Below are 115343 nucleotides of genomic sequence, written 5' to 3'. Positions count from 1 at the left end.
TCGGATCGGAGGAGTCGGTGGGCGGCGGTGGGCGGTGGCGTCTGTCTCTTCTCTCGCGCAAAGACTTGTAACCTTTAGGAGATAAGAACTTCAGGCTTTTTGTCAAGCTTATTTTTTAGTCTTTTTTTACACAAACATCGGCTTTTTCCGAACTCAATACCTGGCACAGAAAATGGCAAGGGTTTCCAGTGATAAACTAGCAGCCAAGTTAACCAATTGCTTTGTTAAACGTTCAAGAGTCATTAAAAAATTGCATTGTCACTTTCGGGTCATACCAGTTAGCTAACACAAACTTTTCAGCAACATCTCGAATTTCATCTTAATCAGGACTTACGCAGAAACCCGGTTTCTTGAGCCTCATGTGTAAGTCCTGATTAAGCGTAAACTAATTAAGGATACAAACCCCGATCTTTTAAGGCTTGAGCCACTCGACCAACGCCTAAAGTATAGGCTGCTAATCGCATGGAAACCCCCCGTTTTTTGGCTCGCTCACTCACCCGAGAATAGGCTTGTACCATCAGGTGTTCCATCTCATGATTCACCCGTTCTTCATCCCAGAAGACAAAGGATTGACCTTGTACCCATTCCCAATAACTGACGACCACGCCGCCCGCATTAGCGAGAATATCAGGTAAAACCATAATTCCCCGAGCTTCTAACATTTGATCCGCCAATAACGTAATCGGGGCATTCGCTGCTTCGGCGATCATTTTAGCCTTAATTTGATGGGCATTTTCTTCGGTAATTTGATCTTCCATAGCTGCCGGAATTAACACATCACAAGCTAATGTTAATAATTCGGCATTGCTAATCGGTTCAGTATCAGGAAATCCTGTAATATCATGATTGTTTTGGGCTGCGTAGGCTTGCAGGGCAGGAATATCTAGGCCATTTTCTGAATAGATCCCACCATGGACATTAGAAACCGCTAAGACCGTTGCCCCGGCTTCATAAAACAATTGCGCCGCCGCCGCGCCGACTTTTCCAAAACCCTGAATCACAATCGCTGCACCTTCGAGGGATTTGCCCTGTTCGGCTAAGGCTTCGCGCACGGTAATCATCACACCCCGTCCGGTTGCCATTTCCCGTCCTTTTGACCCACCAATAGATAGGGGTTTTCCAGTTACCACCCCCAACACGGCCCGTCCCATGTTCATCGAATAGGTATCCATAATCCAAGCCATTTCTCGAGCGGAAGTTCCCACATCGGGCGCGGGAATATCGGTTTCTGGCCCAATATCTTTAATCAGTTCACTCGCGTAGCGACGGGTGATCCGTTCTAACTCATTAATACTATATTGGTGGGGGTCAAAGCCAATGCCACCTTTAGCACCCCCGTAGGGAATTCCCAATAAAGCGCATTTCCAAGTCATTAACATCGCTAGGGCGGAGAGTTCCCCCAAGTTCACCGAAGGATGATAGCGTAAACCGCCTTTATAGGGGCCAAGTACATCGCAATGTTGCACACGATGTCCGGCTAATACCTCAACTTTACCGTTATCGAGTTTGACGGGAATTGAGACGGTGACAACTTTGCGGGGTTGTTGTAACACCACCAGCACATTGTCATCGAGATCTAACTCAACCGCCGCTTGTCCCAAATAGCTACAGGTGCGATCGTAGGGACAAATATAGGCTGGAGTCGGTGCGGGATTAATTCTGACAGGAGAGGATACCATTTGCAGACCTCCTATTGAGATCAGATAGTTGAATTTGTCTTCATATCTGTAGCCTAACCTGTGATCCCGAAGAAAAGATTAAATTTGTAATAATTGTTACAGAATTTTACGTTTATGAGTGATTGGGGCGTTGTCTATTGTCCATTACTGATACAGACGCGCCATGGCACGTCTCTACACTGATGACTGTTAACTCATAACTGATCAGTGATCACTATTAACTGATCACTGATAACTGTTAACTGATCACTGATAAGGGTTGCACCCAGGAAACCCATTGATCTCGTCCTTGTTTTTTGGCACTATAGAGGGCTTGATCGGATTCGGTGATGAGGTCTTGGGGAATTTGATCCGCTCGGGGAATTTGACTGGAAATTCCCTGACTGACTGTAACGATGGATTTTCCCGTCGGAAGATTGACATGGGAAATCGTTAAGTTTCTGACCACCGCCTGAATGTTGTCAGCCACACGATAGGCTTGATCCGGACTGGTATTGGGTAAAATCACCGCAAATTCTTCTCCGCCATACCGAGCTAAAAGATCCGTTGAGCGTAGGATCTTTTGCACGGATCGGGCAATATTAATTAAACATTGATCTCCGGCGGGATGTCCATAAAAATCGTTATAAAGTTTAAAATAATCGACATCAAATAAAATCAGAGATAAATATTGATGATTGTTTCTAGCTATTGTCCAAGTCTTGTGCAAAAAGGCATCAAAATAACGACGATTAGCAATACCCGTTAACCCATCTCTGCGAGCCAGGTTTTCTAATTTTAAATTGGCGGTTTTCAGTTCTTTAAGGGTTAGGTTTAATTGTTCGGCTTGGGAACGAGTTTGAACTAATAAATCCGAGTGTCTCAGGGCAATACTGAATTGAGCCGCTAACTGCTTGACAAATTGGAGTTCGGTTTGTGTCCATTGACGGGGGCGATCGCATTGATGAATACAGAGTAATCCCCAGAGTATTTCACCCTTCATTAAAGGCGAAACAATATGGGCTTGAATCTGAAATTTTTCTAAAATTTTAAGATGACAATCTTTCAACCCAGATTCATAAATATTGTTTAAAACTTGCATTCGGCCCTGTTGATAATCAAGGGCATATTTTTCTCCAAAACATCGATCATTAACCGGAATAATTAAAGCAGAATCATAAATTGGTAAAACGCTCTCTGAAACAAATTGACCGGAACAATAGTTGGTTTCTGGATCAAAACGAAAGATTCCTACGCGATCGGCATTAAGGGCTTTAAGAACTTCTCTGGCTGTGGTTTTGAATAGAATATCTAAATCTAAAGATTCCCGAATTGCTGCAATTACAGTTAATAAAATCTGCTGTTGTTCGCTGGTTTCTTGTAAATCCTTGGCTTTTTGTTCCGATTGAGCTAATAATTCGGCCTGCTGTACAGCAAACCCTAACTGTGTGGCAACTTGAGCTAAAAATTCTACCTCTGAATTTTGCCATTGCCGAGGTTTTGAATGTTGATAAGCCGCTAAAACTCCCCAAAGTTTTTGTTTCGTAAAAATAGGAGCCGTTGCATAGGCTTGGATACCAAACTGTTGTAAAACATCGAGATGACATTGGGATAATTCAGTCTTCAGCACATCAGAAACAACCAAAGTTTGATTGTCTCGATACCGCCCTCCTTGATTTTGTTGAAGATAAGTATCAATCCAAACGGTATTTTTTCCTAAACTTTCCTGATCGATCCAACCAGCTTCAGCAAATTCAAAATCACTGACAAATTCTCCGCCCCAATCTTCATAAAAACGATAAACGGCAATCCGTTCCACTCCTAAAAGTTTACAGGTTTCTTTAGTTGTCGTGCGAAAAATATAATCAATGTCTAAAGAGGCTCGAATTTTGCTAATCACACGATAAAGAGCATTCTGCTGTTGCTTCATCTGCTCAATCTTGATCGTTTCTGCTAGGAGGTTAGCTTCTAACTCATTCAGACTCGGTAATCCCAATAACCGACAACTCCAATTGAGCAGGGGACGCATAATGGTCGCCAAGCCAAATAAATTTTTTTGATACAACATTAGCAAAGCATTCTTGTCAAGAATTGCGATTATTTTGAGTATTCAATATCCCTCAGAATTCTACATCAGATTTGATGATCCTGAAACCCGCACCCTGTCCGGGATTTCTCTAATCATCTAATCTCAACAATCGCGTAAAAAAGACGTTCGATGTTAGTTCTGAAATCCATTTCAGCGCGGGTTATCGACAGGAACTGGAAAACTCTGTTATAGCGCTACGCACTAGGGAACACCGGAACAGTTTGCTTTCGTAATTCGTAATTCGTAATTCGTAATTCCCTAAACCCCCAATTCTAAGGGACAAACACAGTGGCTATCCTTTAACCAGCGTTCTCCCACCTGTTTTAAAGCGATTAAAATGGGTTGAAGTTCCCGCCCCTTATCGGTTAGACAATATTCTACCCGTGGAGGAATTTCAGCATAAACCGTGCGGAGAATTAACCCATGTTTTTCTAACTCCCGCAACCGGACGGTGAGGGTTTTGGTGCTAATTCCGGGTAAGGATTCTAATAATTCATGGGTGCGTTGATGTCCCCGAAATAACTCCCGCAGGATGGAGATTGACCATTTAGTTCCGATTAACTCCAGGATGAACTCAATGGGACAAATGGCGTCCAGACATTGGTTGCTTTCCCAGATCTCCGTGGTTTTGTAACATTCCTTAACTTTCATTCGCGCCTCCTAAAAAAACTTAATGTTTCTTAAACTATCTCTCAGAAGCCGATAGGTCGCCATTCTTTCCTTTAAGTAACTAAGACTATTCTACCAAGAGGGATGTCGATTTCCCACAGACGAAATAAGATAAAAGTAGGAACAATTAAACGCCAGGAATTGAGTCAGCCACCCCCTGCTCTCCAACTATAACAAAATAAAACTCGACGTTTAAATATTGGGGATCAAGGGTTTTCATATTTTAGAGGAAACGTTAACTCTGTCGAAAGACAGAAAAAACTAACCTTTTCCCTCAACAGACTTATTTTGCAACAAAAGTACACACACCCTATCTAACAATTAGATAGTCCGTTGCGTTTGGAGAGATTTAAACCATGTTAAAAACTTTACCGTTTAAACCCGTATCTCAACAGAAAGAACAAGCCTTAATTCTCTGGTTTGATCAAGTGGGAATTAAAGATATTGGTTTGGTAGGAGGAAAAAATGCTTCCTTGGGGGAAATGATTCAACAATTACAGCCCAAAGGCATTAATGTTCCTCAAGGATTTGCAATTACAGCTTACGCCTATTGGTATTTTATTACTTATGCTAATTTAGAACAACAACTCAGACAATTATTTGCTAAGTTGGATGTCGAAGATCTGAAAAATCTGCGTAATTGTGGTCAACAGGCGCGATCGCTAATTTTAAATACTTTATTTCCCCCAAAATTAGAAACGGAAATCCTATCAGCTTATCAAAAACTTGGCGATCGCTACGGTCAAAATACCGATGTCGCCGTGCGTTCCTCCGCCACCGCCGAAGACTTACCCGATGCGAGTTTTGCCGGACAACAAGAAACCTACTTAAATATTAAAGGGGGTAAAGCTTTATTAAATGCAACTCGTCAATGTTTTGCCTCTATTTTTACCGATCGCGCCATCTCCTATCGGGCTTTAAAAGGATTTGATCATCTGAATATTGCCCTATCTGTTGGCATTCAAAAAATGGTACGTTCTGACTTAGCTACATCGGGGGTAATGTTCTCCATTGATACGGAAACTGGATTTAAAAATGCCGCTTTAATTACGGCAGCTTACGGGTTAGGAGAAAATGTGGTTCAAGGGACAGTTAATCCCGATGAATATTTAGTTTTTAAACCCACCTTACGGGAAGGATTCAAACCCATTTTAGAGAAACGCTTAGGCACAAAAGCGATTAAAATGGTCTATGAAATGGGACAAACTACCAAAAATATTAATGTTCCGATTTCTGAACAGAAAAAATACGCCCTCTCAGACGATGAAATTCTCAAATTAGCACAATGGACAGTGATGATTGAGGATCACTATTCCCAAGTCCGACAATGTTATTCGCCGATGGATATTGAGTGGGCAAAGGATGGCTTAACCGGAGAACTATTTATTGTTCAAGCTCGCCCGGAAACCGTACAATCTCAAAAAACAGGTCGGGTATTAGAGAATTATAAATTGCAAGGTAAAGGTCGAGTATTGCTTACTGGTCGGGCAGTTGGGGACAAAATTGGACAGGGAAAAGCCTGTATCATGACTAATGTTAAAAACATGGATCAGTTCCAACCCGGAGATGTCTTAGTTACCCATCGCACTGACCCCGACTGGGAACCGATTATGAAAAAAGCCAGTGCCATTATTACTAACTCTGGGGGCAGAACTTGTCACGCGGCGATTATTGCCCGGGAGTTAGGAATCCCGGCAATTGTCGGATCAATTAATGCCACAGAAATCCTAAATACTGGTGATAAAATTACGGTTTCCTGTGCAGAAGGAGAAGAAGGAAAAGTCTATCAAGGGTTAGTTCCTTTTGTGGTGGAAGAAACGGTATTAGACCATCTTCCTAAAACCCGGACTAAAATTATGATGAATGTGGGAAACCCAGAAGAAGCGTTTAAATTGTCGGCGATTCCAAATGATGGGGTCGGGTTAGCTCGGTTAGAATTTATTATTGCCAATCATATCAAAACTCACCCATTAGCGTTAATTCATTTTGATCAATTAGAGGATCAAAGTGTTAAACAAGAAATCGCCCAATTAACCGAACAATATGACCATAAACCGGATTTCTTTGTCGATAAACTTGCCCAGGGAATTAGTATGATTGCGGCGGCTTTTTATCCGAATCCTGTGGTGGTAAGGATGAGTGATTTCAAAAGTAATGAATATGCGAATTTATTGGGGGGTCGGCAATTTGAACCTACCGAAGAAAATCCAATGATTGGTTGGCGGGGGGCTTCCCGATATTATGACCCGAAATATCAAGAGGCTTTTGCCTTAGAATGTGAAGCCTTAAAACGGGTCAGGAATGAAATGGGACTGGCAAATGTGATCCCGATGATTCCTTTTTGTCGAACCCCGGAAGAAGGGAAAAAAGTCTTAGCAGAAATGGCAAAACATGGGTTAGTTCGCGGTCAACAGGGGTTACAAGTCTATGTGATGTGTGAATTACCCAGTAATATTTTGATGGCTGATGAGTTTTGTCAGGTGTTTGATGGATTCTCAATTGGATCGAATGATTTAACCCAATTAACGTTAGGATTAGATCGAGATTCTGCTTTGGTTGCCCATATTTTTGATGAACGGAATGAAGCGGTGAAACGGATGATTGAAATGGCGATCGCAACGGTTAAAGAATATAATCGTAAAATCGGAATTTGTGGTCAAGCTCCCAGTGATTATCCTGAATTTGCTCGTTTCTTAGTGGAATTAGGAATAGATTCCATCAGTTTAAATCCTGATTCGGTGTTGAGGACAACTTTGGATATTGCTCAGATGGAAGCATCGCTTTAATTAAATATAGTGTAAGTCAATCTCTGCTTTAGCATCCGCTAGAGCAGTTTTTTTTCGGGTATGTCAGCAAAGCGCACGCATCAAAATAATTTATAGCTAATTTAACCACAAAGACACAAAGAAGTTGTAAACACTAACTTTGATCTTTGGAGTTGTTTTAAGTTAAATTGTAGATGGAGTTAATTGTTAGTTTTTGATTGAAATTAAATGTTTATCTATGCCAACTCAACCCCCTCGTTGTGTGTTAATTTGTCAACATCAGTCTTGTCAACTCCAAGGGTCTAGTAAAGTTCTGGAGACTTTCCAAAATTGTAATATTGAGGGCGTTACCATAGAAGCGAGTGGTTGTCTGGGTCAATGTAATACTGGCCCGACGGTGCGGGTAATTCCTGATGAAATTTGGTATTATCGGGTTAAACCCGAAGATGTTTCTCTGATCGTTGAACAACACCTAAAAGAAGGCGAACCTGTCCAAGATAGACTTAACCCTCGGATTCATCCCCGATATGAATATTATTAAACCGTTGTTGCGATTCATCGCATCTTAAGGATTTAATTCATGGGCAAAGAGTTGATTACATCCCCCTAAAAAAGAGGGATTGATAAGCCATAATTAGGCGATTAAACCTGTTCCAAAACCCAAGAATGAATAATATTATTAACCTGTTCGGGAACTTCATCATGGGGGCAATGACCCGCCCTTAGAAAGTATTCTTTTAATTGGGGATAATATTGATGAAACTTGCCACTTCGTTCTCGACATTTCATCCAGGGATCTCCTTCTCCCCAAATTAATAATAGAGGAGCGGTTAATTGATTTAATAATACATCGACTTTTTCTCCTTGGGGACTTTTGAATACTGAGGCAAACACCTGGGCTGCACCGGAATCACAGGAGGGACGATAAATTTCTTCGACTAATTGATCCGTAACTGCATCGGGATTAACATAGACTTTCAGGAGGGTTTTCCGAATAATTGAACGGCGTTTTGTCCATTGGAAAATCAGAAAACTCACCCAATCTTGACGGAAAAGCGATCGCGTAGTTTGAGAAATAGCCTTTTGCCAAAAGGCAGGTTCTGGACGGGGTTCTGTCTCTGTAAATGGCCCAGCACTATTGAGTAAAATGATACCTTTTGCCGTCGATGGACATTGGGCAGCAACACATAAACACCCATACCCCCCTAAAGAATTTCCCGCTAAAATCACGGGTTGACCAATCACCTCGGTAATGAAGTCATGGAGTTGATCTCGCCACAGTTGACCGCTATATTCGACTTTGGGTTTTGCAGACCGACCAAACCCTAATAAATCAATCGCCCAGACCTCAAAATCCGATTGTAACCCTTGTATATTTTTCCGCCAGTGATCCGTTGATGCTCCAAACCCATGCACCAGCAGCAACGGCGGACGCTGGGGATGACGTTCACCGGCGCGGACATAGTAAATCGACTGATCCCGCCACTGCCAATATTGTCCTGGGAGCACTTCTGGAGTCAGAGTTGGGGGAGTTATCATGTCGTTTTATCAAAAAATATTAAGTTACATTAATAATATTAACAAAAGGATTATAAGAATCAAAGCTAATTTGTTCTTTTGTATCAATAGCTACTAACTTTCACCGATTAGCATAAATCAAAAAGGTTGATTTTGTCATCGTGATCAACAGTCAAATCTAAGTCTTCTCTTGGCTTGTTTTCTGCAAAATTCCTTGATTTCTCGAAGGTTGAGATTGTTTATATTTCATTTATAATACAAAAAAATACACTATTTTTCCAAATTAATTGTGTTTTTTCCTATTCTTTTGGTAATCTAATGAATGAACGGGTACTCACGCTCACCCACCCAAGTTAAGTTCCAGAGTAGGAGAGAATTTATAACTATACAGGGTGTGAGGTTTATCCACCACGTTGCCAGGGAGTTTTCCGTGTGATTGCTTTAACATCGCGTCCGGTTAAACGAAACTGGGTCACCATTAGCTTTGCTTCCACGTTGTATCTCTGTCCAGTTTTGGACTTGCTTCTCTCTGAAATTCCAGACCGGTTGCAAGCCGAAATTCGCCTGGGACTACAAGAGGCCCTTGTCAATGCTGCCAAGCATGGCAATAAGCTAGACCCGAGTAAAACAGTAGTCGTCCGTTTTTGTTTAATTCAAGATTATTGTTGGTGGATTATATCAGATCAGGGCGGCGGTTTTAAACCTCCTTGTCAATGTCGATTGCGGGAGGAGGAAGACTGCGAACAAACCCATGATTCTGATTTACCCCATGATGAACATGAATGCGGACGAGGTTTGTACATTCTCTATCAACTTTTTGATCGTGTGCAATGGAATCGAACCGGAACAGAACTGACGTTATGTAAGAAAGTGGCAAGCGCTTATAAACGACAGGATTGGTAAGGGTTTTAATCCGTTAAAATTCGTCAAAACGACTTATTTTGATAGGGAGTTGAGTGATTATTAGTTAAGATTTTATCTCTGATTATTTCCTAACCTGCTGGATTTCAACTCCCAATTTTAAGGTTAGTTTGTGATAGGATGGTTACGACTTATTTTTTTTAGTTGTGCCATGGGTAGGACAAGGAGGAGCAGAAATCAATCGTTCTAACCAACCTACTGCTTGATTTAACCGAGGAATTACTTCCTTGGGCTGATTCTTAAGCAAAAACACTAAAGCCGCCGCCAAATGTTCCCCAGCGCGAGCATTGCGGTCAGACTTGAGGCGATGCCAGTCTCGTTCAGGAATGGCTAACCGTTCCGACAGGGCTTGGGCGAGTTCCAATGTGCTATACTCGCTGAGACTAGCCGTGCGTGGACTGATATTATGGTTAGAAAGGTCGGTAGTTGTGGAATTGGAGTTAGTCATAAATTATAGTTTTAATTGCGGGGTGAATTCTGTCTTTTACTATTATGGCAAGTCAACCATCGTCTCAACCCCCATCAACGAATAATTCTGATCAGGATGGGACTCAAGCTATTGAACAGGGGTTAATCGAGGTTGAACAATCTTTGATTAATCTTAAACAACGATTGACGCAAATTCAACAGGATGAACAACGTCAAATCGAATTAAAAAACCGGATTGATGAAGTGATTCCTCAAATTCGTGAAACGAAATCGCAACAGTTAAAAGAGGAATTAGAACAGTTAAAAACGCAGTTAGAAACTATAGAATTTAATTTAGAAAGTCGTTTGGTGACTTGGGGAAGTTTTAAGGAACCTTTTTGGCAAGCGGTTCGTTTTGGAGGGTTAGGAATTGTCATCGGTTGGGTTTTAAAATCTTGTTCGGGGGGATAGAAATAAAATGATATCAGAAATTCGGGAACAACTCCAACCTTGGCGAGATGTCGATAAACCCTTAACCGCCTAGAATTTTGGCTATTTTGGAAAAAATGAGTGAGAGAGAGTATCAATCCCCTTCAACATAGGGAATTGTAAAATGGAACTGACTTCCTTGATTTTTACCCTGGGAATCTGCCCAGATTTTCCCGCCCCAACCGTTAACAATTTGTTTGCCGATCGCTAATCCTAAGCCCGTTCCACCGACACTTCGACGCAAGGAACCTTCTTCTTGATAAAACCGCTCAAATACCGCGTCTAAACGATTGGGTTCAATGCCCCGTCCGGTATCGGAGATCGTCACTTCTATCATTTGATCTCCATTACATTTGGCGTTAATTGTAACTTTACCATCAGAATCGGTAAATTTACAGGCATTATCTAATAGTTTAGAGAGTAATTCTACTAACCATTCGCCATCGGCTTGAACTAAAGGTAAATTCGAGGGAACTTCTGTTTCAATCCCGGGAACTTGATTTTGATTATGATGGGTACGAATTCCACTAATCGCTAAATCAATACATTCTTTGAGTCTTAAAGATTCGGGGTTCCAATCAACTCGACCACTTTCTAAATGGGACAATTTTAAAAAATCTTGGACTAATTTTCTTAACCTTTCTGCATCTTCTAAGGCCGTATCTAACATGACTTTTCGCATTTCCAAGGGCATATCTGGTTCTTGATTCAAACTTTCTAAACAAATTAAAATGGTGGATAAGGGAGTTCTAAGTTCATGGCCGGTAATCGCAATTAAATTACTACGAGTGCGTTCTAATGCTTCTAATTGTTGGTTTAGATCTTCTAAGTTGGCATAGGTTTCCGCTTGAATAATCGCAGCACCAAGTTGAGTAGAGATCGCATCTACCATTAATAAATCATCTTCTTGCCAAACCACATTATTACAATCACATTGGTGTAATTCTACCATACCCAAGAGTTGACCTTGGTATAAAATAGGAATCATTAACCAGCCTTTAATTTGCCATTTTTGGGTTATTTTTTTTAGGGATTCCTTAGATTTTACAGGATCATTATTCCAGGTATTAATCCATTCTATTTCAATGTTATCGGTGGTATTAATATAAATTGGTTCTTGACGTTTAACGACTTCTTGAAACAAAGGATTTTCTCGCAAAATCCAAGTTTTTCCCATCACAGAAATCACATTATTATATAAATATTCATTAGAAACTTTAACAGAATTATCCGTGGCTTTGCAGCGATAAATCAGACAACGACAGGCACCCATAGCTTCCCCTAACTCATGGGTTGCGACTTTAATCACCTCTTGAGGATTGAGAGATTGGCGAATAGTGGATGTAATAGAATTAACTAAACGTTCTTTTCGTTCCTTAGCAGCCAAAGACCGATAAACTCGTAAAAGTTTATGTTGACCCGCTTGTAAATAGGTGACTAAACGATAAGCAAAGGGATCATTCACGGAAGAATAATCGCTAGAACTCGAATTAGATTTTGTTCGGTTTGAAGATTTTTTGGGTTTTTTAGTTGCGGAACGAATATTATAAGAAAGAAAGGCTTGTGTCACTTTTTCTGCTAATTCAGGACGGTAATATAAAATTCTTTCTAGGAGTAATTCTGCAACTTTAATACAAACTTGGCGATCAGATGTCCAAATTCCTTCAAAGGGACGAGCCTGATCCATTAATAACTGTTCGGGTATATCAGACTTCTGAACTAAATCTTCTCGTTCAACACAAACTAAACAGGTTGAATAATATTGTCCTAAAACCAATAAATTCCATTCTTGACTCAGTTGCTCCTGCGGGGCAAATGCTACTGTTTCGTGAATATCAGAGGAGTTTTGAAACTCTGTTTCTTCGGCTGCCATCACATAAACCTGGGGTGTGATCGCGGCAATTTTTCGGTAACGGTGAGCTTCTTGACGATAAAATCTTTCCTGTTGAAAGGTAGCAATTACTAGAGGTTGTTCAGTTGCGGCTAAAACCTGATCCTCCATCGCATGAGATAGGGCAGTTAAAGAGGATTTAAAATAAATTTGGGGCTTTAAATTGGGCAAGAAATGCACCAATTCCTTTAGTACCGACGTGGAGATACTCATTTTATATTAAATCGATAGCTTCAACTGGATTTTTAACTTGAGGTATATTTATGTTGATTTTAGCCTATAAAAGATGAATATGAATATTTTACCGCAAATCATAGAAACTAGAAAAATAGCAAGTCTGAATCAAAATTTTTATTAAAAAATAACCAATAAAAATCCCCCACTCGAAAGCAGGGGATATTTTTAATTACCTATCAAACGAGGATTGAATTAATAGTTACATCAACCAAACTTACTCGCAGTCGAGGCAATTAGGAACGCTGCATAGGTGAGGATATAGCCAACGGTAAAGTGAGCTAAACCAACCACACGAGCTTGAACGATAGATAGAGCCACAGGTTTGTCTTTCCAACGAACTAAGTTCGCCAAAGGAGTCCGCTCATGGGCCCAGACAATCGTTTCGATTAACTCTTGCCAGTAACCCCGCCAAGAGATCAGGAACATAAATCCAGTGGCCCAAACTAGGTGTCCGAATAGGAACATCCAAGCCCAAACCGACAGGTTATTGGTTCCATAAGGGTTGTAACCGTTAATTAACTGAGCGGAATTCAGCCACAGATAGTCACGGAACCAGCCCATCAAATAGGTGGAGGATTCGTTGAACTGAGCAACGTTTCCTTGCCAGACGCCCAGGTGCTTCCAGTGCCAGTAGAAGGTTGTCCAACCAATGGTATTCAGCATCCAGAACATCGACAGGTAGAAAGAGTCCCAAGCGGAGATGTCGCAAGTACCACCACGGCCAGGGCCATCACAAGGGAAGGCATAACCGAAGTCTTTCTTGTCGGGCATCAGCTTAGAGCCACGGGCATCCAACGCACCTTTGACCAAAATCAAGGTGGTGGTGTGCAGACCTAGAGCGATGGCATGGTGAACTAAGAAGTCTCCAGGGCCAATGCTCAGGAATAGGGAGTTGCTACCAGAGTTGATAGCATCTAACCAACCGGGCAACCAGACGTTACCAGCGTTAGGCCAAGCAGTGGTGGCGATGCTGTCAGCGTTGGACAATAAAACATCCATGCCATACAGCACTTTACCCGAAGCCGCTTGAACAAATTGGGCAAAAACCGGTTCAATCAGAATTTGCTTTTCAGGAGTTCCAAAGGCAACCACCACATCGTTATGGACATATAAGCCCAGAGTGTGGAAACCGAGGAACAGAGACACCCAGCTTAAGTGAGAGATGAGGGCCTCTTTGTGCTGTAACATCCGATCCAAGACGTTGCCTTTGTTCTGTTCGGAATCATAGTCGCGCACCAGGAAGATTGCCCCGTGAGCGAAAGCCCCGACCATTAAGAACCCAGCAATATATTGGTGGTGGGTATACAGCGCCGCCATCGTGGTGTAATCCTTAGCGATGAAGGCGTAGGGAGGCAGCGCGTACATATGTTGCGCTACCAGGGAGGTGATCACACCCAGCGCAGCCAGAGCAAATGCTAACTGGAAGTGCAGGGAGTTATTCATGGTGTCGTACAACCCTTGATGAGGCAGGTTGAACGGCCCTTCATTTTTGATCCCGAACAGAGGATCTTTGGAATTCATCATTTCTTTGATGCTATGACCAATTCCAAAGTTTGTCCGGTACATATGGCCCGCAATGATGAACAACACTGCGATCGCCAAATGGTGGTGAGCCATATCCGTCAACCAGAGAGACTCAGTTTGAGGATGGAAACCACCTAAGAAGGTCAGAATAGCGGTTCCAGAACCCGTAGAGGTTCCAAAAATGTGACCAGCGGTATCTGGGCTTTGTGCGTACACACCCCAGTTACCCGTGAAGAAGGGAGCCAGACCTGCCGGGTGGGGCAGAGTGCTGAGGAAATTATCCCAACCCACGTGTTGTCCGCGAGATTCAGGAATGGCAACGTGAACCAAGTGACCAGTCCAAGCCAGGGAACTAACCCCGAACAGACCTGCCAAGTGGTGGTTCAAACGAGATTCAGCATTCTTGAACCAAGACAGACTGGGACGATACTTCGGTTGTAGGTGTAACCAACCTGCGAACAGGAAGGTAGCAGCCAAAAGCAACAGGAAGATAGACCCTTGATACAGGTCAGCATTTGAGCGCATTCCGATGGTATACCACCAGTGGTATACCCCAGAATAAGCGATGTTCACTGGGTTAGAAGCACCCGCTTGGGTGAAAGCTTCTACCGCAGGTTGGCCAAATTGGGGATCCCAAATGGCGTGAGCAATGGGGCGAATATTTAAAGGATCTTTAACCCATTGTTCAAAATTACCTTGCCAAGCGACGTGGAACAGGTTGCCTGAAGTCCAGAGGAAAATGATAGCGAGGTGACCGAAGTGGGAAGCAAAGATCTTTTGGTAAAGATTTTCCTCTGTTATACCATCATGGGTCTCGAAATCATGGGCTGTGGCAATCCCGTACCAAATCCGACGTGTTGTCGGGTCTTGGGCCAAGTCCTGGCTAAATTTTGGGAATTTAGTTGCCATAAGTCCTAACTAAATCGTGTTCTTTGTTATTCCGCTTCAGGGGGAAGGAGAAAGCTGATTCAGCCTTTCCCAGCCCCTGAGCAGAGAGTTTTCATCCTACTGAAATAATTCGGGCTAGGAAGAATGCCCAAGTTGTAGCAATGCCTCCTAAGAGGTAGTGAGCTACACCAACCGCACGACCTTGAGTAATACTCAGAGCGCGAGGTTGAATTGCTGGGGCTAATTTCAGCTTATTATGCGCCCAAACAATGGACTCAATCAGTTCTTGCCAGTAACCGCGGCCACTGAACAGGAACATTAAGCTGAACGCCCAAACGAAGTGGGCACCCAAGAACAACAGACCGTAGGCGGAGAGGGCTGATCCGTAGGAACTGATTACCTGAGCAGCTTGCGCCCACAGGAAATCACGCAGCCATCCGTTAATGGTAATGGCACTCTGGGCAAAGTTGCCACTGGTGATGTGAGAAACGGTGCCGTCTGAACCAACGGTTCCCCAGACATCGGATTGCATCTTCCAGCTAAAGTGGAAAATTACGATGGAGAGGGAGTTGTACATCCAGAACAGACCCAGGAAAACGTGATCCCAGCCAGAGACTTGGCAAGTACCACCCCGACCTGGCCCATCGCAAGGGAATCGGAAACCCAATTCACTCTTGTCGGGAACCAAGCGAGAGCTACGGGCGTATAAAACGCCTTTCAGCAGAATTAAAACTGTGACGTGAATCGTGAAGGCATGGATATGGTGAACCATGAAGTCCGCCGTACCTAACACAATCGGCATCATTGCTACTTTGCCACCGACGGCTACGACACCGCCGCCAAATACAGGGCTAACACTAGCTAAGGCGTGGGGAGCAGTGCTACCCGGGGCCAGAGCGTGAATGTTTTGCACCCATTGGGCAAACACGGGTTGGAGTTGAATCCCTGTATCCGAGAACATATCTTGGGGACGTCCAAACGCACGCATGGTGTCGTTATGAACATATAACCCAAAGCTATGGAATCCCAAGAAGATACAGACCCAGTTCAGGTGGGAGATAATTGCATCGCGGTGACGAAGCACCCGATCTAGCAAGTTGTTGACATTGTTGGCCGGAACGTAATCACGCACCATGAAAATGGAAGCGTGAGCTCCTGCACCCACAATCAGGAAGCCACCAATCCACACATGGTGTGTGAACAGAGACAACTGGGTGGGATAATCCGTCGCAATGTAAGGATAGGGAGGCATTGAGTACATGTGGTGAGCCACAATGATGCTCAAAGAACCCATCAATGCGAGGTTAATCGCCAACTGAGCGTGCCAAGAGGTGGTCAGGATTTCATAGAGTCCTTTATGGCCTTCTCCGGTGAAGGGGCCTTTATGGGCTTCTAAGATTTCCTTCATGCTGTGACCAATGCCCCAGTTTGTCCGGTACATATGGCCAGCAATGATGAACAGGACTGCCAGTGCCAGGTGATGGTGTGCAGTATCGGATAACCACAGACCGCCTGTTTGGGGGTTTAATCCACCTTTGAAAGTTAAGAAGTCCGAATAGACTCCCCAATTCAAGGTAAAGAATGGTGTTAAACCTTCTTTAAAACTGGGATACAGTTCTGCCATCAGGTTGGGATTGAGGATGAATTCATGGGGTAAAGGAATATCCTTCGCCGCCACTCCCGCATCCAGCAGTTTGTTCACGGGTAAGGACACATGAATTTGGTGACCCGCCCAAGACAAACAGCCTAGACCCAACAAGCCAGCTAAGTGGTGGTTCATCATCGACTCCACATTCTGGAACCATTCCAGTTTGGGAGCGCGTTTGTGATAGTGGAACCAACCAGCAAACAGCATCAAACCTGCCATTACCAGCGCACCAATGGCGGTGCAATAAAGCTGGTATGTGTTGGTGAAACCAGAAGCTCGCCACAGTTGGAATAATCCAGAGGTAATCTGAATCCCGTGGAAGCCACCACCAACATCACCGTTTAAAATTTCTTGGCCGAAAATTGGCCATACAACTTGAGCGCTAGGCTTAATCCCCGTAGGGTTAGCCAACCAAGCTTCGTAGTTCGAAAATTTAGCGCCGTGGAAGTAGGCACCACTTAACCAGATAAAAATCACGGCTAAATGACCAAAATGGGCGCTAAAAATTTTACGCGAAATATCTTCTAAATCGCTGGTATGACTATCGAAGTCGTGAGCGTCGGCGTGTAGGTTCCAAATCCAAGTGGTTGTATTTGGCCCTTTGGCGAGGTCACGGCGAAAGTGTCCTGGTTTAGACCATCTTTCGAAAGATGTAGGAACCGGATTTTTATCAACCGTAACCTTTACTTTTGCCTCACGCTCTGGAGGACTGATTGTCATTTAGACTCTCCTCGACCTGTGACAAAAAATAAGTAACGTTGCAGATTTTGACAGAAGTTATACCCCTTTTTCAAAATCCTTAACAAAAGTTAGTGTTTCGTTAACTTGTTTCATAGATAAATTTCTATGAGACTAATTATTCAGGTTTATACCTGCACTAAAACCAACCTTTGTTCGGGGGCAACAGAACACCCCTGTGTTTGCCTTAAGGCTTTTAAAATTTTATTTCGACAACTAACCCGCACCTAAACCCTTGCATAGCAGTGGCTTTCCGTTTGGGGTAGCTGTTGTCTTTAAATGATATATCATCTTTTTGAATCCGGGGGGAACTACTTGTTAACAATAATTAAAATTCCCCGTGATTCTTTACAAAATCATCATTTTAGTTTTCACAAGCATTTCAAAAAGTCAAATTTTTCCCCACAAATGTTACAAAACTTAAAATATATCCCCATAACCTAGAAGATACAAAACCTTGTCCGTTTAAACCTGGGATCAAAACCAACTCCGGGGACTTTACTTTACTTTTTTTCTTTCCCAATTCCGCGCTAGGATTGGTCTGAACTCCTCAAGTGACACCCTACCGAACCCAGGGAAGTTAAATACCCCCCGAAAACCGATAGATTAAGGTTGGGCTTATGATTTTCAATAAAAAACCTATGGATAAAACTAGATTGGGCTTCCTTCAAAAAAATCAGGTGCTAAACCCCATACTTCAGGGATGGACAAGAGCAAAAACCCAACTCACAACCCTGTTAGCACTCTTAATCATTATCAGTCTGACTGGATGTGGAAATTCCGCATCAGAAGTTCCGCCTCTAACTTCTCCCCCCCTGGGGATCTCTAAAGCCGTCCAACCGATTTCTCAGGTTTCTCCCCCCAAACTGATCCAAAAACTTCGTCCATCCCTTGACGTTTACCAGCCTCAAGTAACTATCCTCAATCCTCAACCCGATCAACTACTAGAAGACGATAGGATTAACTTGCAACTCCAAGTTCAGGGTTTTCCCCTATTCCAAGATCCTAAATATGGTTTAGGGCCCCATTTACAAGTGATCTTGGATAATCAACCCAATATTGACGTTTACGATCTTACCACTCCCATTACTTTCGAGAATTTAGACCCCGGAACCCATACTTTAAGGGTTTTTGCTGCCTATCCTTGGGATGAAAGCTACAAAAATGAAGGATCTTTTGCCCAAACCACCTTTCATATTTTCACAAAAACCCCTGATCATCACCCCGATCAAAATCTACCCTTACTAACTTATAACCGTCCCCAGGGAGTATACGGTGCGGAACCGATATTACTAGACTTTCACCTAAATAATGCCCCTTTACATATTGTTGCCCAAGATAATCCAGCAGATGAAATTGTTGATTGGCAAATTCGGATTACTGTTAATGGCGAAAGCTTCACCACCGATAAATGGCAACCTTTATACCTTAAAGGGCTAAAACCGGGTAAAAACTGGGTACAAATTGAATATCTGAATGAACAGGGAAATCCCGTTGATAATGTTTTTAATAAAACCGGCCGGGTGATTACCTATAATCCTAATTTAAAAAATACCCTGTCTCAACTTACTCAAGAAAAACTATCTTTTGCAGATCTCAAAGGAATCCTTAATCCTAATTTTGCCACTCAAGACTTGATTGAAACACCTGAACCGGAAGAACTTCCCACGACCGAACCGGAACTTATTTCGACTCCCGTAGATGAACCTACGACTGAGCCCGTTGACCAAACCGCGCCCGAAGTAGAAACAACCCTAGAACCTGAAGCGACTCCATCGGAACCCGCAGAATTGACTGTGGAACCTGAAGCGACTCCATCGGAACCCGCAGAATTGACTGTGGAACCTGAAGCGACTCCATCGGAACCCGTAGAATTAACGGTGGAACCTGAACCTATTGTAGAAGCAGAACAACCTGAACCTGTAGGATCTGAAATCCCACCCCAAGAAACAAGACCGGATGTTCCTCCTGAACCCCTAGCTAAACAATTGGGTGGATTTTTGAGTCGTTTCCGTCTTCAGTTATTCAGTCCAGTTCAAGTCACATCTAATTCTCCGACACCCTTACCTGAAATTGCTGATCAAGTTCCATTTCCAGAACCTATCATCGAACCCCAAGACTCAGAAAATATTAATCCAGTTCCAGAACTTCTTTTAGAAGAAGAAAATTCTATTTCTGAAATAGAAGATTCCACACCGGAATTAACTATTAAAACTCAAACCATCACAGAAGAAACCCAAACCGTTAATATCGATTAAACTATAGCAATCCTCTTTGATTTACGGTAGGAACAATTCATGAATTACCCCCTAACGTAGAGTTTGAGTCCTATAATTTATTACAACTGATTGAGGATTGCTATATAGGGTTTGTTCATCAGTGGGCGATCGCTATTCATAAACAGAGACTACTGCTAATTCTATGTTTAAAAAACTGTTTATCGGTCATGGTTATTTATCGGATTGCGCTGAAGCGCAACAACGGCGCAACAACGGCGCAATAACCGGGTTTATTACCAAAGATCGCACCTCTCAACCTTTGACTATTGTGCAAGCGAATATGGGGGTATTTGTATTAGCTTCAACAAATTTGTTGGGAGATGCGATCGCTTTCCCTCTAGCAGTTAATATTTATCAACGGGTCTTAATTTTATTTTCTACCCATTCTATCACCTGTTTTCCTAAATAAACTTCATCCAATAAATCAATTTCTCTAATCCCGGTGGGACTGGTAACATTAACTTCAGTTAAATATCCTCCAATGATATCAATTCCTACAAAATATAAGCCATCAGCGATTAATTGAGATGCTAATTTCTGACAAATTTCCCGTTCTCGATCTGTAATTTCGGTTTTAGCAACCCGTCCACCTACAGCCATATTTCCTCTAAATTCTTGACCCGTAGGAATCCGATTAATAGCTCCAATCGGTTCACCATTTAACAGAATAATCCGTTTATCTCCCTCTTTTGCTTCGGGTAAAAAAGTCTGAATCATGACCGGATATAAACCCTGTTTGGTACTAATTTCAATTAAAGAATTGAAATTGCGATCGCTACCTTGTAAAAACAAAATACCCTCTCCCGCTTTTCCACCCAAGGGTTTTAAAACCGCCGCTCCTTGACGTTCAACAAACTCCCTAATTACCCGTTTATCACCACTAACAATAGTTGTAGGAATACAATCTTTAAATTGCAGCGCGTACATTTTTTCATTTGCTTTTCTTAACCCATGGGGAGAATTAACAACCAAAGTTTTTTCGGGGTTAATATAGTCTAAAAGATAGGTAGCATAGAGATAGGGAATTGTCACCGGAGGATCGGTTCGCATGAATACCGCATCCATATTTTCTAGGGGTTGGAGTATCGATTGACCCACCGAAAACCAGGGTTCATCAACTTTCCAACGATCCTGATCTCTGATAATCGGAGTCAGAGAAACCGGGGTTAAAAGCGCCCAGGTTTGACCTTCAACCACATTTAATTGGTGAGCTTGTGTGATCCAAACTTCATGTCCTAAAAGTTGCGTAGCTTCCATTAAAGCAACGCTGGTATCATGACTGGGATTTAATGTTTTAACCGGGTCAATAATGAAAGCAAATTTCATCTTTATTTACAATTAATAGTTAACAAATCAAACAACGAATGATCGATAAATCCCGGCATTAAAAACCAACTCAGAGTAAATCAAGAGTGTTTTGTTTTGCCAGGATTGATATTAGAATTAACCCAGTAAAGGATCAAGTTTTCCCTGACGATCTAAAGCATGAATATCATCACACCCCCCAATATACTGATCATTAATAAAGATTTGGGGAACCGAACGACTACCATTAGCCCGTTGTGCCATTTGATCTCGCGCCCCTTCATCCCCATCAATGGTATATTCAGTGAAGTCTACACCTTTTTTTTTCAGTAATGCTTTAGCTCGGATACAAAAGGGACAGGTACTCCAAGTGTAAATTTCAACGTTTGCTGCCATAGAAGGTTCTGGAAATTGAATGGTTTTTCTTTATGTTAATATGAAATCAAAAATTGATCTATTTGATTCTGAATCCTCAGACCAAACCCACCCAGACTATCCTGATTTAAGTAAAGCAAAATGTCAACTTCTTTTTCTGTAATTGCACCTCAACCTCGGATTTCTGTTCCCACTTCTGATCCATTCAATCCTGGTTATATTGTACAACCAGGGACAAATTTAGATGGTGTTGTTAAGATTCAAGATATTAATGGCGGCAGTTGTACCGGATCATTATTAATAACGGGGAATCATATTTTAACCGTTGCCCATTGTGTTACGGATAAATCAGGAAATCCAGAATATTTTTCTCCTTCAGAATATACGATTTATTTTGATTTACCCTCGGGTCAAATTGCTATTCCTGTCTCTCAAATTTATATTCATCCCGATTGGAATGCTGACTTTAATTATAACAATGATATTGCTATTTTAGAGTTGGCTCAACCTGCACCGCCCACTGCCAATCGTTATGAGATTTATACGGGGTTTGATGAGGTGGGTCAAGTGATGCAAAAAGTCGGTTATGGTGTTCCGGCAACGGGTAATTTAGGACAAAATAGTTATCCTGATGCTGTTGCAACCAAACGGACAGGAAAAAATCGTTATGATGCTCTGGGTGATTTATTTAATGGCGCTCCGTATTATTATAATCATCAACCTGGAAAACAATTAATTTATGATTTTGATAATGGTTTGCCCCAAAATGATGCTTTTGGAAAAGAATTTGGTATTTATGATTTAGGATTGGGATTAGAAGAAGTCAATATTAGCCCGGGAGATTCGGGAGGGCCAGCTTTTATTGATGGCAAAATTGCGGGTCTAACTTCCACGGGTTTTACCCCGGCAGCACAGGGTATTGATGTTACCAGTAGCTTAGATGAGAGCTTTGGAGAATATGCTTCTGATACCCGAGTTTCAGTTTATGCAGATTGGATTAATCAAATTATTAATACCTCTGTTTATAGCGGAAATGATAATATTATTGGCACAATTAATGACAATTTTCTCTATGGATATCAAGGAGATGATACTATTAAGAGTTTAGAGGGAAATGATAATATATTTGGCGGGAAAAATTCCGATGATCTTTATGGAGATGAAGGGAATGATAATTTATATGGAAATTTAGGATTTGATATAATTTGGGGTGGATTAGGTAATGATTTATTAGCAGGAGGTCAAGATTTTGATTACCTCTACGGAGAAGCCGGAAATGATACGTTAACTGGAGATTTAGGGAGTGACTATTTAACTGGAGGAATAGGATCTGATCTGTTTATTCTTTCCTTAGCAACCTCTAATTTAGATCAAAATTTAGCGGATATTATTGAAGATTTTGAACCCGGTATTGATAAAATTGGCTTAACAGAAGGTTTAACAGAAGGGAATTTAACCTTAGAGTTATCAACAGGTTCTTTTTCTCAAACAGTCATTCGTGTCACGGGTTCAAATCAAGTTTTAGGCATAGTTTATAATCTTCTTCCTGAACAACTTCAAGGTTCTTTTATTTCGGTTTAACTTTTCCTAGAAACCGGGTTTCTGCTTAGAGATTACGATCTCAAACTAGATATTGATAGAAACCCGGTTTCTATTCCGATATTTTCTGCTGAGAGATTAAGATCTCAAACTAGATATTGATAGAAACCCGGTTTCTATTCGGATATTTTAGGGATTAGAAATTGCATAGTGGACTAAAGCCGCCATGCGTTGTCTTAGGGTTTCTAATCCTAATCCTTTAGAAGCGGAAATATAAACCGCTTGGGGATATTTTTCTTGCGCTAATCGTAAATTTTCTCCATCAGTTTGATCGATTTTATTAAACGCTAATAATGCTGGGCCAGGAGTAACAGGCATTTGCCTTAAAATCTGCATCACTGACTCAATTTGACTTTCCCAAGCCGAATGGGATAAATCCACCAAATGAATCAAGGCATCGGCATCCGTCACCTCCTCTAAAGTAGCTCTAAACGCATCCACTAAAGGAGGTGGGAGTTCATGAATAAATCCTACCGTATCGGTGACAACCACCGTCAAAGGCTCCTCCGTTATCGTATCAGAAATCTCTAAACGGCGAGTCGTGGGGTCAAGGGTAGCAAACAGTTGGTCAGCCGTATAGACTTCCGACTGGGTTAAAACATTTAATAGCGTTGACTTTCCGGCGTTGGTATAGCCAACTAAGGCTAAGGTAGGAACCTCTTGAGCTTGACGATTTTGGCGCAGACGAGAACGATGGGCTTGGAGTTGATTCACTTCCTGCTGGAGCCGGGAGATACGGCGTTGAATGGCCCGTCGTTCCGTTTCCAACTTCGTTTCTCCTGGCCCCCGGGTTCCAATTCCGCCCCCTAACCGAGACATGGCACGACCTCGACCCGTTAACCGGGGTAAACTGTATTCGAGTTGGGCCAGTTCCACCTGTAATTTTCCCGCCCCCGACTGGGCGCGTTGAGCAAAAATATCGAGGATAAGTTCGGTTCGGTCTACAATCCTGACCCCGATTTGGGTTTCCAGGTTCCGAACTTGGGCCGGAGATAGGTCACGGTCAAATACAATTAAATTAGCTCCGATGGTTTGGGCAACCAAGGCAATTTCCTGGACTTTACCCTCTCCGACAACGGTTTGGGGGTGAGGATGCGATCGCTTTTGGCGTAAAGTTTGTAACACCTGGCCCCCGGCGGTATCAACTAAACGCACCAATTCCGTTAACCCATCTTCAAACCGTTGGGGGGATATCTTCTCTGTTTTCACCCCCACTAACAGCACTTTATCCTGACTAGAATCAACTTCCCGGGCAACAAATTCCCGTTCAAATTCCGTTTCTAGTTCGTTAACTAAATCGAGAAAATCCTGTTGCGATAGGGCATCCAGACTCATGGGCAACGACAAATAATAGGGAATAGCCGAAAAGCCATTATCAATTTGTTGATGATTTCCCGTGTCCATATCCGGGACAAGGTGAGCCAGATAGGTGTCTTTGATATAGCCCGTTTCACCCCCGCCCCGTCGCTGAAAACCACTTCCAGTTAGGGTGAGAACCACCAGGATGTCCAAACGTTGAATCGCCATGGCGGTCAAAGCAGCTTCTTTAGGGGGTTCCGGGCTAGTTTGGGTGGTAATACAGCGAATTCCACTCAGGCGTCCATTCCCATAGCGGGGCAGTTCTAAGGGGGGAATTTGAGTTTGGCGAGGAGTTCCCACTCCCACCCGGATTACCTGTCCCCTGCGGTTAATATAGGCGCACAGAGGCTGATCAATTTCTGTGCTGATGGCCGCTAGTCGCTGGGCAAATTCTACGGTTGTAATCAAATCGCCGGGTAATCGTTGATGATACAGGCTTTGCAACCGTTTAAGCTGACTGGCTTTTAGACCTTGCAGTTGACCATAAATCGTTTCGATAGGCACGTTTTACCAGTTTCCTGGCCCTCCATAAACAATAGGGGTTGATTTGAAATTATGATAGCCTGAATTTTGATCGGAGTGTGGGCTGTTCAGACCCGACTGGGAACTTAATATTTTCTTGAGGATTATTAAATGTCGAATCTGATAAAATTATTTGATGTTTAGGGCTAAATTGATTAAATTTGTGATTAATCTTTAATCAAATGACAGGCTACAGAATGGTTTAAACCCATAGCTTTTAATGGCGGTTCTTCCAGCCAACATTGTTCCATAACAGAGGGACAACGGCTACAAAATCGACATCCTGTTGGCGGGTTTAAGGCACTGGGAATTTCTCCAGTTAATAAAATTCGTTGTCGTTTTGCTTCTAATTCTGGGTCAGGAATAGGAACCGCAGATAATAGGGCTTGGGTATAGGGATGCAGAGGATTTTCATACAAAGAAATTCTATCTGCAAGTTCAACAATTTTACCCAAATACATCACTGCAACTCGGTCAGAAATATGACGAACTACACTTAAATCATGGGCGATAAAAAGATAGGTTAACCCTAAATTTTGCTGTAGGTTTTGCATTAAATTAATCACTTGGGCTTGAATGGAAACATCCAAGGAGGCAATCGGTTCATCACAAACAATAAAATCAGGATTCATCGCTAAGGCTCTCGCAATCCCAATCCTTTGTTGTTGTCCCCCCGAAAATTCATGGGGATAACGATTAATTGCATCGGAATTTAATCCCACTAATCCCAATAATTCTTTGACTCGATTTTGCGCTATTTTATTAGTAGCTAATTGATGAATAATTAAAGGCTCACTAATGATTTTACCCACGGTCATTCGAGGATTTAAGGAAGAATAGGGATCTTGAAAAATCATTTGCATCCGACGACGAAAGGGATGTAATTCTTTCTCGTTTAAACGGGTTAAATCGATATTTTCAAAGTAAATTGTTCCCCCTGTGGGACGAGCAAGCTGTAAAATCATTCGTCCCGTTGTACTTTTTCCACAACCCGACTCCCCCACTAAACTTAAGGTTTCTCCCCGTTGAATATTAAAGGTAATTCCATCAACGGCTTTAATCGCTGCTACTTGACGTTGTAGCAAAATTCCTTCCATGACTGGAAAGTATTTTTGTAAGTTTTCCACCCGAATTAGGGGAGTATTTTTTTGAGAAATGGATTGTTTTTGTGATGAGGATAGAAGCATATTTTTATTCCAAAAAATATTATTAAATAAACATAGTCAATGATCAGATTAACTAAAATCTTGATTTTGCTATCAATTTAACCACTTTTGTTCATATAAACGTTCCCAGGCTTTACACAAATGGTGAGGTTTAAATATTTGACGTTTGCGTTCACTCCATTCTTGTACTCTCCTAATCGCCTGTTCACAATCTATTGCGGCTTGGGTATCTTCTATTGTTACCCAGTGAACCGTTGCTAACATTTCTAACCCGTAGGGAGTTTCAAATCCTTCAATTAAACACTGCACTCGTTCAAGGCGATTATTAGCATTAGGATGTTGTTCTAAGAATTCTTGTGCTACGGCTTGACCTTCTGGTAAAACATACATCTCGGAGTTTTTACTTCTATCACCATAACCTTGGATAAAATGACCATCTAATACTTGTAAAACATGGTTTAAGTTATCTGCATAAGGGCCAAATTTATGCTTTTCATAACGCAATTTTAAATCTTCACCTGCTACCTGTAGAAAATAAGCTAGTTTCTGAATTTCTAATTTTGTTAAGCGATATCCCGGAATTCCATATAATTCCAACAGACGAATAAACAAAGCACGAGAACGGGTCATTTTAGGTGTTTCTGTTGTCACCTGAATTTGATCAGCTTTTGGCGCGCCTATCGGTTCAAAAATTAGAACTTGTATCTCTGGTAATTCTGCAAATGCCTCTAAAATAAGTGGTTTAACGTCTATCCAATTTAATCCTCCATTCCCACAGCCCAATGGAGGAATAGCAACAGATTGAATTTTAAGTTGTTTAATTTCTTCTATTAATGCTTTTAATCCTACTTCGATGTATTCTAGTTTGGATTTTTCACGCCAATGCAATTTAGTTGGAAAATTGATGATGTATTTAGGATTAAATAGATTTCCAGTTGCAAAGGTAAACAGTTTACCCGGTTGAACTTGCTTGACATTACAAGCTCTTTTGTATTGAAGAAAGTTTTCGGGAAAACCTTGTTTAAATTGCAAGGCAATTCCTTTGCCCATGACACCAACACAATTTACGGTGTTAACTAGGGCTTCAGTATTGGCTGTCAAAAGGTTTCCTTGCTCAAACTTAATCATTTCTTTAATTGCTGTGTTTGTTCAATAATTTTTTGATTAATATACATTAATAATACCATTGAGGATACACCCAAACAGGAGTTTTTTGTTCAAAGTTTTGTAAAATTTTCTGAACCTGACTTTGCATACTAAAGTTGATTACACCAATTTCTTTAATCAAACCCCAAGGACAGAATTGATAAATTAAAAACTCAGCTTGTCTACGACATTTGCGATTAGGATCATCATCCGTATCATGCCAATACGTTAACTCCATCACGTCCCAATCAATCATTCTTAAATCATTAAGATCAGTATAAAAATCCGAATATTCCATGATAGCATGACCATCAGTAAATACAAAGGGAATTTCTGACTCTATAATTTCATCGACTTCTACAACTAGATGAATAATCGAATTTTGTCCATCTTTATAGCTTTGAACATTTCCTCTATTAATCGTATAAAGCATGGGAGAACGAGGAGCAAAATAGAAAGGAACATAATCATGTAATGTGCCATAACTTCCGCAAGGAACATTTTGTCTATTTCTTCTATCTTGTATGCTATCGTGAGAAATATTAATATATTTTATAGAGTTTTTAAATTGTTGATTCTTGGACATTAATCCCCGACTCTCTAAAATAGAAGGAAGATTGTTAAAGTCGGTAATATGATAAATTAGGATGGACATTTTTAGAGTAGGAATAAAGTTATTATTAAGTTGGTTTCACCCAACAAGCGACTTGATGCTCGGTTTCAATCAATTCCAACATAGGATTTTCTTGAAAACAATATTCAATCGCAAATCGACATCGCGGAGCAAAGGGACATCCTGGGGGATAATCAATTAAATTAGGAGGAGTTCCTTCAATAGCTTTTAAGGGTTCTTGACGAATTTGATCCAGTCGAGGTAAACTTTCTAATAGTCCAATTGTATAGGGATGACGAGGGTTTTTATAGAGTTGATGAACCGTGGCTTGTTCCACAATTTGCCCCGCATACATCACTATAATTCTATCAGCTAATCCTGCTAATAATGCTAAGTCATGGGTAATCCAAATTACGGACATTCCCTGTGTATTTTTGAGTTGTTTAACTAATTCTACAACTTGAGCTTGTACCGTTACATCTAAGGCGGTTGTAGGTTCATCTGCGATTAATAATTTAGGTTGACATCCTAAACCCATGGCAATCATTACCCGTTGACGCATTCCCCCTGAAAATTCATGGGGATAACTTTTTAAGCGTTTTTCTGGGCTAGAAATTCCCACCTGTTTCAACAGTTGAATAGCTCGGTTTTTAGCTTGTTCTGATGTTAATTTAAGATGAATTTGTAGAGCTTCAGTAAGTTGTTTTTCAATAGTTAAAACCGGGTTTAGGGAAGTCATCGGGTCTTGAAAAATCATGGAAATTTCATGACCCCTAAGTTGTTGTAATTGTTGAGGATTGAATTGAATTAAATTTTTACCTTCAAATAATATTTCACCTTGGGTAATTTTCCCTGGCGGTGATGGAATTAACCCTAAAATCGATAGGACGCTAATACTTTTTCCTGACCCCGACTCCCCGACAATTCCTAGGGTTTCCCCGGGATAAACTTGATAGGAAATTTCATTCACTGCATGAATTACCCCATCAAGGGTAAAGAACTTAACGGCTAGATTTTTAACCTCTAATAAGGGAATCATTAGGAATTACGAATTGGGTAATAAACTGATAACTGGTACGGGCGAGTTATTTTAGATTTTTGTTAATCACCTAAATCTTGATGAACCCGCCCCTACAACTGATGATTGATTATTTAACTACTCGTAAACGTTGCGTGAGTAAGGTTACTCCTCCTTGACGCATTAAAATTACAGAAATCCAATTATTTCCGACGGTATTAGACGCTTGACCCACCTTAAAAATACCGCCAGAGGGTAAAAATTCTAATTGTAAAAGACCCGAATCATTATAGGCTTCTAAGGTGATAGGTTGTGTAATGGCGGTTCCAATTAAAATATCATTATCTAAAGGTTCTTGGACAATGGCATCAATATTAAATTCTTGACCCGCTTTAACTTGTTCGGGAATATTAAAAACTACCGTTGGCGGTTTTTTCCCTAATGTGAGTTGATTTTTTTCTGCTATAATTTCCTGTTTAATAATTTTTTCCCCTTGAATTTGTTGCTCCGATGTGATGGTGGAGGTTAAGGCAAACTCACGATTATCAATTTTTTTAGTTCCCGTAATTTCCGTAATCGTTGTTGTGGTTAAAATATCACCATTTTGTTGCCAAGATTGTAATTCTGTGCGATAATTAAGCTGAGAATATCTATTCCAAAAATCTTTAAGAACTTGTCTCAAACTTTGATAGTCTAAACCGTCGGAATTAGTAAAATCTGAGCCATAAAATCCCATGACCTTTTCCACATCTCGACGATTAGCGGCGGCATCAATTTGATTTAAAAGATTAGTCACATTGGCGGGGGCTGTTTCTGGGGTTTCGGCATTCGCCCGTGGGGAAATTCCCGTACCCATTCCCCAAAGTATCGTTCCTAGAACTACGGAAAATAACGGCTTTGCCCATGAATAGCGCGTCTGTACACCATACCTGTTCTGAAAAGATTGCCGTTGAGTGATGGGAAAATTTGTCATCTGAATTTCAAGATTAAGAATAGCGATTTCGTGTAAGTTTTATGGTAGCTTAAAAAGCTGTAACACAAATTTGAACGGATTCTAGGGGAGAACACTTGAGTCAGACACCCATTCGCTTACTCATTGCCGCCAGTGGGACAGGTGGACATTTATTTCCGGCGATCGCCACCGCCGAAAACCTGTCGGATTTTGAGATAGAATGGTTAGGTGTGCCCGATCGCCTCGAACGAGAATTAGTCCCATCCCAATATCCCCTCCATACCATATCTGTTGAAGGTTTCCAGAAACCCTTGGGTTTAGGAACCTTGAAGATTTTAGTCAAATTCGCCCGTTCCCTGGTGCAAGTTCGCCATCTCCTGAAAAAAGGTAAATTTCGCGGAGTGTTCACCACCGGAGGCTATATTGCAGCCCCTGCGATTATTGCGGCTCGTTCCCTGGGTCTGCCCGTAATTCTCCATGAGTCCAACGCTTTACCGGGAAAAGTAACGCGCAATTTTGGCCCCTGGTGTGATGCTGTGGGTTTGGGGTTTGAAGCGGCCGTTCCCTCCCTTCCCCGTACTCGTACCGTTGTTGTCGGAACTCCCGTGCGTTCCAACTTTCTCCAGACCTCTGCCCCCTTATCTTTTTTCCTCCCCGATGATGTTCCAGTTATTGTGGTGGTGGGGGGAAGTCAGGGGGCGGTGAGTGTGAATAAGTTAGTCCGAGAGGCAGCCCCTAGTTGGTTTGCAGCCGGGGCGTGGGTCGTCCATTTAACGGGAAATAATGATCCCGATGTCCAGGTGTTAAACCATCCTCAATATATTAAAATGCCTTTTTATAACGATATGGCAGCCCTGTTTCAACGGGCGACTTTAGCCGTGAGTCGGGCAGGGGCAGGAACCTTAACGGAATTAGCCATTACCCACACTCCATCAATTTTAATTCCCTATCCCTTTGCTGCCGAAGACCATCAAACCTATAACGCTAAAGTTTTTACCGGGGCGGGTGCGGCGTGGATGTTTCAACAAAAGGACTTGACCGCAGACTTATTAGCGAGTAAAGTTTTGTATCTGTTACAATCACCCGAACAGTTACAACAAATGGCCCAAGCCACCGCCTCCGTCGCCATTCCCAACAGTGCCCAACAGTTAGGGGATTTAATCCGAAAGATTGTGGTTTAGAGGGGCCTGTATCAATAACAACGGTTTTTCTCAGTGATTTCCGTCACACGGGGATCAAAATAATATCACATACAACTGGGATTTCACGCATACCCCGATGGCCGATAATAATAGATGATGTAGAAGATAAAGTTTTTTGAGGGTGTGGGTATGAAATTCGCAACAGTAGCCACCACAGTAGTCATGATGATCTTGGGTTTAACTGTTCCCGCTCAAGCCGAGAACCCCGCCCATCTCAAGCAGCTATTGGAAACCAAAAACTGCCCTGGATGTGATCTCAGTGGCGCTCAGTTACCAGGTGTGAATCTTCAGGGTGCTAATCTTCGGGATGCCAACTTGAAAGGAGTTAATTTACAGGGCGCTAATCTAAATGAAGTGAATTTTAATCGGGCTGTATTGACCGAGGCGAATTTAGAAAGTGCCAATCTCGTTGCAGCTAAATTACATGGGGCTAATTTAGAGAAATCTAATTTAAGCCATTCTAACTTGAGTTTAGCGGGTTTAGTGATTGCTAATTTGAATAATGCTAATTTGAGTCATGCTAATTTGATTGGAGCAAATTTAGAAAGTGCAGATTTAACGGGTGCTAACCTGAGAAATGCTCAACAATCTGTTGCTAATTTAGGTCAAGTGAAACTACAAGAAGGCAGTTTATACGGATTTGATGTCAGTGGTGTTAATTTACGCGATGCCGATTTAACCAATGCCAATCTCACGGGTGCAAATTTAACCGCTTCCGATTTAGCCGGAGCGACGTTAGAAAATACAACCATGGTTAATGCTAATTTAATGGATATTCGTCGCTAAGAACAAAATTCTATCTTCCCACGCCGTCGTTAACTTGAGTTGAGGACGGTATTTTTTATGTTTATCTTTTTAGGGAGGTTTCTCCTAAATATTTGCTACCCACAAACAAATGATCAAAACCTGCCCTATCCCCACTTGATTTTAAAATTTAGGCTCCGTTTTGTCCGTCTTAACTATTTAAAAACTTATAAGTTTCCACTCCCCCATAGGTGAGTAAAGCTCCTACTGCTATAACTCCCGCAATTGGTACAGTAACTGGAGCAGCTACTATAGATGTAACAGTTGTCGTAATACCAAAAAAACCTGCCAAACCGCCAGCAGATACTACAGATGTAACAGCTGTAGGTACTGTAGCAACAACAATCGAACTGCCTAACCCAGCAGATCCCGCAGCCGTAGTGATTGTTGAACCTACTAACGCAGATACCGCCGCATTAGCGATTGTTTTACCGAACGCACATCCGGCAGCATTAGCCATTTCTTTAATTACCTCATTTCCCATTGAAAACCTCCTTGTCTGACTAAAAAAAATACTACTACTCATCATTATACTCAGTATCAACATGAACTGAGTATAGTTAATTACATAATTTTTACTGATTATTCGTGATTCTTATATAAGAATTTATTAAAAAACTGAGATTTACGGGAGTATGTGATCGTGGAAAATGGACAGGTTTATCAAAGTTATCTGTAAGTATCATAATTTACTACAGAACCCGCCGCTACGAGTAAAAACTTTTGTTGGACAGTTGGGTTAGAGTACCGTCGTTAACTTTAGCAGGGCTTACGCAGCTACCCATAGCATGGCGTAGCCCTGTTTCGGAATAGATGTTAATATAATCTGTAAAATTAATTCAATTGATTATTTACAGATATTTATGAAAGCTACTCCCCCATCTTCCCCATTTAGTTCTGAAGATAAATTCTATAATTGGCAGGGATATCAATGTTCCTATGAATATTATCCGCCTGTTAATCCCAATAATCAGGATATTTCATTACTATTAATTCATCCGATTGGAGTCGGATTATCGGGAAATTTTTGGTATCGATTCTGTCAAGAATCACGGCAACAAGGGTTAAATTATACCATTTATAATCCTGATTTAATCGGTTGTGGAAAGTCTGAAATTCCGAAAGTTGCTTATTATCCCCAGGATTGGGCAGAACAATTGCATTATTTTTTGGAAAATGTTATTCAAAAACCTGTTATTATTGTAGTACAAGGCGCTTTGTTACCCGTTGCGATCGCCCTCACCCAACTCCAAAACCAATCTAATTCTAACTTAATTCAAGGATTAATATTATCCGGCCCCCCAGCTTGGCGAGTCATGAGCGAACCTGGTTCAGAAAAACAACAAAAACTTGCCTGGAATCTATTCTTTGATTCTCCCATTGGCAATTTATTCTGGCTCTATGCTCGTCGTCGTCAATTTATCCAATCCTTTTCCATTCGTCAACTGTTTGCTCAAGCCGAAGATGTCGATAAAAATTGGTTAGACCTATTAGAAACAGGAGCTAAAAATGCTCAAACTCGTTATGCCGTTTATTCATTTTTAGCTGGATTTTGGCGACAAAACTATACGGATATTATGGCAGAAATTTCTATTCCCACCCTAGCAGTTTTTGGCACAACTGCATCTAGTATTAGTCGCAGTGGATTTTCAGAAACTCCCGAACAACGCTGTCAACTTTATGAAAAAGGCTGGAAAAATTGCCAATCTGCTATGATTCCAGGGCGCAACGTTTTACCCTATGAATCGACCTCAGAATTCGTTAAAATTGTCGCTAAATTTATTAACCAAATCTCCTAGGGTGTTTAAGCATAGTGTACGCCCTAACAACAACTTAATTATAACTTACGCATTGAGACCGAGAAACCGAGTTTTTTAGATAATATGTGGGTCACAACGAAATATTTTCGGAAAAAACCCCGGTTTCTTTGGTTGGGTGCGTAAGTCCTGTTAATTATGAACGATGGGATTGAGCTATTTTTAAACTCAAGAAAATAACCGGAATCATCCCGACTAAAACAATCGCTAATGCGGGGGTGGCGGCTTCAGCCAATCGTTCATCTGAGGCTAAATTATAGACCCGAACTGCTAAGGTATCAAAATTGAAGGGACGAATCACTAAAGTTGCTGATAACTCCTTCATGACATCGACAAATGTTAACATTCCGGCTGTTAATAACCCACTCCACATAATCGGAGTATGTACCTTAATTAAAGTACCCGTCGCTCCATATCCTAAGCTACGCGCAGCTTCATCTAAATTAGGTTTGATTTTACTTAAACTCGATTCTACTGTCCCAAAAGAAACCGCTAAAAATCGGACTAAATAGGCATAAATTAAAGCGATAATTGTGCCACTCAATAACAACCCCGTAGAAATACCAAAGGTAGACCGCATCACCCCATCAATTGCATTATCTAATCGACCAATCGGAATTAAAATCCCTACCGCAATTACCGAACCAGGAATGGCATATCCCATAGCAGCAATACGGGTAGATAATCGCATCAGAGAATTAGAATTTAATCGGACACCATAGGCCATAATTAAGGCGATGAGAACCGCTAATAGTCCGCTAATCGTTGCTAAAGTTAAACTGTGTAAGGCATAACTCCAAAACTCAGTATTGAAAAAGGTTTCTAAATTTTCTAAGGTCATTTTTAATAAAATAATACTAGGAACCAGAAACCCTAAAATAATCGGAAATAAACAGATAGAAAAGGCTAATCCCGCCCTAAATCCGGTGAGTTTAAACGGGTTTAATGATTGAAAGCGATTTCCGGTTTGATAATATTGGGCTTGATGACGTGACCAAAGTTCTAGTAGAATTAATCCTAAGATAAATAACATTAAAACTGCGGCTAATTGGGAAGCAGCAACCCGTTCTCCCATGCCAAACCAAGTTCGATAAATTCCGGTTGTAAAGGTATCAACCCCGAAATATTGAACGGTTCCAAAATCGTTTAAGGTTTCCATTAATGCTAGGGATAATCCCGCAATAATAGAGGGACGGGCTAGGGGTAAAGCTACGGTAAAAAAGCTTTTCCAAGGGTTACAACCGAGGGAACGACTGGCTTCTAAGGTACAAGTGGATTGTTCTAAAAAAGCAACTCTAGTTAATAAATAAACGTAGGGATATAAAGTTAAAGATAATAAAAAAATTGCCCCCCAAATAGAACGAATATCAGGAAACCAATATTCATCCATACTGCTCCATCCAAAGATATTTCGGAGTAGGGTTTGCACCGGGCCATAAAATTCTAACCATTCGGTGTACACATAGGCAAGAATATAACTAGGGGCCGCTAGGGGAATTAACAACCCCCATTCAAACATACGGCTCCCCGGAAACCGACACATGGTGACTAACCAAGCACTACTCACGCCCAACAGCAAGACGATGCTGCCAACGCCAAAGATTAGCAATAAGGAATTAAGGATATAGCCGGGGAGAACCGTTGAGCTTAAATGGTTCCAGACTTCAGCCGAATTGGTGAAAATACTGCTTAATACAAATAATACGGGAGTAGCGATCAACACTGCGATCGCCACCACAAAAATAGTCCAAACGTCCAGCTTCAAACTACGCAAAGCTTTGAGGCTGGACTTAACGGAGAATAGGGACACAAATAAGCACTCCTAAAATTTAATCAAGTCTTAGTGAGAATATATCCTAAAAAGGGGGTATAATTAGAATGAAGTTTCAGCAATATTAGTTTCAACAGTACCGTTGAACCCTAAGATCAAATTAATGCCTGTAAAGATGACTCAATCTGTAATTCTGCATTTAGAGGACGTCGGTAAACAGTTTCCTCACAACCAGACCCCAGCCGTTCAAGCCGTTAACCTAGACTTACATGAAGGGGATATTTTAGGCCTATTAGGCCCTTCTGGGTGTGGGAAAACTACCTTATTGCGAATGATTGCCGGATTTGAACAGCCGGACACCGGAACCATTACCCTAGCGGGGCGGGAAGTGGCGGGCTTGGACTATTGGATACCGCCAGAACAACGGGATGTGGGAATGGTGTTTCAGGATTATGCCCTATTTCCCCATTTAACCGTTGCCAAAAATATTGCCTTTGGCTTAAAAAATACTAAGAAAAAATCTAGTTTAGGGATTAACAGACGGGTAGCAGAAGTTTTAGAATTAGTCGGATTATCGGGTTATGAAAAACGCTATCCCCATGAACTTTCGGGAGGACAACAACAACGGGTCGCCCTAGCCCGCGCCTTAGCTCCCCATCCGGCTTTAGTCTTATTAGATGAACCTTTAAGTAATTTAGATGTGCAGGTGCGGTTAAGATTGCGGCAGGAATTACGGGATATTTTAAAAGTAGCAGGAACCACCGCAATTTTTGTCACCCATGACCAAGAAGAAGCCCTAGCAATTTCCGATTGGGTAGCGGTAATGCAAAACGGACGCTTAGAACAGTTTGGCACGCCTGAAGCAATTTATCGCCAACCCGCCTCTCGGTTCGTGGCAGAATTTGTCACCCAAGCTAATTTTATTCCCGCCAAACGTCGGGGAGATTTTTGGGAAACAGAAGTGGGTTGTTTTGCGATTAACCCATATCTTGTGGATGCTGTTACCCCCGATTGGGAGGAATTAGACCGGGTGGAATTAATGGTACGGCAAGAGGATTTTATTCTTAAACCCGATGATAACGCCCCGGTTGTGATTCGCGATCGCCAATTTCTCGGACGGGAAAATCACTATAGTTTACAGGTTCCATCCGGTCGGGAACTCATCGCCCGAACCAGTGCTACAACCGCTTTACCCGTGGGAATGCGAGTTAATGTTTCTGTCCTGGAAAATGCCTTGCGGGTGTTTCCCAGTCGTAAAAATTAGGGGTGAGTTAACATTTGACGGTGCGGTGTTTGGAGTGAGCGATCGCACCTTCAACTAACATTATCAAGGCAAAATATATAACCCAAATTCACCCTAAATTTAGTAAAACCCGTTGTTGCGCTTGAGCGCAATCAGAAGACTATAATAAAAACAATATTGAGGACTTAATAAATGACTTGGAATCCAGGAAAAGAGTTAAATAATGGTAAGTATATAATTGAAAAGCAGATCGGGCGAGGAGGCTTTGCTGTAACCTACAAAGCACTACACCTAAAATTAAACGATTCGGTTGTTATTAAAACCCCAAATGATGACTTAATTAAAGATGTAAATTATAGTAAGTATACAGTTGCATTTATTAAAGAAGCTCAAATCTTAAAAAAATTACCTCAAAATCTTAATATTGTTCAAGTAACAGATTTATTTGATGAAGAAGATGAAGAGTTTTCTATTCCCTGTATTGTCATGGACTTAGTTTGTGGTGAAAGTTTGAAGGATATAGTTAAGAGTCAAAAGAATCTTTCTGAAGAAGTTGCTTTAAAATATATCTTAAAAATAGGTGAAGCGTTAGATATTCTTCATCAAAATGGATTTGTTCATCGAGATGTTCATCCTGGTAATATTATCATTAGTGATAAGGATAAACCCATATTAATTGATTTGGGACTAGCAATAGAAATTTCACCTCAGAGCTTAGACTTGAATAATTATGGCCATCCTCAGTTTATTGCTCCTGAACAAAAGCAAGGAAATTGTCAACCGACCATCGATATATATGCTTTAGCTGCAACTTTATATTATCTCGTTACAGGTAAATATGCACAAGAAAGCCCTGAAAAAAGAGAGTTAATTAAAAAAATAAAAGTACCAAAAAGCTTAAACCGTGTAATTAGTAATGCTGTTAGTAAAGCTATTTTGAAAGGCTTAGAATTGAACTCTAGTGATCGTCCCCAATCTATGCAGGAATGGCTAAAAATGCTAGGAAGCGATCAGACTTTTTCTGTTATTGAAACTAGATCTAAGCCGATTGAATTACTTTCGGTCTGTGGAATTGATTATCGAAACTTAGAACGGTTCTTAAAAACTAAAAATTGGTATGCCGCTGATTGGGAAACAACAGAAATCATGTGTAAAATTATGGGAGAAAATAATAAAGGTAAACTCCAAGTTACTGATGTTATCAGCTTTCCCTCACAAGACCTCAAAACCATTAATCAACTTTGGTCATCTTATAGTGATAATAAATTTGGTTTTACTACACAAAAGAGAATTTATCGAGAGTTAGGAGGTACTTCTACTTATGATGAACAAGTCTGGAAAGAATTTTGTCAGCGTGTAGGGGAGTGGAAATTAAACTATGGCTGGTTTTCTTTCTCTTTCAATAAAATTAATGAAAGTCCCGATGCTCCTTTAGGACATTTACCAATTTTGATGTATTTACCTGAATTATGGTTTTTAGAAAGTCCATCCAGAGTTATACCAGTTTATAGGAAATTAGCGCTCAGTATGCTTAATCAAAGTTTTATGGGATATGGCTATTTTTGGGCAACGTTACTGTCTCGCGATGATTTATAGCAGTGTGCGATGGGCTACACCCCGCAAAACACTATATTCAAGCAACACAGAAACCGGGTTTCTAAAAAAATCTTGATTCTATCCCAAAGTTGTTGTCAGAAACCCGGTTTCTTGAGGTGTGGATAAATTCTAAAAAAAATAAGGTGAGTTATAACTTGCGTAAACCCACCTGAAAATCAATATTGAATTAAAAATTAACCCTTCAAAGCTTCTGCACCGCCAACCACTTCCAGAAGTTCCTGGGTAATGGAAGCTTGACGAGCTTTGTTGTAGGATAAGGTCAGGGATTTAATTAAATCTCCAGCATTTTCACTCGCATTACTCATCGCCGTCATCCGGGCGGCTAACTCACTGGCAATCGATTCTTGCCAAGCGCGTAATAATTGGTTGGTTAAAAACAAAGGTAATAACGCATCCAAAATCTGAGCCGGATCTTGTTCAAAAATCATATCTCTGGGTAAATCCGTGAGAGTATTTTTGACTTTCTCCCGTGTTACTTCAAATTGACCATTTTTAGTTGTCAAACGGAAGATTTCATCATCCGTTGGCTCTAACCCTTGAGGAGTAAGAGGTAACAGGGTTTGAATTACCGGACGAGAAGCAATTAACGAAACAAATTTCGTATAAATTAACTCAATCCGATCCAATTCCCCGGATAAAAATAAAGCCAAAAGATTGTCCGCAGAATCCCTGACTCTTTCTAAGGCGGGATTTTTTTCAGGATTTTCTACCGTTGCGCGGATAGGAGTATCCCGTCTTTGAAAATATTGAATCGCTTTGCGTCCCACTAACAAATAGCTGCATTCAATCCCTTCGGCTTGCAACTCTTGGGCGCGAGTTTCAGCCCGTTTAATCACGCTACTATTATAAGTGCCGCACAAGCCCCGATTACCAGCAATCACTAATAATCCGACTTTTTTAACTTCCCGTTGTTTGAGCAAAGGTAAATCTGCTTCTTCAAATTTCAAACGGGATTGTAACCCATAAAGAATTCCGGCTAATCGATCAGCAAAAGGGCGGGAGGCCAAGACTTGTTCCTGGGCACGACGCACTTTAGCCGAAGCAACTAGACGCATCGCTTCTGTGATTTTCTTAGTGTTTTTAACCGAATCAATGCGATCGCGGATCGCTTTTAAATTTGACATATTTTTGTCAGTTATAGCAAGGAATTTCGGATCTGGGAACAGGTTTCAGCAGTCAAGGTTTGCCACATCAGTCTTTGTCAAACATTTTTGGGCGCGACTGCTGTATCACCCAACAGTTAAAGAGTCAACAGTGAACAGGATCTTAACTTTTCACTGATCACCCTTAACTCTTTCACTGATAAATGATAACTGTTAACTAATTAAGGAGAAACTAAGAAGGTTTGTTTAAATTCGTTGATCCCTTCTTTCAGCAGACCTTCGGCTTCATCATCAAGGACTTTTTTGCCTTGAACGATTTCCACATATTTGGGTTTGCTATTTTTCAGATATTCCCGCAGTCCAATGGCAAAAGTAACGATTTTTTCAACGGGGATCTCATCGAGATAACCATTAATTCCCGCGTAAATCACCGCCACCTGTTCAAACAATTGCAGGGGAGAATTTTGGGACTGTTTTAACAGTTCTTGCAGACGTTTGCCCCGTTCCAATTGGTTACGAGTTGCTTGGTCTAAATCGGAGGCGAACTGAGAAAATGCAGCTAATTCAGCATACTGAGCCAACTCCAATTTCACTTTCCCGGCCACTTTCTTCATGGCTTTGGTTTGGGCTGCTGAACCCACCCGGGACACAGAAATCCCCGCATTCACCGCCGGACGTAAACCGGAGTTAAACAAGTCAGAGGAGAGAAAGATCTGACCGTCGGTAATCGAAATCACGTTAGTCGGAATATAGGCCGAAACGTCACCGGCTTGAGTTTCAATAATCGGTAACGCCGTCATACTGCCGCCACCGAGTTCGTCGTTCAGTTTCGCAGCCCGCTCTAATAAACGAGAGTGGAGATAGAACACATCCCCGGGATAGGCTTCCCGTCCGGGAGGACGACGGAGTAACAGGGACATTTGACGGTAGGCTTGGGCCTGTTTTGATAAGTCATCATAGATGACCAGGGTGTGTTTGCCTTTGTACATGAAATACTCGGCGATACTTGCCCCAGTATAGGGAGCCAGGTATTGCAGGGTCGCGGATTCACTAGCACTAGCCGCCACAACGACCGTATATTCCATCGCCCCTTTTTCTTCTAGGGTTGCAACGACTTGAGACACCGTAGAGGCTTTTTGACCAATGGCAACGTAGACGCAGATCACGTCTTCGCCCTGTTGGTTAATGATCGTGTCAATGGCGATGGAGGTTTTCCCAGTTTGACGGTCACCAATGATTAATTCCCGTTGACCCCGACCAATGGGGATCATGGAGTCAATGGCGGTGATCCCGGTTTGCATGGGTTCGCAAACAGAACGACGCTCGATAATCCCAGGAGCAGGAGATTCTAATAAGCGGTTTTCCGAGCTTTTAATATCGCCTTTGCCATCAATGGGACGGGCTAAGGCATCAACCACCCGGCCTAACATGGCGTCGCCCACGGGGATTTGAGCAATTCTTCCGGTGGCGGTGACGGCGGAACCCTCTTGGATCTCCCGACCTTCACCCATTAACACCGCACCGACGTTATCTTCTTCTAGGTTGAGGGCAATTCCGATAGTGCCATCCGCAAATTCTAATAGTTCGCCGGACATGGCTTTATCTAAACCATAAATCCGGGCAATTCCGTCACCGACTTGTAGAACAGTTCCGACGTTGGTTTCTTTAACGTCTTGGTCGTACTGTTCAATTTGTTGTTGAATAATACTGCTAATTTCGTCAGGTCTGATCGCTACCATTGTTGTTGTCAGTAGTTAGAGGTTATAAGTTAAAAAAAGATCCCCGACATGATCATGACGGGTCACTAGATTTTATTGGGCTAATTTGATTCCAATTCGGCGCAGTTGTCCACGCAGACTGGCATCTACCACGCGAGATCCAACTTTGATAATCACACCGCCTAAGAGTTCAGGCTCGATGGTTGTGGAAATTTCCACGGCTCGAGCATTAGTCATGGCTTTGACTTTTGCCGTCAAGGTATCGTATTGAGCCTCGGTTAACGGATGGGCGGAAGTGACTTCAGCCAATACCGTTTGATTCAGTTTCCGCAGTAAGGCTAAATACTGTTGACCAATTCCCTCTAGGAATAAAATCCGGCCCCGATCTACTAAGAGCATTAAGAAATTCCGCAAGGCGGGATTCATTTCATCTCCAGTGATGCGTTGCAGAATCGCTTTTTTATCCTGGGGTTTTACCACCGGACTTCCTAAAAAGGTTTTTAATTCTGCGGAACTGTTGAGTAATTCGAGTAATGAACGAATATCATTCCCGAATTCTTCGGTTAAATTTTTAGATTGAGCCACGGACATTAACGCCGAGGCGTAGGGCTCAATAATTTGTCCTGCGATCGCGCTCATCTTCAACCTCCCAGCAGCATTAGACTCTGATCAATCAATCGCTCCTGAATTCGGTCATCAAGCCGCTCTTTGATTTGGGCTTCTGCCCGTTCAATGGCTTGACTCGCAATCACAGAACGCAGTTGAGCGATCACCCGTTCCCGTTCTGAATCTAACTCTTGGCTGGCAGTTGCCCTCATCCGTTCCACATCTTCAGTGGCTTTGGTCAGAATCAAGTCAGCAACGGTTTTAGCCCGGGCTTCGGCTTCGGCTAAAATTCGTTGGGCGTCGGTTTGGGCTTCACTGAGTTTCTGCTGTTGTTTGGCAAGAGAAGCCTGGGCTTGTTCCTGACGCTGTTCCGCTTCTTTAATGGCTTCTTCAATGGCGGAGCGTCTTTCACTTAGGATTTTTCCTAAAAAACCTCGGCCAAAGTAAACCAGTACACCAATCAGAATAGCTAGGTTAATTAGGTTCGTCTCTAAAATATTGGTATTGAGACCGAATCCAGCTTCAGAGCTAGCTTCTGTGGCTAGTAATAAAACAGTCTCCATGATGTTCTTCTCATAAATGCGCGGCTGAAGATCTAACCTCTGATTTAGAAGGTCAGACTTGAGCCTGGGCTATCTTCAAATCGGAATTTTCTGGGAATCTAACAAGCGAATGGGCTTTGCTGCTTCACAAGCTAGGGCATCCAAGATTATTTAACTAACTCAGCCCCTAATAATTTTTCTAAAATTTGGCGACTGAGCGGTTCAACTTGTTGCTCTAATGCTTGTAGGGCTTGTTGTTTTTCCTGCTCGATTTCTTGAGCCGCTTTTTCTCTGACTTTTTGCGATTCTTGTTGGGCTTCTGCTACTTTCTCAGAGGCATTTTTCTGAGCTTGAGCTTGGGCGTTTACAATGGTCGCTTGAGCTTTTTTGCGAGTTTCTGCTAACTCTAATTCATACTGATGGGCTAATTTTTCCGCCTTAGCCAGACGTTCTTTGGCGTTGGACTCGCGCTCGCGGATATAATCTGAGCGTTCATCAATTGCCTTTCCTAAAGGTTTATAAAAAACCTGGTTTAAAATTGCTGCAAGGATTAAGAACTGGACTGCCATTAAAGGCAGGGTTGCATCCAGATCAAAAAGTCCTCCTTCTTTGGCAGCCTCTTCAACCGCAAATAGAATTGTCCCGTGCATTATTGTCCCTTGAAGAGTTGCATTAAAGATGGATTTTAGACTTAAATTTCAGAACCCTGAAACCTAAAACCTAAAATCCATGTTTTGGATTACTGTTTAGGCGAAGGGGTTAGCAAACAGTAAGACCAGAGAAACGACTAAACCATAAATGGTCAGGGCTTCCATGAAGGCTAAACTTAACAGTAAAGTTCCGCGAATTTTACCTTCAGCTTCGGGTTGACGAGCAATCCCTTCTACAGCTTGACCTGCCGCATTTCCTTGACCAATTCCAGGGCCGATCGCGCCTAAACCAACGGCTAAAGCAGCAGCAATAACGGAAGCAGCGGCAACTAATGGATCCATGATAATTTTCTTCCTTCTAAATACAAAAGAGTTAACAAACAATCGGTTAGACAAATGTGAAATCAATCCTGATCAGCATTGCTTAAACTGGGAGTTTTGAAGAAAATACTTTTCTTCTTTGTCCCGTTACAAATGCCAGATTTTTTAGATGGATTGGAGTCCCCAAAACGCTATTTTACCAATAAAGGGGATCAAGTTTAACCCCAGGGAACATTTTGGAAAAATTCAGAGCTAAGAAAATAAATCTTAAAGTCTTTATTTCTTTCCCTAGTCGTGATGATCTCCGCCATGTCCTTCTAGGGCTTCACCAATATAGTTCGCCGCTAGGGTCGCAAAAATCAGGGCTTGAATGGCGCTCAAGAATAAACCCAAAACCATTAAAGGTAGGGGAATAAACAGAGGTACCAAGAACACTAATACCGCAACCACCAATTCATCCGCTAAAACGTTACCAAACAAACGGAAACTCAGGGAGAGGGGTTTGGTAAAATCTTCAATCACTCGGAATGGAGCGAGGAAGGGAACGGGTTTGGCGTAGTCAGCAAAATAACCTAATAGGCCTTTTTTGCTAATTCCGGCGTAGAAATACGCTAAAGACGTTAACAGCGCTAAGGCGACGGTGGTATTGATGTCGCTAGTCGGGGCGGCTAATTCTCCAGAAGGGAGTTCGATCAACTTCCAGGGAAGTAAAGCACCTGACCAGTTGGACGTGAAGATGAATAAGAACAGTGTTCCGACAAAGGGAACCCAAGCACGATATTCTTTTTCCCCGATTTGGTCTTTGGCCAGATTGCGAATGAATTCTAGGACGTACTCCATAAAATTCTGCATTCCACTGGGAATTCGCTGTACCTTGCTACTAGCAAGCACCGAGGCGATAATCAGCAAGCCGATCACAAACCAGGAGGTCAGGAAAATCTGACCATGGAGTTTGAAACCGCCGATTTCCCAATATAACTGCCGGCCAACTTCTAAATTGGCGAGGGGAAGATGATTAAAGTTGTTTAAGATAGTCAGCATTTCCATCTTGAGTAGGCTTCCTCTACAGATTGAGGACTGGAGGATTCCAAAAACCGCGTGACCTACTTCGGCTCAGGGGTGAACGTTGTCTTGATGACATAGAGGATGAGAGCCAATTTATAGGTGAGAAACCCTAAAAAAATCGGTAGAATCTTTAGCTGTTCCCATTGAGTGGCTACAATGATTAAAAGCGCGAAGACACCGAGCCGATTCTGGCTAAGTTTTCCTTTTTCTCGACCGATTTTCTCTACATCTTTGCCTAGCATCCGCAAGTAGACTACACTCACCATCGCCCCTAGCAAATAGTTCAGGGCAATTTCCAAAGGATAGAAACAGCAAACCACAGCAAAAATGACCCCGGCACTGGCGATCGCGATCAGTAACACCTCTTGCTGCAACTGATAATACTCTCGCATGGAAGGGTCGGGTTCTATAGTCAGTTTAGACCCGGATTCTACTGTTTCCTCTGGGTTTGTCATAGGTACTTGGACAGGTTCACCAATTTTTAGTTCAGTCACAACTGCTTGCTCCGAAATCCGAAACCGACAGTTCTAACTTTCCCCAAGTTCACGCACACAGCGCATAACACGCTCTGCAAGCCACTATGAATAATATCATGTTGTGGCAACAGCACTTCAAAGAAAATTAATTTCGCTCACCAATTGTAGTAAGCCCTTCAGGGCTTTCTTAACCATCAACTAACAACACCCCTAATTCTCCAATGCTGCTTTAATATTCTGTTTGAGGGTTGATACGACGTCCTCAATAGCGATTTCTTGGGCATTGTGGGTGGCTCGTTCTACCAGTTCCACTTTACCCGATTTGATTGAACGTCCCGTGACAATCCGATAGGGAATCCCAATCAAATCAGCGTCTTTGAATTTTACCCCGGCCCGTTCATTGCGATCATCGAGGAGGGTTTCAATTCCGGCTTGATTTAACTCCGTATAGAGTTTTTCGGCAATTTCTACCTGTTGAGCATCGCTAATATTAGGAATGGCAATGATGACTTGATAGGGTGCGATCGCCACGGGCCAAATAATCCCATCCTTATCATAGGATTGTTCCACGGCCGATTGCGCTAACCGAGATACCCCCACGCCATAACATCCCATGACTAAGGGCAATTCTTCCCCCTGTTCATTGCTAAAGGTTGCTCCCATCGCCTGAGAATATTTAATCCCCAGTTGGAAAATATGACCCACTTCAATGCCCCTAGCACTCTGTAAAATTTGTTCAGGGTCATGAACTGCGCGATCGCCTTTTTGAGCTTTTCTGAGATCAACAATAGTTTTAGGTAAGGTAAATTCTTTGCCCCAATTTGCCCCAACAACGTGATATCCTGATTCATCCGCCCCGGTGACAAAATTCTTTAATTCAACGGCGGTTTGATCCACCAGTCTTAAAAACTTAGACTCAAGTTGTTCTCGATGGGTAATATAAACATCTTCTAATTTAGGAGAAATATAGCCTAAAGGCAAAGGTTTTGTTCTCCATTTTTCTTGAGCTTCTTCATCAGGAACCGTTAAAGATAATATAGTTTTTGCCTTAAATTCATGGGCTAATTTTGTTAATTCATTTTGAAATTTAACTTCATTAACCTCCTGATCACCTCGAATACTAATTAAAACTAAAACCGTTGTTCCATTATCATAAACAACTTGATACAGAACATTTTTAACAATTTGTGTCGGGGAACAATTCAAGAATTTAGCTAAGGTGGCAATGGTGTTCGTATTCGGAGTTTCTAACTTTTGATATTCGGTAAAGCTAGAAGGTTCCGCATCAACCGGATGGGATGTGGCTTTTTCCGTATTAGCAGCATATTTGCCATCTTCAGTATAGAGAACTTCATCTTCTCCCGCTTCTGCTAAGACCATAAACTCTTGAGAACCACTGCCCCCAATCGCTCCAGAATCAGCTTCTACCGCTCGATATTGTAACCCACAACGGCTTAACATATTTCGATAGGCTTGATCCATATCTCGATAGGTTTTCTTCAAACTTTCTTCATCGCTATGGAAAGAATAACCGTCTTTCATAATAAATTCCCGACCCCGCATTAAGCCAAACCGAGGACGAATTTCATCTCTAAATTTAGTCTGAATTTGATATAAATGAATCGGCAATTGTTGATGGGAACGGATCATATCTTTAGCAATAGTTGTAATCACTTCCTCATGGGTTGGGCCTAATGCTAATTCCCGCTTCCGGCGGTCAGTTAGGGAAAACATAATTCCCTCAGCTTTGGTATAAGTATCCCAGCGTCCCGACTCGCGCCAAAGTTCGGCGGGTTGGACTTGGGGAAGTAGACATTCTTGGGCTCCCGTGGCGTTCATTTCTTCTCGGACAATTTGAGAGACTTTTTGCAAAACTCGCCACATCAGGGGAAGATAAGCATAAATTCCACTCCCAATGCGGCGAATATATCCCGCCCGGACTAATAGTTTATGACTGGGAATTTCCGCTTCTTTGGGATCTTCGCGCAGGGTGACAAATAGCATTTGAGAGAGTCGCATTTTTATACTTCCTAAAATTAAAGACTAATTTATTATTATCGCAGATTAATGTCCGGTTATAAATGCAGATTTTGATTAACCTCCCAATACATTTTGTTTTGGAGTCAACTGATCATCAGATAGATAAATATTTCTTGAATGCTGATCAGAACTTTCTTAGTGATTCCAAACCCCATCCCAATTTTGATCGGGAAGTTGATTACTTTCATAAAAGCTACAGCGTTCAATCTGTAGTTTTGCAGCTTTATTTTCAGGATCAACTTTCAATACTTTTAAAAATTCCTGTTTAGCAGTTTTAAAGCATTTTTTAGCCTGAGTAGTCGTTAGGTTTTTCTGGGCAGGTTTAAGATAATATTCTCGTCCCTTATGATAATATTCAATAATTTTTTGCTTCTGTTCTGGGAGAGGACGGGCATACTGACCCACCCGCATTCCAACTAATTCATAAATATGGATTGGTTTACTATTTTTCCAAGGTCGAATTAAATCCAATTCTCGAACTATGATTCTATCTATATAGGGTTTACAAGTGCTTTCACTCATAAGAATAGCTGTCCCATAGCGTTTATTTAAAGATTCTAAATAAGACGCTAAATTGACCCCACTGCCTATAAAAGTTAAGTCCATCCGTTTCGTTGAACCTATTTTTCCACACATCACTTCATCTGAATTTAAACCGATGCCAAATTCGATCGGTGTCAATTCTCGATTGATTCGATTTTGGTTAAATTGAACTAAGTGCTCGCGCATTTCAACCACCGATTGTATTGCCATCCAACCATGATCTTTTAAGGGAGGAAAAGCCCCGAAAACAGCCATCATTGCATCCCCAATATATTTATCAACGATTCCTTTATAGCGGAGGACACTCGTTGCCATTTCTTCAAAATGTTCATTCAGTAAACTAATAACATCAGGAGGTGATAATTCTTGGGTTAAGCGGGTATAGTCCCGAATATCTGAGAACATAATTGTAACATTTTTATATGTTCCTTCAAGTTCAGTATTTTCACTGGAAATAAATTCTTCAGCAACCGTAGGTGTCATATATTGATATAAAAAGTTTTTAATAGATTTTATTTCCGTAATAGTTTCAATCATAATTGAAGCACCCGTTACTTTTTGGGAATTATTAGTGTCTAAAATTGAGTTAATAAAAAGATTGATATTATAAGAAGAACCTGAAGCGATAGAAACTAAAGTTTGATCAGGATAATATTGCTCATAATCCATTGATTTTTGAGGAGCGAGTGCTATATTTAACCAGTGAGAAAAATCTCCTTCTACAATCTGAATCAAATCTCGCAACAATAATCCTTGCAATTTTTGGTTTTCTGTGATTCCTAATAGTTCTTTCCCTAATTTATTAAAAGTTAAAATTTTCCCATCTTGATCTGTAGAGATAACAGCATTGTTTAAAGATTGTAAAATATTTTGTTTTTGCCGATCTTTACTCTTGATTTTTTGAAATAATTTTGCATTTTCAAGAACAATTCCCGCTTGAATATTAAACGCTCGCATGAATTCTAAATCATTGGTGTTAAAACTGACTTTCCATTGTTCCGGGGCTTCTGGCCAATTGGTCGGATCATACGGAGGATATTCTCCTTGTTTTTTCTTATTAATTAACTGAGTTACACCAATCAGTTGATTATCGGCATTATAAATGGGTGTGCATAACATACTGCACGTCCGATATTTAGTTTTTTGATCCGTGTGTTTAGAGGTTTCGGAACGCGGAGCATTGTAAAGATCAAATGGAATTAATACAGGTTCGCCACTTTGCGCAACAATTCCAGCAAACCCGGCGTGTTGAGGAATCCGAATTTCTACGAGTTTTCCATTGATGGGAATTTTCGTCCAGAGTTCTGCTTTTTCTTCATCTAATAACCAGAGGGTACTCCGATCAACATTGATTAATTCTTTGGCTTGATCCATAATATTCTTTATCGTTTCGTCTAAGTCTAAACTGCTCTTATTTAAGACATCTATCGCCTTCCTTAATGCAGCAGCAGTCTGTTGTTTTATCATTGTGGCATATAACGAACAAGAGCATTCTAAAACCGGACAAACCGAAGGAAGAAATTTTTCAAAGGTTGTTTCATCCTGCGAGCTAAACCCCCCAAAATCTATTTTTTCTTCTAAGGGAAGTAAGGGATCAACATTTGCTTTTAATTTGTTGATTAATTGTACCACTCCTAGCAATTGATTTTCACGATTTAATATAGGCATGACCAGCATGGTATAAGTCCGATATCCGTTTTTCTGATCCATTTTCTGGGCAGCAGCAGAACGCGGATCAGCGTAAAAATCGTAAGGAATATTAACAACAGATCGGGTTGTAGCGACTTCTCCGGCGATTCCGGCTGTTGAAGGAATCCGCAGTTCTAGGGGTTTTCCTTCGGCTCCTCCGGCTACCATTGACCAGAGTTCATGTTTTTCTTCATTGAATAGCCATATTGTGGTGCGATGTGCATTGAGTAATTCCCCAATTTTGATCGTAATTGATCGCAGCATTTCATTGAGAATTTCCTCAAACCCTTGAGCATCGAGGAGATTATTCAGCATCGATAGGGTTTGATTAACAGTTTTGGGTTTATCCTCAACTTCTTTAACGACTTGAACAAAATTATCTTTGGCTACAGGTGCTAAAAAAGAGGAGAAATTGCCACCCTGTTGCGGCATAACAACTAAACCCCCCCCTTTGTCTGATGAAGAACCTGTGGATTTTTCAACAGCAGCTACATCAAGAATTTGTGCTGAAACAACGGCTGATTCTCCAGATATAGAATTGGTTGGGGGTGCAGATTTTCGACCACCCCCAGATACAGAATTAGTTGGTGATTTGGATATTAGACTACCCTCATTTTTTCTTATATTTTCAATGTTTTTCAATTGAGAAAATTGATTAGAGACACCTAAAATCCCAACTAATTTGGAGAGAATTTCGTCGTGATTACTTGAAGTTTTTGCTTTGAGTTTATCTTCTTGATTAATTAAGCTAAAAGCTTCTTCAATGGCTCTATTTTCTAATTCTTGACTCGCAGTTAAAAATTGATAATCTTGTAACATTAAAGTTTTACCGACAGCCCACTTTTGAGCTTCTCGTAATTCTTGAGAACGCAGTAAGTAAGCGTCATTTTTGCATTGAGACGCAATCCAAGCTGCTATTTTTTCAGAATAGGGACGTAAATCGGCTAAAACATTGGTAATCCAATTTTGATTAAAAACTTCAGCATAAATGCGATTATAAACTTGAATTTTTCCTAACCGTTTAACCACTAAACCACTCAGTTGTAATTCCGTTCGTTCTGGACTGTCTTCTGCAACAATTTCGCCGTATTGTACAATTTGTTGATATAATCCCAACAGTCTTGCTGTTCGTTCTCTCACTCTTAACATCCGATCTCGAATGGTTCGTAAATGTTCGGGTTCATCTTGGGATTCCCAATTTTCAATCAAGTGTTTTCTCACTAATTGTTCAACCCTAATACTTTCCTGTCCTTCAAGAATAGGTTCTGCTAAAGTTTGAATTAAGGAACAGACTTTTTGGGTTAAAAAGGGTTGTCCCCCTGTCCAGTTTAATACGGCTTGTAACGTTGCTAAAGGATTGATAGATTTTGTCGTTAATCCCATGGCTAAGGGTTGAGCTTCTTGTAGATTAAATCCCGTTAATTCAATGGCGCGACCAATATTAAAGGGGGTACGGGTTTTGTCTTGAATTAAATCGGAGGGACTCGCAACGCCTAAAATAGTGAAGGTTAATCGTTTATATTGAGGTTTATCAACCCGAAGATTGTAACAAGCTCGAATTAAGGCAAAAAAGTCTTCTATATTAAAGTCTAAACTGCGAATACTATCACTTTCATCTACGAAAATAACAATTTTTTGCTGAATTTCTTTCAATAAAATATCATCGATAAACTTACTTAAACGCTGAATATAAGATAATAGGCTGTTTTGCTTCCACCAAGTATTGAGATCAAAATTTTTATATAAATCAAAATATCCCACTAAACTATCAATTAACCCCGCATACCATTGTTCTGCGGTGATATCACAAGTCCCAATTAAAGTAATATCAATAGCAGCACAAGCTACACCTTCTGCTTCTAATCGTTGCATAGTTTGGACTCGCAGAGAGGATTTTCCCATTTGTCGGGAGTTCAAAACATAACAAAATTCTCCCGCTTTTAAGGCTTGATATAATTCTTCATCCGCTTGTCGTTTCACATAAGTGGGTGCATCGGGGGGGAGACTACCCCCAACTTGATAAAAATCGGTTAATCTCGGAGCATCAAACATCAGTTATTCCTTCAAAATGATTAAACAGATGAGTAAATCGTTAAGGATTAATTTGATACAAATCCACAGGTTCGGGAAATCCTTTTAGCGGTTTTAATCCTATATATTCTGCCTGTAAAGGTATATGATTTTTCACCACTTCATAGACTGTTTTAGAAATACAAATACCATTCATTCCCGCTTGACCTTGCAGGCGTGCTGCCATATTAACTCCTTCGCCTAACACATCATCCCCACTAAAAAACACATCTCCCAAATGAATCCCAATTCGATGATAAAGTACCTGATTAGAGGGTAAATAAGTAGCAGAACGCACTAAGTTTTTCTGAATTTCTTGAGCGCAAGAAACGGCTTGAACAGCACTGTTAAAATACATTAATAATCCATCTCCCATCGATTTTAACACTTGACCTTCATAGCGATTACAAATGTCTCGCATCCATTGAAAATCACGAGTTAGTGATTCTAACATCTGGGTTTGATTGGCAACCATCAGTTGCGTTGAATTGACAACATCTGTAAAGACAATAGCAGCTAAGATCCGATGAGATGGTGGTTGGTCGCGTGCTAATACTCCGGTAACACTTAAATGATCAGGTAAATGTTCTCGAAAATAGTCTCGATACAGATTGCATAAGGGTTCAACTAAATTACCATGAATTTTTACTAATCCCATACTGCGTAATTTAAACGCTTCTGAGGAACCAATACGGATCGGTTGTTCACAGTTAACAACTTGTTTAAAAGCTGTTAATAAAGACTCATCACTTTCAAGATTCAGTAAATGACGGCGTAAATGTTCATAATATGGCCCTTCTTCAGTGGGTGCTAATGCGATTAATTGTTCTAAATTTAATCGTTCCCGTGCAATTTCATACAAAGCTACTCGAATTAAATAAGGATTTCCTCCCAAGATTACCATCAGTTGTTGAACTTCAGCTTCTTGCCAATTTAACTGATGTCGTTGGATTAAATCTTGTACTTGAAGTTCATTCAGTTCAGGTAATTCAATCGGTAGACCCACATTAAAGGGAGATTGATTGATATGAAGGGGAATATAAACTTCTTTAGAATGGGCGATCGCTAACCGTAGTTTTTTCCAAGCGGGCATATTTTTTCCCTGTTCATGCCAAGTTCGCAGTAGGGCAAAAAAGTCTGTGGCAATTTCAGGATATTGAAAAATCTGATCAACTTCATCTAGTCCTACAACTACGGCATGGGAAATTTCTGCAAGTAAATATCTTTGAAGATAATTTGTACTTTTGCTTTTACTTCCTAAATAATCATCTTTCCAGTAATCCCCCAGTTTATTTTCAAGATTCAGTTGATCACTCAAACTGGCACAAAACCACTGTAAAAATTGATCTAAACTGCTTAAAAATTTGCTGTCAGCCGATTGAAAATTGAGATAGGCAGTTTGGTATCCTTGTTGATTACCATAGTTAAGAATTCGAGATAGTAAAGAGCTTTTACCCATTTGTCGAGGGGCTTTGACTCGAATTAAAGCCCCGGATTTAGTAATGGTTTGATAACAGTCTGATTCAATGGGAAAGCGTTCAATATAAAATGCGGAGTCCAGGGGAACCTGACCCAGTGGTTCTTCCAGATTCAGGGATGGGTTTGGGGTACTTTGGGGTCGTGGATGAAGTTCGCTCACATTGCCCTCAAGTCGCTACAATACTGATGTTAGTATTTTACCAGAAAGTTAACTCATCACGTATTAAACTACGGAAATACTTTAGATAAATCTAAGGTTAAATCAGGAAAATAAGGTAAGGTTACAGACTGGCTGGGTAAATAAATCAGTTTACGAAGATAACCAAACTCTCCTTGTGATTTTTGATAGGGTTCGCTATAACATTCTAAACAAAAATCGACTAAATTAAAGATCCAATAATCGGTAATATTATTCTCAGCATAAACTGATAGTTTTGTAGTTTGATCATAGTCTAAAGATGAATCAGAAATTTCAATCAAGAGTAGAATATCTTCTGTATGGGGATGACTGCTCAAATAGTCATCTTCTTTATTTTTAAGAATCACAACATCTGGTTCAGGTTCACTATAGTTAGATAAAATAATAGGATCTTGACCCTGTAAAGTTGCACCCTTACCAATTATGTCAGATAATTCTCTAGTTAACCGTCTGTTGACAGTTGCGTGAAGCATTCCTTTTGCTGCCATTTCAATGATTTCTCCGCGAATCAGTTCAACTCTATCATTTTCTTGGAAAAAGCCTAATTCAGTTAGGCGATGATAGTCTTCGATGGTAAATTTTTTAACAGTTGCGATCGCCATAATTTTAAATAAAAATAGGATTGATGTTCATTATAATGCAGGGCGAGCGTCCTCGTTCGCTAGATAGGTTTTCCAGAAACCCCTACAATCAAATATTATAACCTCGGCACGGATTATTATATCTATTCAATAGATAATAATTAGTGAGCGAGGACGCATAATTAGCGAGCGGGGACGCCCGCACTACTGAGAGATTTTAACAATATTAATTAAAATACTTCTGTCCCTTCAAACTGTTTAATATTTTGCAGTTTGGCGGACTCTCCACAGGTGCGAGGAGTGGGTAACATTTTACCAGGGTTGGCTAAACCTTTCGGGTTAAAAACTGTTCTTACCCATTGCATCATTTCCAAATCAACTTCGTTAAACATTTGGGGCATATAACATTTTTTATCTGCACCAATACCATGTTCTCCCGATAAACTACCACCCACTTCCACACATATTTTCAGAATTTCGCCACCAATTTCTTCAACGGTTTCTAATGCACCTGGAACGGAATTATCATATAAAATTAAAGGATGTAAATTGCCATCCCCCGCATGAAAGACATTAGCAATACGATAGCCATATTTTTCTCCCAGTGCTTCAACTTCTTTTAAAACATAAGCCATTTTTGTCCGAGGAATTACGCCATCTTGAACATAATAATCAGGACTGACATGACCTGCTGCTGCGAAAGCTGCTTTCCGTCCTTTCCAAATTTTTAACCGATCTTCTGCATTACTAGCAGTGGTAATATTTCTCGCCCCATTGTTGATACAAATTTCACTAACCCGTTGTTTATTGGTATCAACTTCTACCTGTAAACCATCTAATTCAACTAATAGAATTGCCCCCGCATCCCGAGGATATAAACCAATTTTTACCACATCTTCAACGGCATTAATACTGAGGTTATCCATAATTTCCATACCCCCAGGAATAATCCCGGAACTAATAATATCAGAAACCGCAGATCCAGCCGATTCTAAATTGGTAAAATCTGCTAATAAAACACAAATTGATTCCGGTGATTTTAGAATCCTTAAAGTGATTTCAGTAGCCATGCCTAACGTCCCTTCTGAACCTACAAATAACCCGGTTAAATCATATCCCGGCATTTCGGGAATATCGCCACCAATATCAACAATATCACCATCAGGAGTGACAATTTTTAGTCCGAGAATATGGTTAGTTGTCACCCCATATTTTAAACAATGAACGCCGCCAGAATTTTCGGCAACATTTCCCCCAATAGAACAAATAATTTGACTAGAAGGGTCAGGAGCATAATAAAAACCTGCCCCACTAACTGCTTGTGTGACCCAATTATTAATTACTCCTGGTTGGACAACAACGCGCTGATTTTCTAGGTCAATATTTAGAATTTTTCGCATTAAAGCGGTGACAATTAAAACACAATCTTCTACGGGTAAAGCACCCCCAGAAAGTCCAGTTCCTGCCCCTCTAGCGACCCAAGGAATCAAATTGCGATCGCAAATTTTAACAACTTCTGCTACTTCTTCAGTGGTTTTGGGAAGCACCACTAAAGCGGGACGTTGACGATAGCTAGTCAGTCCATCACATTCATAAACCAGTAATTCTTCTCGACGTTGAATCACGCCTTTTTTCCCAACAATAACCTCAAATTGTGGAATTAAGGGTTGCCAGTTTCGGGTTGCTTTTGATTGGGTAGCGACCATAGGAATAACCATCAGGAGGATTAGGGATTGTTTATATTATATCGTTTTTGAGGAATATTTTTATCATTGATTTTAGGCATTCATTTTAATTGGTTCTAATTCTCTCCGTACCTCTTGGCATCGACCCCAGAATATTTTGGAGGTCATTAGCGACAAATTCTAAATCAAATTTTTCTAAGATTTTTTGAATCTTTGCAATGGGTTGAGGATATTCCTTTTGATATAAATAAATTAAATTCCACAAGTCTTGAATATATTATTGTGTAGGCTCTAAATCATAATTTTTTGCCAGTATGGAAGACAAAAATAGTTTTTATATAGAATAATTAAATCAAGGATATAATAGATCTATAGGATTTTTATTCAAACTGTAATTCCTAAAATAAGAGTGCATATTAAAGAGTGTATACTAGAAAAAAGCGATTATGGAGCCGTTTTAAATGTCAACCCTACTAGAAAGAATCACAATCAAATTAGAAATTTTAACTAAAGCCAAATATCATAAATAGCAAGACGAAGTTAATTTCTTTGGTAAACAATAGTTAGAACATCACTTTTTTTGATTTCAATAGCTTTTTCATAGGAAGGATCTAGGGTTTTTTTGCTATCTATGAATCGCTTTAGTTTTTCATGTAACATTTTAGAATTATTTTTTGAAAATTTATTATTTTTATTTTTTACAATTTTTCCAATATTAAAACAGGGAGAAATATAGTAATATTCAGAAGTTTGAGCTATTAAGCAAACTGATTTTAGTTTTGATCTCTCTTCATCTTTCAACTCCAGAAGAGCTTTATCTTTCAACTTCAGAGGAGCTTGATCTTTCAACGTCTGTTTATAAATATTAAAATTATCATTTCCCTCTTTAGATAAAAGCAATTCTATTCTTGTTGGCTGCCCACCTCCTAAATTAGCTGGAATTAGAGGGTAAATATGATTAGAATATTTTTGAATATCAAATAGAGAAAATATTGTGATTATTGCAATTAACCAGTATCTCAGCTGTACAAATAAAACATTTTTTGAATCAGTGTTTACTTTCTTTGACATCAATAAATATAATGAATACCCTATAATTAATAAAGATAAATACCAGCTTACAAAAATATATTTTAATGAAGAATAATAATCATCTATGTAATCTTTGAGTGTATTTTTAATTTGTGTATGAGTGAATAAATTAAATATATTTACATCAATTGTTTTGTTCCAAGCCGATAATGATAAATATAAAAACACATGAGCTACCAAAATGCCTATTACTATTCTTATTATAGTAAATATAATTCGTTTAGACAATAAAATGTTTGATTTTTCAACTTTAACTACTTTAAATAATGAAATATTAGGTTTTTTAAATATAATTATTTCTAATAATGATAAGAAGCCAAAAAGTAATGTAAATCCTATAAATATATATTTAGGTTCTGCTATAAGATCAACCGCAAAAACTATTATAACAAATAATAAAATCAAAAAAGAGGCTAAAGTAGAAGTGGATTGAGCTATTTTTTCCTTAAGTTTTTCTTCTTCGTCTTCATTAATTTTTCTGATGATGAAAGGTAGCCAAACTATAGCTACATTAATTATAAAAAATAACCCGACACTAATATATTTAGTTTGTAGCAAATCTATTTCAGTTATGCCATAATTCAATAAATGGCTACGAGTAATAATGAAACCAAAAAAGTAAAGTATTCCAGAAATCTTCAGTATGTTACTAAAATAATCTGAAAAAAGTTTTATTACTGTATCAAAAAAGCTAGAGGGTTGATCTTTCGCATTCATAGCTTAATTCCTTCTTTATGAGTATTAATTAACAAGGGAAGTCTTTCGGTATTAAATTGAGACCCACTAATATAAACGCAACTATTTTGGACTATCAGGAAAGTGAGCCTATATTAATCTACGATTACACCTCAAAAACATTAAATCAGCCCACTCCCCAAATTTGGCAATGGGCTGAGAGATTAACTCTTAAAATTAACCATCCTAAATCGCAACCGCCACGACCGCATCTGACGCTTCAGGACTATCTTTTTCCGAAGGAGGAACAACTTGCCAGAACTTGGGTAAATACTCCGACCAGTTCGCCAGAATAGTTTTAGCCTTCTCGCTGACCGTGTGTTCCGCGTGTTGTGTGATTAACTCTTTTAACTGCTGTTCACCCATCGGCGTACTCACCCGTTGAATCTTGACAATTTCCGGGTTTACCATTTCCGGGAAATCCCCATCTTCATCCAGGAAATAACCTAAACCTCCGGTCTGTCCGGCGCCCACATTCCGCCCCACCTTACCGAGAACCACAACCACACCCCCGGTCATATATTCACAACAGTGGTCGCCAGCGCCCTCAATAACGGCTTTACCCAAGGAATTCCTTACCGCGAAACGTTCTCCGGCTTTTCCGTAGGCGTATAACGTTCCTCCCGTCGCCCCATATAAACAGGTATTCCCGATAATTACATTCTCCGAGGGGTTATAAGTAACAGCCGCCGGGGGTTTAATAATAATCTCTCCCCCGTGCATCCCCTTCCCGACATAATCATTCGCTTCCCCCGTCAGGGTTAATTTGATTCCGGGTAGGTTGAAGGCGCCAAAACTCTGACCCGCCGCCCCGGTAAAGTTAAGGTTAATTTGTCCAGCAAAGCCACTATTTCCATAGAGAGAGGCGATTTTTCCGGCGATGCGTGTCCCCACCGTCCGGTCAGTATTCACGATCCGCAGGGTTTTCGTTACCGTCCCCTGGTTTTGAATAGCGGTGGCAATTTCCGCATCTTCTAATAAGACATCATCCAAGACCGGGCCGTTACTATGGATGGGTTCATGGTTTAACCAACTGCGATCGCTCGTTACAGGCGCTTGGGTAAATACATCTAAATTTATATGTTGGGTCTTAGCCACATTCACCCCTTCCCGACGTTTCAGCAGGTCAGACCGTCCCACTAAATCCACTAATTTCCGATAGCCCAACCTCGCCAGAATATGCCGCACTTCTTCAGCTACAAAATAGAAGAAGTTCACAACATGGCCCGGAGTTCCTGGGAACTTTTCTCGCAGACGTTCCTGTTGGGATGTCACCCCCACGGGACAATTATTGGTATGGCAAATACGAGCCATAATACAGCCCTCAGCGATCATGGCAATGGTTCCAAAGCCGAATTCCTCAGCCCCCATTAAGGCTCCCATCACCACATCCCAGCCACTTTTGAAGCCACCATCCACCCGTAACCGTACCCGATCGCGGAGTTTATTGCCCATCAACACCCGATGAACTTCCGTTAACCCCAATTCCCAAGGACTTCCGGCGTGTTTAATGGAGGTGAGGGGAGATGCTCCCGTCCCCCCGTCATGGCCGGAAATTTGGATATAGTCGGCGTTAGCTTTAGCAACCCCGGCGGCAATAGTTCCAATTCCCACTTCTGCGACTAATTTCACCGAAACCGTGGCCTTGGGGTTGATTTGGTGCAGGTCAAAGATTAATTGGGCTAGGTCTTCAATGGAATAAATATCATGGTGGGGAGGGGGGGAAATTAGGGTGACACCGGGTTTAGACCGCCGCAACATGGCAATATATTCGCTAACTTTCTTGCCGGGGAGTTGGCCTCCTTCTCCGGGTTTGGCCCCTTGAGCCACTTTAATCTCGATCGACTGGGCATTCATCAAGTATTCGGGGGTGACGCCAAACCGTCCCGAGGCCACCTGTTTAATGGCCGAACTGGCACTATCTCCGTTTTGGAGTCCTTTTAAATGGGGACGTCCGGCCGAAATCCCACTGGCATCAACATCGTTAAAAATCTTGTAGCGGGCGGGATCTTCCCCTCCTTCCCCGGAGTTGGATTTTCCGCCTAAACGGTTCATGGCGATCGCTAAAACTTCATGGGCTTCGGGAGAGAGAGCCCCCAGGGACATCCCCCCGGTACAGAAGCGTTTGACAATTTCCTCGACGGGTTCGACTTCTTCTAAGGGGATAGAATTGCGATCGCTGTTAAAGTCTAATAAATCCCGTAAGGCTGTGGCTGGGCGGTTTTCCACAAATTGACGATAGAGTTCGTAAAGGTCAAACCGTTGTTGTGTTTGTTGTTGTGCTTTAGCACCATCTTCAGGATGAGACGCGCCGTGGAACGTCTCTACTACGGGGCCAGAACGAACAGCCTGGTGGAGCAATTTAGTCATTTCGGGGTTATTTAAGTGATATTCTCCCCGTTTCATGGCATTGACAAACCCGAAGTTTTCTAACTTTTTCGCCTCTAGGGGAAATGCTTTAGCATGGAATTGATAGACTTCTTGGCTTAACTCAGAAATACTTAAACCCCCAACGCGAGACACCGTACCCCGGAAACCCATTTCCAGTAAATCTTCTCCAATCCCAATGGCTTCAAAGATTTGTGCCCCACGATAGGAAGATAACAGAGAAATTCCCATCTTTGATAAAATCTTGAGTAACCCATCTTCGACGGCTTTTTGATAGTTTTTCTGGGCATCTTCCATGGTCATCGGGGGGATTTTACCCTTCGACAGATTGTTCTGAATCAGGGGACTAGACCACCAATGGCGCACGGTTTCTAAGGCCATGTAGGGACAAATCGCCGATGCCCCGTAACCGACTAAACAGGCAAAATGATGGGTACTCCAACATTGGGCCGTTTCCACCACCAGGGAGGCTTGTAAGCGTTTGCCAATTTTAATTAAATAGTGGTGAACCGCTCCCACGGCCAACAACGGCGGAATATAGGTCTGTTCGGCCGTTAATCCGCGATCAGACAGAATAATAATTTCCTTACCCTGATCCACCGCTTCCGCGGCTTTTTCGCAGAGTTGGGTGAGGGCGATCGCGCAACCATTGGGCCCTCCTTCCAAACCATAGAGGGTAGACAGGGTGATCCCGGGAAAATCCGACTGGCGCAGCGCCTCCAACTCCGCCTCATTCAGTAGAGGAGAGTTGATTTTATACAGTCGGGCGTCTTCGGGTTTCAGGTCTAACAAATTCCCCCGTTTCCCTAACTGCATCGAGAGAGACATAACAATCCGTTCTCGCAATGGATCAATAGGTGGGTTTGTTACCTGAGCAAAGCGTTGTTTAAAATAGTTGTATAACAACTGAGGTTTGTCTGAAAGCACCGCCAGGGGCGTATCATCCCCCATACAAAACGTTGCTTCCTTGGCCGTACTCGCCATATCCGAAATTTGAATATCCACATCCTCCGCCCCGTAACCAAAGGCGGTTTGCTGTTGCAGGAGGGTGTGCGGTGCTAATTGTTTTTCACTAATAAAGGGTTGGGGTTCCCCCTCGGTGCGATACTGTTCTAACCAGGAGCCATAGGGGTGTTCATGGGCGACCCGTTGTTTGATCTGCCAATTTTTTAGGACTTCATGGGTACTCAAGTCCACCGCAATCATTTGTCCTGGCCCTAAACGGCCTTTTTCCTGAATTTGGTCGTCGGGAATATCCACCACCCCGGCTTCGGAGGAAACCATGATCACGCCATCTTTGGTGATACAGTAACGGGCGGGACGCAGGCCATTGCGATCCAAACAGGCCCCAATTTGTTTCCCATCACTAAAGACTAATAAAGCTGGGCCGTCCCAAGGTTCTTGGATGCCGCTGTAATATTCGTAAAAATCCGTAATTTCCGGTAGGTCTTTGAGGTTAGGCTGGTTTTGATAGGCTTCGGGCACCATAATCATCAGCGCTTCTAAGGGACAGCGCCCGCTTCTCACCAGTAACTCTAGGCAATTATCTAAGTTAGCTGAGTCGCTATTAGTAGCATCCACAAAGGGAATTAGGGTTTTTAAGCGATCGCCCCAAACCGGATGAGCTAAGATATTTTCCCGCGCCCGCATCCAGTTAATATTGCCCAACAGCGTATTAATTTCCCCATTATGCCCCAACAGTCGCATCGGTTGAGCCAAAGGCCAGCGCGGCATGGTATTGGTACTGAAGCGACGATGATAAACCGCGAAATTACTCTTATAGTCGGGGTTAATTAAATCTAAATAAAATTCTCCCAGGATCGCCGATCGCACCATGCCCTTATAGACAATAGTACGGCAGGAAAAAGAACAAATATAAATATCCTCGCCCCAGACTAACCCATCCTGTTTCAAGGCTACCCCAGAAGATCGACGGGCTAAAAACAGTTGTCGGTCAAGATCATCCCCGGTATTTCCCTTAGCCGAATAAACCATAACCTGTTCGATGCGGGGTTGGTTTTCCCGCGCCTGTAACCCCAGGACTTCCGGTTTAACCGGGACTTCTCGCCAACCCACAACGACTAATTCTTCTTGTTTGAGGTCAGTTTCAATAATTTCACGGGCTTTAATGGCCAAATCAAGATCCTGGGGTAAAAATACCATCCCCACCCCATACTTGCATTCTGGCTCTTTTAAAATATCAATATTTCGTTCAGCAAACCAAGGGGCCAACAATTCCCAAGGAATAGCGGTCATGATCCCAGCCCCATCCCCAGAGTCCTGATCGGCGCTACAGCCCCCCCGATGTTCTAAGCAGGTTAAGGCGGGTAGGGCTTTTTGAAGAATAGAATGGCTCGCACCCCCCGATGGGTTGGCAATAAATCCCACCCCGCAGGCGTCTCTTTCTTCCACTAACCACGGTTGACCGGGGTAGGGGTAGCCCATATTTCCTGCTGTGCACTCTTGTTGATGGTTTGGTTGGGGGTTGTGATTAACTCTGGTGTTATCCATGTCTTGATTCTATTGAGTGAGGATGCTTGAAGCGGTTGAATTGTAACCAAAATTGACGTCGGGTGCAAAAACCCTAGTCTGACTAGCATACCCTGAATAGGGCCAGATTAGGGATAAAATCCGAATATTGACCAATCAGACTGTTCAGGGTTGACGGTTGCCTATTAACGATTAACTGACCAGGGCTAATTATTTGGGGTGTTTTTCGTTTTTGATTAATATTGTTGAGTTTTGTTGCACATCGAATAAGGAATGGCGATATGTTTGATTTTAATTTAATTCACAAACCGAAAAAGATTATTTTATTGTTAAGTATCTTTGGGTTAAGTATTTTACCTATTTCTGCTCTTGCCGAATCCAAAACAAATCCAACTCGACAACAGGGAAACCAGATTGAAATTAATGGCAATTTAATTAATATTCCTTGGCATATTGATGAATCTAATAGTCAATCAAAAATTGCTGTTAAAATTAGTGATATCGGATTAATGCAAAATCTGGGTATTAATCTCCTTGATAGCAATAATAGTTCCCAACAACCGATTCAATGGTTTTCTTCTCAATCTACATTGTCGGCGCAATATATTAATCCCTATCGCTATTTAGATTTATCGAATTTTGCCGCATCTTCCCAATGGCAAATCAAACCGGAGGGAAGCAAATTAAAAATTACTATTCCTCCTTCTACGATTCAATCTTTGCGGATTGAACCTTTATCTGTAGCCAATAATTTACCTCAAAATGATTCTACATTTTCTCCTGAAAAAATTATTATTGAACTCGATAAACCCACAATTTGGCAACAGCCTAACCCAGAAATTAAAAAGCGATCGCCTTCTATTGCGCCTCAACCTTCTCCACCCCTAACAGATGACCCCACTACCCGAAATCAGAATAATTCCCCTCAACCTGTTACTCCGATTTTACAAGATTGGAATTTAATTTTAGAGGCTAAGATTACCCCTAAACTTTTATCCGATAGTCCAGAATTTTTTAAGCCGAGTATTCTGACCAAAAGCCCCAATTTAATTCCACCCAATCCTAATTCTACTCATCTACAATTACACTCTCAAAATAATCAAACTCAGGTTAAATTTAGTCTGCCGACCGGTTGGCGTCCGGTGGTCACTACCTTAAACTCTCCCTATCGTTTAGTGATTGAGATTAAACCGGATTTTCTCACCCCTAAAAATATTTTATGGAAACCCGGAATTAGATGGAGACAAGACTATATTGAAATTCCTAAAACTGAAGCATCTTTAGGATCGTTACTCAATCAAATTTTAAAACCTTCTCAACCCTCGGTTGATCAATTTCCGGTATATTGGTTAGAAATTAATATTAATCAACCCGAAATTAACTTAACTCCCATTTTAAGTAATCCTGATGCTCGTCAAGGCACTTCAACCTTATTAAATATCGCCCAGCAAGCAAAAGTTCCCGTAGCTATTAATGGAGGTTTTTTTAATCGAAATAATCAACTACCCCTAGGAGCAATTCGCTTTAATAATAATTGGTTATCGAGTCCAATTTTAAATCGAGGAGTCATAGCTTGGGGAAAGGATAAACCTATTTTGATGAATCGTTTAATCTTAAAAGAAACCCTAACTACGGCATCGGGGCAAACTTTCCCTTTACAATACTTAAATAGTGCTTATGTTGAAGCTGGAATTTCTCGCTATAATTCCGACTGGGGAAAATCCTATACTCCGATTAACCAGCAAGAACATATTATAGTAGTTGAAAATAACCAAATTACCCGTTATATTGAACCGAATAAACCAGAATCATCTGTTGTTAATATCCCAACTCAGGGTTATTTATTAGTTGTTCGAGGTAATCCCGAATTATTAAAATTATTACCCGTAGGAACTCGTTTACAATTACAAAGCCAAACCGAACCCAATGAATATCAAAACTATCCCAATATTTTAGGAGCCGGGCCGTTATTAATTCAGAATCGTCGGATTGTTTTAGATGCTGCTCAAGAACGATTCAATCCAGCCTTTCAACAACAAAAAGCCATTCGGAGTGCGATCGCTATTACTAATAATAATACCTTACTCCTGGTGGCTGTCCATAACCGTCCTAATGGTTCAGGCCCAAGTCTAGCAGAACTGGCTCAAATATTGCAAAAATTAGGAGCAGTAACCGCCCTCAATTTAGACGGAGGAAGTTCCACCAGTCTCTATTTAGGAGGATATTATTTAGACCGTCCTTTCCCAACCGTCGCCCCTGTTCATAATGGTTTAGGAATTGCGATCGCAGATCATTAGGGTTAAATCAGATTATGATGGATCATAGCAAGCCAGGTGTATTTACGAAGGTAGTTGTGGGGGGTGTTCTGGAGAACGCACAAGAGCCATCCAAAGGTTTATGAATACCACCCCGGATTTTAATATCAATTCAACTTAGGTAAAATCTTTGATAAGGAAATAGGATTATGGTAGCAGTCAAGGAAAGTGTGGCAAGTTCTAAAGCTTCCACCGAGAATACACCCAGTGTCAGTAATACTCCCATGGAACTCAGACCGTGGGGTTCATTTACAACCTTGGAAGAAGGGCCTGGATATAAAATTAAACGTATTGAAGTCAAACCCGGTCATCGGTTAAGTTTACAAATGCACCACCATCGGAGTGAACACTGGATTGTGGTAGCCGGAACCGCTAAAGTGGTTTGTGGAGAGAACGAAGAAATTTTATTCTCTAACCAGTCCACCTATGTTCCTCAATGTACCTCCCACCGTTTGGAAAATCCCGGTGTGATTCCTCTGATTTTAATTGAAGTTCAGAACGGGGAATATTTGGGAGAGGATGATATTATCCGATTCCAAGATGACTATGCTCGTACCCCCGCTTAAAGCGCACCAAAAACCCATATTTCCGGTAATCTAAAAATAGATTAACGTTTCTGTGAGTAGGTGTTTCATGATTTCTCTGAGTCCAGCAGCCACTCGTGAGGTGCTCCGCCTCCAGTCCAAGCAAAATAATCCTCATCTATCCTTTCGTCTTGGGGTGCAAAAGGGAGGCTGCTGTGACTGGTCTTATACAATGGGATTTGATGAAACCCAGCAGTCGAGCGATATAGTTTATCAGTCTGATCAGATTAAAATTGTGATTGAGCCTGAAAATTTAAAGTACCTAGAAAATCTAACAATTGACTATTCCGAAGATTTAATGGGAGGCGGGTTTCGCTTCCTAAACCCCAACACCACCCAAAGCTGTAGCTGTGGCTATTCCTTTGTCGCCAAATCTGAATAATCTATTCTGATTTAGCACTCGCCCCCAACCGTTACAACCCATACTCGTTTCCCCACCCCATATAGTCCATTACGAATTACGAATTACGAATTACCCATTCCCTGCCTCCCCTGCCTCTCCTGCTCCCCCCATTACCCATTAGACATCTCCGAAATAAAAATGGGGAGGGATACTTGATGGTAAAATTAGATTTTACCCCAAGGAGAGATGACTAAATTAAGAGGCTATCTGGACAAGAATCCCCAGCAAACAAAAAGGCTATTGTCGATGAACAAATCTTACTAACTCTAATTTATCTGCATCAGATGCCCACATTTCAAATGTTAGGGTTACAGTTTGAAGTGAGTGAATCAACAGCGAATGATATTTTCCATAACTGGATAAAAATCTTCAGAGAATTACTGCCAGCCAGTTTAGTTGAGCAAGTAAAAAAAAACGAGAGTGATTGGGAGTGGGTAGAAGAAATTCTGCTGGAATTTGAGTTAATAGTAGATAGCTATGAACAGCCCATGCAAAGACCAATAGACAACGAAGAGCAGAAAAAATATTACTCAGGAAAGAAAAAAACACATACGTTTAAAAATCAAGTCATTGTCATGCCGAGCGGGAAAGAAATAGTGGATGTAGCTGTGGGTTATACCGGAGCAACAAGCGATCTGAAATTGTGGAGAGAAAGAAGGGAGGAATTGGGGAATCATCAAAAATACAGGGGGGATAAAGCTTATGTAGGGGAAACAGCAATTAATACACCACATAAGAAACCGAGGAATCAAGAAATATCCCTTGAACATCGAGAAGAAAATCGGTTAAAAGCCAAACAAAGGATTGTAGTCGAACATTTAATAAGACTGATAAAAATTTATCGAGTTGCTTCCGAAAGATTTCGGTTAAAGAGCCAAAATTATGAAGCAGTAATCTTGACAGTATGTGGACTAATAAGATGGCGAATAGGAGCGATTGTATTATCATCTAAGAATTGCCCAGAATACTTTTGAAAAATGATTGAATATCAGAAATAAAATTCATTAATTATTATTAATGTAACTGAAAAAGCCTATGAATCCGTTACTTTAGGAGAACCCGGCACAGGAGTGCTAGAGGCTCAAAAAGTAGCGATAGAGGGCATTTGAGGATTTTCGGAGATGTCTAGTACCCATTACCCATTACCCACTCCCCATTCCCCATTCCCCATTCCCTGTTCCCTGTTCCCTGTTCCCTGTTCCCTGTTCCCTCCTACAAAATAGAATTTGCAAAAACTGCTGATCTAGGTTATTATGATCTTTTGGGTGTCAACATCTGACCATACTTTTGAAAGAAAGTCCCGTCCCCAGGTAGGGGAGGGATATTTCAGTGGAGATACCTCAAAACTTCAAATTGCCTAATTATTTCAGTATGTCGTAACTCATGCCCACTATCCAGCAACTAATTCGTTCTGCACGGGAACAGACTCAGAAGAAAACAAAATCGCCCGCCCTAAAGAGTTGCCCTCAAAGGCGGGGAGTCTGTACAAGGGTTTATACAACCACCCCTAAAAAACCTAATTCCGCGCTGCGTAAGGTGGCAAGGGTGCGGCTAACCTCTGGCTATGAAGTGACAGCATATATTCCGGGTATTGGTCACAACTTGCAAGAACACTCCGTAGTAATGATTCGAGGCGGTCGGGTGAAAGATTTGCCTGGAGTTCGATATCACATTATTCGCGGAACATTAGATACGGCGGGAGTCAAAGATCGTCGTCAAGGACGCTCGAAGTATGGTGCCAAGCGTCCTAAGTAGGAGCTTTGAGTCAGGGCTAAGTTAAAAGTTGTGGCGGTGTTGTTGGATCAAGATTAACAACATTAGGCCCATGGTGACTTGTCCCCATCGCTGAAAATCTTAAATTATCTATTGTGTTAAGGAAGATACAATATGTCTCGTCGCAGAGTTGTGCAGAAGCGTCCGATCCCTGTAGATCCGGTCTATAACAGTCGCTTAATTAGTATGATGGTACGTCGCATCATGAAGCACGGAAAGAAATCCATTGCCTACCGGATCATTTATCAGGCACTAAAAACCATCGAAGAAAGAACGGGTGCAGAGCCTCTTGAGGTCTTTGAAAAAGCCGTTCGGAATGCGACTCCCTTAGTGGAAGTCAAAGCGCGACGGGTGGGTGGTGCAACCTATCAGGTTCCCATGGAAGTTCGCTCAGAACGAGGAACAGCCTTAGCCCTCCGTTGGTTAATTCAATATGCTAGGGCCAGAACCGGACGTTCTATGTCTGTGCGATTGGCCAATGAACTGATGGATGCCGCTAACGAAACTGGAAGTGCAGTTCGTAAACGGGAAGAAACTCACCGGATGGCAGAAGCTAATAAAGCCTTTGCCCATTATCGGTACTAAAAAAATGGATAGCAGTGATATCCGTAAACGTATAAAATCTTAATAAAGGTTTAAAAAAGGAGGTAGCTGTGGCACGTACCGTCCCGCTTGAGAGAGTACGGAACATTGGTATTGCAGCCCACATTGACGCGGGCAAAACAACCACAACCGAGCGGATTTTATTCTACTCTGGCATGGTTCATAAAATGGGCGAAGTCCATGAAGGAACAGCAGTAACCGACTGGATGGCTCAAGAGCGGGAGCGTGGAATTACCATCACGGCTGCCGCTATTACCACCAGTTGGAAAGATCATAAGATCAATATCATTGATACTCCGGGTCACGTTGACTTCACCATTGAAGTCGAACGTTCGATGCGGGTGTTAGACGGTGTGATTGCTGTCTTTTGTTCAGTCGGTGGTGTACAACCCCAATCTGAAACGGTTTGGAGACAAGCAGAACGCTATAAAGTTCCTCGGATCGTCTTTGTGAACAAGATGGATCGCACGGGTGCTAACTTTTTCAAAGTTTATGAGCAAATCCGCGATCGCTTAAGAGCCAATGCCGTTCCGATCCAGATCCCTATTGGTAGTGAAAACGACTTCCAGGGATTAGTGGATTTGGTAGAGATGAAAGCTTATCTCTACAACGACGACGATAAGGGAACGGATTTTGAGGTCACGGATCAAATTCCCGAAGCTGTGAAACAGATAGCCGAGGAATATCGGGTGAAATTAGTGGAGTCGGTTTCAGAAACCGATGATCACCTGATGGAGAAGTACCTAGAAGGTGAAGAACTGACGAACGAAGAAATTCGGACTCAGTTACGCAAAGGGACAATTGCTGGAAAGATTGTTCCGCTTCTGTGTGGTTCTGCTTTCAAGAACAAAGGGGTACAACAACTGTTAGATGCGGTGGTTGACTATCTCCCGGCTCCATCGGAAGTTCCTCCGATCCAAGGAACCTTATCAAATGGTGACGTTGACGTCCGTTATGCCGATGACGAAGCGCCTTTATCGGCCTTAGCGTTCAAGATCATGGCTGATCCTTACGGACGCTTGACCTTCGTTCGAGTCTATTCCGGGGTTCTGCAAAAGGGCAGTTATGTCCTGAACTCCACAAAAGATAAGAAAGAGCGAATTTCTCGCTTGATCGTTCTTAAAGCTGATGATCGGATCGAAGTGGATGAACTGCGGGCTGGAGACTTAGGGGCAGCCCTGGGCTTGAAAGATACCCTCACCGGTGATACCCTCTGTGATGACGCGAAACCCATTATTTTGGAATCTCTGTTCATCCCTGAACCTGTGATTTCTGTGGCGGTGGAACCCAAAACGAAACAGGATATGGAAAAACTCTCCAAAGCTCTCCAATCTTTGTCAGAGGAAGATCCTACCTTCCGGGTTTCGGTTGATTCTGAGACCAATCAAACCGTGATTGCTGGGATGGGTGAACTTCACTTAGAAATTCTGGTTGACCGGATGTTGCGCGAGTTCAAAGTTGAAGCTAACGTGGGCGCGCCCCAGGTGGCTTATCGGGAAACTATCCGCGAATCGGTTAGAGCCGAAGGTAAGTTCATCCGTCAAAGCGGTGGTAAAGGTCAATACGGTCACGTTGTGATTACTCTCGAACCGGGTGAAGCGGGTAGCGGGTTTGAATTTGTTTCTAAAATCGTTGGCGGAACTGTACCCAAAGAGTACATCAACCCGGCGGAACAAGGGATGAAAGAAGCCTGCGAAACCGGAGTGGTTGCGGGTTATCCTCTGATTGATTTGAAAGCCACTCTGGTGGATGGCTCTTTCCACGACGTAGACTCCTCAGAAATGGCCTTCAAGATCGCTGGTTCTATGGCGTTGAAGGCAGCGGCTAATAAGGCTAAACCTGTCTTGTTAGAGCCCATGATGAAGGTTGAGGTGGAAGTACCTGAAGACTTTATTGGTAACGTGATTGGAGACCTCAACTCACGCCGAGGCCAAATCGAGGGTCAAGGAACAGAACAAGGCATTGCCAAAGTTACGGCTAAGGTTCCCTTAGCACAGATGTTTGGTTATGCCACCGACATCCGTTCCAAAACCCAAGGTCGGGGGATTTTCACCATGGAGTTTAGCCACTATGAGGAAGTTCCTCGTAGCGTTGCTGAAGCCATTGTTGCCAAAAATAAAGGCAACTAAATGGGCACTAGGGGTTTGGTTGGGTTAATGGTTAATAGCCAACAACCCATAACTAGCCCCTCCCTACCCTTATTTTTCTTGAAAACTTTCAATTCTTAACTGAAAATGGCACGCGCAAAATTTGAACGGAACAAACCCCACGTTAATATCGGTACCATCGGTCACGTTGACCACGGTAAAACCACTTTAACGGCTGCAATTACCATGACTTTGGCTGCTCTGGGTCAAGCCACAGCCAAAAAATATGATGAAATTGATGCGGCTCCCGAAGAAAAAGCCCGGGGGATCACAATCAATACGGCTCACGTTGAATACGAAACCAAAGAGCGCCACTATGCCCACGTTGACTGTCCGGGTCACGCTGACTATGTGAAAAACATGATCACCGGTGCTGCTCAGATGGACGGTGCAATTTTGGTGGTATCGGCCGCGGATGGCCCCATGCCCCAAACCCGCGAACATATCCTGTTGGCCAAACAGGTCGGGGTTCCCAATATTGTTGTCTTCCTGAACAAAGAAGACATGGTTGATGATGCTGAACTGTTGGAACTGGTAGAACTGGAAGTCCGGGAACTGTTGACCTCCTACGGTTTCGAGGGTGATGATATCCCGATCGTTGCTGGATCTGCTAAAGAAGCTTTAGATTTCATGGTGGCTAACCCCAAAACCGCCGTCGGCGTCAATAAATGGGTAGATAAAATTTACGCGCTGATGGAAAAAGTGGATGCCTATATCCCCACTCCTGAGCGTGATATTGATAAGCCTTTCCTGATGGCCGTTGAAGATGTCTTCTCCATTACTGGACGGGGTACAGTGGCAACCGGTCGGATTGAACGGGGTAAAGTCAAGGTTGGCGATAACGTTGAACTGGTTGGAATTAGAGCGACTCGTGCCACTACTGTCACGGGGATAGAAATGTTTAAAAAGAGTCTGGATGAAGGGATGGCCGGAGACAACGCTGGTCTTCTGTTACGCGGTATCCAAAAGGCTGATATTGAACGCGGTATGGTGATTGCCAAACCCGGTTCGATTACCCCCCATACCCAGTTTGAATCTGAAGTCTATATTTTGAAAGACACAGAAGGTGGACGTAAAACCCCTTTCTTCCCTGGCTACCGTCCTCAGTTCTATGTCCGAACAACCGATGTTACCGGAACCATTAAAGCCTTTACCTCCGATGAAGGAGCCGATGCCGAAATGGTTATGCCCGGAGACCGGATTAAAATGACGGTGGAACTGATCAACCCTATTGCCATTGAACAAGGGATGCGCTTTGCTATCCGTGAAGGCGGCCGTACCGTAGGTGCTGGCGTTGTGTCCAAAATTCTGAAATAAGCTTTGTTTGTGAATTAAAGCTGCAAAGTTGAGGATAAGGTTGCAGAAAATAGGAAGGGTTTGATCCTGTTTCTGCACCTTCTATCTGTCAAGATGATGTGACTGCTCAAGCCGATAATCCTGAACCTAGAAAACTGAACACCCCATGGCAACTATTCAACAACAAAAAATTCGGATTCGTCTCAAAGCCTTTGATCGTCGTTTACTTGATACCTCTTGCGAGAAGATTGTAGATACGGCGAATCGTACTAGCGCCACTGCGGTTGGGCCGATTCCTTTACCCACAAAACGCCGGATTTACTGCTTATTGCGTTCTCCCCACGTTGATAAAGATTCCCGGGAACACTTCGAGACTCGTACCCATCGTCGCATTATTGATATTTATCAGCCTTCTTCTAAAACCATTGATGCTCTGATGAAATTGGACTTACCCGCCGGGGTAGATATTGAAGTGAAACTTTAATTTTCCGCTTCGACTATTCTCAACCTACTCAACCTGACCGTTTAATCGGTGGTTTTGAGTAGGTTTTTTGATATTTAGAAATTGACCCGAGATCTGCTACGTTGTTAGTAGCTCTTACTTAACGGACAATGGCGTCATTTTCCTCAATTGCTGTTCGAGAACTGCCTCTGTTTCCTCTACCGGAAGTGGTTTTATTTCCGGGTAGACCCCTACCCCTGCATATTTTTGAATTTCGTTATCGGATTATGATCAATACTATCCTGAATACGGATCGCCGTTTTGGGGTATTAATGTTTGATCCGAATCAAGGTCAAGTTGCTTCCGTGGGTTGCTGTGCGGAAATTGTCCAACACCAACGTTTACCCGATGATCGAATTAAAATGCTGACTTTGGGACAGCAACGGTTTCGGGTATTAGAAGCGGTTCGGGAAAAGCCTTATCTGGTGGGTTTGGTGGAATGGATCGAAGATGAACCCACCCAACAGGATTTAAGACCCATGGCAACGGAAGTGGAACGTTTGTTGCGTGATGTGGTGCATCTGTCGGGGAAGTTGATGGAACAAAATATTGAACTTCCCGATGATATTCCCAGTTTACCGACGGAACTTTCCTACTGGGTCGCCAGTAATCTCTATGGCGTCGCTTCCGAACAACAAACGCTGTTAGAAATGCAAAATACTGTCACTCGTTTGGAACGAGAAGTGGAGATTTTAACTTCAACCCGCAGCCATTTAGCCGCCCGGACAGCGTTAAAAGATGCTTTAGATTAGATAGAGGGGGTAATTCATGAATTACCCCTACTCTCTATAGAGGTGATGCGTAATTTCTATTACTATTAGCTCAGAAATTGAACCGATTAACGACTCTGTGGTAAAGATAGGGGCTGTTGAGGAAAAGATTTTTCATGATTAGAATGTCCGTTTTTTTCAACAGTAGACCCGAGTTGATTATCTTCAGAAACTAGAGGATCAGAAGATAAAAATAACTCCCGAATCAGTCTAGCCGCGGCTCGTTGGGCTAATTCCCCCGCTACTTTTTGACTCAGGTGTTGAACTTCGGGTTTAACCATTAAACCCGGAACTCGCTGCACTAATAGCATCGGATCAAAACCTTTCGTGTCTTGGAGAATACCCACAATTCTTTGAATTTGTTCTAAGTTATTTTGATTGGGGGTAGGTTGAGGGGTGATTGTAGGAGTTGGGGGGGCTTTTAATCCCATCCATTCCGCTACTTTAGATTGGGCCGTGGTCAACGCATTCCGAGAGGCTAGATCAATACCTTTAACTAACTCATTCCCTAACTGTTCTCGAATTAATTCCCCGCGTTCTGAAAATAAAAAGTCTAGGGTTTGATCCAAGACTTGGTTAATATCATAATCCTCGCTACTTTGGGCATTTTTAAGTAAATTTTCTAAACGATTCCATCGGAATGATCCATCTTTAAATAATAGATCTTTTAAAGAAGTTCTTAACTCAACAGAAGGATCAGTCAAAAGTCGTTTCGCCACATAGGGATAGGCTTTACTTAACACTTTAAAATTGGGATCAACATTAATAGCAATCCCTTCTAAGGTAACTAAAGATCGAATAATTAGGGCATAATAGGCCGGAACTTGGAAGGGATACTCATACATTAATTCCGAGAGTTGATCCGTAATACTCTTAAAATTAAGTTCGGCAACACTCGCCCCCAAGGCATTACTAAAAACTTCTGCTAAAGCCGGAATAATGGGGGTTAAATCGGTTTCAGGTGTTAAAAATTCCAACTTCACATAATCTTTTGCTAACCCTTCAAAATCCCGATTAACTAAATGCACAACAGCCTCTAATAACCCATAGCGTTGATAGGGTTTAACCTCACTCATCATCCCAAAATCAAGATAGACTAATTTTCCTTCAGGACTAGCTAATAAATTACCCGGATGGGGATCGGCATGGAAAAACCCATGTTCTAATAATTGTCTTAACGAACATTGTACCCCCACTTCAATTAAGTAACGAGCATCAATTCCTTGGGCGGTAACTTCTTCTAAATTGGTTAATTTAGTTCCGTTAATCCACTCCATTGTTAATACCCGTCGCCCGGTATAACCCCAATAAATTCTAGGCACATAAATATCGGGAATATTGCCGTAAAGTTGTCTAAATCGTTCGGCATTTCTGCCTTCATGGTTGTAGTCCATTTCTTCATAAATTCTTTCCCCAAATTCATCCATGATGGCGACTAAATCACTGCGGATAAATTTAAACCTTTTCTTTGCCCACTGGGCTAGGGTTCGTAAAATATAAATATCCAGGGCAATACTTTCGGATAAACCCGGACGTTGGACTTTGACCGCGACGGTTTCTCCGGTTTTTAATTTGCCTTTATAAACTTGTCCCAGGGAAGCCGCAGCTAGGGGATCGGCACTTAATTCTGCATAGATATTATCGGGGTGATCGCCTAATTCTTCTTGAATAAATTGATAGGCAATTTCATTGGAGAAGGGAGGAAGTTGATCTTGTAATTTGGTTAATTCGTCTAAATATAAAGTAGGCATGACGTCGGGCCGGGTAGATAAGGCCTGTCCGACTTTAATAAAGGCTGGGCCAAGTTCGGTTAAGGTCTTTCGCAGTTGAATTGCCCGTTTTTTCTCGGCTTTAAGTTTTTTTCCCCGTTTGCCATCGAACCATAATCCCAAAGCGAAGGAGCCTAATTTCCAAATAATGCTGAATAGGCGTCTCCAGACCTGGAACACTCGGGAACGGTAATAGTCGGCAATGGCCACGGGATCGTAGCGTACCGTCGGTTGCTCCGATTCCTTGTGGATGCTTTTCTCTGGCAGAGGGTGATGTTCGTCCATGGACTTTGAGGAAACATCAATGGTGGCAGGGGAAAATGATCCGTTCGGTTCGAGTTGGGTAATAGTCATGGGGGTGAATCTAAATCAAGCCGGGGCTGAGTTTTGAATTTATATGAACTATTGTAACAACATTCCTATCAGTCATCAGTTGTAGGGACGGGTTCTTTGAGATCTTTGTTAATCACTTAAATCTTGATAAACCAGCCCGTACCAGTTATCAGTTAAAGAGATTCGGGAAGTAGAATATCTCAATCCAGATTTTCTGTTTCTGGGTTGGGTTCAAGTCGCTGGCAAATATTCAATAAATAGAGACGGGTACTTACGGGAAGACGGGGTAGGGGGGCTTCCAGGTTTGGCCAAGTGGGTAAATCAAAACAAGGACAGCAAGCGGGGGGCATTCCGACAACTTTCACAGGAATCAGGAGGGAACACCGCCCACAGGATTTGATTTCCCATTGGGAGGAGAGAAGGTTTTCAATGGTTTGCTCAGTTCCCTCTAAATAGCATTCTCCCGACTCAGAGGAGAGGATTTCAGTCCAGCATTCCTCAAACTGTCGGCTATACCTTTCTCCTTGAACTACCGGTTGCGGTAGGCGGGAGTCTGCGCCGTTGCGAATGAATACTTTTTTGCCTAACTGAAACCAGTGGGCTAAATATTGTTTAACTTGATCTTGGGAAGCCATGATTTTAATTTTTTGAGATTTTAACAGCTAAATTTAAAGGCTAGGGATCGGAACTTTAAGTTAAAATTAAATGGAATCAACTATTTGTATATTTCCTGAGTTAAATTGTATCGGTCAGACTCCCATGAAACTTAGGCTTAAATCTATATTAATTCTAAAGTTTTATTGAAAATAAAATTGATACTTGGCAATCATTATCTAGGAAATTAGCTCCGTTTAATATTGATGAGATAGCTATATTGAAATTAAGTAAATTTGGATCGACTACCCCATTATATCATGGAATCATGAATAGGGATCAAAATATTAATCAAAAAATATAACAATTTTTATTAACGTTTATTAAGATTTGCAAAAACAGATTTTTATGTTTTAAATATTCATTCATTTTAAAAAAATTATATTCATGATCGTTTTTTGATCACAAAAACCAAGAATTAATTATTTTTAATTATCAATAATTGATTCTCAATAAAATTTCCTATAAATTTATTTTGTGCAGGGCTTTTGAACCCGAAATCTTAAAAGTTGTTAATAAATTAGAGATTTAGTACCCTTCCCCGATACACTCAATAAGCAGATCAGTCCAGAAGTCCCAAGCTATTATGTCTAGTACAACCTCGCAAGCTTCAAATTCCGAGCCAACAACCCCGATAACCCGCCATCAAATTGTGATTGTCGGGGGAGGAGCCGGAGGAATTACCGTCGCCGCCCAACTGATGCGGAAAAATTCCAACCTCGATATTGCCATTATTGAACCCTCGGAGCAACATTACTATCAACCCGCTTGGACATTAGTGGGGGGAGGAGCTTATAACATTCAAGATACAATTAAGGATGAAAAAGACTGTATTCCCCCGGGTGTCAAGTGGATTAAAGCTTATGCGGATAAATTTGAACCCGAAAATAATTTAGTCATTACCAAAGACGGTCAACGGATTAATTATCAATACTTAGTAGTTTGTCCGGGGATTCAAATTGATTGGCATTTAATCGAAGGATTAAAAGATGCCATTGGTAAAAATGGTGTCACCAGTAATTATTCCCTGGAATATGCCCCCTATACTTGGGAATTGTTAAAAAATTTCAAAGGCGGAAATGCAATTTTTACCTTTCCATCCACACCGATTAAATGTGGCGGAGCACCCCAAAAAATTATGTATTTAGCCGATGATACCTTCCGCAATAATGGGGTGCGGGAAAAAAGTCAGGTGATGTATTGTACGGCGGTCGCTAAAATGTTCCCGATTCCCGGCTATTGTGAAGCCTTAGAAAAAGTAGTGCAACGCCGGAATATTCAGGCAAATTATAAACATAATCTCAAAGCAATTAGACCGGAAACAAAGGAAGCAATTTTTGCGGTGACAACGGATAACGGTGTGGAAGAAGTCAGTATTAAGTATGATTTTATTCATGTCACACCGCCCATGAGTTCCCCTGATTTTATTAAGAATAGTCCCTTAGCGGTGCAACCTGGGGGATGGGTGGATGTGAATAAAACCACGTTACAACATAATGTTTATCCGAATGTTTTTGCATTAGGAGATGCGTCTTCTTTACCTACTTCTAAAACGGCGGCGGCAATTCGCAAACAAGCGCCTGCTTTAGTGGAAAATCTCTATAGTTTAATTCATGCTCAAAAGCTAACGGGAAGTTATGATGGTTATACCTGTTGTCCGTTAATTACGGGTTATGGAAAAACGATTATGGCCGAGTTTACCTACGAGAATAAACCGGATTCTAGTTTTCCTTTTGATCCTACCGAAGAACGTTATAGTATGTGGTTAGCCAAGCGTTATGTTTTACCTTGGTTATATTGGAATCGGATGTTAAAAGGCGCGCCCTTTGAAGCGGAGAGTTTGAAGAAGTTAACCGGGAAATAATCGTTGAGGAGCCGGGTTTTTCTGGAAAATCCGGTTTCTGTGTTTAGAAAATTGCGATCAAACAAATCAACAGAATTTTTTTAAAATTTTTTCCAGACTAAGTAGGTGGGCGAGAATATCCCCCTATTCCGGTATGACTGAATGCTATTTACAGCAACGATTTTCCTGCTCTACATAGTCAGGTTTAATTACGCTTACCTCTTATAAGTACACAATAATCATATCAGGGAATTCACACTATAGTTTGTAGCTTCTCGACTCTTTTCCCCGTACTATCAATTCCTGTGGAGAAACACAAAAAAGTAGAAAAATTACAAAGAGCACTTGGAGAAATTATTAGAGGTCGCCGTCAAAATGTAGACATTTCCCAAGAAGAACTGGCCGAGCGGTGTGGCTTGCATCGTAATTATATAAGCGAAATTGAACGAGGTCTTAAATCAGCTTCTCTCAAGACTATCGCCTTAATTGCTTTCTCTTTAGAGTGTCCTCCTCATGTTCTGATTCAAGAGGCAGAGGAATTATTAAAAAATGATGATTCTGACCGCCTATCTCAATAAAGTAGCAGGTTAAAATATGGCTGGTAAGTTTCTTACACCTAAAAGACGAGCAACAAGGCAAAGAAGTGGCTTTCAGGTATCAGGAAGTAAAACAGGGAGTACCTGTCTCATAGATAAAAGTTATCTAATTGAACCTGATGATGGCAATATTGTTATTACTGCTAATAATCAAAAACTGACTGTAGTAGAACTTTTTTATCAAAACATAGGTGTTTTAGGTGCAGGAATTTATTTATATCCATCAGAATCATGTCAGGTTACATTAGAACTTTCTTGGGAAGAAGATGGACAAAAAAAAGATAAACAGAGCATTCTTAAACTAGATTCAGGGTATTGGCAGGGATTAGGTTTAATAGAGGAATTAAAAGTTCCAGATAAATACAAAATTATTAGTGATACTAAATTTACTTGTTCTATTTCTACCTCTGCCTTAGTTAGTGTTTATGGGCTATTGATGGGAGTATTAGATAATGAATACTTGACTACACATGATGTATACCAGATTTTTAAGGAAAAAACTAATATTTATATTCCTGAAATTTTATATTTAGATCCTACAGAAGATTGTCTGGAGTTCACCCTGGAGGAAGGAAATCATCGTGGAGATGGTCAGCCCATAGTTTGTAAATCATGTAATCGCTGTGATCGCTTTTTACCAATTAATATAAAACAAGAACATGAACGTAAAACAATTGGTTATAGTAACCATTGTATCAAGAATGCTCCATGTAAACATAATTCATTTTCAAGATATGAAATACTGTCAGATAATTTAAACCCTATATTGAAAGATTATATTGTCAGGAATAATCAAGATAGTGTAGATGAAATTAAGTCTTATTATGGTCATCAATTAGAGTGTAGGGTCTGTAAAAAATTTTTTGTTAATACCCCCCTGAATCCATTGCGTAACAGTACGCAGCATAGAGAAGATTCATTACGCAGAAGGGCTTTAGAAGTTTTAGTCGCTGAACTTTTAGGTAAAAACTGGATTTACCATGAACATCGTATCAATGTCAAGACTGAGTTTGATGTCCACATTTGGGAAAAGTTTGATAAACAGTGTTTTAAGTGTGGGTGCGAACTATCCAAACCTAATGAAATGGATTTAGATCACACCCTGCCTCTGGCCTATTTGTGGCCTCTTGACAACACAGCGACTTGTTTATGCCCTAGTTGCAATAGCTCCAAAAGTGACAGATTTCCAATAGATTTTTATACCAATGAACAATTAGAATTGCTATCCCAGAAAACTGGTATATCCTTAGAGAATCTTCAAAGTAAACCTATCAATCAAGATGCAGTTAGGGCACTTTTTGAGCGCGTAGATTGGTTTTTTGATAATTTCCTCGATGACTCTGAATATCAAAAATATAGAGACGACAAGAAAGCTGCTGATTTAATAGTGAAATCACTTCATAATGTTCTGAAATCCTCTAGGTATGAAGAAGATTTAGTTGAACTATATAAAAAAAAGACTGGACGATCACCCAGTACAATTTCACTTAGTTAATATTTAATGATTTTTTTCTAAAAATAAATATTGGTGAGATTGTGTAGCACCTTGGTCACGGATTCCGAATTTTTCACGCCCAAGGATATCTTCGTCAAATGAATATATCAGTTTAAAATGTTCCCCAGAGCGTTTTATCAGTTCCTCTGCCATATTACACGATGCTGTCCGACCAACGTGCATAATTAATCGCCCACTGGGTTTTAACCATTTGGCAGCACTATCAAAAAATTCAACATAAACATCCATTGACTTGCGTTGTTGATATTCTAAGAATTGCTCTTGACGAGATTTAAAATCACTAGGCTCCCAACCCGCAAACCATAACCGCATCCAATTAGCAATAGAAAATCGTGTTGATGCTGCAAAAGGAGGTGATGTAATCACTACATCAACAGTATTTTGATATAAATAATCTAGTTGGGAAAAGGGAACTTGTGTCGCCATTCCACATTGAAGATTTTTCGGTACTTCTAGTTGGAGCATCCTCTCGACCTTAGCTTTTAAACGAGGTTCCAAAGGACGATAATCTAAATTACCAGAAGGTTTGAAAGGAGTCACTGGATGGGAACGTCTCGAGAGAGCATAGGGACGATTCCCATGAAGAATATGGAGTAGAGAGGAGTATACCAAAGATTGCCCCCAGGAACTACAGGGGTAAAGTTGAACATAATTGCGTGCTGCTAATATTTCTTTGAGTGTTTCTTCGTGAAAATATTCAGGTAATTTACCATTAAAACCAAAATGGGCATAAGTAGATAAATTTTGTTTATTCTTATAAATGTCTACATATTTCAATAAATCATTAAGAACAATATAGGCTTCATCATTTGTACCTCTTTCTACTTTAGCTTTGGTTAAAATATACCCTAGTTCTTGTAAATCATTACCCAAAGGATAACGACCCTGCAATAAAGATTCTAAAGGAATAGTTCCACAACCTGACATGGGGTCTAATACAGAATCTCCTGGTGATGTAAATTCCTTAATTAAGAAATGAGCAATCGCAGGCTTTAATTTACCCTGATATGAACACAGTGAATGTAATGTATGTCCCCAATTTCGGCTACTGTAAGGTTTTGTCAAATGGGGAAGTGAATGGGCAAATTTCTGGGCTAAATTTTTATATTCATCATTGTTAAGCTGATTGATATTCTGATCATTAGACGGGTTCAACTTCACACAAACACGATTTGGATTAGTTTTTTCTAAAATCAGTAAGACTTGTTTTAAATCCGTTCCGTCTTTTGACTTTCGACTTCTGACAAATCGTTCTTCATGACAGTAAAATCCTTGCTGTGATGCAATCAATTTCAAGAATTGATCGGTAGCTATGTGAATTCCTGCAAAGCGTGAGTCGCCAATATCAATAACTGCCATGCCCCCGGGACGCAATAGATTATAAATTTTTTGAATCCATAAACATGAGTCTGAAAAATAACGTCTAACTAATTCAGGTATTCTTGGATCATAAGTTACTTTTTCTAAAATATATGCGACTTCTTCCACTTCAGGAATAATAATAGGTTGCCGTCCACGCTTAGAAATATTATTAATTCCTGCTGCTAATGCTTGAATTCGGAAAAAATCCAAATCCTTTTTGCTTTGGATAAAATTAGTCAACCACAATTCTAGTTTTGTATTTCGGAAATAGTTAGTACCATTTAGATAAGGGGGTGAAGTTAATACTAGGTCAATTTCATTATCCGTCGAACAATCAATTAAAGCAGATTCCCCTAAACAAATAACATCTATAAAATCGGGATAATTTTGAATTAAATCTGAATAAATTTCCTGTTTTTTTTGATTAAATATATTGAATACTGAAAAATCTTCAGGTAGTTGTTCATTAATTTTACGGTAGCGTAAATCAGAAGCGCGTTTCATCTCGCTACAAGAGACAGCGATTGATCCTAAAGCTAAATTTGCAAAATCTTTACATCTTAAACATGGAAACTCACATTCTGCTATGGCTTGTTTTAAAGCTATAATTTCCACCAATCTTGATGCTTTGAAATAGATGCTATTTCCAAATGCTTGTTCAATGATGTTTTGAGCATAATCTAAACTGGGAAGATGATTCCGCGCATAATCCTCTATTCTATCCATATATTCAAGAAAAATATTAGCCCTACTTCTCATGGTTTTTAAGCCATTTGTTTTGCATTCAATGACTAAGCGCATAAAAGGATTAACTTCTGAGTAGAAAGCAGAAAGTCCTAGTGAAGCTGCAACATTAACTGTAGTCCCTGTTCCCGCAAAGGGATCATATACCCGATTACCAATACAAAAATTATCAATAATGCTTTTGGCAAATTCTGAAGAAAAACCTTCGATATAAGGATACCAACGGTGGACTATTTCTTTGTGATTAGGAATAAATGTTCCATGTTTACCGAGTTTTCTTTGATTTTCAAATAAAGAAAGTTGAACACCAAAAATCGAGTTATTATTTTGAGTTTTTTTGGACATAATACATAAAATTATTTTATATTCAACTTATGTTCTATGGGGTTGAAATTGAGACACTAAGGGGCAAGAGCACGAACTCTTAGATCTTCACTATATCCGATTGCCATAAAATCTACTACTTCTTTTTCTTGGGTTTATCCTATTCTATCTTGTAACTAGACCAGCGCGAAGCACTATAAATAAACAATACTATGTAAAGAAAGATTACTGGGCGGGTGACAGAAAAGACTAGGATATAGATCCAATCTGGGTCGCAGCACATATACCCAGTCGATAAGTTGCCTTTTTTTCACAGGCGCTTAAGGGCTATGTCCTTGATTGTATCAACTTTTTAACGGCGTTGTCACCCCGTCAGCAAAATGATTCCTATGGAAAGTCGCCGACGCAACAGACAAAGATTCCTGAACTTAAAAAGTTTAAAAATTGAGACTCTATGGTTGCCTCTGATAGAAATAATTTTAAAGGAAAAGTTTAAACCTGAGTATCCCTTAAAAATTGCTATAGACCTTACGCAGTAGTGCGACATCTCTACTCTAAGATTAAGTTGTAATCAATGGATTAAACCTAGCAACGACAGATATTATAAATATTTTTGAATCACTTCTGCTGTTTTTTCTCCAGTTTTTTCCCAACTAAATTGTTTAACTTGTGTTAATCCTAATTGTCTTAAATGCGATCGCATTTCTGTACTATTAGCTAAGGTTTCCATGGCTTCTGTAATTTCTTCTACTTGATAAGGATTAACATATAATGCCGCCTTTCCCCCCACTTCCGGTAAGGAAGATAGGTTAGAAGTAATCACGGGAGTTCCGCAAGCCATGGCTTCTAAAACCGGGAAACCAAACCCCTCCCAAAGACTGGGAAAAACAACAGCAATGGCTTGATTAATTATTGTGGTTAATTCATTGGTAGGAACATAATTTAAAAACTTTACTTTTTGAGTTAATTCTAACTCTTGAACTTGCCTTTTCAGTTCCGGGGTATAAGTTTCATCCGTTGGGCCAGCTAACCATAATTCATAGTCTGATGGTTTTTTTAACCCGGCAAAAGCATTAATTAATCGGGACACATTTTTATGAGCATCATGACGACCAATATAGAGAAAATAATTGCGGGTTGGTAAGTCTAAAAATTGAAATCGTTGCGGGTTGTAGGCGAGGGGAATGGGTGTAATTTTCTGTTCTGGAATGTTAAAAAATTCGATTAAATCTTGAGCCGTTGCGATGGAATTACAGACAATATGTTCGGCTTGAGATAATACCAAGGGAATATAATATTTAAAATAAGCTGTTAACCGAGAACCTCGCCTCGGAAATCTTAATGGAATCAAATCATGAGCCATTACAATTGACCGACATCCTGAATATAAAGGGGCTTCTGTAACTGGAGAAAATATCAAATTTCCCTTTAATTGCTGATAAATTTTAGGGAGTTTAAACTGTGTCCAAATTAACCTCCTGAGATGTCCCTTTGTTCCTTGGTCGGGGGTCATATTATTGGGAACGGAATAACAAGAATAATCGGGTTTTTCTTGAGAGGTTAATAAGGTAGGTTGCAGAGGTTTTAAAGCGGGTAAAATATGACTAGCATAAATAGATATTCCCGTGGGTTCAGGAATTAAAAATGATAAATTAATCAAGAGTGAATTACTCATAAAAAATCTATAATTGAAAATATTACTAAATCTATAATAGCTTATTTTTGATATTATCAACAATAAAATTTATAACCCCTTTGAGTTTATACCAAGATTTTTGAGGAGTAATTAAGATGGTAATTAAACCTACAAAACTAATTCTAAATAACCAGTAGAGCAGAACAGCTTTACGGGTATGTTTATGAAGACTGAGGAGGTAACTGTAAATACTGTATTGAAGTTTAAGGTTAGGGTTTCTTTGGGTAATGGATGAAGTTTGATGAAATACTTGAATTTGTGCAGTAATCCCAATTTGATGTCCTTGGTTTCGATACCTTAAACAGAAATCAAAATCTTCATAATAGAGAAAATAGTTAGAATCAAATTGAGGACATTCTCTAAAGTTTTTTAAATTAATTAATAGACTGCATCCCGATACCCAATCTGTTAACTGGTAAGGTTGATTTTGTAAGGTTTCTGATAGTTGATTACAGACCTTAATTATGCCTGTTTTGGGGTTAAATTGTCCTTCTGTAAACTCTAATTCTCCTTTAGAATTGTAAATAACTGTTCCTAAAATAGATAATTCTGGGTAATTTTTAAATAATTCAATTCCTGGGGATAGGGCATTTTTAGATAAATACGCATCGGGATTAATTAACCACACAATAGCTTGAGAATCTTGTTGATAAACCCAAGTTAAGCCCAGATTACAAGCTCGACCAAATCCAATATTTTCAGGTGCGTCAAATACTACAACATACGGAGATTTTAGACGATAAATAGAGAGATCGTCGGGAGAATTGTTAATGATAATTATTTGATAATTTATCCCCTGTGGAGACGCGCCGTGGCACGTCTCTACGAGAGAATTAATTAACCTTTGAATTAATTCGGTGGAGTAATAATTAACCGTTATCCAGTAAATCACGCTAATTCAACTTGACTATCATCTCCAATCATAAACCGTAGGGCTTTAGGTCTTTGAGGTGCGGTACTTAAACTGGCTCGACGACCAATAACTGTATCTACAATGCGTTGATTAATCCCAATAATTTTAGCCTCACTCAAGAGTACACTATGCTCGATTTCTGCATCAATTAAAGTGACTTTATTGTCAATACTACTATAGGGGCCAACAAAGCAATTTTCTAAATGGCAATTTTCCCCAATAATCACCGGCCCCCGCACACTACAGTTGATTAATTTTGTACCTTTACCAATTTTAACCCGTCCTAAGATTTGACTTTTTTCGTCTATTTCTACGGCTACATCGTAGGTAATACAGGAATCTAAAATAATCTGATTGGCGCTTAGTAAATCATCTTTTTTTCCTGTATCTAACCACCACCCTTCTAAGGTACAAGCTTCTACACTTTTGCGATCATCAATCAGTTGTTGAATAGCATCGGTAATTTCTAGTTCTCCTCTGGGAGAAGGTTGAATTTTAGCGATCGCCTCATGAATGGTTTTATCAAAAAAATAAACCCCAACTAAAGCTAAATTTGATGGCGGAACTTTAGGCTTTTCAATTAACTTTAAAACCCGTCCTTGATCATCAACAACGGCTACCCCAAAGGCACTGGGATTACTGACTGTTCTGAGTAGAATTAAAGCATCGAGTTGTTGCTGTTTAAACCGTTCAGAAAACTGACTCAGTTGACTTTCAATTAAGTTATCTCCCAAATACATAATAAAAGGAGAGTCCCCTAAAAAGGGTTGAGCCACTTTCACCGCATGGGCGAGTCCGGCGGGTTGATCTTGTAAAATATAGGTGATTTTTGCCCCAAAGCGATCGCCATTCCCCGTTAAATTTTTAACTTCTTCTCCAGTTTCTGGACTAATAATAATCCCAATTTCTGTAATTCCAGCCGCCACAATTCCTTCAATTCCATACCATAAAATCGGTTTATTGGCGACGGGAACTAATTGTTTTGCACCCGTATAGGTCAAGGGGCGTAATCTTGTTCCTTTTCCACCGGAAAGAATCAGTGCTTTCATAATTAATCGTTAGGGGTTAATAGACAATTCATCAGTTTAGAATTTCTGAAAACATCCTGTAGAGACATTCCATGGAACATCTCTACGGTTTTAATTCCTGTAACATTTTCCGCAGTCCTTGCCGCCATTGAGGGGTATGATTTCCCAGAAGATTTGCTAATTTTTTCCCACTTAAAACTGAATAGGCGGGACGAGTTGCTGGCGTTGGATATTCGGCGGTGGTAATAGGAATAACGCGCTCAATTTTAAGAGGAAAACCTAATAGTTTGGCTTCTTCAAAAATGGCGATCGCAAAATCATACCAACTGGTCACACCACTATTAGTACAGTGATAAATTCCGTAGGTTTCGGGATTCAAAAGAGGCATTAATTGCACAATAGATTGGGCTAAATCTCCCGTCCAAGTCGGACTTCCCACCTGATCACTGACCACCCGAATTTCTTCCCGGTCTTTGCCCAACCGTAACATGGTTTTGACAAAATTTCCGGTTCCACCTACACCATAAACCCAGGCTGTTCGCAGAATTGCAAATTTAGCTTGGGTTGCTTGAATTGCCATTTCTCCGGCTAATTTTGATTCTCCATAAACACCTAAAGGGTGAGTCGGATCGGTTTCAATATAGGGATGGCTTTGGGTTCCATCAAAGACATAATCCGTGGAAATGTGAATCAATGTTGCATCTAATTGCTGACAGCTTTTAGCTAAAATACCGGGTGCAATTCCATTGATTTTTAGGGCTAATTCCGGTTCACTTTCCGCCTTATCTACTGCGGTATAAGCGGCGGCATTAATCACCCATTCCGGTTGTATTTTCTCAATTAACCTTGCAATTTCTTGAGTTTGAGATAAATCAAGGGTATCTCGTCCGACACTCACTAATGACCCCATGGAAGTGAGGAAAGGCTGCAATTCTTGACCGAGTTGACCATCTTTTCCGATCAATAAAATGGGTTTCATGAGAAAAATTCCGCCGTTTTCAAAGGTTGACCTGCTTGATCTTTTGCCGACAAAATCGGTGTAATTCCCTCTAAGGGCCAATCAATGCCAACGTCAGGATCATTCCAAAGCAAAGATCGCTCATAGTTGGGTGCATAATAGTCGGTGGTTTTATATAATACTTCAGCAATTTCTGAAGTTACTAAAAAGCCATGGGCAAATCCCGGTGGAACCCAAAATTGTCGCTTATTTTCTGCACTGAGAATGCAACCAACCCACTCTCCAAAAGTTGGAGAACTTTTTCTCATATCTACGGCAACATCAAAAATTTCCCCGGCAACAACACGCAATAATTTACCTTGAGTTTGTTGTATTTGATAATGTAAACCTCTCAAAACACCTTTAACAGAACGAGAATGATTGTCTTGTACAAACTCCGAGGTAATTCCTGTTTTTTCGGTAAAATTTTTCTGGTTAAAACTTTCAAAGAAAAAGCCTCTTTCATCCCCAAAAACTTTGGGTTCGATGATAAAAACATCTGGAATTTTTGTAGGAGTAATAGTCATGTTTAGGTAGAATTGTGATCAGCGACTAAATATTGTACCAAATTCTTGCTACTTGATCAAAACGGAATTAAAGGTTAGTTTTTTTCAAGCATAATCTTGACTGCTCCGCGCAAGGGTATAAACTCATTCCCATCAGGATTATAGACCCAGGCTTTAATCGTTATGTTTCCCCTCCCTTGATGCAATTGTACAGCAGGAATTGTAACTTCCCATCGCGCATAATCATATAGTGGAGAATCCAAAACTTGAGCAATATCTGGACTATTCAAACCCACATTAGCTTGGGCAAAAAAAGAGCGTTGATTTCCCTGGGAAAAAAAGACGAGTTGCGGCTGATTTTGTTGCTCGGGAAAAATTGCCCATCCTTTTAAGGTGAAGGAATCTTGGGGTTTGAGTTTTAAAGGTTGCTCACGGGATAAGGGAAAATCAATATAACCATAAAGTTGTTCTGATTCTGTTTTGAATGTGATATTATTTGCCCAATTTCTGAGATTAACGGTCTGAAGTTGTTTAACTCCATCTTGAATCCACCAAGTGGTTTTACTTAATCTTAATAAGCAGCGTTCAGGATCGGTTTTAAAGAATTTTGAGTTTTCTAAATAGTTAATTAGTTCTAAACAGGTTTCTCCCCGTTGTTTATTAATGATATCCGTTTGGGCTTGAGCGATCGCTATTTCTGATTTTACCGCAATTAAACAAACTAAAATTCCTCCGATAAAACTATAAATGAGTTTGGGATAATAATTTTTAAAATAAAAATTACCTTCTGAAATAATAATAAACCAAAGTTGAATAACAGCAATAATTAATAGTAAAGAATGGCTGGTATATCGAGATGTATAAATAGCATAATTTGCCCCATAACTATAACGACCTAATGTTATTAAAAGTGAACATAGGATAGAAAATATTCCAATCGAAAACCAAGGAGAGCATAATTTTATTAAATATTTTTTGTTTTTTCGATTAATCAGACAGTAACTTCCTAAAATAATAAAATTAAAGACAATAATTATTCCGATCCAAATACTAAAATTTTGAGAATTTGTTAGGGGTACAGCAATCACATTAAAAAAGAATTGAATCAGAGTCAATAACTTTTCTAGGAGCGAAAGATTAATCGTTTTGGGTTCTTGAGTGTATCCAATGGAGTAAATTAAACTGGAAAGTAAAAATAAAGTTATCCAAAAAGTCAGGTATTTTTTTCGTTGATTCCCTGATTCTGAAATCACTATAACCCCAGGTATTAAAGCCAACCAACTCATTAAACCTTGGGCAGATGAAAAACTGGCAATCAAACAAAGAATCGCAGCAAATAACAACTTTTTTTTAGGCTTAATTTTATTATTATTTAAAATAAAACAACTGAGAATTACACAAAAATTGATTAAAAATATAGCAATTTGAAATCCCCAAAGCCAATTTTCCGATTGAGCTAAAGAGAAAAAGATTAAAGCCGTTAATAAATTGGTAAAATGAAAGAAATAGTTTTGATTTTTTGAGGAATTAGCAGAAATTTTATATAACAATACAAAGGTTAATATTGCCAATCCCAAACTAAAAAAAAGCTCTAATTTAATATTCCAACTTGAAAAAAATCCTAAAACAATAAAAATCAAGCGAGGAAATAGGATGCGATGGTTGTTATGGAGTTCAAATAAGTCTTTAAATTGTAATGTTCCCGTGGCTGTTTTTTCAAATAAAGCAGGTATAACCCACTGATCATAAAAGGGAACATTCACCCCAAAACAAATAATAAATCCAGTTACTCCCAAAATAGGGATTAAATACATTAGCCATAAAATAACAGCAGGAAAAGTGACAGAAGAGGAGGATTTTTGAGCCATTAACTATCAATTCAATAACAGGTAGAGACGCGCCATGGCGCGTCTCTACTGATTAAAACTACTTCAAGTTGGTGATACTGTTGATCCGACCGGTAAAGCGGTTTAAGAAGATATCTAACACCGAGCGTTTACCGACATTAATCTTAGTATTTACGGACATCCCCGACTGCAAACCAATCTTAATATTTTTATCTTCGTCTAAGATAAAGCTTTGTTTATCCAATTTCACTTTTCCTTTAAACGAAAAATACTGACGGCCTTTTTCCTGGTCGGGTTTAATTGCATCTTGACTCAGCCATTTTAACTGTCCAGAAACCATCCCAAATTGATCGTTGGGAAAAGCATCAATGGTGACTTCCACGGGAATACAATCCGGATCAGTAATCCCAATTTCTGCTCGAGCTTCTGGAGAATCTGGACAAATACAATCTTTTTCTGCTTTACATTCAATCACTTCTCCAGCGACGGTTTTTCCATCATAGGGCTGTAAGAATTTGCGTTTAACTCTCAAAGCATTTAAAACTAAAGCCAAATCTGTATTTTTAATAAAAATTGTGCCTTCGAGTCCTTTATCATCGGCTAAAATTTGCATCAATTTTTCTGTTTGTTGAGCTTCATAATAAGCCTCATTACAACGCTTCATTTTCGGATCACCGGATTTTAATACTTGCTCATTCACATAATTGCAAATTTCATCCTTATTCATATCGACTTCAGAATCCTGTTTGGTTGAGGGTTGTAAATCATAAATCACCCCCGCCACTGGTGAACGTAAAACTTGAGTATCACGCTGTTCTTCAACTTTTTCTAGTTGAGCCGTAACATCGCCTAATCGTTTCTCATTTTCCAGTTTATATCGACTCAGTTGAGAGTCAATACTAGCAATCTGTTTTTTGTTTTCTTCAACGCGAAAATACAGTTCTTTCGCCCAAGCATCTTTCGTATTTTGCAATTCTTTTTGGGTTCGTTCAATAGAAGCTAAAACTTTTTGTTTTTCATCTTCTAATCGTTTAATTTCAGCTTGCTGTTTTTCCACATCACCTTTACGCGCGTTAATTTCACTTTGACGGGTTGTGATTTGATCCTGTTGTCGTAAAAATTCATTTTGGCTTCTTAAAATCTCTTGTTCCTGACGTTTTTTATTCAGGTCAGACATGGCTCCTTCATCAACTAAGGGAGCAATTTGATCCAAAATTGATTGGTTTAGATCTAAACCTTCTTGAGACTTATCCAGTTGATCCCGGGCTGAGTTCAATTGTTCTTCAGAATAGCGAATTTGATTAGTGGCATAGTTCACCTGTTCTCGGGTTGCCCGAATTGAATTTTCTGTTTGTTCGAGTTGTTTATTAAATTCAACAATTCGCCCTTCCACCGCCGACACACGGGATTGATATTCCGCTCGGTAATTAGTAACTAAACCCGCCTGAGCAGAACTATAGTTAACCGTTCGACCTTGATTATTATAAAGTTCATTAATCAAAGAACTCAAAACTTCATTTTCTTGGATTCGGGTATCTCGATCTTTAACCATGGTTTCCCATTCCGGGGGTAAAGTTCCTCGACCATTCCCCTGAATAATATTCTTATAGAATTCGTTTTCTTGATTAAGAGTCCCTTGCAATTTAGCTAAAGATTTAATATCCGCACTAGGGTTTGTTTGACTAAAGGTTAAAAGCGGTTGGTTTTTCTGAACGCGATCGCCATTTTCAACGTGCAGTCTAACCACGGCTCCGGTTATTGGGGCTTGAATTTCCCTAGCACCCTCTTTATATTCGAGTTCACCCACGGCGGGAACTGTTTGTTCAACCTGAGAAAAATAAGCCCAAACCACGCCTGATGTGGTGATTAACATAATCAACCAGAGAAACAGATGAGACCACATCGCAGGTTTCTCAAGAATAACCGGTTGATCAATAAGTGATACAGATTTCATAAATATTAATGGGTAAACAGCAACTAGAAACAGGGTTTCTAACAGAAAGATAAATTGATCAGAAATCGGGTTTCTCTATAAATCTTGTGTTTGTTACCGATAATCTTGATCACAAACCCGATTTCTCAGGGTTTTTAATTAAGTAGGAGCGTCCTGTTGTTGATACAGGCAGTAATAACGTCCTTTCAGGGCAACTAACTCATCATGATTTCCCTGCTCAACTACAGACCCTTGATCCATCATAATAATTACATCGGCGTTTTTGACGGCACTCAGACGGTGAGTAATAAAAAAGACCGTGCGATCGTGAAAGACATCCATTAAGTGATTGATGACAGCCCGTTCCGATTGATAGTCTAGGGCGCTGGTGGCTTCATCCAAAATTAACAGTTTAGGATTTTGTAATACCGTGCGGGCAATAGCAACCCGTTGTCGTTGTCCCCCCGATAAAGCCGATCCCCTTTCTCCAACCTGGGTATTGTAACCATTGGGAAGACCCATAATAAAATCATGGGCAGCAGCAATTTTAGCAGCTCGAATAATTTCGTCGCTACTGGCTTCGGGGTTACTCAAACCGATGTTATCCTGAACCGTTCCGTTAAATAGGAGGGTATCCTGCAACACCACCCCCAATTGACGGCGGACAGAATAGAGTTCCACTTTATTAATATCGTAGCCATCAATTAAAATTCGTCCCGATAGGGGAGCATATAGACGCTGCAATAACTTCATCAGGGTACTTTTACCCGATCCACTCAACCCCACAATTGCCACGAATGACCCAGAGGGAAAATCTAAATTGATGTTAGCCAGTTGCAGTGGCCCCGTGGGATTAAATCGGAAAGACACCTCCTCAAAGGTAACTGATCCATTAATTTCAGGTAATGGAATATTATTGCGATCGGCTTCATCGGCTTCAGGAAGGGTATCAATAATATCCCGCAACCGTTCCACCGAAATCGATACCTCTTGGATCTGTTGATAAACACTAATAAACCGTAATAACGAGCCTGTGACGTTTCCAGAGATAATCCGAAAGGCAATTAATCCCCCGATGGTCAACTGCTGTTCAATCACGAGATAGGCTCCCACCCATAACAGGGCAATCCCCCCAATTTTATTCAGGAAGTCACTCATGGTTCCCGCAGCCGTTTGGGTGAGGGTGGTTTGTAAACTCGCACTCATGAAACGGGCATACATTCCTTGCCACCGCCAACGGGCTGTTAGTTCAATAGTTTGGGATTTAATCGTTTGAATTCCACTAATAACTTCCACAATATAGGCCATGGACGCCCCCGCCAAAGCCGCCCGTTTGCGGATTAACCGCATAATCACCGGCGAGAAGACAAAAATAATTCCAGCAAATAGGGGTAGGGGAGCTAAAGCCACCAGGGTCAGAGTTGGACTCAGGGCGAACATCACGGCGATGTAGACCACCGAGAACACCGCATCCAAAACCACCGTTAAGGCTGTCCCTGTTAGGAAGTTACGGATATTTCCCAACTCGTTAAAACGACTCATCAAGTCCCCGACCTGGCGGCTATCAAAGTAGCCCAAGGGCAGCCGCAACATATGGTCGATGATTTCCGCCGTCAGTTTGATATCAACGCGGTTGGAGCTATCCACAAATAGATAGGTTCGTAATGCCGTCAATAACCCTTCAAACAGCGCAAACCCTAAAAGTAGAATCCCCAGGATATTCAGAGCGTCTAAGTTCTGTTGTCCGATCACCGCATCGATGATCACCATACTGACTAAGGGGTTAACTAAACCGAACACTTGGATGAAAAACGAAGACAGCAACACCTCCACAAATGTTGCTCGATGCTCCATCAAGGCGGGTAAAAACCACCAGAAGCTAAATTGTTCTTTTTGGTCAACTCGGGGCGCTTGTAACAGGAGTACCTGTCCCTCCTCACCCCAAATTTCCGCAAACTGCCCCGGACGCATCCGGGCTAAACCCTTTTCCGGGGATGCCAGGATGATTTCCCGTTCGGTAATGCTATACAGAATGGCAAAACTATCTTTCCAGACCACCATGGCTGGGGCTTTGAGGCGACCAATGGCTTTAGATGGCACCTGGACTAACTGACCATTGATTCCCAACATTTGGGTCACGGCCCCGCAAGCCTGCAAACTAATATTGCCGACCGTTGCTAACTGATTATCTAAAACTCGACGAACAACATCTTTTTTAAAGCTAATTCCGAAGAACTTGGCAATCATATTAAAGCAGGCTAGAGGCGCGTCAATCTTGCCTCTACCCCGAACTACGGGAAACTTCAGAGCCGATTTCGGCACATTGGTTTCCGGGGTCGGGGGTACTTCCGGGGCTGAAGTTACCGCCGATAGGTCTATTCTGCGATTACCGTTGCCATTATTCGAGTCTTGAACACTTACCTCTGCATCGGAGGTTTCTACCGAGGTTTCGACTTCATAAACAGGCTCTCGCAGCCCTACTAACCGCACCCCACCGGGCCCTTCCACCTTATAGGATGGACTACTTTCTTCTAATAAAAACCGGCTACCTGGGGCAAAACCCCCCAAAGTTCCACTACTAACTAACCAAATCCGATTGGGATCAAGCAGGTTAGTCAATTCCTTGGTTTTCTTGTTACCCGCCGCCAAGTTCAGCACAACGGCATCCTGCCTGAGATCAACCACTAAATTCTTGATATTGTTAACCGGAACAGCCTGAGCCTGTAGATGTTGGCTTAATAGGTCAAAAACTTCGCTCAACCCGGCTTGATCTCGGAAGGCTTCTCCAAAAGCCTGTTCTTTTACCACCCATTGCAGAAAATCCGCCGCTGCCAACGTAATACAAATCGTATCGGTTGAAGCGATCGCGGTTTCACAAGGGACTCCCCGAATTAACCCTGCCCAACCGACAATTTCCCGGGCTCCGAGCAAGCCCAAACTAACATGGCGTTGCGCCCTGGGATCAAAACCCAGCAATCGAGCCTGTCCTTGATAAATAATCGTGATTTGAGTCGGTAATTTATCCCGCTCAAAGATCGGTTGTCCGGTACGGTAGCCCAGGAGTTGGCATTTGGGCAACAGGTTCTGAAGTGCCTTTTCCGAAAGCCGATCAAAGGGGCTGGTTTCGGCCAGGAAAGTCTGAATTTGGGATTGAGAAACGGCGGATGTTGTCATGACACAGAAGACACTGAAGTGCGAACAGGTTGTAGGGAGCCGACTTGAGCCATTTGCTCTCGTAGCCAAGTTTCAAACATTTCTTCGATCATACGGCGACGCATAGATTCATCTAACTGGGCGGGAAGAAATTTTTCTAACCGAATAATCACGAACCATTCTGCTAAGGGGCGCGGTGCCCACAGTTGACCGGGTTGACTCACCGATAAAAGTTTACTAATTGCTGGGTGAGGTTGGGATACCGGAACTGGCCCCAGGATTCCACCTGAACGGGATTCTGGCCCTTCGGAATGATCCTTGGCAACTTCAGCAAAAGAATTTTCCCCCTCCGCAATTCTAAAATAGAGTTCTTGGGCTAAACCAGGATTTTTAGTCCGAATTAAAGAATATACAACTTGATCTAAACCACCTTTACGAGTCAAAAAATAATTCTCGACTCGACCACTCCAAGTTTCTTGTTTAAATTTTTCAACTTTCACGGGGCGTTCTGCCATTTCCACAAGTTGTTCTGGGGTCATATCATAGGCGGCTAACCAAGCGGCTTTTGCTTCCGGGGAAGTGAGTTGGTGTTGACTTTCAAATCGTTCGACGGCCGCGGCTTGTTCCGCTTCTGTACAAGTGATCTTAGCGATCGCTTGCTCCAAAATCACTTCTCGCAAAAATAATGGCATTAACTGATAACGCTTGAGCAGCGATGGTAAATCCTCTGCTGTAATAATCGTTTCTCCGACTTTGAACAATCCTGTCATTGAACTCTCCAACCGACTTTCACTACCCCGTTCAAATTTACCCTTGGTAGTCGCAAATTGACTACCCTATCAAATCCACTTGTCCAAATAATAGCAGACCGTCTACCCCTTACCTGAAATTGTTGATCTCTAAATTACCTCAACTTTTGCGAAACTGCTCAAAAAAATTCCTGTATTGACTGACGCAGATCAATGGTTTCAGGTTCCAGTGTTCCGGTCTTCTGGCGTTTGCTTGCTGAAATCATGGCTTTTTTACAACTGATTGAGACTGGCTACAGACTCAGAACCCTGTCCTTTTTTAACTAAAAAGTTAAGGATTTTGTTTCTATAATCATAAATCCCCTGAAGCTCAATTTCACTGACACTATCATAATTTAGCTGAGAATATTTCAGATAACATTGGGATACATATACCCACAGATCACAGGAAGATGAATTTATATTCAAGTTTTGAGTAATATAACCTAATAAATTTTCTTGAAACCGAATATATTTTAATTGATCTTCTTGGATACCAAAAAAATCAACTTTTGCAAAAAGCCAAGTAATAAATTCAGGGAAAAAATATCTGGGGACAATCGCATTTTTGTATACAAAATCAAGTTCATAAGCTCTTTTATATAACATAATTCCCATCAAATCAGGAATTAAATCACAGGAATACAAACCTTGAGAAAGTCGTTTTTGTATGGATTCAATCCATGATTTCTCAATTTCACTTCCTTCTTGATTAACAATATTACTGGTTAATAACATTTGATAAATCGGACGAATTTCCTGGGAGTATTGAGTTTCTAAATCCCTAGAATTTAAAGTTAACCAATATTGAACTAGGGTTTGGCGAACTAATTGCAAACTCGACCTAACTCTATGATCATGATGTATTTGATATTGGTTTAGTAAATTAGTGATTAATTTTAGATAGAATTGCCAATTAAATAGGGCTTTTTGTAAAACTATCTGTTTGAAAGAGGGATGTAAAAAATCATAGCTAGAATCTTGGATTATTTTTAAATAAAGTCTTTCATAATCCTTATGATTTTCTTGTTTAACAATATTAACTTGAGTTTGTTGTCTTTTATGAATCAGGAGAGAAGATAAGGTTTGATTCACAAAAGCAATTTTATAATGACCCATAATTCTAAACCACATATCAACATCTAAAAGTTGTTGAAGTGTAGCATCAAATTCTCCTAATTCTTCAAAAACTCGTTTAGAAATTAATACCGTTGTCGGTTCTCCAATTTTATTTAATCCTCCAATTAAACAGTTAGGATCAGACAAAAGATCTTCACCTGATTGTATGGATTTTAAATCAGACCATTTTTGATGTAAGTTAATCGCCCCATTATAAGCAGATTGACACTTTAAATCAGATTTTGAATCAGGGTCAATCAAGACTTGACGGGGCGAAAAAACTAACCCTATTTCTGGATCTTGTTCTGCTAAAGTGACCATTTCTTCAATACAATTAGATTCCAACCAATCATCCTGAAAAATAAATTTTATGTATTTACCTTGAGCTTGTTGAATACAAAAATTAAGGTTTTTTACCAATCCATAGTTAGAATGAGTTATAATCCGATAGGGAATAGAACAATTATCTTGAAAAGATTCGGCAATTTTTACAGTTCTATCGGTTGACCCATCATCAGAAATAATAATTTCTAAGTTAGAATAGGTTTGATCTAAAGCACTTTTAATCGCTTTTGATAAAAAATTTTCTCCATTATAAGTCGGAATTAATATACTTACTAGCGGTTGAGATTTAGTTTCACTAGGTAGATCTAGTTTTTCTTGTAAAATTATATTATGATTTTGTACTGCTTCCAGTTGCTTTTGAGTTTGATCAAGATCTTGCTTCAATTTCCGATTACTAATTATTTGGAAAATATCATGATTTCCAGTAAGATGAATCAGATCGGTATATTTAAAGGAATATTTTTTTTCAATATATTCAGCCGATTCTGGATTATTCATCAACTGATATAAGGTAGAAATTCCAAAATATTGATGACTAGGACGATGAATATTTAAAGCTTGTTTTGCAATTAAAAATTTAAGATCATCAGGTGTAATGGGAGTTTTGATAAGTTGCTGTTGAGGAAAAATAGTATAAAAATTTTGGCTAACCTCTGGACAAAGATAATGCTCAAGCACTTGAGACATTTCCCAAGTATGTCGAATCATATTTTCCGCCGTTACACCACTAATATTGTGATCATGAAATCGAAATAAAACCAAAGGTTCGGGTAAAATATGAATTTCTGATTTCAGACATAAACGTATCCAAAAATCTAAATCATGAATTTGACGTAATCGTGGATCATATAACCCTACTTGATTATAGCATTTTTTCTTAATTAAAACACTGGTATTACATAAAGAATTATCAGAGTAAAAAAAAGAATTTAACCATTGAAAACGATTTTTATTTTTTTGAGCAAATAACTGTTGAAAGGAGGATTCTTTACCGGGGTGAAAATTACCATCTTTATCAATAATAATAGTATGGGTAAAAACCGCATCAAATTCGGGGTTTTTATCTAAAAAATTAACTTGCTTTTCAAGTTTATCCGGTAAAAAAATATTGTCAGAATCTAAAATAGTAATTAGTTCTCCCTTCGCCTGATGAATACAATGATTTGCTGCTATACTCACTCCTTGATTATGACTAAAAGAAAAATAGCGAATTCGAGGATCTTGTTTTTCTTGAATTATTTGCAATGTTTGATCCGTAGAACCATCATTAGTGATCACAATTTCAAAATCTTGATAGGTTTGATTTAAAACACTATCAATTGCTTCTGAAATGTAGGTATCTTGATTATAAGTGGGAATAATAACGCTGACTCTAGCCATAAAGTTTAAGGTGAAAATCGTCTGAAAAATTTTTAATTTAAAAATCAACTTGCCAGGGTGACCTAAAACCTGTTATTTATAACATAGCTCTAATTTTACTTAAGGTTATGAATAGAGATAGTACAGATCAGGTCAGTGATGATCATTTTAATCAGAAACCCTCGGAATTATTGAATTTTTTACCTCCTAATGCTCAAGTCCTGATAGATGTCGGTTGTCTAAACCGAAGTACAAGTTATTATTATAAACGAATTAATCCTCAAAGTTTTTATTGGGGAATTTTAATTGATTCTGAGTTAAGTTCAGAAATAACTCAGGATTTAGATCAGATTACTCTGAGTTCAATTGATCAATTAGAAACAATTCGGTTAGAACTAGAAGAAAAAACCGTAGATTGTTTAATTTATGAGCGGATTTTACCCCAAACTAGAAATCCGCTCAAGGTTCTACAATATCACATCCGATGGTTAAAAGATCAAGGTCAGGTTTTAGCTTATATTCCTAATAGTCAGTATTGGCAAAATATTATTAATTTATTACAAGGAAAATCAGAAAATGAGGTTGCAGAAAATACTGATTATCAAGGATTTACTTTAGAAAAGATTCAAAAACTATTTTGGGAAGCGGGATTATATATTTATGAAATTCAAACTCGCGGAAAAAAAGATGATCAGTTTCAAAATTTTCTGGAATTAGTAGAACCTCTTAGGAATACTTTGGGTTTAGATCCCAATCGTTTTGCGACTCAAACCGCCGCCGAATTTTATATTGTCCGTGCAATTAAATCATTACAACCTCCCCGTCGTTTGTTGATTCAAACGGCAATTATGGCTCCTACAGGGTGCGATCGCCTCCGGGTATTGGAACCCGATCAATTGAGTGCAACAATACCGGGAACGCGCACGCTTTCAGCCTCTAAATCAATTCCAAATGGTTCTATTTTACCGGAAGAAGAAAAAGTTTTTATTTGGCAAAGGACAATTCTATCCTATGATCATCACTTAGAAATATTAAGAAATTTGTTAAAACAGGATTATCTAATTATTGCTGAAATTGACGATAATCCGTTAAGAAGGAGGGAGTATGCAGACAATCGTTATCTCAGCTATCGTGGATGTCATGGTGTGCAAACTTCAACAGACCCTTTAAAGAAATTTTTACAACAATTTAATCCTCATGTTGCTATCTTTAAAAATCATTTATTGATTTTACCTCCCCCTCGAATTTATGCCAATCCAAAAGTTACTTTATTTTTTGGTGCATTAAATCGGGAACAGGATTGGCAACCTATTATGGAAACCTTAAACAGGGTTTTAATTCGTCATCAAAGTTTAGTTAAGGTTAAGGTCATTCATGATCGACGTTTTTTTGAGAATTTGGCAATATCTGATAAAGAATTTGAACCCTTTTGCAGTTATGATAGATATCATCAGATTCTGCAAACCTGTGATATTGGTTTGTTACCGTTAACCCCCACACCCGTTAATTTGATGAAATCGGATTTAAAGTTTTTAGAATGTGCGGGTCATGGGGTTGCGGTTTTAGCTAGTCCAACGGTCTATGAACAATCGGTAATTCATGAAGAAACAGGTTTAATTTATCGAAATATTCAACAGTTTGAAATGTATTTGAATGAATTAATTATTAATAACACTCTGAGGCAAAAAATTGCTAATAATGCCTATCTTTGGGTAAAAAGTAATCGTTTACTATGCCAACATTATCAACAGCGACGAGAATGGTATTTAAAAATGCGAGATAATTTACCCAGTTTAAATCAAGAATTGCGTCAACGAGTTCCAGAATTATGATCACGGATTGCACGAATTATATTGCCATTGCCTTTAATTTCTTCTAATTTGTGCTACAGAATATTAAACAATTAATGTTAAAAGGTTCAGTTATAAATTATGCGTATTTTATTTACGATTCCTCACTTTTTTAACCCGGATGGAGATGGGAAGCACGCCTCTTTAGGTAAAGATCCACGCCCTAGAATTAGTGCTCTAATCTTTGCTTTAACTGCTTTGCGGGAACTGTATAGTCAGTCCCAGTGCATGATTGATATTGCTCAATGTCAGACAATTCCTGTGAATCAGGAACACAATTATCAAGTTGATATTGTGATTTGCACCACTCAAGATTATCATTTACTGGCACAAATTCCCTTGCCTTCATGGTTTTGTAAACATTATCCTACCCAGGTAGAACCGATGTTATTGGGATTTCAATGTCATCAAGTTTTGCGAGAATATTTGGGTCAATATGATTATTATTGTTATTTAGAAGATGATTTGATTTTGCGTGATCCTTGGTTATTTACGAAGTTAAATTGGTTTAATCGTCACGCCGGAAATAGTTGTCTATTGCAACCCAACCGTTATGAAGTTTCTCCCCATAGCAAAGCAATTAAAGCCTATATTGATGGAGATCTTTTACCCCATATCACAGCTAATTTTCAAAATATTCAAGATCAACCCCAATTTATTGGGAAAGTGATGGAACAGGCGGTTTCATTTAAACGCCCTTTAAATCCCCATTCCGGTTGTTTCTTTTTGAATGCTGAACAGATGGAATATTGGGCAAAGCAACCTTATTTTTTAGATCGAGATTGTGGTTTTATTGGGCCATTAGAAAGTGCCGCAACTTTAGGAATTATGAAAACATTTAAAATTTATAAACCTACGGCTTCCCATGCTAATTTTTTAGAAATTCAGCATTTTGGTTCGGGTTTTATTAATTTGATTGGGCGACAAGTTAAGTATGGGAGGGAACAGGGAACAGGGAACAGGGAACAGGAAGAAACGGATTTCAATGTATAGGTCATTAGTCTTTGTTTCTTAGTGCGTAGTGCTATAGAAAAAAAGACCGAGAAATGATTTCCCGGTCTTTTTGTTATATTTGAACCTATTGAAATCCCAAAAAAGGAGAAATATTTCTCCTCCTGGTGTTAACTCAACCTAGAGAACGATCACAATATCAGTTCGGGTTAGAGTTGGAATTGTATTGTCGGGTCGTGCCATGAATGCAACGATATCGGCTGGGTTAGAGCCACCACCATCGGAGTCATACCATAAGACTCCACTAGCTTTCTCGTACACTAATACAGGGCCAACAGTCGTTGGTGCTTGAGTATTTGCACCACCGCCATTGTAACTGTTCTTATCGAGAACAATAAATTGCTCGAAGGAAATTTCAGTAGTTGGGACGCCTGGACGCAATTCAAAGGCAAAGCCCCCAGGCCCACGGGAGAAGAATAGTTTATCTTCACCTGGGTTGAAGTCAGTAATGATGTCAGCAACAGTACCGCTAAGATCGGATTTGAACTGATACAGGAAGACATCAGAACCTTCACCGCCGACTAATGTATCTCGTTCAGTACCACCTTGCAGGGTATCGTTACCCGCTTCACCGAACAGGACATCACTGCCTGAACCGCCAAACAGATAGTCATTACCACCACCCGCAACTAGGGTGTCATCTCCGAAACCAACGGCTAGTCCGGCAGGAGTCGCCACACTACCCCCTTGCAGGAAGTCAGTGCCACTACCTGTAACGATGCTGTCGTTGCCATCACTACCGGAAATGGTGTTGTTGCCGAGGGTATCGAATAAGACAAAGCTGACTCCGGTAGCTCCAGCAGCCAAACCACCCACGAAGGAAATCTTGTCGTTCCCTTCGACGGAACCTTCACCCAAGAGGCTATCGTTGGTTGTGGTAAAGACAATCGTGTCATCACCAAGACCACCATTATAAAGGTTAGCAACTGACCCGAAAGCACCGTGGAGATAGTCGTTACCAGCACCACCGGATAGGGTAACAGTAGGTACTCTATCGGTTACTCCGGGAAGTTGTAATGTCCAGTCTCCTCCATAGAGGGTATCATTTCCATCCCCGCCCTCTAAGAGAGAGAATTTTCCACTGAGGCTGTCATTCCCAGCATCACCATAGAGGTAATCGGTGCTGAAGGCAGCGAGTAAGGTATCATTACCACCACCACCATACAGGGTGTTTTCACCTGTAAAGCCGGGTTGAGTGGTGCTACCTTGAATGGTTAGAACATTGGGATTGGCTGTGACGATCAAGTCATTGCCTTCACCACCATACAGGGCGTCTTGAAGCGCAAAGCCTCGAATTGTATCGTTGCCATCTCCACCCTCAAAGTAGTTCTGGCCTTCTCCAAAGCGACCTACACCACCGTAGAGAGAATCATCACCGGCTCCACCCAGTAGGGTCGTTTGGCTTACGCCAACAGTAGCCAAACTCGTTGAGAATTGTTGGGTTGAGAGAGGGTTTTGGATTCTTACGGTGTCATTCCCACTACCACCATCTAGGAAGTTCAGACTACCTACACCAGTGATGGAGTCGTTATCGTCACCCCCAAGCAGGGTATCTCCATTGTTAATCCCAACAATACTATCTCTGCCTTTATCCCCAGAGACATAGTTGTTCCCTTGGTTCAGGCCACCGACGGCTCCACTCACCGCAACTCCCGTGAGGTTACTTTGACCGTTGGTACCCACAAATCCTAGGAGGTCATCCGATGCACCTCCATAGAGGAAATCTCCACCCTGAATACCGCCAAGCAGGGTATCTTCTTCCTTGTTGCCAAAGAGGTAGTTATTAGCAGACTGACCTATAAGAAAATCTCGGTCTACCCCGCCATATAAGCTGGCGGTTAAATCTGCCGAGAGGGTGTCCCGACCTTGATTACCGAGCAGAAGGGTGCGAAGCTGTTGAGACCGAATGGAATCATTGCCTGCGTTACCGATAATTGTGTCGCCGGGGCCTCGCGATTGCAGAATGTCATTATCAGTGCCACCGTCGATCAGACTTCCACCCAGGGTAGAAGAAAAGATCGTGTCATTTCCTCCTTCACCCAGAATAGTGTCGGGTTTAGGGGCGAAGCCCACATCCTGATCGTAAAATTGTGGCCCTACGCCTAAAGCTGTTACCATTTGATTTCACTCCTCTGCAATAATGTCATTAGCTCTGTTGGGATGACAGACACTGCTTAAAACACCATAACTTGTTCGGCAGTAGTTTAACCTGTTTATCTCCAGCAAGTCTAGTCCTTTGTGATCATTCTTGTCTACTTGATAGATATGGCGGTTTCGATGGCTGGATTTTATTATCAATTATTTATTGAAAATTTTCATCCTTAATTTGTCTTGGAGCCATCACTCTTAACTCATAAAAGGCACTTTATCTTAACTTGCTTACCTCCGTCAGACGGGTTTATAGACAACAATGTTCCTCATTAACCCGACCTTATCTTCTAATCAGAATATCTTCTCTATAGACGAACGGAACTCCGATCAAGTTCCCGTTCTATCGCAAAACCATCCCCGACTCAACCCGGCCAACGGTGGCGGGCAGAGAACGATTAGCGACTTGGGTAATCAGTTGCAGATGTTTTGATAGAAGTTTGCTCAGATCATAACGTTCTAACGCCGTTTCCCGCGCTTTAACTCGCAACTGAGCCATCCGATCAGGATGATCCAAGACTTCATCGACTCGATCCGCAATCTGTTTAGGAGAGAAAAAATCCACCAGTAAGCCGTTTACCCCATCTTGAATCACTTCCCGCACGGGAGCGGTATCGGAACCCAGGACTAAACAACCGGTTGACATGGATTCAATCATTGACCAGGATAGAACAAAAGGCCGGGTTAAATAAATATGAACATCTGAAGCCTGAATCACTTGCAGATATTGGCCGTAGGCCAGGGGCCCAACGAAATGAATGCGCGAAAGATCCAAGGGGACTTTCTTGAGCATATAGTCCTTATAGCTCATGCCGTTGGGTAAAGGTTTACCATAACAAACTCGTTCCGATCCCACAACTACAACATGGCATTTGGGTCTACGTTCCTGAATATAGGCCACGGCTTCTATGAATTCAGGAAAGCCCCGATAGGGTTCCATTCCCCGCCCCACATAAGTTACCAGTTCCTCTACACCGGATAAATCCAAGTTGGGTAAAACTAATTTAGCCCCGGGATTCGGTTTAAAATAGCTGGTATCTACTCCGTCGTGTAGGACAGAAATTTTTTCTCGGAGTTCCGGGGGAAATTGGGATTGTTGCCAATGGGTGGGTGAAAGTCCCCAATCACAGGAATATAAATCAATTAAAATTGGGGTATTTTTCACCCGAATTCGGGCTTTATCATCGATGCTTAGGGGATCGGCCGGATCGAAGTCAGCATCGGAACCTTCGGCATGATAGAACCACTCGAAATAACATAATAATGGGATATTAGGAAAGGCTTCTTTGACAAATAAAGTGGGCCCCCAGCCGGAATGACCGCAAATTACATCGGGGACAAAACCTTTGGCTTTGAGTTGTTCGGCCATTCTAAAGACCGCTTGTCCCTGTAATACTGCACTTTCTAAACCCCTAACATATTGATGGGTGTCTGCACTCGCTTCTCGACTGGGACTAAACAGGGCTTTTTCAACTCCGGGAATACTCCACTCGGGACGTTCGTTTTTTGTGCCAAATACAATTTGATTATTGGGATCTGCACCTAATGTGCTAATAATATGGCGATATTGGGCTGGAAAGTTAGGGTGTAAAAATAATGCTTTCATGGGAAAACGAAGGGAACAGGGAATAGGGAACAGGGAACAGGGAATGTTACCTCTTAAACTGATAACTGGTAACTGATAACTCTTAAACTGATGACTGATGACTGATCACTGATAACTGATGACTGATGACTGATCACTGATAACTGATAACTTCGGGTGCTTCACAAATCCAAACACAGTCTCTAGGTACAGATTCATTATCTTTTCGGATAATTTTATAGTTAAGATGGGTTAAAAATTTTTCCATAATGGTATCAGTCATCAAGGAAAAAGCCGTTCCATGTCGGTTTCCTAATAGGTTTTTATCCCAATCCTGTAAGAATTTTTGCCAGCCCAATTCACTTAATAGATTGGTATGATGAAAAATACAGAGGCGATCGCCTTTTAATAAAGCGGGGATTCTAGTTAAATAGTTGAAAATATCTCGAGGTTCAATATGTACTAAGGTGTCATAACAAAAACAAACATCTAAAGATTGGGGCGCAATTTCATCTAAGGTTAAACCATCTAATTTAACATATCTAACCCGTTCATCTCCCAAACGTTTGTTGGTGGCATTTAGGAGTTCTTTGGAAATATCGGCACAGACCAAGCGATCACAATATTTCAGCAGCAAAGCGGCCGTTTTTCCTCCGCCCACACCAATTTCTAAAACCTGATGGTGGTTCTGAATATAAGGAGCAATAAATTGGTTCTCAATTAGGGCTTCATATTCTGCCAAGGAAGTCGCCGCACCCGCAGCAAACCCAATCCATTCATCTCCTCTATAAACTTCGTCAGATCTGACACTTTGCCAATTTTTAGCATAATCATCCCAGGCGGATTCATAATCAACTTTTTTCATGATTTTAACCGAATTTAAGATAGATTGAGAACGGGTATTTTCCGAAAAATTTAGTAATTCAGGAGTGGATTGAGAAGGATGATCAGGGATTCCCCAACTCCAATCTTGACCTAAAAATTGCGTCAAATTTTGATTGTAAGGCTGAAAATAGGTTTCTAACTGCTGACGAATAATGGGGTTAACATTGGGATAATTATTGGCATTATATTGATCATAACTCAATAATTGATAATCGGGTAGTCCTAAAAAATTAAAAACTTTATTTACTACTTTTTCGGAATCCCAATATAAATCTTCACTCTTGAGAATCAAGAATTGTTCTCGGGGGAAGAACTGCATCCATCTTTGCAGTTGATCGATATAAATTCCCCTAGAAAGGTAGGAATAATGTTGATGGTTAAAACTAAAATAAGTGGGATCTGCACCTATTTTTTCTGATTCTCCTTCTAGCCGTTCAGGTTCTTGGGCGATCGCATCTTCTAAAGATAGAGATTCATGCCCCAGTTTTACCTCCCAATAATAATGGGAAATCGCCCGATCTACGGGATTTCTCAATAATACAATAAACCGAGTATCAGGAAAAGATTCATACACTCGTTGTGGCACTAAGGGATGAAATAAATAATAGGGAGAACCTTCTCCTGTAATCAAGTGCTTTCCGTCAGCTTCCGGGGAAAATTGGGATTGATACCATTCTAAACCTTGCTGATAATTGAGAGTGAAAAAATGAATTTCCTTTTGGGTTGCGGCTACAATTTGAGGGTGTTGACATAGATACTGATAGAGGGAATTAGTTCCTCCCTTTTGTACCCCAAGAATGATAAACTGGGGCGCGGTGATCGGTTTTGAATCGATTGTCCTTGCTAGTTGAATCAACGGTGATAGGCCTCCAGATTGAGAGTTGAATCATCAACGGTTATGATTTTCTATCGGTTCAATTTTCCGCCCGCGCAAATCAAAATCACTGCGCCGGGAGAAACTGAACACAATGGAATAAATTTTCAACTCAATTTAGGATTATACTCTAAAGGGTTAACTATTTCGGTTATCAATTGACTGAAAATCGAATGTAAATTAAGAATTAACTGCTGAGGACATTGGAATTATGACACTCACGGCTGATGCTGAAACACTTTCTCCAATTTATACATTTCGCCGTTTTTTTGCTAACCGATATTTACAGGGAAATGGCATTGAAGTCGGGGCATTAAATCATCCTCTGGAAGTTCCTACATCCGCTCAGGTTAAATATGTGGATCGGATGAGCGTTCCTGATTTAAAAAAACATTATCCTAATTTAGCAGATGTTGATTTAGTTCCTGTCGATATTATCGATAATGGTGAATTTCTCGGGACAATTGAGAATGAAACCCAGGATTTTGTGATTGCAAATCATTTTATTGAACATTGCCAAAACCCGATCCTAACGATTGAAAATTTATTACGGGTGATTAAAAAAGACGGAATTTTATATTTAGCGGTTCCTGAAAAACGAACTTGTTTTGATCGCGATCGCCCAGTCACTTCTATTGAACATTTATTAAAGGATTATCAACAGGGCGCCGAATGGTCTCGACAAAATCATTATGAAGAATGGATCGAATTAGTAGAAAAAGAAACAGATGAAACTAAAGCAAAATGGATGGTTAAAGAATTAATGAGACGGGATTTTAGTATCCATTTTCATGTCTGGACATCTGCGGATTTTGTGGATTTTCTCCTGACCTTAAAACACCAACTCTGCTTCCCTTTGATTTTAGAAAAGATTTTTGATAATGGCAATGAACTGATCACTATTATCAGAAAAGTATAGTAGGGAACAGGGAACAGGGAATGGGTAATGGGTAATGGGTAATTGGTAATTGGTAATTGGTAATTGGTAATAACTGGTGACTGGTACGGGCGGGTTCTTTTAGATGTTTGTTAATGACCTCAATCTTGATGAACCCGCCCCTACAAATGATCACTGATTTAAAAGCGTTTGGGACGCAATACACACAAACAGAAATCCGATTCTAACCCTCCGGGAATTTCCATTAATATTTGTTCAAATTCCAACAACAGTTTAATTAAGGTTTCGCCTTTGGGATCACCGGGTAAAAACTGATTATGATCTAATAAAGGATACAGAGGATGAAGAATTGCGCCCCCAAACGGATTAAAAAGTTCGATATCAAAATAATACTCAATAAAGGGTAAAATCAGTTGAGAACGAACCGCTTCTGAGGGGTCAGTGGCAAAAACTTGATGGATGCTGGGGTTAATAAATTTATTTTCCATAATCCCAGAACGAATTAATTTATGGAAACATTGGTATAGGCGATTAATCAGTTCTACCTGGCGTTTATTGTAAATGCAATAATTAGCCCCAACATATTCATTAATAATAAAATAGCCCTGGGGATGTAACGCCTTATGAACCATTTCTAAAAATCGTTCCAGTTCCCGAACATGATGCAGAGAACCTGAACAAAATGCCACATCATATTTAACCTCTGGATTTAGGTTAAAGGTATTAAAATCTTCCTGATAAAAATTAACCTTAACTCCAGCTTTTTCCGCGTCTTTTCTGGCAATTTCTAAGGAAGATTCCGAAAAATCAAAGGCATCAATATGGTGAGCAAATCCCAATTCTGCCATCAAAATTTCATGGTTTCCAATACCACATCCCAAGGAAATCAGATGATTAAAGTTTTGACCTGCAAAATAATCTTGAATTAACCACCGCAACCAATATTTTTTAGTTTGACCTCCAGACATTCGTTGATGGATAGTATCCGCAATAATTGGATTAGAAACCCATTGACTGGCGGCGGCGTTAGGATTGGTTTCCCAATAATTCTTGGCTTGAGGTTCGGCAATTTCCGGCTCGGGATGATTGATTTCGACGGCGGAAATCGTAACCGCAGAAGGGGCGGTAATCTGAATCTCTAAGGGTTGGGATTGAGGATTAGAGAAGTTATTAGAGGCGGGATAGGGATTAATAAAATAGGCTTCTTGGAAGATTTCTAAATAACTTTGAGTCATTTCTTCAAAGGTATTGAGAGACTCCAAAACATACTGGGAATTTTGAGCAAATTCCTGTCTTAAATCCGGGTTTTCTAGCAATGATGTTAGACATTTTGCTAATTCTTCGGCTTGGTGGGGCGTGTAAAATAAACCATTAATTTCAGGACGCACCTGTTCAGGAATTCCAAATACCGGAGTAGTGATAATCGGTAGGTTATATCCCATGGCTTCCATAATTACTCTAGGATAACTTTCAATCCGAGAAGTACAGACGAAAATATCCGCAGCTAGGAAATATTGGGCGGTTTCTGGGGTTTCTGGAACTAGGGTTAATCGCTGTTTTAAAGCATCGGGAAGTTGGGCTTTTAGTTGAGCTAATTCGGTGCTATAAATACTGGGGCGATCGCCAACAATAAAACAACGAATTTTGTGATGATATTCCGTTGATAATAGGGGTAACGCTTCGAGTAAATCCTTTTGTCCTTTGCGTTCACAAACCGTTCCTAGTAACAGAATCACAATTTCATCTTCTGCTATTGATAAGGCGGTTCTGGCTTCAATTCGAGTTAGCTGTTCTGATGTTTTTAGTAACCTTTGAATATCTAAACCATTATGAATCACTGTAAAGTTATGATGACTATTTAAAGAGTGATAAAGATGGCGGGTTGCATCGGCAACAAAAATCACCCGATAGGGAAACTGAAAACACTCTAAAGCCCGGGCGGCAATTTCCGATCCCAATCCATTAAAATAGGTTTGCCAAGCCTGACTTTCATGGATATTCCACACACAAGGAATTGATTTTTGTTTAGCACAATCGACTATAAAAAAGGTTTCTAAAGTGTTAGCATAAACCAGATCAAATTGTTCTATTTGCAGTTCATTGGCTAAGTTTTCCAGGGCAGTATTATAGGCTTCTTGTTGATAAACATTAGCCAGGGGATGTTCCCTGACAATTACCCTAATTCCTTGCTGTTCATAGGCATAGCGTAACGGCCCATCATCAACACAGAAAATTGTTGGTTCTAGTTTGCCTTCTGCGGCTAACTTAACAGCAATTTCAAATTGATGCAGTGGCGCGCCCGTATATTCTAAGGCATTACTGCACATTAAAACTTTAGGAATGGGGGCAAAATTAACCGTTGATTTCAATTGATAGCGTCGAGGTTGAATTTGAAACCATTCATTATCTAAGGATAAATGAGGGTTATAAAAAGGATCAATTTTATTAGCATATTGGCGACGGAATTTTGCCACTTCTTTCGGGTCATCTTTATAGCCCCGACTGGTTCCTTCTCGGTGAATTAATTCCGCTTCGGGGCAATAAACCGATTGATAACCCTGTTCAAATAATCGATATCCATAATCCACATCATTGTAAGCAACGGCAAAATCAACTGAATTAAATCCCCCTAAATCTAAAAACAATTGTCGGGGTGTTAATAAACAAGCCGCCGTCACCGCCGAATAATTTCTTACGACTTTAGAATAGGCTAAATAACCGAAATCTTGACGATGGGTTAACTTAAAGGCATGACCCGCTAAACCATGATGGAGTCCATGCAGTATTCCAGCGTGTTGAATCCGGTCATCGGGATAAATTAACCGCGCCCCCACAGCCCCTACGCCTCGGATGCGAGCATAACCTATCATCTGAGTTAACCAATGGGAATTGATCACTTCTGTGTCATTATTCAGGAATAATACATAATCTGTATTCACCTGTTCCACCGCCCGATTATTAATCGCAGCAAAGTTGAATTTTCCTTGATTAGCTATTTTTAAAACGGATATTTTTTCTGTGTCGCCGATTTTCTTAAAATACTCTAGGGTTTTGGGGTCATCGCTTTCGTTATCAATAATTACAACCTGATAATTTTGATAGGTTGTTTTTTGAATTGATTCTACACAAGCCTGGAGTAATTTAAGTTGATTTTTAGTCGGAATAATAATCGTTACCGACGGCCCTTGGTCGGGGAATTGATGATAAAAAATTCCTAGATTCAGTTCACTGGCCCAATTCGGCTGATAAACTTTTCCTGAACTTTGAAGACGGGTTAAGGCTTCTTGAATTGCGTGTTTTCCAGCATCAAAACTTGCGGGTTTTGCCGCTCCAGAAACGGCCGTTGAACCGGGAGCGGTGCGCCAGTGATATAAAACTAAAGGAAGATGACCAATCTGGCGAGAAATTTCCGTTGCTCGTAGGGCAAAATCATAATCCTGTGACCCTTCAAATCCAATTCTAAATCCGCCTAATTTCTCAAAAATTCCTCGTCTAACTACTAATAAATGCCCCATATACATATAGGAAAGTAAGAGTTGGGGCGACCAATCGGGCTTAAATTGGGGCGCAAATCGTTTGCCTTCGGGGTCAATTTTATCGTCGTCGGAATAGAGAAAATCAGTTTCGGGATATTGAATTAAATATAATGCCATTTCCCCTAAAGCATCGGGGGTTAATTCGTCATCATTATCTAAAAAGGCAATAAATTCTCCGGTTGCTTGACTCGCTGCACTATTGGTAGCCGCGCTAATATTGCCATTTTCGGGGCGGAAATAGACTTTAATTCGAGCATCTTTGGCGGCATATTGATTTAATAATTCTATGACTTGGCTATCGCTACTACAATCATCCGCAATACAGAGTTCCCAATTATCATAAACTTGATTAACAACACTTTGAATCGCTTTTTCTAAAAATTCAATCGGGGGGTTATAAACGGGCATAACCACGGAAATTTTAGGCAATATTTCTGGCGAATAAACTGTTAATCGAGTTCTTAAAGATTCTAAACTGCGTTCCGTCCATTGATTGGCGGCTAACCAAGCCTGATAGGGTTCAATTGGTTGCAATAATTCAAAGCCTTGCGGGGGTAAAAAATCTCCCTGGGGAACGGTTGTTTGCCGATACATTAGGCTCATTTGCCGCAGAATTGCGGGAATTTCCCAAGGCATTGGTAAAAGACGCCCTAAACGTTGTTTTCGTTCTGCTATTCGTTTTTGAATAGCTGCTGTATAGCGGGAAACTTGTTTGACTTTGGCAGTGCTTTTTTCTAATAATCCATAACGATAAATTTGGAGAGTTTGAGGACAGTTATAAATCAGAATTTCGCCATTTTCTAAATGCGCTTCTAAACGAATTTCCCAAGTTCCTGGGGGTAAATCAATTAATGCTTCAAATCCACTTTCGGCGCTTCCTATCCACTTAGGAAAAACCTGCCCTACATCCACACGACGTAACCCATAGGCGCAAATAACCCATTGATTGCCATAGATTAATTTTAATTGTGTAATTCGCTGACTGGGATGGCAACACCACCCGGCAAATAGGATTTGTCCCTGTCGTTGTTCCCACTGTGAGGGCACATCAAAGGACGCTCTCAAACTAGAAACCGTTAAGGGATAACGGGCAAATACCGTCCATTTTCCGTTACTATCTTGGGCTTCTAATTCTACTAAGGAATTGCCTTGGGGAACGCGAATTTGAAGATAGAATCCTGATGATTTTGCTTGGGAATAGGCCGAATGAATCTCCGCCACATCTTGACGTTCAATGCCATATTCTCCGGTAAAAATATCCGTTCCTATTCTGGCTCTTACCGCTTTTAGTTCTTGATTTCCCGTATAAAAACACCAACCGGAAATATTCAAAAATTTTTCAGTAAAGCCAATTAATTCCCAATTCAGGGGAAAATCCAGGGAGTAAATAAATCGACGGCGGAATTGTTTTAACCGTCGTTTAGCCCCTAGCCATTTGCTTCGCAGTTTCCAAAATTTAGAAGACCGCATGGCGATAATTTCCTGTTGGGCTTTACCCAATTCATCTTCTAACCTGAATATTTTATTTAAGGCTTGTTCAAATTGAGATTCTGCTCCGAATAATTTGAGTTGTGTGCGACCTAATTCGTCTTCTAAGGTTAAAAGTTTAGTCAGTCCATCTTGATATTGAACGCTAACAACTTGTAGTTTAAATTCCGTTTTTTCTAGGGCGGTTTCTGATTCCAAACATCGAGCTAATATTTCTTGATATTTGGCATCTAAGGCTCTATATTTAGTCTCGATATCCTGATATTGGGCATTTATATTTTGATAGTTCCCTTGGGTTTGACCTAATTCTATTTCTGTGGTAACAAGTTTATCTACCGCTTGTTCAAATTGGGTTTTAAACCCTTCTAATTCTCCTTGAGTTTTGCCTAATTCTTCTTCGGTAGAGATTAACTTAGTTAGGGCTTCCTCGGCTTTAACTTCTACACCACTGAGTTTTAATTGAGTTTCACCTAGGAGATTTTCGGTTTTAATTAAACGTTCAACGGCATCTTGAAAGCGTTCTTGCCATTCTTGAATATCCGTTTGTAAAATATCTCTATCTTTGAGTAAAATATCTAAATCTTTTGCTAGAACAGACTGATTTTTTTCTAGTTTTCTGAGTTTCGCCCAATCTTCAAAAACCCAATCGGTGGATAAAGGTTGATTTAAACTCTCTAATTCTGATGCCGTTAAATTGCTATTTAAGGGGTAAGCTGTGGCTTCTAAAGTTTGATAGAGTTCAATGGCTTCAGGGAAATAGGCTTTAATAAACAGGGGTTTGGGAGTGGCTAAAATCCGATTAACTAATAGAGATGGTTCAAATTGATTGGGAAATTCATCCTGTAAATCAAGATTAAATTTATGATTAATTTGTTTAATAAAATCAGCCGTTTGATTACCAATCGTATAAACATTTGCTAACAAACAATTGTCAGGATATTGATGATAAAAGTCTAAAACTTTGCGGTTATAATTGCTCCACATTTGGATAGCAATTTCGGGATGGTCTAGTAAGGTAGCATCCGTCGCCCGACGATACAAAGAGTCAATAACTTCCCAGGGAGAACGATAGACAAAAATAAACTTAGCCTGGGGTAATAATTGATGCCAAAATTCTAAAAATAAAGTAGTTCTAGGATCTTTCCATCCCCAAGCTGAAGACGAATCTTGATTAATTTCAATTAGTTTTTTAGCGGTTTCTATCTCCTGTTCCGTGAGGGAAATTTCCCCTGAGAATAAACACCCCAGTTCATCAATATTATGGCTCTTAAAAATAGATTTGTGAAACTCTACAAAATCAACATTTTCAAAATGACCTTTAATATTGCCATAGTCTGCACCGACTAACTGTTTACCAATATTAACCCCTAGATTTTGCAGCAGGGAAGCGGTTAAGGAGGTTCCCGAGCGGTGCATTCCGGCAATGATAATAATGGGAGAGGGGGTATTCGTTGTATCCATCATGTTCTTAGGGTTTTATTTCAGCTTGAATCAACAACAATATTTAAAGACATTCTAGTTCAGATGCCTTCTGAACTAAACCGGACTTGATTTTTAAACTGGGTTCAATTAACAAGTCCACCACCCCGGTACTACAAGAATCTTCATAGGGTTGAACTCGGAACATCCCGACATCAATACAGCGATCTAAATAGGTAAATTCACCCTCTACAATACCAGAAACTCCCGCATTCAGGAAATAAACATCCGGTGATAATTGACATTCAAACTTAAATTTGATCGTCATTGTTGTTCCGGGTTCAATCTGTTTGATTGATTGAGAAGTGGCTAAAAAGGAAGCTCCAGCTAGTTCAAATCCACTTACGGTTTTAATTAACATTCCAAAACGAACATGGGAGGCTAGTTTATCAAATTTCACAGAATAGGTGTAAATATAACTATTTCGAGCTACTAAATGATTAACCATTTCCCCCCCTAAAGTGGTAATATGGGGTTCTAAAATTTCGGCGCCCCGGGAAGGATATTTAATCGGATGATCAGGAATTAATTTAGGATCAAAATAATCTTTATAATGTCCATTGTTTGATTTAAAAGTAGGTAAAACCGATGGAGATGCAGGATTTTCTGGATGAAAATTATTTGGTTTGGACGCTTCTAAAGGCTGTTCGGAAGGCTGGGAAGATTTATGGTTTAAATGTTGAATTTCCTCTCGAATCATGATCATTTGATCGGCATCAGCATAGATCATTTTTTGATATTTGGAAATGATCATTTTTGGAGTATGTTCGAGTAATAATTCTCCCCGATCCATTAACACCGCCGAGTCACAAAGTTGAATAATTGAAGGAGCGGAATGGGAAACAAATAAAATTGTACCCCCCCGATCTTTAATTTCATGAATTCGACTAAAACACTTGCGTTGAAAGGCCTCATCCCCGACGGATAGGGCTTCATCCACAATTAAAATATCAGGATCAACACTGGTGGCTACCGCAAACCCTAAACGCACATACATCCCACTGGAATAGGTTTTAACAGGTTGATCAATAAAATCTCCAATATCCGCAAAAGCCGCAATATCATCAAATTTGGCTTCAATTTCCTGGGTTTTTAATCCCAACAATTGACCATTAAAAAATACATTTTGTCGCCCGGTAAATTCAGGATTAAATCCACTCCCCAGTTCTAATAGGGCGGAAACTCGGCCATTAACTTCCACATTTCCTTGGGTGGGGGTTAAAGTTCCGACAATAATTTGTAATAGGGTGCTTTTTCCCGAACCATTACGACCCACAACCCCTAGGGTTTGGCCTTTCCAAACTTGTAAATTAACATCTTGCAATGCCCAAAAATTATGAGCCAGACTTTTTCCCGGCACAAAAATCTCCTTCAATCGATCTACCGGATGGCGATAACGTTTGAAGCATTTAGAGACATGATTAACGGATATAGCTATTTCGGTCATTCGATGTTGATTTCGGTGGTTTATCAGTGATCAGTTGGTGTGTGGGTTGTGTGAGGAACTGTCACCGTCATAAAACGTCAGCAAAGGCTGGACGCAACCGCCTATAAACCCATAGGCCTGCATAAAACAGAACTAGGGCAACAATTGAGGACAGGGCTAATTCTCCCCAATGTCTCATTTCCCCGACTAAAATTAAGTCTCGATAGGATTCTGAAATTCCGGTAATCGGATTGCACCAAACAATCCAAAATTGCCAGGATTCAGGAACTTTAGCCACGGGATATAAAATCGGCGTTACATAAAACCAAAGGTTCAAAATTACGCCTAAACTCTGGGGAATATCCCGCAAGAATACGGTTAGTCCGGCCGTTAAATAGCCTAACCCAGCTGTTAATAAAAGTTGGGGTATCCAGACTAAGGGTAGTAACCAAATGGTGGGGTGCATAACTTGAGTGGACAGGGCAACCAACCCAATCAGGGCGACTAAACCAAAGGTGCTTTCAATAAAGGCTGAGAAAATCGGCACCAGGGGCAGGAGTCCCAGGGGAAAAACCACCTTTTTGACTAAGTTCGTCTGTCCGACGACGGAACTGGCGGCTTGAATTAATCCATTTGTGAAGGCAAACCAAGGAATTAAACCCGCAAATAGCCACAGGCCAAAGGCTAATTCGTTATCGGGAAAACCTTCAAGATCGAGTTTGACCTTGAGAACAATGGAAAAAACATAGGTATAAATCAGCAATTGGGACAACTGATTCAACAGTGGCCAGAGGTTGCCGAGAATAGAACCTTTGTATCGTGCCTCTAAATCCCTTCTAACTAACGTACTGAGCAGATTGAATTTGAGAGAGAGTTGGCTATCGCCAAGTAACCAGCGACTCCCACGCCCCGAATACCGCACAATACCTTTTATTGACCTCAGCAATTTTTTCGTCCTCGTTCACTACACACACCATGATTTAAAACTCACCACCGGATACGGAAGAGCCAGTAGACCTCAATTAGAGGCAACAGGATCATCGGATATCCCGGTTAGTGGATTTTTACTCCCAGATCTTGATCTTAGTCAATCAGTGTGCCACATAAAGTGTCCAGAAAGCTAGTCCCATCCCTCACTTTCGCCAGGGAACAGGGAATAGGTAATGGGTAATGGGTAATGGGTAATGGGTAATGGGTAATGGGTAATTACGAATTAAGAATGGGTAATAGCAAAAGTTTACC

General features: G+C 40.6%; 81 protein-coding genes (1 of these 81 running past the window's edge). 29 read left to right on the top strand and 52 right to left on the bottom strand.

The annotated features are described in order from the left end of the window. Positions 1–71, top strand: the end of a protein-coding gene (locus tag PL9631_RS00735) for a GUN4 domain-containing protein (RefSeq protein ID WP_083616132.1). 2242 nt of this gene lie to the left of the window's left edge; only the last 71 of its 2313 coding nucleotides appear in the window; its start codon lies beyond the left edge, outside the window; the stop codon is at positions 69–71. Positions 72–389: 318 nt separating this feature from the next. Here PL9631_RS00735 and PL9631_RS00730 read toward each other — a convergent pair whose 3' ends face one another. The 3 genes from PL9631_RS00730 to PL9631_RS00720 all read right to left on the bottom strand — a co-directional run bounded on the left by PL9631_RS00730 (position 390) and on the right by PL9631_RS00720 (position 4398). Then, positions 390–1679, bottom strand: a complete 1290-nt coding sequence (locus tag PL9631_RS00730; protein ID WP_083616131.1) for a Glu/Leu/Phe/Val family dehydrogenase — start codon at positions 1677–1679, stop codon at positions 390–392. A gap of 238 nt (positions 1680–1917) precedes the next feature. Beyond that, positions 1918–3726, bottom strand: coding sequence for a sensor domain-containing diguanylate cyclase (locus PL9631_RS00725; RefSeq protein ID WP_197046206.1), 1809 nt, complete (start codon positions 3724–3726; stop codon positions 1918–1920). A 279-nt stretch (positions 3727–4005) separates the two neighbouring features. Next, positions 4006–4398, bottom strand: a complete 393-nt coding sequence (locus PL9631_RS00720; RefSeq protein WP_083616130.1) for a winged helix-turn-helix transcriptional regulator — start codon at positions 4396–4398, stop codon at positions 4006–4008. Positions 4399–4772: 374 nt separating this feature from the next. On the opposite strand from PL9631_RS00720, the gene ppsA reads away from it, so the two are divergent. Together ppsA and PL9631_RS00710 are read left to right on the top strand one after the other, a co-directional pair. Then, positions 4773–7202: a phosphoenolpyruvate synthase gene (gene ppsA / locus PL9631_RS00715; protein WP_083616129.1), complete on the top strand. Its 2430-nt coding sequence runs from the start codon at positions 4773–4775 to the stop codon at positions 7200–7202. A gap of 217 nt (positions 7203–7419) precedes the next feature. Beyond that, positions 7420–7722 carry a (2Fe-2S) ferredoxin domain-containing protein gene (locus PL9631_RS00710; RefSeq protein ID WP_083616376.1) on the top strand — a complete coding sequence of 101 codons (303 nt, stop codon included), beginning with the start codon at positions 7420–7422 and terminating at the stop codon, positions 7720–7722. A 101-nt stretch (positions 7723–7823) separates the two neighbouring features. On the opposite strand, the gene PL9631_RS00705 is transcribed toward PL9631_RS00710, so the two are convergent. Beyond that, on the bottom strand, positions 7824–8720 hold the full coding sequence (locus PL9631_RS00705; RefSeq protein WP_083616128.1) for an alpha/beta fold hydrolase: 897 nt from the start codon (positions 8718–8720) through the stop codon (positions 7824–7826). Between the two features lie 411 nt (positions 8721–9131). On the opposite strand from PL9631_RS00705, the gene PL9631_RS00700 reads away from it, so the two are divergent. Next, on the top strand, positions 9132–9602 hold the full coding sequence (locus PL9631_RS00700) for an ATP-binding protein (RefSeq protein ID WP_083616127.1): 471 nt from the start codon (positions 9132–9134) through the stop codon (positions 9600–9602). Positions 9603–9744: 142 nt separating this feature from the next. Here the strand turns inward: PL9631_RS00700 and PL9631_RS00695 are convergent, their stop codons facing one another. Continuing rightward, positions 9745–10068, bottom strand: a complete 324-nt coding sequence (locus PL9631_RS00695) for a DUF6439 family protein (RefSeq protein WP_083616126.1) — start codon at positions 10066–10068, stop codon at positions 9745–9747. 44 nt (positions 10069–10112) lie between these two features. Between PL9631_RS00695 and PL9631_RS00690 the strand changes: the two genes are divergently transcribed. Beyond that, positions 10113–10499: a DUF2203 domain-containing protein gene (locus PL9631_RS00690; RefSeq protein WP_083616125.1), complete on the top strand. Its 387-nt coding sequence runs from the start codon at positions 10113–10115 to the stop codon at positions 10497–10499. 112 nt (positions 10500–10611) lie between these two features. Here the strand turns inward: PL9631_RS00690 and PL9631_RS00685 are convergent, their stop codons facing one another. The 3 genes from PL9631_RS00685 to psaA form a co-directional block, all read right to left on the bottom strand. Continuing rightward, entirely contained in the window at positions 10612–12621 is a 2010-nt protein-coding gene (locus PL9631_RS00685) for a DICT sensory domain-containing protein (protein ID WP_083616124.1), read from the bottom strand. 228 nt (positions 12622–12849) lie between these two features. Further along, positions 12850–15078 carry a photosystem I core protein PsaB gene (psaB, locus tag PL9631_RS00680; RefSeq protein ID WP_083616123.1) on the bottom strand — a complete coding sequence of 743 codons (2229 nt, stop codon included), beginning with the start codon at positions 15076–15078 and terminating at the stop codon, positions 12850–12852. Between the two features lie 91 nt (positions 15079–15169). Further along, positions 15170–17425, bottom strand: a complete 2256-nt coding sequence (gene psaA, locus PL9631_RS00675; RefSeq protein ID WP_083616122.1) for a photosystem I core protein PsaA — start codon at positions 17423–17425, stop codon at positions 15170–15172. 659 nt (positions 17426–18084) lie between these two features. Here psaA and PL9631_RS00670 point away from each other — a divergent pair. Both PL9631_RS00670 and PL9631_RS00665 read left to right on the top strand, forming a co-directional pair. Next, a complete protein-coding gene (locus tag PL9631_RS00670) occupies positions 18085–19701 on the top strand; it encodes a hypothetical protein (RefSeq protein WP_156090398.1) in 1617 nt (538 codons plus the stop codon). A gap of 163 nt (positions 19702–19864) precedes the next feature. Further along, positions 19865–20131, top strand: coding sequence for a hypothetical protein (locus PL9631_RS00665; RefSeq protein WP_156090397.1), 267 nt, complete (start codon positions 19865–19867; stop codon positions 20129–20131). Here PL9631_RS00665 and gshB read toward each other — a convergent pair. Both gshB and grxC read right to left on the bottom strand, forming a co-directional pair. Further along, positions 20077–21048: a glutathione synthase gene (gene gshB / locus PL9631_RS00660; protein ID WP_083616120.1), complete on the bottom strand. Its 972-nt coding sequence runs from the start codon at positions 21046–21048 to the stop codon at positions 20077–20079. The two genes, PL9631_RS00665 and gshB, sit on opposite strands and share 55 nt — an antisense overlap. A 117-nt stretch (positions 21049–21165) precedes the next feature. Beyond that, positions 21166–21423, bottom strand: a complete 258-nt coding sequence (grxC, locus tag PL9631_RS00655) for a glutaredoxin 3 (protein WP_083616119.1) — start codon at positions 21421–21423, stop codon at positions 21166–21168. Positions 21424–21543: 120 nt separating this feature from the next. Here grxC and PL9631_RS00650 point away from each other — a divergent pair, with 120 nt between their 5' ends. After that, positions 21544–22983, top strand: coding sequence for a trypsin-like serine protease (locus tag PL9631_RS00650; RefSeq protein WP_083616118.1), 1440 nt, complete (start codon positions 21544–21546; stop codon positions 22981–22983). A gap of 147 nt (positions 22984–23130) precedes the next feature. On the opposite strand, the gene hflX is transcribed toward PL9631_RS00650, so the two are convergent. The 6 genes from hflX to PL9631_RS00620 all read right to left on the bottom strand — a co-directional run bounded on the left by hflX (position 23131) and on the right by PL9631_RS00620 (position 29798). After that, entirely contained in the window at positions 23131–24858 is a 1728-nt protein-coding gene (hflX, locus tag PL9631_RS00645) for a GTPase HflX (RefSeq protein WP_231516607.1), read from the bottom strand. Positions 24859–25049: 191 nt separating this feature from the next. Then, complete coding sequence (locus tag PL9631_RS00640) at positions 25050–26069, bottom strand: ABC transporter ATP-binding protein (protein WP_083616116.1); 1020 nt, start codon at positions 26067–26069, stop codon at positions 25050–25052. A 72-nt stretch (positions 26070–26141) separates the two neighbouring features. Then, positions 26142–27176 carry a type II toxin-antitoxin system antitoxin DNA ADP-ribosyl glycohydrolase DarG gene (gene darG / locus PL9631_RS00635; RefSeq protein ID WP_083616115.1) on the bottom strand — a complete coding sequence of 345 codons (1035 nt, stop codon included), beginning with the start codon at positions 27174–27176 and terminating at the stop codon, positions 26142–26144. Between the two features lie 46 nt (positions 27177–27222). Further along, positions 27223–27849 (bottom strand): type II toxin-antitoxin system toxin DNA ADP-ribosyl transferase DarT, encoded by a 627-nt coding sequence (darT, locus tag PL9631_RS00630; protein WP_083616114.1) that lies wholly within the window; start codon positions 27847–27849, stop codon positions 27223–27225. Positions 27850–27874: 25 nt separating this feature from the next. After that, positions 27875–28846 (bottom strand): ABC transporter ATP-binding protein, encoded by a 972-nt coding sequence (locus tag PL9631_RS00625; protein WP_083616113.1) that lies wholly within the window; start codon positions 28844–28846, stop codon positions 27875–27877. A 109-nt stretch (positions 28847–28955) separates the two neighbouring features. Next, positions 28956–29798 carry a hypothetical protein gene (locus PL9631_RS00620; RefSeq protein ID WP_083616112.1) on the bottom strand — a complete coding sequence of 281 codons (843 nt, stop codon included), beginning with the start codon at positions 29796–29798 and terminating at the stop codon, positions 28956–28958. A gap of 95 nt (positions 29799–29893) precedes the next feature. Between PL9631_RS00620 and murG the strand changes: the two genes are divergently transcribed. Then, a complete protein-coding gene (murG, locus tag PL9631_RS00615; protein ID WP_083616111.1) occupies positions 29894–30958 on the top strand; it encodes an undecaprenyldiphospho-muramoylpentapeptide beta-N-acetylglucosaminyltransferase in 1065 nt (354 codons plus the stop codon). A 150-nt stretch (positions 30959–31108) separates the two neighbouring features. Beyond that, positions 31109–31765 carry a pentapeptide repeat-containing protein gene (locus PL9631_RS00610; protein ID WP_083616110.1) on the top strand — a complete coding sequence of 219 codons (657 nt, stop codon included), beginning with the start codon at positions 31109–31111 and terminating at the stop codon, positions 31763–31765. Between the two features lie 169 nt (positions 31766–31934). On the opposite strand, the gene PL9631_RS00605 is transcribed toward PL9631_RS00610, so the two are convergent. After that, a complete protein-coding gene (locus PL9631_RS00605; protein ID WP_156090396.1) occupies positions 31935–32312 on the bottom strand; it encodes a hypothetical protein in 378 nt (125 codons plus the stop codon). 334 nt (positions 32313–32646) lie between these two features. Between PL9631_RS00605 and PL9631_RS00600 the strand changes: the two genes are divergently transcribed. Further along, positions 32647–33582 (top strand): alpha/beta fold hydrolase, encoded by a 936-nt coding sequence (locus PL9631_RS00600; RefSeq protein ID WP_083616108.1) that lies wholly within the window; start codon positions 32647–32649, stop codon positions 33580–33582. Positions 33583–33736: 154 nt separating this feature from the next. On the opposite strand, the gene PL9631_RS00595 is transcribed toward PL9631_RS00600, so the two are convergent. Next, the gene (locus PL9631_RS00595) at positions 33737–35410 is read right to left on the bottom strand and encodes an ABC transporter permease (protein ID WP_083616107.1); all 1674 of its coding nucleotides are present in this window, start codon (positions 35408–35410) and stop codon (positions 33737–33739) included. Positions 35411–35546: 136 nt separating this feature from the next. Between PL9631_RS00595 and PL9631_RS00590 the strand changes: the two genes are divergently transcribed. Beyond that, positions 35547–36635: an ABC transporter ATP-binding protein gene (locus PL9631_RS00590; protein ID WP_083616106.1), complete on the top strand. Its 1089-nt coding sequence runs from the start codon at positions 35547–35549 to the stop codon at positions 36633–36635. A gap of 171 nt (positions 36636–36806) precedes the next feature. Further along, on the top strand, positions 36807–38210 hold the full coding sequence (locus PL9631_RS00585) for a serine/threonine-protein kinase (RefSeq protein ID WP_083616105.1): 1404 nt from the start codon (positions 36807–36809) through the stop codon (positions 38208–38210). 194 nt (positions 38211–38404) lie between these two features. On the opposite strand, the gene PL9631_RS00580 is transcribed toward PL9631_RS00585, so the two are convergent. From PL9631_RS00580 to gltB, 15 genes are all read right to left on the bottom strand, one after another. Then, the gene (locus PL9631_RS00580; RefSeq protein ID WP_083616104.1) at positions 38405–39355 is read right to left on the bottom strand and encodes a F0F1 ATP synthase subunit gamma; all 951 of its coding nucleotides are present in this window, start codon (positions 39353–39355) and stop codon (positions 38405–38407) included. 200 nt (positions 39356–39555) lie between these two features. Then, complete coding sequence (atpA, locus tag PL9631_RS00575) at positions 39556–41073, bottom strand: F0F1 ATP synthase subunit alpha (RefSeq protein ID WP_083616103.1); 1518 nt, start codon at positions 41071–41073, stop codon at positions 39556–39558. A 72-nt stretch (positions 41074–41145) separates the two neighbouring features. Next, positions 41146–41691, bottom strand: a complete 546-nt coding sequence (gene atpH, locus PL9631_RS00570; protein ID WP_083616102.1) for an ATP synthase F1 subunit delta — start codon at positions 41689–41691, stop codon at positions 41146–41148. Between the two features lie 2 nt (positions 41692–41693). After that, positions 41694–42221, bottom strand: coding sequence for a F0F1 ATP synthase subunit B (locus PL9631_RS00565; protein WP_083616101.1), 528 nt, complete (start codon positions 42219–42221; stop codon positions 41694–41696). Positions 42222–42367: 146 nt separating this feature from the next. Continuing rightward, positions 42368–42853 (bottom strand): F0F1 ATP synthase subunit B', encoded by a 486-nt coding sequence (locus tag PL9631_RS00560; RefSeq protein WP_197046223.1) that lies wholly within the window; start codon positions 42851–42853, stop codon positions 42368–42370. A 93-nt stretch (positions 42854–42946) separates the two neighbouring features. Beyond that, positions 42947–43192 (bottom strand): ATP synthase F0 subunit C, encoded by a 246-nt coding sequence (gene atpE / locus PL9631_RS00555; RefSeq protein ID WP_083616099.1) that lies wholly within the window; start codon positions 43190–43192, stop codon positions 42947–42949. Between the two features lie 267 nt (positions 43193–43459). Then, complete coding sequence (gene atpB, locus PL9631_RS00550; RefSeq protein WP_083616098.1) at positions 43460–44218, bottom strand: F0F1 ATP synthase subunit A; 759 nt, start codon at positions 44216–44218, stop codon at positions 43460–43462. A 56-nt stretch (positions 44219–44274) separates the two neighbouring features. Further along, positions 44275–44730 (bottom strand): ATP synthase subunit I, encoded by a 456-nt coding sequence (locus tag PL9631_RS00545; protein ID WP_231516597.1) that lies wholly within the window; start codon positions 44728–44730, stop codon positions 44275–44277. Positions 44731–44922: 192 nt separating this feature from the next. Beyond that, positions 44923–46731 (bottom strand): proline--tRNA ligase, encoded by a 1809-nt coding sequence (gene proS, locus PL9631_RS00540; RefSeq protein ID WP_083616097.1) that lies wholly within the window; start codon positions 46729–46731, stop codon positions 44923–44925. 156 nt (positions 46732–46887) lie between these two features. Beyond that, positions 46888–51036, bottom strand: coding sequence for an AAA-like domain-containing protein (locus PL9631_RS26590; protein WP_231516596.1), 4149 nt, complete (start codon positions 51034–51036; stop codon positions 46888–46890). Positions 51037–51076: 40 nt separating this feature from the next. After that, positions 51077–52693: an AAA-like domain-containing protein gene (locus PL9631_RS00525; RefSeq protein WP_083616096.1), complete on the bottom strand. Its 1617-nt coding sequence runs from the start codon at positions 52691–52693 to the stop codon at positions 51077–51079. A 68-nt stretch (positions 52694–52761) separates the two neighbouring features. Continuing rightward, positions 52762–53334, bottom strand: a complete 573-nt coding sequence (locus PL9631_RS00520) for a Uma2 family endonuclease (protein ID WP_083616095.1) — start codon at positions 53332–53334, stop codon at positions 52762–52764. A 209-nt stretch (positions 53335–53543) separates the two neighbouring features. Next, positions 53544–55019: a glycolate oxidase subunit GlcD gene (glcD, locus tag PL9631_RS00515; RefSeq protein WP_083616094.1), complete on the bottom strand. Its 1476-nt coding sequence runs from the start codon at positions 55017–55019 to the stop codon at positions 53544–53546. A gap of 519 nt (positions 55020–55538) precedes the next feature. Further along, on the bottom strand, positions 55539–56807 hold the full coding sequence (locus tag PL9631_RS00510) for a hypothetical protein (protein WP_083616093.1): 1269 nt from the start codon (positions 56805–56807) through the stop codon (positions 55539–55541). A 204-nt stretch (positions 56808–57011) separates the two neighbouring features. After that, positions 57012–61724, bottom strand: coding sequence for a glutamate synthase large subunit (gltB, locus tag PL9631_RS00505; protein WP_083616092.1), 4713 nt, complete (start codon positions 61722–61724; stop codon positions 57012–57014). 260 nt (positions 61725–61984) lie between these two features. On the opposite strand from gltB, the gene PL9631_RS00500 reads away from it, so the two are divergent. The 10 genes from PL9631_RS00500 (at position 61985) to PL9631_RS00455 (ending at position 72078) form a co-directional block, all read left to right on the top strand. Then, the gene (locus PL9631_RS00500) at positions 61985–64000 is read left to right on the top strand and encodes a phosphodiester glycosidase family protein (protein ID WP_083616091.1); all 2016 of its coding nucleotides are present in this window, start codon (positions 61985–61987) and stop codon (positions 63998–64000) included. A gap of 167 nt (positions 64001–64167) precedes the next feature. Then, complete coding sequence (locus tag PL9631_RS00495) at positions 64168–64584, top strand: phosphomannose isomerase type II C-terminal cupin domain (protein WP_083616090.1); 417 nt, start codon at positions 64168–64170, stop codon at positions 64582–64584. A gap of 67 nt (positions 64585–64651) precedes the next feature. Beyond that, entirely contained in the window at positions 64652–64984 is a 333-nt protein-coding gene (locus PL9631_RS00490; protein WP_083616089.1) for a HesB/IscA family protein, read from the top strand. Between the two features lie 215 nt (positions 64985–65199). Next, positions 65200–65979: a transposase family protein gene (locus PL9631_RS00485; RefSeq protein ID WP_331281244.1), complete on the top strand. Its 780-nt coding sequence runs from the start codon at positions 65200–65202 to the stop codon at positions 65977–65979. Positions 65980–66388: 409 nt separating this feature from the next. Then, on the top strand, positions 66389–66760 hold the full coding sequence (gene rpsL, locus PL9631_RS00480; RefSeq protein ID WP_026786431.1) for a 30S ribosomal protein S12: 372 nt from the start codon (positions 66389–66391) through the stop codon (positions 66758–66760). Positions 66761–66892: 132 nt separating this feature from the next. Then, positions 66893–67363, top strand: coding sequence for a 30S ribosomal protein S7 (gene rpsG / locus PL9631_RS00475; protein ID WP_083616087.1), 471 nt, complete (start codon positions 66893–66895; stop codon positions 67361–67363). Positions 67364–67431: 68 nt separating this feature from the next. Further along, a complete protein-coding gene (fusA, locus tag PL9631_RS00470; RefSeq protein ID WP_083616086.1) occupies positions 67432–69510 on the top strand; it encodes an elongation factor G in 2079 nt (692 codons plus the stop codon). 105 nt (positions 69511–69615) lie between these two features. Further along, on the top strand, positions 69616–70845 hold the full coding sequence (gene tuf / locus PL9631_RS00465; protein WP_083616085.1) for an elongation factor Tu: 1230 nt from the start codon (positions 69616–69618) through the stop codon (positions 70843–70845). A 145-nt stretch (positions 70846–70990) separates the two neighbouring features. Beyond that, positions 70991–71308 (top strand): 30S ribosomal protein S10, encoded by a 318-nt coding sequence (gene rpsJ, locus PL9631_RS00460; RefSeq protein WP_026786435.1) that lies wholly within the window; start codon positions 70991–70993, stop codon positions 71306–71308. Positions 71309–71436: 128 nt separating this feature from the next. Continuing rightward, positions 71437–72078 (top strand): LON peptidase substrate-binding domain-containing protein, encoded by a 642-nt coding sequence (locus tag PL9631_RS00455; RefSeq protein ID WP_083616084.1) that lies wholly within the window; start codon positions 71437–71439, stop codon positions 72076–72078. 86 nt (positions 72079–72164) lie between these two features. On the opposite strand, the gene PL9631_RS00450 is transcribed toward PL9631_RS00455, so the two are convergent. Further along, on the bottom strand, positions 72165–74219 hold the full coding sequence (locus PL9631_RS00450) for an ABC1 kinase family protein (RefSeq protein ID WP_083616083.1): 2055 nt from the start codon (positions 74217–74219) through the stop codon (positions 72165–72167). A gap of 179 nt (positions 74220–74398) precedes the next feature. Further along, positions 74399–74833, bottom strand: a complete 435-nt coding sequence (locus PL9631_RS00445; RefSeq protein ID WP_083616082.1) for a hypothetical protein — start codon at positions 74831–74833, stop codon at positions 74399–74401. Between the two features lie 605 nt (positions 74834–75438). On the opposite strand from PL9631_RS00445, the gene PL9631_RS00440 reads away from it, so the two are divergent. The 3 genes from PL9631_RS00440 (at position 75439) to PL9631_RS00430 (ending at position 78786) form a co-directional block, all read left to right on the top strand. Then, positions 75439–76716: an NAD(P)/FAD-dependent oxidoreductase gene (locus PL9631_RS00440; RefSeq protein WP_083616081.1), complete on the top strand. Its 1278-nt coding sequence runs from the start codon at positions 75439–75441 to the stop codon at positions 76714–76716. A gap of 284 nt (positions 76717–77000) precedes the next feature. Then, entirely contained in the window at positions 77001–77273 is a 273-nt protein-coding gene (locus tag PL9631_RS00435; RefSeq protein ID WP_083616080.1) for a helix-turn-helix domain-containing protein, read from the top strand. A 16-nt stretch (positions 77274–77289) separates the two neighbouring features. Continuing rightward, the gene (locus tag PL9631_RS00430; RefSeq protein ID WP_083616079.1) at positions 77290–78786 is read left to right on the top strand and encodes an HNH endonuclease; all 1497 of its coding nucleotides are present in this window, start codon (positions 77290–77292) and stop codon (positions 78784–78786) included. A 3-nt stretch (positions 78787–78789) separates the two neighbouring features. Here the strand turns inward: PL9631_RS00430 and PL9631_RS00425 are convergent, their stop codons facing one another. From PL9631_RS00425 to PL9631_RS00375, 11 genes are all read right to left on the bottom strand, one after another. Then, positions 78790–81258, bottom strand: coding sequence for a DNA methyltransferase (locus tag PL9631_RS00425; RefSeq protein ID WP_083616078.1), 2469 nt, complete (start codon positions 81256–81258; stop codon positions 78790–78792). Positions 81259–81838: 580 nt separating this feature from the next. Then, the gene (locus tag PL9631_RS00420) at positions 81839–82912 is read right to left on the bottom strand and encodes a glycosyltransferase family 4 protein (protein WP_083616077.1); all 1074 of its coding nucleotides are present in this window, start codon (positions 82910–82912) and stop codon (positions 81839–81841) included. Between the two features lie 31 nt (positions 82913–82943). Beyond that, positions 82944–83825, bottom strand: a complete 882-nt coding sequence (locus tag PL9631_RS00415; RefSeq protein ID WP_083616076.1) for a glycosyltransferase family 2 protein — start codon at positions 83823–83825, stop codon at positions 82944–82946. After that, positions 83822–84895 (bottom strand): glucose-1-phosphate thymidylyltransferase, encoded by a 1074-nt coding sequence (locus PL9631_RS00410; RefSeq protein WP_083616075.1) that lies wholly within the window; start codon positions 84893–84895, stop codon positions 83822–83824. The genes PL9631_RS00415 and PL9631_RS00410 overlap by 4 nt, the downstream gene beginning before the upstream one ends. Before the next feature lie 82 nt (positions 84896–84977). Continuing rightward, the gene (gene rfbD / locus PL9631_RS00405) at positions 84978–85853 is read right to left on the bottom strand and encodes a dTDP-4-dehydrorhamnose reductase (RefSeq protein WP_083616074.1); all 876 of its coding nucleotides are present in this window, start codon (positions 85851–85853) and stop codon (positions 84978–84980) included. After that, positions 85850–86398, bottom strand: coding sequence for a dTDP-4-dehydrorhamnose 3,5-epimerase (rfbC, locus tag PL9631_RS00400; protein WP_083616073.1), 549 nt, complete (start codon positions 86396–86398; stop codon positions 85850–85852). The genes rfbD and rfbC overlap by 4 nt, the downstream gene beginning before the upstream one ends. A gap of 74 nt (positions 86399–86472) precedes the next feature. Further along, on the bottom strand, positions 86473–88245 hold the full coding sequence (locus PL9631_RS00395; RefSeq protein WP_083616072.1) for a hypothetical protein: 1773 nt from the start codon (positions 88243–88245) through the stop codon (positions 86473–86475). Positions 88246–88303: 58 nt separating this feature from the next. After that, entirely contained in the window at positions 88304–90127 is a 1824-nt protein-coding gene (locus PL9631_RS00390) for a chromosome partitioning protein ParA (RefSeq protein ID WP_331281236.1), read from the bottom strand. Positions 90128–90316: 189 nt separating this feature from the next. Continuing rightward, positions 90317–93331, bottom strand: coding sequence for a peptidase domain-containing ABC transporter (locus tag PL9631_RS00385; protein ID WP_083616070.1), 3015 nt, complete (start codon positions 93329–93331; stop codon positions 90317–90319). Continuing rightward, on the bottom strand, positions 93328–94080 hold the full coding sequence (locus PL9631_RS00380; RefSeq protein WP_083616069.1) for a peptidylprolyl isomerase: 753 nt from the start codon (positions 94078–94080) through the stop codon (positions 93328–93330). Before PL9631_RS00380 ends, PL9631_RS00385 begins: the two co-directional genes overlap by 4 nt. A 252-nt stretch (positions 94081–94332) precedes the next feature. Next, on the bottom strand, positions 94333–96942 hold the full coding sequence (locus PL9631_RS00375) for a glycosyltransferase family 2 protein (protein WP_156090395.1): 2610 nt from the start codon (positions 96940–96942) through the stop codon (positions 94333–94335). A gap of 107 nt (positions 96943–97049) precedes the next feature. Between PL9631_RS00375 and PL9631_RS00370 the strand changes: the two genes are divergently transcribed. Together PL9631_RS00370 and PL9631_RS00365 are read left to right on the top strand one after the other, a co-directional pair. Then, positions 97050–98753, top strand: coding sequence for a glycosyltransferase family protein (locus PL9631_RS00370; protein ID WP_083616067.1), 1704 nt, complete (start codon positions 97050–97052; stop codon positions 98751–98753). A gap of 99 nt (positions 98754–98852) precedes the next feature. Further along, positions 98853–99764, top strand: a complete 912-nt coding sequence (locus tag PL9631_RS00365) for a hypothetical protein (protein WP_083616066.1) — start codon at positions 98853–98855, stop codon at positions 99762–99764. Between the two features lie 138 nt (positions 99765–99902). Here the strand turns inward: PL9631_RS00365 and PL9631_RS00360 are convergent, their stop codons facing one another. The 3 genes from PL9631_RS00360 to PL9631_RS00350 all read right to left on the bottom strand — a co-directional run bounded on the left by PL9631_RS00360 (position 99903) and on the right by PL9631_RS00350 (position 105256). After that, entirely contained in the window at positions 99903–101900 is a 1998-nt protein-coding gene (locus tag PL9631_RS00360) for a calcium-binding protein (RefSeq protein WP_083616065.1), read from the bottom strand. A gap of 373 nt (positions 101901–102273) precedes the next feature. After that, entirely contained in the window at positions 102274–103536 is a 1263-nt protein-coding gene (locus tag PL9631_RS00355) for a glycosyltransferase family 4 protein (protein ID WP_083616064.1), read from the bottom strand. A gap of 133 nt (positions 103537–103669) precedes the next feature. Continuing rightward, positions 103670–105256 carry a sulfotransferase domain-containing protein gene (locus PL9631_RS00350; protein WP_231516595.1) on the bottom strand — a complete coding sequence of 529 codons (1587 nt, stop codon included), beginning with the start codon at positions 105254–105256 and terminating at the stop codon, positions 103670–103672. A gap of 229 nt (positions 105257–105485) precedes the next feature. Here PL9631_RS00350 and PL9631_RS00345 point away from each other — a divergent pair, with 229 nt between their 5' ends. After that, positions 105486–106193 (top strand): methyltransferase domain-containing protein, encoded by a 708-nt coding sequence (locus PL9631_RS00345; protein ID WP_231516594.1) that lies wholly within the window; start codon positions 105486–105488, stop codon positions 106191–106193. Between the two features lie 158 nt (positions 106194–106351). Here PL9631_RS00345 and PL9631_RS00340 read toward each other — a convergent pair whose 3' ends face one another. The 3 genes from PL9631_RS00340 to PL9631_RS00330 form a co-directional block, all read right to left on the bottom strand. After that, entirely contained in the window at positions 106352–112657 is a 6306-nt protein-coding gene (locus PL9631_RS00340) for a glycosyltransferase (protein ID WP_083616062.1), read from the bottom strand. 43 nt (positions 112658–112700) lie between these two features. Beyond that, entirely contained in the window at positions 112701–114122 is a 1422-nt protein-coding gene (locus PL9631_RS00335; protein ID WP_083616061.1) for an ABC transporter ATP-binding protein, read from the bottom strand. Positions 114123–114189: 67 nt separating this feature from the next. Continuing rightward, complete coding sequence (locus PL9631_RS00330; protein WP_083616369.1) at positions 114190–115035, bottom strand: ABC transporter permease; 846 nt, start codon at positions 115033–115035, stop codon at positions 114190–114192. Between the last annotated feature and the right edge of the window lie 308 nt (positions 115036–115343).

It is taken from the genome of Planktothrix paucivesiculata PCC 9631 (genome assembly GCF_900009265.2).
Lineage (GTDB): Bacteria > Cyanobacteriota > Cyanobacteriia > Cyanobacteriales > Microcoleaceae > Planktothrix > Planktothrix paucivesiculata.
Note: the sequence above shows the minus strand (reverse complement) of the source record. Positions and strands in the feature narration are given on the sequence as shown.

Bases quoted from the DNA above. Each gene is read 5' to 3' on its own strand.
- PL9631_RS00730 (WP_083616131.1), bottom strand. From the start codon at position 1,679: ATGGTATCCTCTCCTGTCAGAATTAATCCCGCACCGACTCCAGCCTAT.
- PL9631_RS00725 (WP_197046206.1), bottom strand. From the start codon at position 3,726: ATGTTGTATCAAAAAAATTTATTTGGCTTGGCGACCATTATGCGTCCC.
- PL9631_RS00720 (WP_083616130.1), bottom strand. From the start codon at position 4,398: ATGAAAGTTAAGGAATGTTACAAAACCACGGAGATCTGGGAAAGCAAC.
- ppsA (WP_083616129.1), top strand. From the start codon at position 4,773: ATGTTAAAAACTTTACCGTTTAAACCCGTATCTCAACAGAAAGAACAA.
- PL9631_RS00710 (WP_083616376.1), top strand. From the start codon at position 7,420: ATGCCAACTCAACCCCCTCGTTGTGTGTTAATTTGTCAACATCAGTCT.
- PL9631_RS00705 (WP_083616128.1), bottom strand. From the start codon at position 8,720: ATGATAACTCCCCCAACTCTGACTCCAGAAGTGCTCCCAGGACAATAT.
- PL9631_RS00695 (WP_083616126.1), bottom strand. From the start codon at position 10,068: ATGACTAACTCCAATTCCACAACTACCGACCTTTCTAACCATAATATC.
- PL9631_RS00690 (WP_083616125.1), top strand. From the start codon at position 10,113: ATGGCAAGTCAACCATCGTCTCAACCCCCATCAACGAATAATTCTGAT.
- PL9631_RS00685 (WP_083616124.1), bottom strand. From the start codon at position 12,621: ATGAGTATCTCCACGTCGGTACTAAAGGAATTGGTGCATTTCTTGCCC.
- psaB (WP_083616123.1), bottom strand. From the start codon at position 15,078: ATGGCAACTAAATTCCCAAAATTTAGCCAGGACTTGGCCCAAGACCCG.
- psaA (WP_083616122.1), bottom strand. From the start codon at position 17,425: ATGACAATCAGTCCTCCAGAGCGTGAGGCAAAAGTAAAGGTTACGGTT.
- PL9631_RS00670 (WP_156090398.1), top strand. From the start codon at position 18,085: ATGGATAAAACTAGATTGGGCTTCCTTCAAAAAAATCAGGTGCTAAAC.
- PL9631_RS00665 (WP_156090397.1), top strand. From the start codon at position 19,865: ATGTTTAAAAAACTGTTTATCGGTCATGGTTATTTATCGGATTGCGCT.
- gshB (WP_083616120.1), bottom strand. From the start codon at position 21,048: ATGAAATTTGCTTTCATTATTGACCCGGTTAAAACATTAAATCCCAGT.
- grxC (WP_083616119.1), bottom strand. From the start codon at position 21,423: ATGGCAGCAAACGTTGAAATTTACACTTGGAGTACCTGTCCCTTTTGT.
- PL9631_RS00650 (WP_083616118.1), top strand. From the start codon at position 21,544: ATGTCAACTTCTTTTTCTGTAATTGCACCTCAACCTCGGATTTCTGTT.
- PL9631_RS00640 (WP_083616116.1), bottom strand. From the start codon at position 26,069: ATGCTTCTATCCTCATCACAAAAACAATCCATTTCTCAAAAAAATACT.
- darG (WP_083616115.1), bottom strand. From the start codon at position 27,176: ATGATTAAGTTTGAGCAAGGAAACCTTTTGACAGCCAATACTGAAGCC.
- darT (WP_083616114.1), bottom strand. From the start codon at position 27,849: ATGTCCATCCTAATTTATCATATTACCGACTTTAACAATCTTCCTTCT.
- PL9631_RS00625 (WP_083616113.1), bottom strand. From the start codon at position 28,846: ATGATTCCCTTATTAGAGGTTAAAAATCTAGCCGTTAAGTTCTTTACC.
- PL9631_RS00620 (WP_083616112.1), bottom strand. From the start codon at position 29,798: ATGACAAATTTTCCCATCACTCAACGGCAATCTTTTCAGAACAGGTAT.
- PL9631_RS00610 (WP_083616110.1), top strand. From the start codon at position 31,109: ATGAAATTCGCAACAGTAGCCACCACAGTAGTCATGATGATCTTGGGT.
- PL9631_RS00605 (WP_156090396.1), bottom strand. From the start codon at position 32,312: ATGATGAGTAGTAGTATTTTTTTTAGTCAGACAAGGAGGTTTTCAATG.
- PL9631_RS00600 (WP_083616108.1), top strand. From the start codon at position 32,647: ATGAAAGCTACTCCCCCATCTTCCCCATTTAGTTCTGAAGATAAATTC.
- PL9631_RS00590 (WP_083616106.1), top strand. From the start codon at position 35,547: ATGACTCAATCTGTAATTCTGCATTTAGAGGACGTCGGTAAACAGTTT.
- PL9631_RS00585 (WP_083616105.1), top strand. From the start codon at position 36,807: ATGACTTGGAATCCAGGAAAAGAGTTAAATAATGGTAAGTATATAATT.
- PL9631_RS00580 (WP_083616104.1), bottom strand. From the start codon at position 39,355: ATGTCAAATTTAAAAGCGATCCGCGATCGCATTGATTCGGTTAAAAAC.
- atpA (WP_083616103.1), bottom strand. From the start codon at position 41,073: ATGGTAGCGATCAGACCTGACGAAATTAGCAGTATTATTCAACAACAA.
- atpH (WP_083616102.1), bottom strand. From the start codon at position 41,691: ATGAGCGCGATCGCAGGACAAATTATTGAGCCCTACGCCTCGGCGTTA.
- PL9631_RS00565 (WP_083616101.1), bottom strand. From the start codon at position 42,221: ATGGAGACTGTTTTATTACTAGCCACAGAAGCTAGCTCTGAAGCTGGA.
- atpE (WP_083616099.1), bottom strand. From the start codon at position 43,192: ATGGATCCATTAGTTGCCGCTGCTTCCGTTATTGCTGCTGCTTTAGCC.
- atpB (WP_083616098.1), bottom strand. From the start codon at position 44,218: ATGGAAATGCTGACTATCTTAAACAACTTTAATCATCTTCCCCTCGCC.
- proS (WP_083616097.1), bottom strand. From the start codon at position 46,731: ATGCGACTCTCTCAAATGCTATTTGTCACCCTGCGCGAAGATCCCAAA.
- PL9631_RS26590 (WP_231516596.1), bottom strand. From the start codon at position 51,036: ATGTTTGATGCTCCGAGATTAACCGATTTTTATCAAGTTGGGGGTAGT.
- PL9631_RS00520 (WP_083616095.1), bottom strand. From the start codon at position 53,334: ATGGCGATCGCAACTGTTAAAAAATTTACCATCGAAGACTATCATCGC.
- glcD (WP_083616094.1), bottom strand. From the start codon at position 55,019: ATGGTCGCTACCCAATCAAAAGCAACCCGAAACTGGCAACCCTTAATT.
- PL9631_RS00510 (WP_083616093.1), bottom strand. From the start codon at position 56,807: ATGAATGCGAAAGATCAACCCTCTAGCTTTTTTGATACAGTAATAAAA.
- gltB (WP_083616092.1), bottom strand. From the start codon at position 61,724: ATGGATAACACCAGAGTTAATCACAACCCCCAACCAAACCATCAACAA.
- PL9631_RS00500 (WP_083616091.1), top strand. From the start codon at position 61,985: ATGTTTGATTTTAATTTAATTCACAAACCGAAAAAGATTATTTTATTG.
- PL9631_RS00495 (WP_083616090.1), top strand. From the start codon at position 64,168: ATGGTAGCAGTCAAGGAAAGTGTGGCAAGTTCTAAAGCTTCCACCGAG.
- PL9631_RS00490 (WP_083616089.1), top strand. From the start codon at position 64,652: ATGATTTCTCTGAGTCCAGCAGCCACTCGTGAGGTGCTCCGCCTCCAG.
- rpsL (WP_026786431.1), top strand. From the start codon at position 66,389: ATGCCCACTATCCAGCAACTAATTCGTTCTGCACGGGAACAGACTCAG.
- rpsG (WP_083616087.1), top strand. From the start codon at position 66,893: ATGTCTCGTCGCAGAGTTGTGCAGAAGCGTCCGATCCCTGTAGATCCG.
- tuf (WP_083616085.1), top strand. From the start codon at position 69,616: ATGGCACGCGCAAAATTTGAACGGAACAAACCCCACGTTAATATCGGT.
- rpsJ (WP_026786435.1), top strand. From the start codon at position 70,991: ATGGCAACTATTCAACAACAAAAAATTCGGATTCGTCTCAAAGCCTTT.
- PL9631_RS00455 (WP_083616084.1), top strand. From the start codon at position 71,437: ATGGCGTCATTTTCCTCAATTGCTGTTCGAGAACTGCCTCTGTTTCCT.
- PL9631_RS00450 (WP_083616083.1), bottom strand. From the start codon at position 74,219: ATGACTATTACCCAACTCGAACCGAACGGATCATTTTCCCCTGCCACC.
- PL9631_RS00445 (WP_083616082.1), bottom strand. From the start codon at position 74,833: ATGGCTTCCCAAGATCAAGTTAAACAATATTTAGCCCACTGGTTTCAG.
- PL9631_RS00440 (WP_083616081.1), top strand. From the start codon at position 75,439: ATGTCTAGTACAACCTCGCAAGCTTCAAATTCCGAGCCAACAACCCCG.
- PL9631_RS00430 (WP_083616079.1), top strand. From the start codon at position 77,290: ATGGCTGGTAAGTTTCTTACACCTAAAAGACGAGCAACAAGGCAAAGA.
- PL9631_RS00425 (WP_083616078.1), bottom strand. From the start codon at position 81,258: ATGTCCAAAAAAACTCAAAATAATAACTCGATTTTTGGTGTTCAACTT.
- PL9631_RS00420 (WP_083616077.1), bottom strand. From the start codon at position 82,912: ATGAGTAATTCACTCTTGATTAATTTATCATTTTTAATTCCTGAACCC.
- PL9631_RS00410 (WP_083616075.1), bottom strand. From the start codon at position 84,895: ATGAAAGCACTGATTCTTTCCGGTGGAAAAGGAACAAGATTACGCCCC.
- rfbD (WP_083616074.1), bottom strand. From the start codon at position 85,853: ATGAAACCCATTTTATTGATCGGAAAAGATGGTCAACTCGGTCAAGAA.
- rfbC (WP_083616073.1), bottom strand. From the start codon at position 86,398: ATGACTATTACTCCTACAAAAATTCCAGATGTTTTTATCATCGAACCC.
- PL9631_RS00395 (WP_083616072.1), bottom strand. From the start codon at position 88,245: ATGGCTCAAAAATCCTCCTCTTCTGTCACTTTTCCTGCTGTTATTTTA.
- PL9631_RS00390 (WP_331281236.1), bottom strand. From the start codon at position 90,127: ATGTGGTCTCATCTGTTTCTCTGGTTGATTATGTTAATCACCACATCA.
- PL9631_RS00385 (WP_083616070.1), bottom strand. From the start codon at position 93,331: ATGACAACATCCGCCGTTTCTCAATCCCAAATTCAGACTTTCCTGGCC.
- PL9631_RS00380 (WP_083616069.1), bottom strand. From the start codon at position 94,080: ATGACAGGATTGTTCAAAGTCGGAGAAACGATTATTACAGCAGAGGAT.
- PL9631_RS00375 (WP_156090395.1), bottom strand. From the start codon at position 96,942: ATGGCTAGAGTCAGCGTTATTATTCCCACTTATAATCAAGATACCTAC.
- PL9631_RS00370 (WP_083616067.1), top strand. From the start codon at position 97,050: ATGAATAGAGATAGTACAGATCAGGTCAGTGATGATCATTTTAATCAG.
- PL9631_RS00365 (WP_083616066.1), top strand. From the start codon at position 98,853: ATGCGTATTTTATTTACGATTCCTCACTTTTTTAACCCGGATGGAGAT.
- PL9631_RS00360 (WP_083616065.1), bottom strand. From the start codon at position 101,900: ATGGTAACAGCTTTAGGCGTAGGGCCACAATTTTACGATCAGGATGTG.
- PL9631_RS00355 (WP_083616064.1), bottom strand. From the start codon at position 103,536: ATGAAAGCATTATTTTTACACCCTAACTTTCCAGCCCAATATCGCCAT.
- PL9631_RS00345 (WP_231516594.1), top strand. From the start codon at position 105,486: ATGACACTCACGGCTGATGCTGAAACACTTTCTCCAATTTATACATTT.
- PL9631_RS00340 (WP_083616062.1), bottom strand. From the start codon at position 112,657: ATGGATACAACGAATACCCCCTCTCCCATTATTATCATTGCCGGAATG.
- PL9631_RS00335 (WP_083616061.1), bottom strand. From the start codon at position 114,122: ATGACCGAAATAGCTATATCCGTTAATCATGTCTCTAAATGCTTCAAA.